The organism is Pseudomonas sp. GW821-FHT09C08 (assembly GCF_059418125.1).
On sequence record NZ_JBWKPG010000002.1, the window covers coordinates 173,015 to 285,132 of the forward strand.

109 protein-coding genes and 1 pseudogene (2 of these 110 running past the window's edge) are annotated in these 112,118 nt (G+C 60.9%); 64 read left to right on the forward strand and 46 right to left on the reverse strand.

The window, feature by feature from the left end:
• Nucleotides 1–261, forward strand: partial view of an alpha/beta fold hydrolase gene (locus AC07OJ_RS07380; RefSeq protein WP_065906816.1) — the end only. 759 nt of this gene lie to the left of the window's left edge; only the last 261 of its 1,020 coding nucleotides appear in the window; its start codon lies off the left edge, out of view; the stop codon is at nt 259–261.
• 52 nt (nt 262–313) lie between these two features.
• Nucleotides 314–967 (forward strand): DsbA family oxidoreductase, encoded by a 654-nt coding sequence (locus AC07OJ_RS07385; protein WP_495094313.1) that lies wholly within the window; start codon nt 314–316, stop codon nt 965–967.
• Nucleotides 968–1,074: 107 nt separating this feature from the next.
• On the opposite strand, the gene AC07OJ_RS07390 is transcribed toward AC07OJ_RS07385, so the two are convergent.
• Complete coding sequence (locus AC07OJ_RS07390) at nt 1,075–1,845, reverse strand: MipA/OmpV family protein (RefSeq protein ID WP_065906810.1); 771 nt, start codon at nt 1,843–1,845, stop codon at nt 1,075–1,077.
• Nucleotides 1,846–2,084: 239 nt separating this feature from the next.
• Between AC07OJ_RS07390 and AC07OJ_RS07395 the strand changes: the two genes are divergently transcribed.
• The 6 genes and pseudogenes from AC07OJ_RS07395 to AC07OJ_RS07420 all read left to right on the forward strand — a co-directional run bounded on the left by AC07OJ_RS07395 (nt 2,085) and on the right by AC07OJ_RS07420 (nt 9,696).
• On the forward strand, nt 2,085–2,795 hold the full coding sequence (locus tag AC07OJ_RS07395; protein ID WP_495094314.1) for an MtnX-like HAD-IB family phosphatase: 711 nt from the start codon (nt 2,085–2,087) through the stop codon (nt 2,793–2,795).
• Entirely contained in the window at nt 2,788–4,182 is a 1,395-nt protein-coding gene (locus AC07OJ_RS07400; RefSeq protein WP_107338926.1) for an aspartate aminotransferase family protein, read from the forward strand. The genes AC07OJ_RS07395 and AC07OJ_RS07400 overlap by 8 nt, the downstream gene beginning before the upstream one ends.
• A pseudogene (locus tag AC07OJ_RS07405) lies at nt 4,179–5,033 on the forward strand (alpha/beta hydrolase); the annotation flags it as partial. The gene AC07OJ_RS07400 and the pseudogene AC07OJ_RS07405, both read left to right, overlap by 4 nt.
• Before the next feature lie 382 nt (nt 5,034–5,415).
• Nucleotides 5,416–6,540, forward strand: a complete 1,125-nt coding sequence (locus AC07OJ_RS07410; RefSeq protein ID WP_495094315.1) for a GNAT family N-acetyltransferase — start codon at nt 5,416–5,418, stop codon at nt 6,538–6,540.
• Complete coding sequence (locus AC07OJ_RS07415; RefSeq protein WP_495094316.1) at nt 6,540–8,309, forward strand: ATP-binding protein; 1,770 nt, start codon at nt 6,540–6,542, stop codon at nt 8,307–8,309. The genes AC07OJ_RS07410 and AC07OJ_RS07415 overlap by 1 nt, the downstream gene beginning before the upstream one ends.
• The gene (locus tag AC07OJ_RS07420) at nt 8,299–9,696 is read left to right on the forward strand and encodes a sigma-54-dependent transcriptional regulator (protein ID WP_065906804.1); all 1,398 of its coding nucleotides are present in this window, start codon (nt 8,299–8,301) and stop codon (nt 9,694–9,696) included. The genes AC07OJ_RS07415 and AC07OJ_RS07420 overlap by 11 nt, the downstream gene beginning before the upstream one ends.
• A 131-nt stretch (nt 9,697–9,827) precedes the next feature.
• Here AC07OJ_RS07420 and AC07OJ_RS07425 read toward each other — a convergent pair whose 3' ends face one another.
• The 8 genes from AC07OJ_RS07425 to AC07OJ_RS07460 all read right to left on the reverse strand — a co-directional run bounded on the left by AC07OJ_RS07425 (nt 9,828) and on the right by AC07OJ_RS07460 (nt 19,552).
• Nucleotides 9,828–10,166 (reverse strand): GlpM family protein, encoded by a 339-nt coding sequence (locus tag AC07OJ_RS07425; RefSeq protein ID WP_065906802.1) that lies wholly within the window; start codon nt 10,164–10,166, stop codon nt 9,828–9,830.
• Nucleotides 10,167–10,176: 10 nt separating this feature from the next.
• A complete protein-coding gene (aauR, locus tag AC07OJ_RS07430; protein ID WP_106805024.1) occupies nt 10,177–11,514 on the reverse strand; it encodes a two-component response regulator AauR in 1,338 nt (445 codons plus the stop codon).
• A complete protein-coding gene (gene aauS / locus AC07OJ_RS07435) occupies nt 11,511–13,412 on the reverse strand; it encodes a two-component sensor histidine kinase AauS (protein WP_065906797.1) in 1,902 nt (633 codons plus the stop codon). Before aauS ends, aauR begins: the two co-directional genes overlap by 4 nt.
• 172 nt (nt 13,413–13,584) lie before the next feature.
• Entirely contained in the window at nt 13,585–14,319 is a 735-nt protein-coding gene (locus AC07OJ_RS07440) for an amino acid ABC transporter ATP-binding protein (protein ID WP_007916729.1), read from the reverse strand.
• A complete protein-coding gene (locus AC07OJ_RS07445; RefSeq protein ID WP_065906795.1) occupies nt 14,316–14,987 on the reverse strand; it encodes an amino acid ABC transporter permease in 672 nt (223 codons plus the stop codon). The genes AC07OJ_RS07440 and AC07OJ_RS07445 overlap by 4 nt, the downstream gene beginning before the upstream one ends.
• Complete coding sequence (locus tag AC07OJ_RS07450; RefSeq protein ID WP_106805023.1) at nt 14,987–15,733, reverse strand: amino acid ABC transporter permease; 747 nt, start codon at nt 15,731–15,733, stop codon at nt 14,987–14,989. The genes AC07OJ_RS07445 and AC07OJ_RS07450 overlap by 1 nt, the downstream gene beginning before the upstream one ends.
• Nucleotides 15,734–15,926: 193 nt before the next feature.
• Nucleotides 15,927–16,853: a glutamate/aspartate ABC transporter substrate-binding protein gene (locus tag AC07OJ_RS07455; protein WP_065906791.1), complete on the reverse strand. Its 927-nt coding sequence runs from the start codon at nt 16,851–16,853 to the stop codon at nt 15,927–15,929.
• A 380-nt stretch (nt 16,854–17,233) separates the two neighbouring features.
• Nucleotides 17,234–19,552 carry a TonB-dependent receptor gene (locus tag AC07OJ_RS07460; RefSeq protein ID WP_106805022.1) on the reverse strand — a complete coding sequence of 773 codons (2,319 nt, stop codon included), beginning with the start codon at nt 19,550–19,552 and terminating at the stop codon, nt 17,234–17,236.
• A gap of 125 nt (nt 19,553–19,677) precedes the next feature.
• Here AC07OJ_RS07460 and AC07OJ_RS07465 point away from each other — a divergent pair, with 125 nt between their 5' ends.
• Entirely contained in the window at nt 19,678–20,391 is a 714-nt protein-coding gene (locus tag AC07OJ_RS07465; protein ID WP_495094317.1) for a tetratricopeptide repeat protein, read from the forward strand.
• 48 nt (nt 20,392–20,439) lie between these two features.
• Here AC07OJ_RS07465 and glpD read toward each other — a convergent pair whose 3' ends face one another.
• The 4 genes from glpD to AC07OJ_RS07485 all read right to left on the reverse strand — a co-directional run bounded on the left by glpD (nt 20,440) and on the right by AC07OJ_RS07485 (nt 25,675).
• Complete coding sequence (glpD, locus tag AC07OJ_RS07470) at nt 20,440–21,975, reverse strand: glycerol-3-phosphate dehydrogenase (protein ID WP_495094318.1); 1,536 nt, start codon at nt 21,973–21,975, stop codon at nt 20,440–20,442.
• 412 nt (nt 21,976–22,387) lie between these two features.
• On the reverse strand, nt 22,388–23,143 hold the full coding sequence (locus AC07OJ_RS07475) for a DeoR/GlpR family transcriptional regulator (protein WP_010212755.1): 756 nt from the start codon (nt 23,141–23,143) through the stop codon (nt 22,388–22,390).
• A 95-nt stretch (nt 23,144–23,238) separates the two neighbouring features.
• Nucleotides 23,239–24,744 (reverse strand): glycerol kinase GlpK, encoded by a 1,506-nt coding sequence (gene glpK / locus AC07OJ_RS07480; RefSeq protein ID WP_065906783.1) that lies wholly within the window; start codon nt 24,742–24,744, stop codon nt 23,239–23,241.
• A 76-nt stretch (nt 24,745–24,820) separates the two neighbouring features.
• A complete protein-coding gene (locus AC07OJ_RS07485; RefSeq protein WP_065906780.1) occupies nt 24,821–25,675 on the reverse strand; it encodes an MIP/aquaporin family protein in 855 nt (284 codons plus the stop codon).
• Nucleotides 25,676–26,001: 326 nt separating this feature from the next.
• Here AC07OJ_RS07485 and ybaK point away from each other — a divergent pair, with 326 nt between their 5' ends.
• Nucleotides 26,002–26,472, forward strand: a complete 471-nt coding sequence (gene ybaK, locus AC07OJ_RS07490; protein ID WP_065906777.1) for a Cys-tRNA(Pro) deacylase — start codon at nt 26,002–26,004, stop codon at nt 26,470–26,472.
• A 344-nt stretch (nt 26,473–26,816) separates the two neighbouring features.
• Here the strand turns inward: ybaK and AC07OJ_RS07495 are convergent, their stop codons facing one another.
• Together AC07OJ_RS07495 and argF are read right to left on the reverse strand one after the other, a co-directional pair.
• The gene (locus tag AC07OJ_RS07495; protein WP_495094319.1) at nt 26,817–27,926 is read right to left on the reverse strand and encodes an ABC transporter ATP-binding protein; all 1,110 of its coding nucleotides are present in this window, start codon (nt 27,924–27,926) and stop codon (nt 26,817–26,819) included.
• Complete coding sequence (gene argF, locus AC07OJ_RS07500) at nt 27,923–28,843, reverse strand: ornithine carbamoyltransferase (protein ID WP_065906772.1); 921 nt, start codon at nt 28,841–28,843, stop codon at nt 27,923–27,925. Before argF ends, AC07OJ_RS07495 begins: the two co-directional genes overlap by 4 nt.
• A gap of 433 nt (nt 28,844–29,276) precedes the next feature.
• Between argF and AC07OJ_RS07505 the strand changes: the two genes are divergently transcribed.
• Both AC07OJ_RS07505 and grxD read left to right on the forward strand, forming a co-directional pair.
• Nucleotides 29,277–31,385 (forward strand): molybdopterin oxidoreductase family protein, encoded by a 2,109-nt coding sequence (locus AC07OJ_RS07505; protein WP_495094320.1) that lies wholly within the window; start codon nt 29,277–29,279, stop codon nt 31,383–31,385.
• 86 nt (nt 31,386–31,471) lie between these two features.
• Nucleotides 31,472–31,810: a Grx4 family monothiol glutaredoxin gene (gene grxD / locus AC07OJ_RS07510; protein ID WP_065906770.1), complete on the forward strand. Its 339-nt coding sequence runs from the start codon at nt 31,472–31,474 to the stop codon at nt 31,808–31,810.
• Nucleotides 31,811–31,887: 77 nt separating this feature from the next.
• On the opposite strand, the gene bfr is transcribed toward grxD, so the two are convergent.
• Together bfr and AC07OJ_RS07520 are read right to left on the reverse strand one after the other, a co-directional pair.
• Nucleotides 31,888–32,358 carry a bacterioferritin gene (bfr, locus tag AC07OJ_RS07515; RefSeq protein WP_012722487.1) on the reverse strand — a complete coding sequence of 157 codons (471 nt, stop codon included), beginning with the start codon at nt 32,356–32,358 and terminating at the stop codon, nt 31,888–31,890.
• 201 nt (nt 32,359–32,559) lie between these two features.
• Nucleotides 32,560–32,778 (reverse strand): bacterioferritin-associated ferredoxin, encoded by a 219-nt coding sequence (locus tag AC07OJ_RS07520; protein WP_078740971.1) that lies wholly within the window; start codon nt 32,776–32,778, stop codon nt 32,560–32,562.
• A 244-nt stretch (nt 32,779–33,022) separates the two neighbouring features.
• Between AC07OJ_RS07520 and AC07OJ_RS07525 the strand changes: the two genes are divergently transcribed.
• Nucleotides 33,023–33,625 carry a peroxiredoxin gene (locus AC07OJ_RS07525; RefSeq protein WP_003172097.1) on the forward strand — a complete coding sequence of 201 codons (603 nt, stop codon included), beginning with the start codon at nt 33,023–33,025 and terminating at the stop codon, nt 33,623–33,625.
• Nucleotides 33,626–34,306: 681 nt separating this feature from the next.
• Here the strand turns inward: AC07OJ_RS07525 and rnt are convergent.
• Together rnt and pyrC are read right to left on the reverse strand one after the other, a co-directional pair.
• On the reverse strand, nt 34,307–34,978 hold the full coding sequence (gene rnt / locus AC07OJ_RS07530) for a ribonuclease T (protein ID WP_010564138.1): 672 nt from the start codon (nt 34,976–34,978) through the stop codon (nt 34,307–34,309).
• Nucleotides 34,975–36,021, reverse strand: a complete 1,047-nt coding sequence (gene pyrC, locus AC07OJ_RS07535; RefSeq protein ID WP_495094321.1) for a dihydroorotase — start codon at nt 36,019–36,021, stop codon at nt 34,975–34,977. Before pyrC ends, rnt begins: the two co-directional genes overlap by 4 nt.
• A gap of 156 nt (nt 36,022–36,177) precedes the next feature.
• Between pyrC and AC07OJ_RS07540 the strand changes: the two genes are divergently transcribed.
• The 3 genes from AC07OJ_RS07540 (at nt 36,178) to AC07OJ_RS07550 (ending at nt 39,693) form a co-directional block, all read left to right on the forward strand.
• Nucleotides 36,178–37,086 carry a flagellar protein MotY gene (locus tag AC07OJ_RS07540; protein ID WP_065906763.1) on the forward strand — a complete coding sequence of 303 codons (909 nt, stop codon included), beginning with the start codon at nt 36,178–36,180 and terminating at the stop codon, nt 37,084–37,086.
• Nucleotides 37,087–37,227: 141 nt separating this feature from the next.
• On the forward strand, nt 37,228–38,445 hold the full coding sequence (locus AC07OJ_RS07545; protein WP_007938916.1) for an argininosuccinate synthase: 1,218 nt from the start codon (nt 37,228–37,230) through the stop codon (nt 38,443–38,445).
• Nucleotides 38,446–39,060: 615 nt separating this feature from the next.
• Nucleotides 39,061–39,693: a response regulator transcription factor gene (locus AC07OJ_RS07550; protein ID WP_017844627.1), complete on the forward strand. Its 633-nt coding sequence runs from the start codon at nt 39,061–39,063 to the stop codon at nt 39,691–39,693.
• Nucleotides 39,694–39,766: 73 nt separating this feature from the next.
• On the opposite strand, the gene AC07OJ_RS07555 is transcribed toward AC07OJ_RS07550, so the two are convergent.
• The 4 genes from AC07OJ_RS07555 to metG form a co-directional block, all read right to left on the reverse strand.
• Nucleotides 39,767–39,949 (reverse strand): PA3496 family putative envelope integrity protein, encoded by a 183-nt coding sequence (locus AC07OJ_RS07555; RefSeq protein WP_028619066.1) that lies wholly within the window; start codon nt 39,947–39,949, stop codon nt 39,767–39,769.
• Between the two features lie 107 nt (nt 39,950–40,056).
• A complete protein-coding gene (nth, locus tag AC07OJ_RS07560; RefSeq protein WP_065906761.1) occupies nt 40,057–40,695 on the reverse strand; it encodes an endonuclease III in 639 nt (212 codons plus the stop codon).
• 128 nt (nt 40,696–40,823) lie between these two features.
• On the reverse strand, nt 40,824–41,987 hold the full coding sequence (gene rsxB, locus AC07OJ_RS07565; RefSeq protein ID WP_495094322.1) for an electron transport complex subunit RsxB: 1,164 nt from the start codon (nt 41,985–41,987) through the stop codon (nt 40,824–40,826).
• Nucleotides 41,988–42,406: 419 nt separating this feature from the next.
• Entirely contained in the window at nt 42,407–44,458 is a 2,052-nt protein-coding gene (gene metG, locus AC07OJ_RS07570) for a methionine--tRNA ligase (protein ID WP_495094323.1), read from the reverse strand.
• A 172-nt stretch (nt 44,459–44,630) separates the two neighbouring features.
• On the opposite strand from metG, the gene apbC reads away from it, so the two are divergent.
• Nucleotides 44,631–45,725 (forward strand): iron-sulfur cluster carrier protein ApbC, encoded by a 1,095-nt coding sequence (gene apbC / locus AC07OJ_RS07575; protein ID WP_495094324.1) that lies wholly within the window; start codon nt 44,631–44,633, stop codon nt 45,723–45,725.
• A gap of 496 nt (nt 45,726–46,221) precedes the next feature.
• Here the strand turns inward: apbC and fdxA are convergent, their stop codons facing one another.
• From fdxA to AC07OJ_RS07600, 5 genes are all read right to left on the reverse strand, one after another.
• The gene (gene fdxA, locus AC07OJ_RS07580) at nt 46,222–46,545 is read right to left on the reverse strand and encodes a ferredoxin FdxA (RefSeq protein WP_003208688.1); all 324 of its coding nucleotides are present in this window, start codon (nt 46,543–46,545) and stop codon (nt 46,222–46,224) included.
• 142 nt (nt 46,546–46,687) lie between these two features.
• Nucleotides 46,688–49,279 (reverse strand): DNA mismatch repair protein MutS, encoded by a 2,592-nt coding sequence (gene mutS / locus AC07OJ_RS07585; protein ID WP_495094325.1) that lies wholly within the window; start codon nt 49,277–49,279, stop codon nt 46,688–46,690.
• Between the two features lie 214 nt (nt 49,280–49,493).
• The gene (locus tag AC07OJ_RS07590; protein WP_495004900.1) at nt 49,494–49,820 is read right to left on the reverse strand and encodes a DUF2388 domain-containing protein; all 327 of its coding nucleotides are present in this window, start codon (nt 49,818–49,820) and stop codon (nt 49,494–49,496) included.
• Nucleotides 49,821–49,943: 123 nt separating this feature from the next.
• Complete coding sequence (locus AC07OJ_RS07595; protein ID WP_495004899.1) at nt 49,944–50,162, reverse strand: hypothetical protein; 219 nt, start codon at nt 50,160–50,162, stop codon at nt 49,944–49,946.
• A 147-nt stretch (nt 50,163–50,309) separates the two neighbouring features.
• On the reverse strand, nt 50,310–50,738 hold the full coding sequence (locus AC07OJ_RS07600) for a hypothetical protein (protein ID WP_495004898.1): 429 nt from the start codon (nt 50,736–50,738) through the stop codon (nt 50,310–50,312).
• 165 nt (nt 50,739–50,903) lie between these two features.
• Here AC07OJ_RS07600 and AC07OJ_RS07605 point away from each other — a divergent pair, with 165 nt between their 5' ends.
• From AC07OJ_RS07605 to recX, 23 genes are all read left to right on the forward strand, one after another.
• A complete protein-coding gene (locus AC07OJ_RS07605; RefSeq protein WP_177343939.1) occupies nt 50,904–51,647 on the forward strand; it encodes a LexA family transcriptional regulator in 744 nt (247 codons plus the stop codon).
• A 601-nt stretch (nt 51,648–52,248) separates the two neighbouring features.
• Nucleotides 52,249–52,593 carry a phage holin family protein gene (locus AC07OJ_RS07610; protein WP_065903324.1) on the forward strand — a complete coding sequence of 115 codons (345 nt, stop codon included), beginning with the start codon at nt 52,249–52,251 and terminating at the stop codon, nt 52,591–52,593.
• A gap of 21 nt (nt 52,594–52,614) precedes the next feature.
• Nucleotides 52,615–53,130, forward strand: coding sequence for a hypothetical protein (locus AC07OJ_RS07615; RefSeq protein ID WP_495094326.1), 516 nt, complete (start codon nt 52,615–52,617; stop codon nt 53,128–53,130).
• Between the two features lie 3 nt (nt 53,131–53,133).
• Entirely contained in the window at nt 53,134–53,745 is a 612-nt protein-coding gene (locus AC07OJ_RS07620; RefSeq protein ID WP_495094327.1) for a phage baseplate assembly protein V, read from the forward strand.
• Between the two features lie 9 nt (nt 53,746–53,754).
• Nucleotides 53,755–54,087 carry a phage baseplate protein gene (locus tag AC07OJ_RS07625; RefSeq protein WP_495094328.1) on the forward strand — a complete coding sequence of 111 codons (333 nt, stop codon included), beginning with the start codon at nt 53,755–53,757 and terminating at the stop codon, nt 54,085–54,087.
• Entirely contained in the window at nt 54,084–55,079 is a 996-nt protein-coding gene (locus AC07OJ_RS07630; protein ID WP_495094329.1) for a baseplate J/gp47 family protein, read from the forward strand. Before AC07OJ_RS07625 ends, AC07OJ_RS07630 begins: the two co-directional genes overlap by 4 nt.
• A complete protein-coding gene (locus tag AC07OJ_RS07635) occupies nt 55,076–55,705 on the forward strand; it encodes a phage tail protein I (protein WP_495094330.1) in 630 nt (209 codons plus the stop codon). Before AC07OJ_RS07630 ends, AC07OJ_RS07635 begins: the two co-directional genes overlap by 4 nt.
• Nucleotides 55,706–57,769: a phage tail-collar fiber domain-containing protein gene (locus AC07OJ_RS07640; RefSeq protein ID WP_495094331.1), complete on the forward strand. Its 2,064-nt coding sequence runs from the start codon at nt 55,706–55,708 to the stop codon at nt 57,767–57,769.
• Nucleotides 57,770–57,780: 11 nt separating this feature from the next.
• On the forward strand, nt 57,781–58,170 hold the full coding sequence (locus AC07OJ_RS07645; protein ID WP_495094332.1) for a tail fiber assembly protein: 390 nt from the start codon (nt 57,781–57,783) through the stop codon (nt 58,168–58,170).
• Nucleotides 58,171–58,231: 61 nt separating this feature from the next.
• Entirely contained in the window at nt 58,232–58,432 is a 201-nt protein-coding gene (locus AC07OJ_RS07650; RefSeq protein ID WP_495094333.1) for a hypothetical protein, read from the forward strand.
• Between the two features lie 2 nt (nt 58,433–58,434).
• A complete protein-coding gene (locus AC07OJ_RS07655) occupies nt 58,435–59,601 on the forward strand; it encodes a phage tail sheath protein (RefSeq protein WP_495094334.1) in 1,167 nt (388 codons plus the stop codon).
• A complete protein-coding gene (locus AC07OJ_RS07660) occupies nt 59,601–60,107 on the forward strand; it encodes a phage major tail tube protein (RefSeq protein WP_495094335.1) in 507 nt (168 codons plus the stop codon). Before AC07OJ_RS07655 ends, AC07OJ_RS07660 begins: the two co-directional genes overlap by 1 nt.
• A gap of 182 nt (nt 60,108–60,289) precedes the next feature.
• Entirely contained in the window at nt 60,290–60,862 is a 573-nt protein-coding gene (locus tag AC07OJ_RS07665) for a phage tail assembly protein (protein ID WP_120447749.1), read from the forward strand.
• Nucleotides 60,859–60,984, forward strand: coding sequence for a hypothetical protein (locus AC07OJ_RS07670; protein WP_034102430.1), 126 nt, complete (start codon nt 60,859–60,861; stop codon nt 60,982–60,984). Before AC07OJ_RS07665 ends, AC07OJ_RS07670 begins: the two co-directional genes overlap by 4 nt.
• A 6-nt stretch (nt 60,985–60,990) precedes the next feature.
• On the forward strand, nt 60,991–62,142 hold the full coding sequence (locus AC07OJ_RS07675) for a hypothetical protein (protein WP_495094336.1): 1,152 nt from the start codon (nt 60,991–60,993) through the stop codon (nt 62,140–62,142).
• On the forward strand, nt 62,142–62,525 hold the full coding sequence (locus AC07OJ_RS07680) for a phage tail protein (RefSeq protein WP_065903298.1): 384 nt from the start codon (nt 62,142–62,144) through the stop codon (nt 62,523–62,525). The genes AC07OJ_RS07675 and AC07OJ_RS07680 overlap by 1 nt, the downstream gene beginning before the upstream one ends.
• A complete protein-coding gene (locus tag AC07OJ_RS07685) occupies nt 62,518–62,730 on the forward strand; it encodes a tail protein X (protein ID WP_495094337.1) in 213 nt (70 codons plus the stop codon). The genes AC07OJ_RS07680 and AC07OJ_RS07685 overlap by 8 nt, the downstream gene beginning before the upstream one ends.
• Nucleotides 62,731–62,739: 9 nt before the next feature.
• Nucleotides 62,740–63,750, forward strand: coding sequence for a contractile injection system protein, VgrG/Pvc8 family (locus AC07OJ_RS07690; protein WP_213554014.1), 1,011 nt, complete (start codon nt 62,740–62,742; stop codon nt 63,748–63,750).
• A 21-nt stretch (nt 63,751–63,771) separates the two neighbouring features.
• Entirely contained in the window at nt 63,772–64,329 is a 558-nt protein-coding gene (locus AC07OJ_RS07695) for a glycoside hydrolase family 19 protein (protein ID WP_282396538.1), read from the forward strand.
• Nucleotides 64,317–64,787, forward strand: coding sequence for a lysis system i-spanin subunit Rz (locus AC07OJ_RS07700; RefSeq protein ID WP_495094338.1), 471 nt, complete (start codon nt 64,317–64,319; stop codon nt 64,785–64,787). The genes AC07OJ_RS07695 and AC07OJ_RS07700 overlap by 13 nt, the downstream gene beginning before the upstream one ends.
• Before the next feature lie 81 nt (nt 64,788–64,868).
• On the forward strand, nt 64,869–65,369 hold the full coding sequence (locus AC07OJ_RS07705; RefSeq protein ID WP_065903282.1) for a CinA family protein: 501 nt from the start codon (nt 64,869–64,871) through the stop codon (nt 65,367–65,369).
• An 83-nt stretch (nt 65,370–65,452) separates the two neighbouring features.
• The gene (recA, locus tag AC07OJ_RS07710; RefSeq protein WP_010170065.1) at nt 65,453–66,511 is read left to right on the forward strand and encodes a recombinase RecA; all 1,059 of its coding nucleotides are present in this window, start codon (nt 65,453–65,455) and stop codon (nt 66,509–66,511) included.
• Between the two features lie 8 nt (nt 66,512–66,519).
• Nucleotides 66,520–66,987 (forward strand): recombination regulator RecX, encoded by a 468-nt coding sequence (gene recX / locus AC07OJ_RS07715; RefSeq protein ID WP_065903279.1) that lies wholly within the window; start codon nt 66,520–66,522, stop codon nt 66,985–66,987.
• Between the two features lie 281 nt (nt 66,988–67,268).
• On the opposite strand, the gene AC07OJ_RS07720 is transcribed toward recX, so the two are convergent.
• The gene (locus AC07OJ_RS07720) at nt 67,269–68,381 is read right to left on the reverse strand and encodes an LOG family protein (RefSeq protein ID WP_495094339.1); all 1,113 of its coding nucleotides are present in this window, start codon (nt 68,379–68,381) and stop codon (nt 67,269–67,271) included.
• A gap of 379 nt (nt 68,382–68,760) precedes the next feature.
• Entirely contained in the window at nt 68,761–69,201 is a 441-nt protein-coding gene (locus AC07OJ_RS07725; protein ID WP_065903274.1) for a PA3611 family quorum-sensing-regulated virulence factor, read from the reverse strand.
• A gap of 178 nt (nt 69,202–69,379) precedes the next feature.
• On the opposite strand from AC07OJ_RS07725, the gene AC07OJ_RS07730 reads away from it, so the two are divergent.
• From AC07OJ_RS07730 to AC07OJ_RS07740, 3 genes are all read left to right on the forward strand, one after another.
• Entirely contained in the window at nt 69,380–70,099 is a 720-nt protein-coding gene (locus tag AC07OJ_RS07730) for a tRNA-uridine aminocarboxypropyltransferase (RefSeq protein ID WP_106804997.1), read from the forward strand.
• Nucleotides 70,100–70,350: 251 nt separating this feature from the next.
• Nucleotides 70,351–71,001, forward strand: a complete 651-nt coding sequence (erdR, locus tag AC07OJ_RS07735; protein ID WP_065903269.1) for a response regulator transcription factor ErdR — start codon at nt 70,351–70,353, stop codon at nt 70,999–71,001.
• Nucleotides 71,002–71,076: 75 nt separating this feature from the next.
• Nucleotides 71,077–71,439 (forward strand): diacylglycerol kinase, encoded by a 363-nt coding sequence (locus tag AC07OJ_RS07740; RefSeq protein ID WP_017137081.1) that lies wholly within the window; start codon nt 71,077–71,079, stop codon nt 71,437–71,439.
• A 3-nt stretch (nt 71,440–71,442) separates the two neighbouring features.
• Here the strand turns inward: AC07OJ_RS07740 and AC07OJ_RS07745 are convergent, their stop codons facing one another.
• The gene (locus AC07OJ_RS07745; RefSeq protein WP_010212678.1) at nt 71,443–72,369 is read right to left on the reverse strand and encodes a LysR family transcriptional regulator; all 927 of its coding nucleotides are present in this window, start codon (nt 72,367–72,369) and stop codon (nt 71,443–71,445) included.
• Between the two features lie 124 nt (nt 72,370–72,493).
• Between AC07OJ_RS07745 and fpr the strand changes: the two genes are divergently transcribed.
• Nucleotides 72,494–73,273 (forward strand): ferredoxin-NADP reductase, encoded by a 780-nt coding sequence (gene fpr / locus AC07OJ_RS07750; protein WP_003189055.1) that lies wholly within the window; start codon nt 72,494–72,496, stop codon nt 73,271–73,273.
• Nucleotides 73,274–73,354: 81 nt separating this feature from the next.
• Here the strand turns inward: fpr and tsaA are convergent, their stop codons facing one another.
• From tsaA to rimO, 5 genes are all read right to left on the reverse strand, one after another.
• The gene (gene tsaA, locus AC07OJ_RS07755; protein ID WP_495094340.1) at nt 73,355–74,050 is read right to left on the reverse strand and encodes a tRNA (N6-threonylcarbamoyladenosine(37)-N6)-methyltransferase TrmO; all 696 of its coding nucleotides are present in this window, start codon (nt 74,048–74,050) and stop codon (nt 73,355–73,357) included.
• A 65-nt stretch (nt 74,051–74,115) separates the two neighbouring features.
• A complete protein-coding gene (locus AC07OJ_RS07760; protein ID WP_043048901.1) occupies nt 74,116–74,577 on the reverse strand; it encodes a YehS family protein in 462 nt (153 codons plus the stop codon).
• 68 nt (nt 74,578–74,645) lie between these two features.
• Nucleotides 74,646–75,356, reverse strand: coding sequence for an rRNA pseudouridine synthase (locus tag AC07OJ_RS07765; RefSeq protein ID WP_106804994.1), 711 nt, complete (start codon nt 75,354–75,356; stop codon nt 74,646–74,648).
• 183 nt (nt 75,357–75,539) lie between these two features.
• Entirely contained in the window at nt 75,540–76,010 is a 471-nt protein-coding gene (locus tag AC07OJ_RS07770) for a GNAT family N-acetyltransferase (protein WP_120447757.1), read from the reverse strand.
• A gap of 103 nt (nt 76,011–76,113) precedes the next feature.
• Nucleotides 76,114–77,454 (reverse strand): 30S ribosomal protein S12 methylthiotransferase RimO, encoded by a 1,341-nt coding sequence (gene rimO / locus AC07OJ_RS07775; protein ID WP_003231334.1) that lies wholly within the window; start codon nt 77,452–77,454, stop codon nt 76,114–76,116.
• A 289-nt stretch (nt 77,455–77,743) separates the two neighbouring features.
• On the opposite strand from rimO, the gene AC07OJ_RS07780 reads away from it, so the two are divergent.
• The 3 genes from AC07OJ_RS07780 (at nt 77,744) to AC07OJ_RS07790 (ending at nt 81,421) form a co-directional block, all read left to right on the forward strand.
• Nucleotides 77,744–79,645: a potassium transporter Kup gene (locus AC07OJ_RS07780; RefSeq protein WP_065903251.1), complete on the forward strand. Its 1,902-nt coding sequence runs from the start codon at nt 77,744–77,746 to the stop codon at nt 79,643–79,645.
• A gap of 210 nt (nt 79,646–79,855) precedes the next feature.
• Entirely contained in the window at nt 79,856–80,962 is a 1,107-nt protein-coding gene (locus tag AC07OJ_RS07785; RefSeq protein WP_120447760.1) for an NADH:flavin oxidoreductase/NADH oxidase, read from the forward strand.
• Nucleotides 80,963–81,235: 273 nt separating this feature from the next.
• Nucleotides 81,236–81,421: a hypothetical protein gene (locus tag AC07OJ_RS07790; RefSeq protein ID WP_106804989.1), complete on the forward strand. Its 186-nt coding sequence runs from the start codon at nt 81,236–81,238 to the stop codon at nt 81,419–81,421.
• A gap of 52 nt (nt 81,422–81,473) precedes the next feature.
• On the opposite strand, the gene AC07OJ_RS07795 is transcribed toward AC07OJ_RS07790, so the two are convergent.
• The 7 genes from AC07OJ_RS07795 to ydcS form a co-directional block, all read right to left on the reverse strand.
• Nucleotides 81,474–83,099, reverse strand: coding sequence for a glucan biosynthesis protein D (locus tag AC07OJ_RS07795; protein ID WP_495094341.1), 1,626 nt, complete (start codon nt 83,097–83,099; stop codon nt 81,474–81,476).
• A gap of 368 nt (nt 83,100–83,467) precedes the next feature.
• Nucleotides 83,468–85,330 carry an NAD(P)/FAD-dependent oxidoreductase gene (locus AC07OJ_RS07800; RefSeq protein WP_495094342.1) on the reverse strand — a complete coding sequence of 621 codons (1,863 nt, stop codon included), beginning with the start codon at nt 85,328–85,330 and terminating at the stop codon, nt 83,468–83,470.
• 119 nt (nt 85,331–85,449) lie between these two features.
• Entirely contained in the window at nt 85,450–86,874 is a 1,425-nt protein-coding gene (locus AC07OJ_RS07805; RefSeq protein WP_065903235.1) for a gamma-aminobutyraldehyde dehydrogenase, read from the reverse strand.
• 159 nt (nt 86,875–87,033) lie between these two features.
• Complete coding sequence (locus tag AC07OJ_RS07810) at nt 87,034–87,843, reverse strand: ABC transporter permease (protein WP_065903232.1); 810 nt, start codon at nt 87,841–87,843, stop codon at nt 87,034–87,036.
• Complete coding sequence (locus tag AC07OJ_RS07815; protein WP_495094343.1) at nt 87,833–88,762, reverse strand: ABC transporter permease; 930 nt, start codon at nt 88,760–88,762, stop codon at nt 87,833–87,835. The genes AC07OJ_RS07810 and AC07OJ_RS07815 overlap by 11 nt, the downstream gene beginning before the upstream one ends.
• A gap of 1 nt (nt 88,763) precedes the next feature.
• On the reverse strand, nt 88,764–89,798 hold the full coding sequence (locus tag AC07OJ_RS07820) for an ABC transporter ATP-binding protein (protein ID WP_495094344.1): 1,035 nt from the start codon (nt 89,796–89,798) through the stop codon (nt 88,764–88,766).
• A gap of 207 nt (nt 89,799–90,005) precedes the next feature.
• Nucleotides 90,006–91,157, reverse strand: a complete 1,152-nt coding sequence (ydcS, locus tag AC07OJ_RS07825; protein ID WP_065903220.1) for a putative ABC transporter substrate-binding protein YdcS — start codon at nt 91,155–91,157, stop codon at nt 90,006–90,008.
• On the opposite strand from ydcS, the gene AC07OJ_RS07830 reads away from it, so the two are divergent.
• A complete protein-coding gene (locus AC07OJ_RS07830; RefSeq protein WP_495094345.1) occupies nt 91,156–91,368 on the forward strand; it encodes a hypothetical protein in 213 nt (70 codons plus the stop codon). The two genes, ydcS and AC07OJ_RS07830, sit on opposite strands and share 2 nt — an antisense overlap.
• On the opposite strand, the gene AC07OJ_RS07835 is transcribed toward AC07OJ_RS07830, so the two are convergent.
• Complete coding sequence (locus AC07OJ_RS07835) at nt 91,346–92,803, reverse strand: gamma-aminobutyraldehyde dehydrogenase (RefSeq protein WP_282398211.1); 1,458 nt, start codon at nt 92,801–92,803, stop codon at nt 91,346–91,348. The two genes, AC07OJ_RS07830 and AC07OJ_RS07835, sit on opposite strands and share 23 nt — an antisense overlap.
• A gap of 132 nt (nt 92,804–92,935) precedes the next feature.
• Nucleotides 92,936–93,847, reverse strand: a complete 912-nt coding sequence (locus AC07OJ_RS07840; protein ID WP_065903213.1) for a LysR family transcriptional regulator — start codon at nt 93,845–93,847, stop codon at nt 92,936–92,938.
• A 168-nt stretch (nt 93,848–94,015) separates the two neighbouring features.
• On the opposite strand from AC07OJ_RS07840, the gene AC07OJ_RS07845 reads away from it, so the two are divergent.
• From AC07OJ_RS07845 to AC07OJ_RS07920, 16 genes are all read left to right on the forward strand, one after another.
• Nucleotides 94,016–94,723: a tellurite resistance TerB family protein gene (locus tag AC07OJ_RS07845; RefSeq protein WP_495094346.1), complete on the forward strand. Its 708-nt coding sequence runs from the start codon at nt 94,016–94,018 to the stop codon at nt 94,721–94,723.
• A gap of 211 nt (nt 94,724–94,934) precedes the next feature.
• Nucleotides 94,935–96,557: a methyl-accepting chemotaxis protein gene (locus AC07OJ_RS07850; protein ID WP_065903210.1), complete on the forward strand. Its 1,623-nt coding sequence runs from the start codon at nt 94,935–94,937 to the stop codon at nt 96,555–96,557.
• Nucleotides 96,557–97,069, forward strand: coding sequence for a chemotaxis protein CheW (locus AC07OJ_RS07855; RefSeq protein ID WP_120447765.1), 513 nt, complete (start codon nt 96,557–96,559; stop codon nt 97,067–97,069). The genes AC07OJ_RS07850 and AC07OJ_RS07855 overlap by 1 nt, the downstream gene beginning before the upstream one ends.
• Entirely contained in the window at nt 97,066–98,328 is a 1,263-nt protein-coding gene (locus tag AC07OJ_RS07860; RefSeq protein WP_282397579.1) for a CheR family methyltransferase, read from the forward strand. The genes AC07OJ_RS07855 and AC07OJ_RS07860 overlap by 4 nt, the downstream gene beginning before the upstream one ends.
• Nucleotides 98,325–99,026 carry a chemotaxis protein CheW gene (locus AC07OJ_RS07865; RefSeq protein ID WP_065903199.1) on the forward strand — a complete coding sequence of 234 codons (702 nt, stop codon included), beginning with the start codon at nt 98,325–98,327 and terminating at the stop codon, nt 99,024–99,026. Before AC07OJ_RS07860 ends, AC07OJ_RS07865 begins: the two co-directional genes overlap by 4 nt.
• Complete coding sequence (locus tag AC07OJ_RS07870) at nt 99,023–101,308, forward strand: hybrid sensor histidine kinase/response regulator (protein WP_065903197.1); 2,286 nt, start codon at nt 99,023–99,025, stop codon at nt 101,306–101,308. Before AC07OJ_RS07865 ends, AC07OJ_RS07870 begins: the two co-directional genes overlap by 4 nt.
• A complete protein-coding gene (locus AC07OJ_RS07875; RefSeq protein ID WP_106804980.1) occupies nt 101,305–102,315 on the forward strand; it encodes a chemotaxis response regulator protein-glutamate methylesterase in 1,011 nt (336 codons plus the stop codon). Before AC07OJ_RS07870 ends, AC07OJ_RS07875 begins: the two co-directional genes overlap by 4 nt.
• 51 nt (nt 102,316–102,366) lie before the next feature.
• Nucleotides 102,367–103,368: a response regulator gene (locus AC07OJ_RS07880; RefSeq protein WP_065903189.1), complete on the forward strand. Its 1,002-nt coding sequence runs from the start codon at nt 102,367–102,369 to the stop codon at nt 103,366–103,368.
• 264 nt (nt 103,369–103,632) lie between these two features.
• A protein-coding gene (gene prfB, locus AC07OJ_RS07885) for a peptide chain release factor 2 (RefSeq protein WP_098465888.1) occupies nt 103,633–104,728 on the forward strand; the annotation gives its coding sequence in 2 pieces (ribosomal slippage) (nt 103,633–103,704 and nt 103,706–104,728; 1,095 coding nt in all).
• 93 nt (nt 104,729–104,821) lie between these two features.
• Complete coding sequence (gene lysS / locus AC07OJ_RS07890; protein ID WP_106804979.1) at nt 104,822–106,321, forward strand: lysine--tRNA ligase; 1,500 nt, start codon at nt 104,822–104,824, stop codon at nt 106,319–106,321.
• Between the two features lie 152 nt (nt 106,322–106,473).
• Complete coding sequence (locus AC07OJ_RS07895; RefSeq protein ID WP_065903180.1) at nt 106,474–107,190, forward strand: TetR/AcrR family transcriptional regulator; 717 nt, start codon at nt 106,474–106,476, stop codon at nt 107,188–107,190.
• 123 nt (nt 107,191–107,313) lie between these two features.
• Nucleotides 107,314–107,862: a hypothetical protein gene (locus tag AC07OJ_RS07900; protein ID WP_495094347.1), complete on the forward strand. Its 549-nt coding sequence runs from the start codon at nt 107,314–107,316 to the stop codon at nt 107,860–107,862.
• A 20-nt stretch (nt 107,863–107,882) separates the two neighbouring features.
• On the forward strand, nt 107,883–109,160 hold the full coding sequence (locus tag AC07OJ_RS07905) for a flavohemoglobin expression-modulating QEGLA motif protein (protein WP_065903174.1): 1,278 nt from the start codon (nt 107,883–107,885) through the stop codon (nt 109,158–109,160).
• Nucleotides 109,161–109,298: 138 nt separating this feature from the next.
• Nucleotides 109,299–110,204, forward strand: a complete 906-nt coding sequence (locus AC07OJ_RS07910; RefSeq protein WP_106804977.1) for an alpha/beta hydrolase — start codon at nt 109,299–109,301, stop codon at nt 110,202–110,204.
• Nucleotides 110,201–110,527 carry a PA3694 family proteiin gene (locus AC07OJ_RS07915; protein WP_064054946.1) on the forward strand — a complete coding sequence of 109 codons (327 nt, stop codon included), beginning with the start codon at nt 110,201–110,203 and terminating at the stop codon, nt 110,525–110,527. Before AC07OJ_RS07910 ends, AC07OJ_RS07915 begins: the two co-directional genes overlap by 4 nt.
• Nucleotides 110,528–110,557: 30 nt before the next feature.
• Nucleotides 110,558–111,052 carry a hypothetical protein gene (locus AC07OJ_RS07920; protein ID WP_495094348.1) on the forward strand — a complete coding sequence of 165 codons (495 nt, stop codon included), beginning with the start codon at nt 110,558–110,560 and terminating at the stop codon, nt 111,050–111,052.
• A 393-nt stretch (nt 111,053–111,445) separates the two neighbouring features.
• On the opposite strand, the gene lptF is transcribed toward AC07OJ_RS07920, so the two are convergent.
• Nucleotides 111,446–112,118 carry the 3' portion of a lipotoxin F family OmpA-related lipoprotein LptF gene (gene lptF / locus AC07OJ_RS07925; RefSeq protein ID WP_065903166.1) on the reverse strand. It continues 113 nt past the right edge of the window, so 673 of the gene's 786 nt are visible here — the last part of the coding sequence; the start codon falls outside the window, past its right edge — the gene reads right to left on this strand; its stop codon occupies nt 111,446–111,448.

Below are 112,118 nucleotides of genomic sequence, written 5' to 3' on the forward strand. Positions count from 1 at the left end.
CCGTTGCTCAACCAGTTGCGCGTGCCCACCCTGGTGGTCCACGGCACGGCCGACCCGTTATTGCCGGTGATGCACGGCGTGCATTTGGCGGCGCATATCCAGGGCAGCCAGCTGAAACTGATTCCAGGCCTGGCCCATCGGTTCCAGGAAGCCTTCAAGGCGCCGCTGCTGGCGGCAGTGCTGCCGTACCTGCAAGCCCATCGCGAAGATGCCGCCCATTGGGCGCAGATTGACCTGGGCGAGCCTTCGAAGGTGTTGTGACATTGGTGTATCGTGCAACTTTTGCGGCGCATTGCCAGCGAGGTTGCCTACCATGAGTACTCCCCTGAAAATCGATTTCGTCAGCGACGTGTCCTGCCCCTGGTGCATTATCGGCCTGCGTGGCCTGACCGAAGCCCTCGACCAGCTTGGCGCCGAGGTGCAGGCCGAGATTCATTTCCAACCGTTCGAATTGAACCCGAACATGCCGGCCATCGGTCAGAACATCGTCGAGCACATCACTGAAAAGTACGGCTCCACTGCCGAAGAATCCCAGGCCAACCGTGCGCGTATCCGCGACTTGGGCGCGGCGTTGGGCTTTGCCTTTCGTACCGATGGACAGAGCCGCATCTACAACACGTTCGATGCGCACCGCCTGTTGCACTGGGCCGGGCTGGAAGGCTTGCAGTACAACCTCAAGGAAGCGCTGTTCAAGGCATATTTCACCGACCAGCAGGACCCTTCCGATCACGCCACGCTGGCAATCATTGCTGAAAGCGTCGGGCTGGATATCAAGCGGGCGGCCGAGATTCTCGCCTCCAACGAATACGCCGCCGATGTCCGCGAGCAAGAGCAGTTGTGGATATCCCGGGGCGTGACCTCGGTGCCGACCATCGTGTTCAACGATCAGTATGCGGTCAGCGGTGGCCAGCCGGCCGACGCCTTCGTCGGCGCGATTCGCCAGATCATCCGCGAGGCGAAGGGCTAAGCCTGTGGGTGGAGGCTGGCTTGCCCGCGATGGTCTGCGCGGTCTACCGGATAGACCGAGGTGCCGGCATCGCTGGCAAGCCAGCGCCTGCAGGGGGCGCGGGTTCTTCAGTCAAACTTGTAGCTGATCGCGGTCTGCACCTGGCCCTGGTTCACATCCCCGGTGTCCTTGACGATGGTGCTGTTGGCCGCCGAGCCCACCAGGTGGACCCAACTGGCGCTGGTCAGCAGTGACCAGTTGTTCGCCAGGGGGAATTCGAAACTCTGGGTCAGCGTCAGGTTCTGGAAGCCGGCACTCGCGTTGTAGGCGCGAATGCCCGAGGCCGCGGATTCCTTGTCGTCGACGCCGAAAAAGGTCTGGGTCTGGCGGGCGTCGGCAAAGTGCGCCAGCAAGCCGGTGCTGCCAATGATCCCGCCGCCGAGCGGGTAGCCGAGTTCGCCGCCGACCTTGCCCAGCACGCCGCTTTGATCACGTCCGCCGCCGACGGCCTGGCCCATCTGGGCGTACACGCGCCAGAAGTCGGCCGGCGCGTATTGGATGAAACCGCCCACCTCGGCCATGTCCGAGACATTGCGCAGACCGCGCAGTGAGCCGTTGGCGGTACGCCCCGGCAGGTAATTGATGTACGGGCCGGCGGTGAAGCCGTGGGTGTCCAGCGCGCTCCAGGTCAGGCCATCGTCGGTGCCCAGGCTGACCGGGCCCCAGTCCAGGTCGAAGTAGGGAATGGGCCGGGTTTCGTAGCGACTGCCCGTCGGGTCGTGGGGTTGATAGCTGACGCCCGCGCCCATCTCGCCGGTAATGCCTTGGGCCAATGCCGTGCTGGAAAAGCCCCACAGCCCCAACAGGCCGGCGAATACAGCAGAAGTCACCTTGAACATGCAGCGGTTTCCTTATCTGGACATACGCGCATTCACGCGCGAAGGGCATCCCTGGCGCAAGCACTCATCTTGTTTGTAGCGAGCTACAAAAATTGTAGCTTGCGCGACACATATCTCCCGACAAATCCACGCAAAGCCCAGCCCCGCTGGGTTTTCGCCAGTTGGCACGCTCCCTGCTCTACTCCAGTGGCAAGCGCACAGAGCGCTCTTCTTCAAGCCCTCCAACTCAAGGAAAGGCAATGATCCACTGGCATATCGTGTGTGACTTCGACGGGACCATCACCCCCACCGATGTCATCGACAACGTCCTCCAACGCTTCGCCGGCCCCGAGTGGGAAACCATCGAACAGGAATGGCTGGATGGGCATATCGGTTCCCGCGAATGCCTGAGCCGCCAACTGGCACTGATCAAGGCGACCCCGACTGAACTGCTGGCGTACTTCGACAGTGTCGAGATCGATCCGGACTTCCCGGATTTCGTCGATCACGTCATGGGCCTGGGCGCGACCATCGAAGTGGTCAGCGACGGCATCGAACAAGGCATCGCGCGCATCCTGTCGCGCAACTACGTGACCTTGCTGCCGATCCTCGCCAACCGCCTGCGCCAGGTCGACCAGAACAGCTGGCGCATCGACTTCCCGTATGCCAGCGATGCCTGCCGGGCCGCTTCCGGCAACTGCAAGTGCAAGTCCACCCCGCGCAACAAGCGCGTGCTGGTGATCGGCGACGGCAAGTCCGACATGTGCGTGGCCTCCACCGCCGATTTCGTGTTCGCCAAAGGCAGCCTCGCCGACTACTGCGTGGCCAACAACATTCCTCACGCGCGCTTCGACACCTTCGTCGAAGTGCCTGCATTGCTGGCGCAACTGCCGCAGGGCATCGCCGCCAACGCCAGCGCTTTTGCTGGCGAACTGTCTACCGAAAATCAGGAACTCTTCCACCATGTCTGATATCCGTATCGCTACCGCCGAAGACCAGGTCCTTCTGGATAAAGAAGCCAAGTATTGCTCCTACGGTGACACCGTTCACTACATCGAGCCGCCGCGTATTTTCAGCCGTTGCGAAGGCTCCTACGTGTGGGACACCGAAGACCAGGCCTACCTCGACCTGCAAATGTGGTACTCGGCCGTCAACTTCGGCTACGCCAACCCGCGCCTGAACAACGCGTTGAAGCAGCAGATCGATACCCTGCCGCAAATCGCCAGCCAGTACCTGCACAAAGGCAAGATCGAGCTGTCGGAAATGATCGCGGTCGATGCCAAGAAAAAATTCGGCCTCGACGGTCGCGTGCACTTCAACGTCGGCGGTTCGCAGTCGATCGAAGACTCGCTGAAAGTGGTGCGCAACGCCACCAACGGCAAGAGCCTGATGTTCGCCTTCGAAGGCGGCTACCACGGCCGTACCCTCGGTGCGTCGTCGATCACTTCCAGCTACCGCTACCGTCGCCGCTACGGCCACTTCGGCGAGCGTGCGCAGTTCATCCCGTTCCCGTACCACTTCCGCGGCCCTAAAGGCATGACCAAGGAAGAGTACGGCAGCCACTGCGTGCAGCAATTCGCCCGTCTGTTCGAGACCGAATACAACGGCGTGTGGGACCCGAAAGTCGGCCAGAGTGAATACGCCGCGTTCTACGTCGAGCCGATCCAGGGCACCGGCGGTTACGTGATCCCGCCGATGAACTTCTACCGCGAACTCAAGCAGGTGCTCGACCAGCACGGCATCCTGATGGTGTCCGACGAAATCCAGATGGGCTTCTACCGTACCGGCAAGCTGTGGTCGATCGAGCACTTCGACGTGCAACCGGACGTGATCGTGTTCGGCAAGGCGCTGACCAACGGCCTCAACCCACTGGGCGGCATCTGGGCCCGTGAAGAGTTGATCAACCCGAAGATCTTCCCGCCAGGTTCGACCCACTCCACCTTCGCCTCCAACCCACTGGGTACGGCGGTCGGCCTGGAAATGTTCAAGATGACCAACGAAGTCGACTACGGCGCGATGGTCATGGCCAAGGGCAAATACTTCCTGGAAGGCCTGCAGGACCTGCAGAAACGTTTCCCGATCATCGGCGACGTCGACGGCCTGGGCCTGGCCCTGCGCTGCGAAATCTGCGGCCCGGATGGCTTCACCCCGGACAAGGCGACCCTGGACTACATGGTCGAGGAAGGCATGAAGGGCGACATGGTCGTTGATGGCCAGAAACTCGGGCTGATCCTCGACGTGGGCGGCTACTACAAAAACGTGATCACCCTGGCACCGTCGCTGGAAATCAGCTACCCGGAAATCGACCTGGGCCTCAAGCTCCTCGAGCAACTGCTGGTGCGGGCGACCAAACGGTGAACAGCCTCGGGATCGACCTCGGTGAAGGTGATGCCGGCTTCGTTCTCGGTGAAGGTCCGGTCGGGATCCTGTTGATCCACGGCCTGACCGGCACCCCGACGGAATTGCGCCAGGTCGCCAAGGGCCTGGCCAAGGCGGGTAACTGCACGGTCTACGTGCCCACCCTGGCCGGGCACTGCGGCGATAACAGCGACCTGCAGGCCACCGGCTGGCTGGACTGGTACGAAGGCGTGCGCAAGACCTTCGTCCAGGTCAAGCAACGCCACGCGCAAGTCTTTGTCGGTGGCTTGTCCATGGGCGCGGTGATGTCGATGTACGTGGCTGCCGAGCACCCCGGGCAAGTCGCCGGGCTGTTGATGTATTCCACCACCTTGAAGTACGACGGCTGGAGCATTCACAAACTGGCGTTTCTGACGCCATTGCTGATGAAGATTCCGTTCGGCGTGCACATCTGCCGCTTCGAAGAGAAGCCGCCGTATGGCATCAAGAACGAACGCCTGCGGGCGATCGTCGAGCGCCAGATGAAGGAAGGGGAGAGCAGCGAAGCCGGGCTGCTGACCATGGAAGGCATCACGGTGCGCGAGTTGCATCGGATGAACGCCGTGGTCAAGAAACGCATGCCCGAGGTCAAGGTACCGGCGCTGGTGCTGCACTCCATCGAGGACGACATCACCAGCCGCTGGAACGCCGATTACGTGGAGCGCCACCTCGGCGGGCCGGTGACCAAGATCCTGCTGGACAACTGCTATCACATGATCACCGTCGACCTGCAATACCGCCGGGTGATCGAGTTGAGTGCCGAGTTTGTCGAGCAGCATGCGCGCATCAGTGGTGAGCGGGTTTCACAGGGGCAACGAGCTTCTGCGGCTGAAGCTGGTTTCCAGGGTGAGGCAGCTTCCCATGCTGGGTCTGGTTTGCAGGCTGAACCTGCTGCTTATGCTGAACCTGTTTTCCAGGCTGAACCTGCTGCTCATGCTGAACATGCTTTCCACGGTGAACCTGCTTCTCGTGGCGAGCGGGCTTGCCCCGCGTTGGGTGGCGAAGCCGCCCCCTCGCTGACACTGCATGCTTCCCGTTAGGACTGGGGTGGCTGGGTCTGGGGCGGCTTCGCCGCCCAACGCGGGGCAAGCCCGCTCGCCACAATAGAGCGGTTGCCACAAGAGGATTGCTGCCACACCACGCCCGATCATGACCACAGGCCGGCTCGCTCAAGAAATAGAAAAAGGGAAATCCGTGATCACCGCCCAAGCCTTCTCGACCGTCCGGGCCATCCAGCGCAGTGCCTGGAACGACTGTTTTCCCGGTGCCCTGGAGGATTGGGACTTTTACGTGGCCGTGGAAAACGCGGCCATTGATGATTTCAAATGGCGTTACCTGGCGGTCTACGACAGCGGGTCGCTGGTGGCGGTTGCGCCCGCGTTCATCACGCAGTATCGACTCGACACCACGGTGTCGGGCACCGGCAAGCGCTTTACCGAGCGCCTGGAGCGACTGTGGCCGGGTGTTTTACAGTTGCCGTTGTATGCCATCGGCTCTCCGGTGGCCGAGCGCTGTGATGCGGGCATCGCCAGTAGCGTGCCCGAGGCGCGGCGCCCGCTGATGATCACGCACGTACTCAAGGCCGCGCGCCAGGACGCCAACGCATTCGGCATCGGCCTGGTGGCGGTCAAGGATGTGCCCACCCACGATACGCAGTGGGCCGCCAGTTGCCGTGTTGCCGGGTTTCAGAGCATGCCGAGCCTGCCCAGCGGCTGGCTGACGGTGCCTTACGGCTCGGTGGACGCCTACCTGGGTTCGCTGTGCAAATCGACCCGCAAGGACCTGCGCCGTAAACTGCGTGCGCCGGGGCCACGGGTGGAATGGCGGCACAACATAGATGATGTGTTGCCGCAGGTGATGCGCCTGTATGAAGACACGCTCAGCCGCGCGGATTTACAGTTCGAACGCCTGCCGGCGAGTTACTTCACCGGTATCCTTGAACGGCTTGAAAAACGCGCGGTCTGTGCACTTTATTGGGTGGACGAGCGCCTGGTGGCGTTCAACCTGATGCTGGTGGATCAGCACCGCTTGGTCGACAAGTTTTTCGGGCATGACCGTGAGTTCAGCCGTGAGTACAACCTGTACTTCAGGTGTTGGCTGACCAATGTCGACTATTGTATTCAGCACAATATCCCGGTGTATGAATGCGGCCAGGAGGGCTATGCCAGTAAGCTGCGCCTGGGGTGCGAATTCCGCGGCAACAACCTGTTTTTCCGTCACCGTAATCGGCTGGTCAACGGCCTGCTCAAACTTGTGAAGATGTACCTCCGACCGGATCGTTCCGACCCTGCCATGGCTGCTGCGATAAGCGAAACCTGATGATCACCAAGACCCGCCAGAAAGCCCGCCCCTTTGCCATTTCGCGCTGGAGCGTCCAGCGCAAGCTGGTGCTGGCGTTTTGGCTGGTCAGCGTCATTCCCACCATGATCGCGGCCGAACTGGCGGCGACCACGCTGTCGCAGATTTTCGACAGCAACGTGCGGATCTGGCTGCAGGAGTCGACCAAGATCGTCAAGGACGAAATCGGCGACATCCTTCATGACAACGCGCGCATGGCCAAGCTGTTCCTGCGCTACACCAGCCCGCCGTCGAACAAGCAGGCGGCCAAGCACGACCGGCTCACCGCCGACATCGCCGATGCCACCGACATCGACGTGGTCGCGCTGATTCGTGTCAGTGACCACAAAGTGGTGTTCAGCACGGCGGCCGACGACGTCGTCAAACAGATCGACCTGACCAGCAACGCGGTGCTGCAGACGGTCAAGGTGGCGGGGGTGAGCACCGGCCTGGTGGTGTCGACCTTCGAAACCACCCAGGAGGGTGTCGACTACCTGCTGCTCGTGGCCACTTACCTGGACAGCAGCTTCCTGACCAGCGTGGCCGATGTGCATTCGCTGGATTTGCGCTTGTACCTGGCCAACCCCGACGGTTTCTCGGAGATCTTCTCGACCCAGCGTTTCGAGGATCACCCTTCGCGCATCCCGAAAAATGTCGAAGCCGCGATGCGCAGCACCAGGCAGCCCAGCGAGCAGTTCACCAATAACTACAGCGGTCTGTACTGGCCGATCTTCAACGATGCCGGCGACCTGCAAGGCGTGATCTTCAGCGGCCTGCTGCGCCACACCAGCCTGGTCGGGCTGGTGAACCAGAGCAACCTGTTCGTGCTGATTTTCCTGCTCAGCTCGGCGCTGTCGCTGGCGGCCGGGGTGTTGGTGTCGCGGCGCCTGACCAAGCCGCTGCGGGATTTGTCCCAGGGCGTGGACGCGGTGATTTCGGGCAACTACGAGCACCGGGTGCTGGTCAGCGGTGGCGACGAACTGGCGCAATTGAGCAGCACCTTCAACCACATGACCGAGCGTCTCGGCGAGTTGCATCACCTCGAGGCCCAGTTGCGCCGCCGTGATCGCCTGCACGCCCTGGGCGAAGTCGCCATGGGCCTGGCCCACGAGATCCGCAACCCGCTGGGTATCATCAAGACCGCCACCCAGTTGCTGCACCGCCGCGCCGACCTGGCCGAGTCCGATAAGCGCCACCTGGAATACGTGATCAGCGAAGTCAGCCGCATCAACGACCTGATCACCGAGTTCCTCGATTTCGCCAAGCCCAACCCGCCACTGCGTGTACTGCAGCCGGCCCGGCCGCTGGTGGAGGAGATCCTGGGCTTCTGCTCGCCGGAACTGGCCACCCATAACATTGATGCACAGATCGACGACCAGGCACCGGGGGCGACGATCTACGCGGACGCCAAGCAGCTCAAGCAGGCCTGCCTCAACCTGATTCTCAACGCCATCGATGCCATGCCCGAAGGCGGCCGCCTGACCCTGGGCATTCGCAGCGTGGGCGACAATACCCTGATCAGCATCGGCGACACCGGCCAGGGGATCCCGGCGGAGATGATCGAGCGCATCTTCACGCCTTTTGTCACCACCAAGGCCTCGGGCACTGGCCTGGGCCTGGCAAAAGTCTATTCGATCATGGAAAGTCACGACGGCAGCATCGAATGCACCAGTGAGAAAGATGCCGGCGCCACCTTCAGCCTGTACATTCCGGCGATTGGCGAAGACGACGAGGACAGTCATGACGCATAACATTCTGGTAGTCGACGACGAACCCAAGCTCTGCGACCTGCTGGCCTCGGCCCTGGGCCAGAACCACGTGCAGGTGTTCATTGCCGGTAATGGCCTGCACGCGCTCAAGGTGCTGGAGCAGGAAGACATCGACCTGGTGATCAGCGACTGGCGCATGCCGGGCATGGACGGGCCGGCCCTGTTGGCGGAGATCAAGGTGCGCTACCCCCAGGTGCCGGTGATTGTGATGACCGCCTACAGCACGGTGAAAAACGCCGTGCAGTCGATGCGCAACGGCGCCTATGACTACATCGCCAAGCCGTTCGATATCGACGAGCTGGACATCACCGTGGCCAAGGCCCTGCAGTTTCGCGAGATCATGCGCGACAACGCGCGCATGCGCGCCGAGCTGGATGAGCACGCGCAATTCGACAGCCTGGTCGGCGACAGCCCGGCGTTTCGCAAAGTGCTGCAGGCGGTGGATTCGGTGCGCGACAGCGCTGCCACCGTGCTGCTGACCGGTGAAAGCGGCACCGGCAAGGAAATGGTCGCCCGCGCCATCCACAAGCACGGTAGCCGCGCCGACAAACCGTTCGTGGCGGTCAACTGCGCCGCCATTCCCGAGGGCTTGCTGGAAAGCGAGATGTTCGGTCATCGCAAGGGCGCCTTTACCGGCGCCGTGACTGACCGGGTCGGACGCTTCCAGCAGGCCGACAAGGGCACGCTGTTTCTCGATGAAGTGGGCGACATGCCGCTGGCGCTGCAGGCCAAGATTCTGCGGGCGTTGCAGGAGCGGGTGATCGAACCGGTGGGTGACCCGCGCGAGCGCAAGGTGGACGTGCGAGTGATTGCCGCCACCAACAAGAACCTGCTCGATGCGGTGGCCAATAAAGAGTTTCGCGAAGACCTGTATTACCGCCTCAATGTCTTCCCGATTCCGCTGCCGGCGCTGCGCGAGCGCGCCGAAGATATCGTGCCGCTGGCCCGCCACTTCGCCCAGACCCTGAGTGCCACCGCGGGTAAACGCATCACCGGCTTCAGCCCGGAGGCGCTGCAGGCCATGGCCGCCTATCACTGGCCGGGGAATATTCGCGAACTGCAAAACTGTGTGGAGCGCGCGACCATCGTGGCGGCCTCGCCGGTGATCGAGGATATCGACCTGCCGGCGTACCTGTTTGCTTCCCGGCCTGGCGAAGGCGGCGTCACCGCGCTGCTGGGTGACACACCAGGCGTGCCTGCTGACCTGGATGCGGCCCTGGCCGAGGTCGAGAAAACCTACATTCTGGCGGCGCTGAATGAAAGCAACGGCGTGCAGGCCGCAGCGGCAGCGAAGATCGGGATATCCGAGCGCAGCTTCTGGTACCGCCTGAAAAAGCTGGGCATCCAGGTCGACAAGATCGTGCGCTGATCTCTCTGTAGCCACCGATCCAAATGTGGGAGCTGGCTTGCCTGCGATGGCGGTATGTCTGTGTCAGCTGAGTTGGCGGGTACACCGCTATCGCAGGCAAGCCGGCTCCTGCAGTTTTTGAGCGGGTTGGGTCAGGCGTGAATGCGCACCCAGATGCTGACCAATATTGTCGCCGCCATCAGCCACGCTACCGCCGCCACGGCGAGTGATGCTTCCAGGCGCATCCGATCGACCATCAGATACAACGTCGCCAGGTACACAAAGTACGGAATGATCGACCACATCCCGAACAGGATTGTGGTCTTCAAGTCGTCCAGCGAACGGCCCTTGCCGACGATGTAGTGGGCGATCAGCGCAAAGGTCGGAAACAGCGGCACCAACCCGGCGATGTAATAGTTTTTGGTCTTGGCCAATGCAGCCAATATCAATACCACTGCCGCGCCGAGGGCGGCCTTCAATACCAGATCCACAACGCGCTCCTTAGTGGCTCAAGCCATATTTCTTGACCTTGTCGAACAGGGTGGTCTTGGCCATCCCCAATTCCTGGCTGGCCTGGGTCAGGTTGCCGCCGCTGCGTTGCAGGGCATCGTTGAGCAGGTTGCGTTCAAAGGCTTCCACTGCTTCGGTGAAGGCCAGGCCATGGCTGCCGCTGCTCGCGCCGCTCTTCTTGAAGGCGGGCAGGCCGAGGGCGAAGCGCTCGGCGACGTTGCGCAGTTCGCGCACGTTGCCGGGCCAGTCATGGCTCATCAGGCTCGAGACGGTCTGGTTGTCCAGCTCCGGCGCCGCGCGGTCAAAGCGCAGGGACGACTGCTGCAGGAAGTGCTCGAACAGTTGCAGGATATCTTCACGGCGTTCGCGCAGGGGCGGCAACTCCAGGGTCACCACGTTGAGGCGGTAATACAGGTCGCTGCGGAACTGGTTGGCGCGGCTCAGTTCATCCAGGTCGGACTTGGTGGCGGCGATCACGCGGCAATCCACGGCCACGCTCTGGTTCGAGCCCAGGCGTTCGAGGGTGCGCTCCTGCAGGACCCGCAGCAATTTGATCTGCAGGTTGATCGGCATGCTTTCCACTTCATCGAGGAACAGCGTGCCTTCATGGGCGTGCTCGATCTTGCCGATACGGCGCTTGCCGGCTCCAGTGAAGGCGTTGGCCTCGTGGCCGAAGATCTCGCTTTCGAAGAGGTTCTCCGGCAGGCCGCCGCAGTTCAGTGCGACAAACTGGTGGTCGTGGCGTCGGCTGAAATCATGCAGGCAGCGCGCCACCAGCTCCTTGCCGGTGCCGGTCTCGCCTTCGATCAACACGTTGGCCGACGTGTCGGCGACGTTGGCGATCAGCTCGCGCAGGTTCTGCATGGCCGGCGAACGGCCGATGATGCGGCCTTCCAGCGAGTCGCGCTCGGCCAACTGGCGGCGCAGCGACCAGACTTCGCGTGCCAGCCCGCGTTGCTCCAGGGCGCGGCGGGCGACGTCGACCAGGCGCTCGGGAGAGAAGGGTTTTTCCATGAAGTCATAGGCGCCGTTGCGCATCGCGCCCACCGCCATCGAGATGTCGCCATGCCCGGTGATCAACACCACCGGCAGGCTTTTATCCAGGGCCTTGAGGCGCGTGAGCAGCTCCAGCCCGTCGATGCCCGGCAGGCGAATATCGCTGATGACAATGCCGGCGAAGTTCTCGCCGATGCGCTTCAACGCTTCTTCGGCGCTGCCCACGCCGACGCTGGGAATATCTTCCAGCGCCAGGGCCTGCTGGCAGCCGAGCAGCACATGCGGGTCGTCTTCGACGATCAGGACGGTGAGGTCTTTCGGATCTGTATTCATGTCGACTCAACATGTTGAGCGCCCACCAGCGGCAGGCACAGGACAAAGGCAGTACCACCACTGGCCGGGTGTTCGACGGCGAGGTTGCCGCCGGTGGCCGCCGCGAGGCTGGCGGACAGGGTCAGGCCCAGTCCCAGGCCTTGCTCGCCGGGCTTGGTGGTGAAGAACGGTTCGAATAAATGCTTGCGGGCCTCGGCGTCGATGCCGTGGCCGTTGTCACGTACCAGCAGGCGGTATTTACCGTCGGCGGCGCTGCCTTCCAGCCACAGTTCGGGGGCCGGTTGCGCTTGCATGGCGTCGAGGGCATTGCCGATCAGGTTGACCAGGATCTGTTCCAGGCGTGTCTGGTCGATCTGCAACTGGGCCGGCGCGAAGTCGCGGTGCAGGGTCAGCGACAGGTTGTCCAGGCGTGCGCCCATGACCTGGAACGCCGCGTCGACCGCCTTGCCCAGGCTGGCTTCGCCCTGGTCGTCGCCGCGCCGCGCAAAGGAGCGCAGGCTGGCGGTGATGCGACCCATGCGGTCGATCAGTTCGTTGATGGTCTTGAGGTTGGCGCTGGCGGTGTCCAGCGCGCCGCGTTCGAGGAAGCGCACGGTGTTGCCGGACAATGTGCGCAGCGCGGCCAGCGGCTGGTTCAGTTCGTGGGCGATGCTGGTGGACATCTGGCCGATGGCGGCGAGCTTGCCGGCCTGCACCAGTTCATCCTGGGCGCGGCGCAGGGTCTCTTCGGCCTGGCGGCGTTCGCGGATCTGGCTCTTGAGCCGTTCATTGCTGGCGCGCAAGTCGGCGGTGCGCTCGGCAATCCGGCGTTCCAGCTGGCTGTTGGCTTCCTGCAGCGCTTCGCGCGCGGCCAGGCGAGTGGCGATGACCTTGCGCCGCTCGTTCCAGGCAATCAGCAGGAAGGCCACCAGGCCAAAGGCCACGGCCACCAGGATGCCCTGGTTGATCGCCGCGCGGCGCAGGTCGTTGAGTGGGGTGAGCAGGGTGAAATTCCACGGCGTGTCGTTGAGCGGACGGGTTTGCGCGAGGTAACTGACCTCGTGCTCGTCGTTCACCACTTCGCTGTTGGCGGGGAAGGTCAGTTTCTCGGTGCCTTCGTTGATACGCTCGCGGGCCAGCGGTTCCAGCTCGTTCAGCGTCGCCCAGTAATATTGCAGGCTGTGGGCCAGGCGTTCCTTGGTGTCATCGCTGAGCGGGCGCACGGCTTTGAGGCGGCGGGCCGGGTCGCTGGAGAGGATGATGATGCCGTTTTCGTCGCTCACGAATGCTTCGAGACGCGCGCGCTGCCAGCGCTCTTCCAAGGCTTCGAGGCGCACCTTGACCACGGCGACGCCGATGATCTTGCCGTGTTCTTCCAGGCCATGGGCCAGGTAGTAGCCGGGTTCGCCGTTGGTACTGCCGATGCCATAAAAGCGCCCGGGCTGACCGCGTACGGCATTCTGGAAATAGGCACGGAAGGACAGGTCTTCACCCTGGTAACTGTCGGCATCGCGCCAGTTACTGGTGGCCAGCACGCGGCCGGTGGTGTCCATCACGTAGATGGCCCGACTGCGACTGCGTCGGTTCAGGCCTTCGAGGTAATCGTTGACTGTCTGCCGGGTCTCCTGGTTGGGGTCGGCGAGCAGCTTGGAGACGCTGGACTCCAGCTCCAGCAGGCTGGGCAGGTAGGTGTATTTGCTGAGTTCGCTTTCGACGGTGCGCGCATGCAGCTCCAACTGGCGTTCGCCGTTGTCGCTGAGGGTGCGGATGCCGTAGTGCTCACTGACCCAGAAGCCGATATAACCCAGGCCGATCATCAGGGCGATGATCAACGGCGGCAGGAACAGTTGGCGAATCAGACGAGGTTTCACGGCAAGTGATGGCGGTGCGGCGCGAAATTGGTTGGGGTCGCATTTCATCACAGATGCCTTGGGTCAACCAGCGCTTGCCAGCCTGCGGGGACCAATGTGGGAGCGGGCTTGCTCGCGAATGCGATCTGTCAGTGGATGCTTCAGTGACTGAAAGACCGCATTCGCGAGCAAGCCCGCTCCCACAATAGATCCGGTTTCTACAGTGGAAGCGCTGTAATGCTTAGTGCTGCAGGATTTTCTCAAGGAAGTGCTGCGCGCGTTCGGAGCGGGCGCTGATGTCGCCGAAGAACTCTTCTTTCGGGCAGTCTTCGATGATCTTGCCGGCGTCCATGAAGATCACGCGGTCGGCCACTTTGCGGGCGAAGCCCATTTCGTGGGTCACGCACATCATGGTCATGCCTTCGTGGGCCAGTTGCACCATTACGTCGAGCACTTCGTTGACCATTTCCGGGTCCAGTGCCGAGGTCGGTTCGTCGAACAGCATGACGATCGGGTCCATGGCCAGGGCGCGGGCAATTGCTACACGTTGCTGCTGGCCGCCGGAAAGCTGGCCAGGGTGCTTGTGGGCGTGTGCCGACAGGCCGACGCGCTCGAGCAATTGCAGGCCTTTCTTGGTGGCTTCTTCCTTGCTGCGGCCCAGTACCTTGATCTGCGCGATGGTCAGGTTTTCGGTGATGGTCAGGTGCGGGAACAGTTCGAAGTGCTGGAACACCATGCCCACGCGCGAACGCAGTTTTGGCAGGTTGGTCTTCGGGTCGGCGATGGAGGTGCCGTCGACCACGATGTCGCCCTTCTGGAACGGTTCCAGCGCGTTGACGCACTTGATCAGGGTGGATTTGCCCGAGCCCGACGGCCCGCACACCACGATCACTTCGCCTTTTTTAACCTCGGTGCTGCAATCGGTCAGCACCTGGAAGTCGCCATACCACTTGTTGATGTTCTTGATAGAGATCATACGGCAAACCTTTTTTGCAGACGCTTGACCAGCAGCGAGGCGGAAAAGCTGATGATGAAGTAGACGACACCGGCGAAGATCAGGAACTCATTGGAGCGGCCAATGATGTCGCCGTTGGAACGGGCGGAGTTGAGGAAGTCCACCAGGCCCACGGTGTAGACCAGCGAGGTGTCCTGGAACAGGATGATCGACTGCTGCAGCAGCAGCGGGGTCATCTTGCGGAACGCCTGGGGCAGGATGATCAGGCGCATGGTCTGGCCATAGCTCATGCCCATCGCCTGTGCTGCCGCCATCTGGCCCTTGGGGATCGACTGCACGCCGGCCCGCACGATCTCACAGAAGTACGCGGCTTCGAACATCATGAAGGCCACGACACAGGAGGTGAATGCGCCGATCGGGGTGTCTTCGCCGGTGATCCAGCGCAGCACGAACGGCACCGCCAGGTAGAACCAGGTGATCACCAGCAGCAGCGGGATCGAACGGAAGTAGTTCACATAGGCGCCGGCCAGGCGCGACAGCAGTTTGCTGGACGACAGGCGCATCAGCGCGAGGATCGTGCCCAGGACGATGCCGCCGACCACGCCCATGACCATCAGCTGCAGGGTCATGACCATGCCGTTCCACAGGCCCGGGATGGCGGGGATGATGCCGCTGAAATCGAAGTCCATTATTTACCCCCCACGGAGATCAGGCCGGGCACCGCGACTTTCTTCTCGACCAGGCGCATGAGCAGCATCAGGCTCATGTTCAGGGTGAAGTAGATCAGCGTGGCCAGGGTGAAGGCTTCAAACAGGTTGGCCGAGAACTCGGCGGTCTGTTTGGTTTGCGCCAGCAGTTCCATCAAGCCGATCAAGGACGCCACGGAGGAGTTCTTGAACACGTTGAGGAATTCCGAGGTAAGCGGCGGAATAATGATGCGGTAGGCCTGGGGCAGCAGCACGTTCCAGTAGATCTGCGGCAGCTTGAAGCCCATGGCGCGCGCGGCGGATTCCTGGCCACGTGGCAGCGCCTGGATGCCGGTGCGCACTTGCTCGCACACCCGGGCGGCGGTGAACAGGCCCAGGCACACGACAACGCTCAGGTAGGCCGAGGTGGTCGGGTTCAGGTCTTGTTTGTACCAGTCTTGCAGGTTCTGCGGCAGCAGGTCGGGTATCAGGAAATACCAGATGAACAGCTGGACCAGCAGCGGTACGTTACGAAACAGTTCCACGTAGCAGGTCGCGATGCCCGATACGATGCGGTTTGGCACGGTGCGCATGACCCCCAGAACGGAGCCCAGCAACAAGGCGATAATCCATGCCACGACAGCGATGGCGATGGTCCAGCCCAGGCCGGCGATGTACCAGTCGAGATAAGTCTCGCTGCCAACGCCAGTGGACTTGAAGAACACGCCCCAGTCCCAGTTGTAATTCATTAGGGTCTCCCCTCGAGATCGATCGATGTACAAGCACCCGCTTGGGGAAGATCCTTTCCCACCTGACGTTGAACGCCAGGCACACACGATCGGCTCGAAAACCGCCAGGTCGAGTGTTCCAAAATAAAGCCAGCAGGTAGTAACAGACGCCTGAGGGAGGTTTGCCCCCTCAGGAGATAAGGTTAGTCAGAAATCAGATTTTTACGTCAGGCGCTGGCTTGTCGCTTGGGTTAGCGATCAGATCCTTTACCTTGTCGCTCATCGGGAAGTTCAGGTTCAGGCCTTTAGGTGGAATCGGGCTCTCGAACCACTTGCTGTAGATTTTGTTGATTTCGCCGGATTTGTACAGGCCGGTGATGGCGTCATCGACAGCCTTCTTGAACGCTGGATCGTCTTTACGAACCATGCACGCGTAGGCTTCAAACGACTGTGGAGTACCGGTGATGACCCAGTCATCCGGCTTCTTGGCCTTGGCTTCTTCGCCGGCCAGCAGGGCGTCGTCCATCATGAAGGCAACGGCGCGGCCGCTTTCCAGCATCTGGAAGGACTCGCCGTGGTCCTTGGCGGAGATGACGTTCATGCCCATCTGCTTGTCGGCGTTCATCGCCTTGATGATGCGCTCGGACGTGGTGCCAGCGGTGGTCACAACGTTTTTGCCTTTCAGGTCGGCAAAGTCGCTGTAGGACGGCTTGCCATCCTTGTCTTTCTTGACCAACAGGCGGGTGCCGATTTCGAAGATGTTGACGGTGAAGTCGACTTGCTGGGCGCGTTCGGCGTTATTGGTGGTGGAGCCGCACTCGATATCCGCGGTGCCGTTCTGGATCAGCGGGATACGGGTTTGCGAGGTGACCAGGTTGTACTTGGTCTTCAGGTCGGGTTTGTTCAGGTCTTTTTTCAGGGCTTCAACGATGGCCAGCTGAATGTCGTGGGAGTAGCCCACTGGTTTGCCCGAACCATCCGCGATGTAGGAAAACGGAATGGAGCTGTCGCGGTGAGCGAGAGTGATGGTGCCGGAGTCGTTGATTTTCTTCAGTGTGCCGGTGAGTTCGGCGGCGAAAACTGGAGTGCTGATCAGAGCAGCAGCGATAGCTGCGCCCAAGATATGGGGAACGATGCGCATCAATACTTCCTCGACATTTGTTTTTTTTATGAAGCCGGCTAAACGGCTCTCTTGTACAGCGAATGCCCGTGACGGCTCCTAAGGCGTCCCAGGTAATCGTCAAGAAGTGTAGAGCATGAGTCGTGCCATACCCGAATTAAAAGTCTAAGCGGCTGATTTATAAGCGTATTAACTTTGTGTGACGATGTATTTTCAAGGCTTGGGTCCGGCAAACCGAATGGTTGGGGGTATGCCGTTCGGAAAACCGAATGCCAGCGGGTCAGTATTTTCTGTAGGAACGAGCACGCCTGCGAGGGCATCGACCGGGCTTATTGATCTGCCCAGTGTGTGCATCGCAGGCGCGCCAGCCCTCACAGGGCTATCGACGGCAGGTTCTGCTGTCAGAAGGTGTAGTCGGCCGAGACCACCGCCGCACGCCCATCGCCAGGCACCGCCCAACCGTTGTTGCGGATGCGGGTCAGGTACTCCTTGTCGAACAGGTTGTTGACGTTCAACTGCAGGTTGAGCTGCTTGTTGACCTTATAACCCAGCATCGCACGCTGCACCGCATAGCCAGGCGCAGTCGGTGCCCCGGCGGCGCTGACCAGGTACTGCTTGGTCTGCGCCGTGATGCCGTAACCCACCTGGAAGTCGTATGGCAGGTCGTACACCGTCCAGAGGCTGGCCGCATGCTTGGGGGTGAAGGTCAGCGGTTCACCTTTCTGCACATCGATACCGGTGGTTGCCAGGGTGTAGTCGCTGGCGCTGCGCAGTACACGGGTGTTGAGGTAGGTGTAGTTGGCGAAGACTTTCCAGCGATCCGTCAGCGCGCCGCTCAGGCCGAGTGCCACGCCATCGGCACGCGCCTTGCCGTCGAGGGTTTGCGTGCCGCTCAGGTTGCTCGGGTCGTTATCGGCGACTTTGTAGTTGGTGCGGTCATTGCGAAAGATCGCGCCGGTGACCGACAAGGCATTGTCGAGGAAGTCCCACTTGGTGCCGATCTCATAACTGACGGCGGTTTCCGGGGCGACGTTGCAGTTGTTGGTGGCCGTGCTTGAAGTCTTGGCCGGGGTGTAGCAGCCACCGTTGACGCTGGCTTGCGACGGCGTCTTGCTGTTGCCATAGGCGACATAGAAGCTGCCGTTTTCCACCGGCTTGTAGACCAGCGCCAGGCGGTAGGACGTCAGGTCGTCTGCCTGGCCGTAGCGCACGCCGGGCGTTTCCACGCCGGTGCTGGAATAGGCGTTGCTCACCGAACTGCCGGCGTTGTGCTCGTAACGCAGGCCGCCATTGATTTCCCATTGCGGGTTGAGCTTGAGCGTATCGAAGGCATAGGCGGCGCGGTTGTTCAGTGCTCCGTCGACGTGGGCCGCGCGGGTGAAGTTGACCGGGCCGGTCCAGTCGGAGTTCGGATCGCTGTAGCTGACCGGCGGCGGCACGATCGTGCTGCCGTTGCTGTTCGTCAGCCACTTGCCGGTATCGGCCTGGTATTCCTCGCGGCTGATAGCGATGCCGGTCACCAGCGTGTGATCGATGAAGCCGGTGCTGAAGTGGCTGGTCACGTCAGTCTGGTTGGTGAACATTTTGTTCTGGGTGTTGCGCTCGTTACCCAATGAGCCACCGGCTGGCTGGAAAAAGCCCGGGCTCAGGCCTGCGGGGCAGGGGGCACCGGTAATCTGGGTGCCGCTGGCCAGGCAGCCGGCCTGCGCACCTTCGGGGCCGGAGGCGCGCAGCTCCTGGCGTACGCGCTCGACGCGGGTGAAGTTGCGGACCGACACGGCATCGTTGAAGTCATGTTCGAGCTTGAGGCTGAACGCGTCCGAGGTGATGTTCTGGTCGTTGATGTTGTGGTAACCGTAATAGTCGCTCCAGCCCACGCCCGGCATCGGCTTGCCGTTGTAGATGGGGATGCCGTATTGCGGCGTGTTGTCATCTTTCTGATGTTCATAACTGACGGTCACGCGCGTCGGCGTACCGAGGCCGAAGGCGATCGAGGGGGCAATGCCCCAACGCGAGTAATCTTCATAATCGCGGCCCGGCACGTCGTTACCATGGGCCATCAGGTTCAAGCGGAATGCCGTGGTGTCGTTGAGTGTCTGGTTGCTGTCCAGGGTGAGGCGCTTGTAGCTGTCTGTGCCGATGCCGGCGCTGATCGTGGTTTTGTCGCGCAGTTCCGGGGCCTTGGTGACCAGGTTGATGGTGCCGCCGACAGCGCCCGAACCCGAGTACACCGAGCTGGCGCCGCTGACCACTTCGACCTGCTCCAGATTGAACGGGTCGGTGCGGCTGTATTGCGCGCTGTCGCGCACGCCGTCCACGTAGATATCGCCGCTGGCGGAAAAACCGCGCAGGTTGATGCTGTCGCCATAGCCGCTGCCGCCTTCACCGGCACCGAATGTGATGCCCGGCACGGTGCTGAGCACGTCGCGCAGGGTCAGCAGGTTTTGATCGTGAATGACTTCCTTGGGCACCACCGTGATGGTCTGCGGCGTGTCGCGCAGCGCTTCGGTGTACTTGGGTGAAGACGGTGCCACCGGGTTGTAGGCACTTTGCGCCTGGCCTTCGATGCTGGTCGCGCCGAGCTGGATCGGCCCGGTGTTGTCGTCTGGTGCGGCATCCCCCGCATAACTGAAGCCTCCCTGCGCAGCCACTGCCAAACCCACTGCCGATGCGAGCAAATGCCGCGTGGAGAGGGGGGCGGAACGGGTGCCGGTCGTCATTGAATGGTCTCTTGTTAGTAGGATTGAGAGGTGGTCGTGTTTGATAACCAATCTCAAATGTAATAGATTGTTACGTAATGTTTCATGAAAGTTTTGTAAGTTTTATCCACCGTGGGGAGACGCAAATGCACAGCACCGAGCCTTCTGATTTGGCCGGTAACCCCCGGGCCTACGCACGGTGGGTGATGCACGCCGCACAATTGGGGGATGCCGACGCGCAGGCCACCTTGGGCCAGTTGCTGCTGGAGGGGCGTGGCATCCAGCTGGACCAGGCCTTGGCGCTCAGTTGGTTTCGGATCGCTGCGCGCCAGGGGCATCCGATGGCAATCAATATGATCGGCCGTTGCCTGGAGCATGGCTGGGGCGACGCGATCGACCTGGAACAGGCCGCACGGCATTACCGGCAGGCGGCCGATCTGGGCCTGGATTGGGGGCTGTACAACTTCGGTCAGTTGCTGACCCGTGGCCGCGGCGTCGAGCAAGACCTCGCCGCGGCGTTCCAATTGTTCCAGCAGGCGGCTGCCCAAGGGCACGCCAAGTCGATGAACCTGCTCGGGCGTTTCCACCATGAGGGCGTCGTGGTGCCCAGGGATGTGCCGCTGGCACGCCAGTGGTACCGGCGCGCGGCCGAGGCCGGCGATTTCCGTGGGCAATACAATCACGCGGCGGAGTTGGCAGACGCCGGCGACGAGGCGCAGGCCTGTGTCTGGCTTGAGCGCGCGCTGGCGGGCGCCACGCCGGGCTTCCTGCTGGCGGCTTACCCGGTGCTGCTCGGGTCGGCCTTGCCCGGTATTCGGGACATGGGGCTGCGTTACCAGCGCCAGGCCCTCGAGGCATGAAAAAGCCCCTGGACCTTACGGCACAGGGGCTTCTTTACGAGCGGTTGATCAGGCCGCTTCGATCTTGCGGTTCTGCTCGACCTTGGACAGGTAACGTTGCACGTTGTCCTGTTCCTGCGCGGTGGTGAACAGGCCCAGCTTGGTGCGTCGCCACAGCACGTCCTGAGGTTGAGTCACCCATTCTTCAGCGCACAGATAATCCACTTCGCGGGTGTACAGGCCGCCACCCAGGTGGTCACCAAGGTCGGCCAGCGATTGCACGCCTTCGAGCAAGCGCCAGGTCCGGCTGCCATAAGTGGTGGACCAGCGGCGCGCGATCTCGCTTGGCACCCAGTCGAACTTCGCGCGAATGGCCTCGGCCAGAGCTTCCGGCGTGGTCATGTGCTCGCCGCCGGGCAGGCTCGCGGTGGCGGTCCAGCTCGGGCGCATCTGCGTGAAGTATGGCGCCAATTGTGCCATCGCCGACTCGGCAAGTTTGCGGTAGGTGGTCAGCTTGCCACCGAACACCGACAGGATCGGTGCTTCGCCCGTGCCGCCGGACAGCGACAGGGTGTAGTCACGGGTGATCGCCGACGGGTTATCCGACTCGTCGTTGCACAGCGGGCGCACACCGGAGTAGGTGTGGACGATGTCGTCGCGGCTCAGTTGCTTCTTGAAGTGCGCGTTGACCACCTTGAGCATGTAGTCGGTTTCGCCTTCGGTGATCGCCACTTTCGCCGGGTCGCCGGTGTATTCGCGGTCGGTGGTGCCGATGATGGTCAGGTGATTGAGGTACGGAATGGTGAAGACAATGCGCTGGTCTTCGTTCTGCAGGATGTGCGCGTGGGCGCCTTCGTACAGTTTCGGCACGATCAAGTGGCTGCCCTGGATCAGGCGGATGCCGTAGGGCGAGTCCAGCTTCAAGTCTTCCTTGATGAACTTGGCAACCCACGGGCCGGCTGCGTTCACCAGGGCGCGGGCGCGGATCGAGAACAGGCTGCCGTCGGCGCGCGCCATGTTCATTTCCCACATGCCGTTGCTGCGGTGCGCGCTGACGCAACGCGTCTGGGTGTGGATATGCGCGCCTTTTTCACGCGCGGCCATGGCGTTGAGCACCACCAGGCGGGCGTCGTCGACCCAGCAGTCGGAATATTCGAAGCCTTTAGTGATTTCGCTTTTCAGCGGGCTGTCGGCGCCGAACTTGAGGCTTCTGGAGCCGGCCAGCTTCTCGCGCTTGCCCAGGTGGTCATAGAGGAACAGGCCCGCGCGGATCATCCACGCCGGACGCAGGTGCGGCCGATGCGGCAGGACAAAACGCATTTGCTTGACGATGTGCGGGGCCTTGGCCAGCAGCACTTCACGTTCGGCCAGCGCTTCGCGCACCAGGCGGAATTCGTAATGTTCGAGGTAGCGCAGGCCGCCGTGGATCAGCTTGCTGCTGGCGGAGGAGGTGTGGCTGGCGAGGTCGTCCTTTTCGCAAAGGAATACCGACAAACCGCGCCCGGCTGCGTCTGCTGCAATGCCGACGCCATTGATCCCGCCGCCGATCACGGCGACGTCATAGACTTCGGCAAGCGGTGCAGCAGGCAAGGTAGAAGGGTTCATCGGCTGGCCTCGCGATCTTTTCGTATTGGAATTCGAACATTAATGTTCATTTGCGAAAATGGTAGCTGATAAGCGCGCGCACAGCCACCCGACTTCGATTGAAAAAACTCATCGAAGGGCGGGAAAAGGAAAATTTGCGAACATAAACCTGTGAAACCCCGGTTTGCAGGCGATGGCGATCTCAAGGGCGCTATCGCCGGCAAGCCGGGCTCCCACAGGTTGATCGCATTTCGCCAGGCGTTACGCAGTCAAATGTGGGAGCGGGCTTGCTCGCGAAGACAATCTCAAGGGCGCTATCGCCTGCAAGCCGGGCTCCTACAGGTGATCGCATTTCGCCAGGAGTTACGCAGTCAAATGTGGGAGCGGGCTTGCTCGCGAAGGCGTCGGTGCAGGCGCCACAGAGATCGAAGGGTCACACGACTTCGAGGCGAACCTTATGCTGATTCAACAGCTGCACCAGCGCGGGCACCGGCTGCTGGTCGGTTACCAGGCAGTCCACCAGGCTGATCGGCCCCAGCCGAATCATGGCATTGCGCCCGAATTTGCTTGAGTCCGCCGCCAGGATCACTTGGCGCGCATTGGCGATGATCGCCTGGGAAACCCGTACTTCCTGATAGTCGAAGTCGAGCAGGCTGCCGTCTTCGTCGATGCCGCTGATACCCACCAGGGCAAAGTCGACCTTGAACTGGTTGATGAAATCCACACTGGCCTGGCCTACCACACCGCCGTCACGGCGCACGTTGCCGCCGGTCAACAGCACGTCGAAGTCGTCCTTGGCGCTGAGCATGGTGGCGACGTTGAGGTTGTTGGTGATGATTTTCAGGTGATTGTGGTTGAGTAACGCGCGGGCGATGGATTCGGTGGTGGTGCCGATATTGATGAACAGCGAGGCATGATCGGGGATTTGCGCCGCGATGGCTTCGCCGATGCGCTGTTTCTCGTCGCGCATCTGGTCGGCACGCATGGCGTACGCGGTGTTTTCGACGCTGGAGTCATAGGCTGCGCCGCCATGGTAGCGGCGCAACAGATTGGCGTCCGCCAGCTGGTTGATATCGCGGCGGATGGTTTGCGGGGTGACAACGAACAGCTGCGCCATTTCCTCGATACTGACGTAGCCGCGTTCGCGGACCAGTTCGAGGATTTGTTGCTGGCGGGGAGGCAGATTCATGGGGCGTCCTTTGGGCTGCCATACAAAAGTGGCCCATGATGACGCAGGAATCCGCTCCCTGCCAGTTACAACCCTATCGCCGTCCGGCGCTTGGCTTATTCAGCGCCTTCGTGGGGTTCCCAGTCGCGGGTGCGGCTGACTGCTTTCTGCCAGCCGGCATACAGCTTCTCTTTGGCGACTTCGTCCAGTTGCGGTTCGAATTCGCGCTCGATCACGGCCTTGCCGCGCAGTTCGTCAAGACTGCCCCAGAACCCGCAGGCCAGGCCGGCCAGATACGCCGCGCCAAGCGCCGTGGTCTCGCGCATTTGCGGGCGCTCGACCTGGGTGCCGAGGATGTCGGCCTGGAACTGCATCAGGAAGTTGTTGGCGACCGCGCCGCCGTCCACGCGCAGGGCCTTGAGGCGTTCGCCGGAGTCTTGCTGCATGGCGTCCAGTACGTCGCGGGTCTGGTAGGCAATCGACTCCAGGGCTGCACGAATAATGTGATCCACGCGTACGCCGCGGGTCAGGCCGAACAGCGCGCCACGGGCATACGGGTCCCAGTACGGAGCGCCCAGGCCAGTGAACGCCGGGACCAGGTACACGCCGTTGCTGTCTTTGACCTTGCCGGCGAAGTATTCGGTGTCGGTGGCGTCGGCGATGATCTTCAGCTCATCACGCAGCCATTGCACGGTGGAGCCGCCGTTGAACACCGCGCCTTCGAGGGCGTAAGCCACTTCGCCACGCGGGCCGCAGGCGATGGTGGTGAGCATGCCGTGCTTGGACTTCACCGCCTTGTCGCCGGTGTTCATCAGCAGGAAGCAGCCGGTGCCATAGGTATTCTTGGCCTGCCCGGCTTCGACGCACATCTGGCCGAACAGCGCAGCCTGCTGGTCACCGGCGATACCGCCGATGGCGATGCCGCTTTTGGTGCGACCATAGATTTCCGAGGAGGATTTCACTTCCGGCAGCATTTCGCGCGGCACGTCGAGAATCTCCAGCATCTTCGCATCCCACTCCAGGGTGTGGATGTTGAAGAGCATGGTGCGCGAGGCGTTGGTGTAGTCGGTGACGTGGGTTTTGCCGCCGGTAAATTTCCAGATCAGCCAGCTGTCGATGGTGCCGAACAGCAGTTCGCCGTTGCGCGCCCGCTCGCGGCTGCCTTCGACGTTGTCGAGGATCCACTTGAGCTTGGTGCCGGAGAAGTACGGGTCGGTCACCAGGCCAGTGGTGTCATTGATGTATTGCTCGTGGCCGTCGCGCTTGAGCTGCTGGCAGATCTCGGTGCTGCGGCGGCACTGCCAGACGATGGCGTTGTAGATCGGCCGGCCGGTGATCTTGTCCCATACCACGGTGGTTTCACGCTGGTTGGTGATACCGATGGCGGCGACCTGGTCATGGTGCAGGCCGGCTTGTGCCAGGGCCTCGACCATCACCGCGCTCTGGGTGGCGAAAATTTCCATCGGGTCGTGTTCGACCCAGCCGGCTTGCGGGTAATGCTGAGTGAATTCACGCTGGGCGGTGCAGACCACGTTGGCGTCGCGGTCGAAGATGATCGCGCGCGAACTGGTGGTGCCCTGATCAAGGGCAATGATGTAGTTCTTATTCTCGATATCGGTCATGTCAATTGCCTTGGACGAAATAAGGAAGTCAGAAATCAGCCTGGACCGCGAAGGGCAGGGGCCCAGGCTGGCGCTTTCAGGAAATACGGGTCTTGCCGTTGACAGCCGTGTCAGGTGTTTCAGCTATAGCAGGTGCGGCGCTCGGCAGATGACGGGCAATCAGCCCGCGATAGGCCGCAGCACCGAGGCATGCGCCGACAATCGGCGCGAAAATCGGAACCAGGAAGTAAGGAATATCACGGCCACCGGTAAAGGCCATTTCACCCCAGCCGGCGAAAAAGGTCATCAGCTTGGGCCCGAAATCCCGCGCCGGGTTCATCGCAAAGCCGGTCAGCGGGCCCATGGCGCTGCCAATCACGGCAATCAGCAAGCCGATGAGCAGCGGTGCCAGCGGGCCGCGTGGCAGACCGTTGTTGTCATCGGTGAGGGCCATGATCACGCCCATCAGGATCGCGGTAATGACCACTTCCACCAAGAACGCTTGGGCAGTGCTCAGCAGCGCATGGGGATACGTGGAGAACACCGAGGCCAATTCCAGGCTGGCTTGTGAGCCGCGTACCATGTGGTGGGTTTGTTCGTAATCGAAAAACAGATTGCTGTAGAGGGTGTACACCAGGGCTGCCGAGCAGAAGGCGCCAGCGATCTGGGCCAGGATGTAGAAGGGCAGTTTACGTTTTTCGAAATCGGCGAAGATGCACAGGGCGATACTGACCGCCGGGTTGAGGTGGGCCCCGGAAATACCGGCGCTCAGGTAGATCGCCATGCTGACGCCGACCCCCCAGATGATGCTGATTTCCCACAAGCCAAAGCTGGCACCCGCGACCTTGAGCGCAGCGACACATCCCGTACCGAAGAAGATCAGCAGCGCAGTCCCCAGGAACTCGGCCATGCATTGGCTCGAAAGTGAAGGCTGTTGAAGAGCAGTTGTCATGGAAAACCTCAATTGTTGTTCTTGTCTGGCGTTTGACCTCAACGGGTCATGCGCGATTTTCACCGTGGTGGGGATCCCCATCTCCGCCACGGCTTACTGCTCGAAACACGTAGGTGTATTCCTACAGTATTCGGAAACGAAAAAATATAGACAAGAATCACGGCTGTCAAAGGTCGAAAGTGAACGGTCGGTCACTTTCCAACTATTGGTCTGGTGAATGATCATGAGGCGCCCTCTGAAGCGAGAGGTCACGAGCGCGCGCACTAGAGCGTTTCGCACGGGCTTGGCTTAGAATTGGTGCTCTGTCTGCCACGCCCGGAGAGGTCATGACACCTGCATTGGATTTGTTGAAAAAAGTTCGTGCCGAACATCGCATCCACAGTTATGAGCACGATCCGAAGTCCGCCTCCTATGGCCTGGAGGCCGCGGAAAAATTGGGTTTGGACCCGGCGCAGGTGTTCAAGACCTTGCTCGCCAGCAGTGAGAAGGGCGAACTCTTGGTCGCGGTGGTGCCGGTCGTCGGAAGTCTGGATTTGAAAGCGCTCGCCCAGGCGGCGGGGGTCAAGAAAGCCGAAATGGCCGACCCGGCTGCGGCGCAACGCTCCACCGGTTATTTGCTCGGCGGTATCAGCCCGCTGGGCCAGAAAAAGCGCCTGCGCACCTTTATCGATATGACGGCGCAGCAATTTGCGACGATTCACGTGAGTGCAGGGAGAAGGGGATTGGAGGTCGAACTGCCCGCAGCGGTGCTGGCCGAACACACCCAGGCCAAGTTCGCGCCGATAGGCCGGGCCTGATCTCAGGCCAATGCAGATCCAATGTGGAAGCGGGCTTGCTCGCGAAAGCGGTGTGTCAGACAAAGATGCAGTGGCTGATGCAGCGCATTCGCGAGCAAGCCCGCTCCCACATTACGATGGGGTTTTGTCAGTTCGTTGGGCTGGAGGGGCGCATGCTGTTCGAAGGGATTTGTCGAACATACCCCAGGCCATGTTCGCGTCGATAGGCCGGGCCTGATCTCAGGCCAACGCAGATCCAATGTGGGAGCGGGCTTGCCCGCGAAAGCAGTGTGACAGTCAAAGATGCAGTGACTGATGCAGCGCATTCGCGAGCAAGCTCACTCCCACATTTCGATAGGGTTTTGTCAGTTCGTTGGGCTGTAACGCCGCACACCGGATTCGGCATGTGGAATCTGCGCGGCAGTGCTGCCCGAGGCCTGGAACAATACCAGGTGTTCTGCCGCGACACGGATACCCACATCCGCGCCGACCTGGTGATCCGCATGGCTGGGGAAGATCGACTCCAGCTGCGCGCCCGTTGGCAATTGCAGGCGGTACAGGGTTGAGGCGCCCAGGAAGGTCTTGCCGACGATCCGCGCTTTCAGTGCGCTGTCCGGCGCATAGACGATATCGTCCGGGCGCAGCAGCACGTCCACTGCGCCGCCGGTAGGCCAGGTATAGGCACGATTGCCCCGCAGATCGCCCAGTTCGGTGCTGACCGATTCCGGCGAGCTGAGCTGGCCACGGATGAAATAGCCCTGGCCAATAAAGCTGGCGACATACGGCGTCTGCGGCTCGTGGTAGAGGTTGTAGGGCGTGTCCCACTGCTCCAGCCGACCCTCTTTGAACACGCCCACCTGATCACTCACCGCGAAGGCTTCTTCCTGGTCATGGGTGACCAGAATCGCACTGGTGCCGCGTGCCTTGAGGATGTCACGAACTTCGTGGCTCAGCTTGCGCCGCAGTTCGCCATCGAGGTTGGAGAAGGGTTCATCGAGCAACAACAGCTGCGGTTCCGGCGCCAGGGCGCGGGCCAGGGCCACCCGTTGTTGCTGGCCGCCCGAAAGCTCGTGGGGGAAGCGTTTGCCGAGGTTCTTCAGGTTCACCAGTTCCAGCAGTTCGGCGACCACGCGGTCTTTTTGCGGGTGCTTGCGAATGCCGAAGGCGATGTTGTCCGCCACGCTGAGGTGCGGAAACAGCGCGTAGTCCTGGAACACCATGCCGATGCGACGTTTCTCCGGAGCCAAGGTGAAGCCGGCACTGGATATCACTTCGCCGGCCAGGCTGATTTCACCTTCATGCACCGGCTCGAACCCGGCGATCGCCCGCAGGGTAGTGGTTTTGCCGCAGCCCGAGGAGCCGAGCAAGCACCCGATGTCGCCGGCGTTGAGGTGCAGGTTGAGGTTCTGCACCACACGTTGATCTTGATAGCCGCATGCCAGATTGCGCAGGTTCAGCAGTAATGGCTGGCTCATGCGTGGTGGTACGCCGGCTCGACGAGGAACTCAAGCAAGGCCTTCTGTGCGTGCAGGCGGTTTTCTGCCTGGTCCCAGGCCACGGAGCGCGGGTCGTCGAGCAGGTCGAGGCTGATCTCCTCGCCACGGTGGGCCGGCAGGCAGTGCATGAACAGCACATCTGGCGCAGCCTGGTCGAGCAGGGCACGGGTAACCTGGAAGGGCGCAAACAGCGCCAGGCGCTTGGCGGTTTCGTCTTCCTGGCCCATGGAGGTCCACACATCGGTGCTCACCAGGTGGGCGCCGATCACCGCATCGCGCGGATCACGCACCACGGTCACGCGGTCGCCGGCCTGTTCGAGGAAACGTGCGTCAGGCTCGTAGCCTTCCGGGCAGGCAATGCGCAGCTGGAAATCGAATTGGATCGCCGCTTCTATATAGCTGTTGCACATGTTATTGCCGTCGCCGATCCAGGCCACGGTCTTGCCCTGGATCGAGCCGCGATGTTCGAGGAAGGTTTGCATGTCGGCCAGTAACTGGCACGGGTGCAGATCATCGGACAGGCCATTGATCACCGGCACGCGCGAGTTGGCAGCGAATTCGGTCAAGGTGCTGTGGGCAAAGGTACGGATCATCACCGCATCAAGCATGCGCGACATGACGATGGCGCAATCGCTGATCGGCTCGCCACGGCCCAGTTGGGTGTCGCGCGGCGACAGGAAGATGGCCTGGCCACCCAGCTGGATCATGCCGGCTTCGAAAGACAAGCGGGTGCGGGTCGACGACTTCTCGAAAATCATGCCGAGCACGCGGTTTTTCAAAGGCTCGAACAGTACGCCGCGGTTACGCAGGTCTTTAAGCTCAATGCCTCGACGGATCACGCTGACCAGCTCTTCGGGCGTGCAATCCATCAGGGAGAGAAAGTGCCTTGCGCTCATCATTAACTACCTTTTTGCAACAGACCGCAGATACTCAAAGCCTTGTTTATTGTGACAACGGGCGAGACCTGCGGCGAAAGCCGCACGGGGCGACGAAATAGGGGAAGGCGCGATCTTATAATTAAATGTCGCGTCTTACCAATAGGGCTACGGTTTTTAAGGGTGTTCAAGCAGGGCGCCGGAGCGCGTTTGAAGACGATTTCCTGACAGCAGCGGGCCATTTGTACACTGGCGCCGCAGCCTTTTGCAATGCGCGGGGACGCGCCCAGGCCAAGCTGCGTCGGTTTTGGCGGCTATGTGGGAAGTTTCTGAAACATTTGCTCACGTATACCCATGCCCGGGCCTGATGCCGGCCGATTCACGGGGCGAACGTTACTGGTCGCTGTGCCGGGCGCGGCCCATAGTGCAGCCATTCCTAATAAAGAGACTGGCCATGACCAAGACTCTCCATCACCGTGCCTGCCACCTGTGCGAAGCCATCTGCGGCCTGACCCTGGAAACTACCCAGGCAGACGACGGCAGCCTGGCGATCACCTCGATCAAGGGCGACGCGCTGGATACGTTCAGCCGTGGGCATATCTGCCCCAAGGCCGTTGCGCTGCAGGATATCCAGAATGATCCGGACCGCCTGCACCAGCCGATGCGGCGCGTGGGCAGCGAATGGCAGTCGATCTCGTGGGAAGAAGCCTTTGCGCTTGTAGCCGAACGGCTGGCGGGCATTCAGGCGCGTCACGGGCAAAACGCGGTGGCGGTGTATCAAGGCAACCCCAGCGTGCATAACTATGGACTGATGACCCACAGCAACTACTTCCTTGGCCAACTGAAGACACGCAACCGGTTTTCCGCAACCTCGGTGGACCAGTTGCCCCATCACCTCACGAGTCACTTGATGTACGGACACGGGCTGTTGTTGCCGATCCCGGACATCGACCACACCGACTTCATGCTGATCCTGGGCGGCAACCCGCTGGCGTCGAATGGCAGCATCATGACCGTCCCCGATGTGGAGAAGCGCCTCAAGGCCATCCAGGCGCGGGGCGGCAAAGTGGTGGTGGTCGATCCTCGGCGCAGCGAGACAGCGGCAATGGCTGACCAGCACCTGTTCGTGCGCCCGGGAGGGGATGCCGCGTTGTTGTTCGGGGTGCTCAACACGCTGTTTACCGAAAACCTGACCCGCGCCAGCCATCTGCCGGTTGAAGGCCTGGAGGAGGTGCGCCAGGCCATCGCCGGCTTTACCGCTGAGGCCATGAGCGGTCAGTGTGCGGTGCCAGCCGAACAGATTCGCCAGTTGGCGCGGGACTTTGCAGGCGCCGACACGGCGGTGTGCTACGGGCGCATGGGTGTCTCGACCCAGGCGTTTGGCACGCTGTGCCATTGGCTGGTGCAGTTGATCAACCTGGTGACCGGCAACCTGGACCGCGTCGGCGGCGCCTTGTGCACCACGCCGGCGGTGGACTTGGTCGCGTCCACCGGCGGCGGGCATTTCAATCGCTGGCAGAGCCGGGTCTCCGGACGACCGGAGTACGGTGGCGAGTTGCCGGTGTCGGCCCTCGCCGAGGAAATGCTCACTGAAGGTGAAGGACAAATCCGCGCGCTGGTGACTGTGGCCGGCAACCCCGTGTTGTCGACGCCCAATGGTCGTCAGCTCGAACAGGCCCTGGATGGCCTGGAGTTCATGGTCAGTATCGACCTGTATATCAACGAGACCACGCGCTATGCCGACCTGATCCTGCCGTCCACCTCGGCGCTGGAAAACGATCATTACGACACCACCTTCAACATGTTTGCGGTGCGTAACGTCACCCGCTTCAACCGCGCAATCCTGCCCAAGCCTGCGGGTGCGCTGCATGACTGGGAGATTTTTGTCGGGCTGGCTCAAGCGTTTGCGGCGCACACCGGCGCTGCGCTCAAGCCCACCATGCCGCCAGCGCAGATGATCGATTTCGGGCTGCGGGCCGGGGCCTATGGTGATGCGTCGGGGTACAAGTTGTCGGTGGCGATGCTTGCCGAGCATCCCCATGGCCTGGACCTGGGCCCGCTCAAGCCCAACCTCGCCGCGCGTCTGAAAACCGCTGATGGCAAGGTCTGCGCGGCGCCGGCGGTGATCCTCGCGGACCTGGCGCGTTTTGCCGCGCAGCCGGTGCCGGTGGCTGACGAATTGTTGCTGATCGGTCGGCGCCATGTGCGCAGCAACAATTCCTGGATGCACAACTATCACCGGCTGGTGAAGGGCAAGCCTCGGCACCAGTTGCTGATGCATCCGGACGACCTGAGCCGTCGGCAGTTGAGTGATGGCCAGCGGGTGCGTGTGAGTTCGCGCATCGGTATGATCGAGGTGGAGGTGGTGGCCAGCCTGGACATGATGCCCGGCGTGGTCAGCCTGCCTCACGGCTGGGGCCATGGCCGCCCCGGCGTGCAGATGACCATCGCCAGCAGCCAGCCGGGCGCGAGCGCGAACGACTTGACTGACGAACGGCAATTGGACGAATTGTCCGGCAACGCCGCGTTGAACGGGGTGCCGGTGCAGGTTGCAGCCGCTTAAGGAGCCCGAGCACCACGCTGGGATTTTGCGTTACAATGCGCCACCGTGCCGACCTGTGAGTCGCAAAGTTCCAGCCGAGGTGTTCCATGGATATCATCGAAACGATCAAAGAGCAGATTGCCAACAACACCATTCTGCTTTATATGAAGGGCGCTCCGAACGCTCCTCAGTGCGGTTTCTCCGCGAAGGCTTCCCAGGCCATCATGGCGTGCGGCGAGAAGTTCGCTTACGTGGATATCCTGCAAAACCCTGAAATCCGCGCCAACCTGCCGAAGTACGCCAACTGGCCTACTTTCCCACAACTGTGGGTTGCCGGTGAGCTGGTCGGCGGTAGCGACATCATCGTCGAAATGGCCGCTGATGGTTCGCTGCAGGCGCTGATCAAAGAAGCCGCGGCAAACGCTGCAGCCAAGACCGACGCTTGATTCTCGAAATCATCGGTCAATAAAAAGCCCCGCTTCTCATAAGAGAGCGGGGCTTTTTTGTACCTGTCGCCTAGGGCTTATTCACCCATCTGCGATTGCAGGTAGTTCTCCAGGCTGACTTTGTCGATCAGGCCCAGTTGGGTCTCCAGCCAGTCGATATGTTCTTCCTGGTCTTCCAGGATATCTTCCAGCAGTTCACGGCTGCCGAAATCACCCTTGGTCTCACAGTGCGCAATGGCGGCCTTGAGGTCGCTGTGGCTCTTGCGTTCAAAGCCCAGGTCGCTGCTGATCATTTCCTGGGTGTGCTCGCCGATGTTGAGCTTGCCCAGGTCCTGCACGTTCGGCAGGCCTTCCAGGAACAGGATGCGCTTGATCAGCGCGTCGGCGTCCTTCATGGCTTTGATGGATTCTTTGTATTCACGCTTGCCGAGCTTTTCCAGGCCCCAATCGTCATACATGCGCGCATGCAGAAAGTACTGATTGATCGCGACCAGTTCATTGGCAAGGATTTTGTTGAGTTGCTGGATGACTGAGATGTCGCCTTTCATGACTGGGGTCCTGCCCTGTAATAGCTGTGTATAAGGCGGAGTTTGAGCGGCGAAATCCTTAGTGTCAAACCTAAGTTATTGAATAATAAATGAAAATTAATCGGAATAAGAATGTTTGTGTTCCGCGTCTTGACGCTAACTAATTGAATTGCAGGCATAAAAAAACCGGACACTAAGTCCGGTTCTTTAAAACACGCGTATTCAGGCGTGTGTAAATTCTGCTGTGTAGGGGAGCGCGGCCTGCGCTGTCTGCAGCTGCGTCAGGGTTTCCCGTACCACTTGCTTGGCGAGGCAAGCACATTTTCCGCACTGGCTGGCAACGCCGGTGGTTTCACGTACTTCCTTGTAGCTGCAGCAACCTTCGTAGATTGCTTCGCGGATTTGTCCGTCGGTGACGCCAGTACACAGGCACACATACATAAGGGAGAACCGTCGCGGGTTTAAGGCTTAAGTGCGATGGATCTTAATGTTAACGAGAATGATTGTCAAAGTAGATTCGTAGGGTATTCGCAGGCATTGCGCACGCACTGACGAACGGTTTTTTCAGTGTATGATGCTCGGTCTTCACGAAGCGTGACTGCGTCACGGGCCTGTCGCTTGAATGCGGCAGACTTGAGGCCGGTCCTTTTACTTCAATCGTCACCCTACTATCAGGAGATAACCAATGAGCGTACTCGTCGGCAAACAAGCCCCGGATTTCGACGTACCTGCCGTCCTCGGCAATGGCGAAATCGTTGACAGCTTCAAACTGTCTGAAGCCATCAAAGGCAAATACGGCCTGGTATTCTTCTACCCGCTGGACTTCACCTTCGTCTGCCCTTCGGAGCTGATCGCTCTGGACCACCGCATGGACGATTTCAAGGCGCGCAACGTAGAAGTGGTTGCCGTTTCCATCGACTCCCATTTCACCCACAACGCCTGGCGCAACACTGCCATCAATGATGGCGGCATCGGCAAAGTCAAATACACCATGGCGGCCGACATGAAGCACGACATCGCCAAGGCCTACGACGTCGAGTCCGAAGGCGGCGTGGCTTTCCGTGGCGCGTTCCTGATCGACGACAAGGGCGTTGTACGTTCCCAGATCATCAACGACCTGCCGCTGGGTCGTAACATGGAAGAGCTGATCCGCCTGGTCGACGCTCTGCAATTCCACGAAGAGCACGGCGAAGTCTGCCCTGCCAACTGGAAAAAAGGCGACAAAGGCATGAACGCTTCGCCAGAAGGCGTTGCGGCTTACCTGACCGAGAACGCTGGCAAGCTGTAAGCCAGTTTCACGGTAAAAAAAACCGGCCTGAGAAGGCCGGTTTTTTTATGCGCGGGATTCAGCCGTGTGACTGGCTTTGAGTCGCGAGTGCGCTGCTTGTGGTCAGCAAGGCCGTTGTGGTGCACAAGCTTCTCGTGGTGAATAGGTTTCGTGTGGGGAACAAGCCTCTCGTGGTGAGCAGGCTTCTTGTGGCGAGCAGGCTTGTCCTGCGTTGGGCCGCGCAGCGGCCCCAAAACCAGACACTGCGGTTTACCTGATAAACCCTGTGGGTGCCAATGGGGCTGCTGCGCAGCCCAACGCAGGGCAAGCCTGCTCACCACAACACAGCAACCCGATGGCCACAGTAGGGTAAGCAGGCCGTGGTGAGGCGGCTCCACGTGGAGGAACAAGCTTCTTGTATTGAATAGGCTTCTTGTGGGGAACAAGCCTTTCGTGGTGAGCAGGCTTCTTGTGGCGAGCAGGCTTGCCCTGCGTTGGGCTGCGCAGCGGCCCCAAAACCAGACACCGCGGTTTACCTGATAAACCCTGTGGGTGCCAATGGGGCTGCTACGCAGCCCAACGCAGGGCAAGCCTGCTCACCACAACAGCGCAGCCACATTGCTACATCAGGGCAAACCGGCTTGCCACATCAGGGCAAGCAGGTCGCCACATCAGAGCAAGCAGGGCGCCACAACCGCACCGTCAGTCGTTGAAGTCTTCCCAACCGCCCATCTGCTTCCAGCGGTTGACGATGCCGCAGAACAGCTCGGCCGTCTTCTCGGTGTCGTAGCGCGCCGAGTGGGCTTCGCGTCCGTCAAAGTCGATACCGGCTGCCTGGCAGGCTTTCGCCAGTACGGTCTGGCCATACGCCAGGCCTGCGAGGGTGGCGGTGTCGAAGCTGGAGAAGGGGTGGAACGGGTTACGCTTCATATCGAGGCGCGCCACGGCAGCATTCAGGAAACCCAGGTCGAAGCTGCTGTTGTGGCCTACCAGGATTGCGCGTTTGCAGCCATTAGCCTTCAACGCCTTGCGCACGCCGCGGAAAATATCGGTCAGCGCCGCTTCTTCACTCACCGCCATGCGCAGTGGGTGATCGAGCTTGATCCCGGTGAATTCCAGGGCTGCTGCTTCGATATTGGCGCCTTCGAACGGCTCGACGCGAAAGAAGTGGGTGTGCTCCGGGAACACAAAACCCTGTTCATCCATGCCGATGGTGGTGGCGGCGATTTCCAGCAAGGCGTCGGTGGCGCAATTGAAACCGCCGGTCTCTACGTCGATGACAACCGGCAGATAGCCGCGAAACCGCTCGGCCATCGGGTGACGGGAGCCGCCACCACTGTGCTCGTGTTCGTCATCGTAATGGTCTTCACTCACTTGCTTTCCTCCAGCAGGCGCCAGCGCAGTGTTTCACCGGCGCGCAGCGGGATAACAGTCAGCTCGCCAAACGGCAGGCTGGCAGGGGCGGTCCAGTCTTCACGGACCAGGGTAATGCGGTCGGTGTTCGCCGGCAGGCCGTAGAAACGTGGGCCGTTGAGGCTGGCGAAACCTTCGAGCTTGTCCAGGGCGTTGCGTTGTTCAAACGCTTCGGCATACAACTCGATGGCGGCATACGCGGTGTAGCAGCCGGCACAGCCACACGCGGCTTCCTTGGCGTGTTGGGCATGGGGCGCGGAGTCGGTGCCGAGGAAGAACTTCGGATTACCGCTGGTCGCGGCATCCAGCAGGGCGACCTGATGGGTGTTGCGCTTGAGAATCGGCAGGCAATAGAAATGCGGCCGAATCCCACCCACCAGCATGTGGTTGCGGTTGTAGAGCAGGTGGTGCGCAGTGATGGTCGCGCCCACGTTGGCCGAAGCCTCGGTGACGAACTGCACCGCATCGGCCGTGGTGATGTGTTCGAACACCACCTTCAGGGTCGGGAACAGCTCGACCACGCGGCGCATGTGCTCGTCGATGAAGATCTTCTCGCGATCGAACACGTCGACATCACCACGGGTCACTTCGCCGTGGATCAGCAGCGGCATGCCGACATCCGCCATGGCTTCGATGGCCGGCAGGATCTTGTCGATACTGGTCACGCCGGAATCGGAGTTGGTGGTCGCGCCCGCCGGATACAGCTTGGCGGCGTGCACGAAACCGCTGGCCTTGGCCTGGCGAATCTCTTCAGGCTGGGTGCGGTCGGTGAGGTAGAGCACCATCAACGGTTCAAAGCGGCTGCCGGCCGGCCGCGCAGCGAGGATACGCTGGCGATAGGCGTCGGCTTCAGCGGCGTTGCGCACCGGAGGTACCAGGTTGGGCATGATGATGGCGCGGCCAAACGTGCGCGCTACATCGGCCACGGTTTGAGGCAACGCAGCACCATCGCGAAGATGAATATGCCAGTCGTCGGGACGCAGCAGGGTCAGGCGGTCGGACATTGGGGATTCCAGGCGGGTCAATCTGGTGGGAATGCTACCGGAAAAGACTCTTGCAGGCACTCGCTATCAAGTTTTGCCGGATGCAACCGATAGCCCTAGGTATGCCTTAACGATGTATGACGCTTTGAAGTGTTGTAGAAACCAGTGGAGCCTCCCGTGCGCCAGCATTATCTAGCCCTGCTCAGTGTGTTCGCCAGCCTGCCTGCGATGGCCCTCACGTTCCAGACACGTCTGGAGAATATTGAGTGGAAGGTGGAAGGCGATCAGTTCGAGTGCCGCCTGACCCAGCCAATCACTGATTTCGGCTCGGGTGAGTTCGTGCGCCGGGCCGGCGAGCAGGCAACATTTCGTCTGAAAGCCTACAGCGGCGCGCTGGGCGCGGGCTCGGCCACGTTGTTGGCGGCGGCTGCCCCTTGGCAACCGGGCCGGGGCGATATCAACCTTGGCGCGGTGCGGGCAGGCAGTGGCGATGTACTCTTCAACAGCTCTCAGGCCCAGGCCGGGCGCTTGTTCACCGGTTTGCTGGAAGGACGCAGCCCGACCGTGCGGCATTACGGGCGCGAAGGCGGCTATTCGGAAATTCGCCTGTTGCCGGTGAAATTCAACAAGGCCTACAACGACTATCAATTGTGTACCACCAAGTTGCTGCCGATGAATTACGATCAGGTCAAGCAGACCGAGGTCGGTTTCCCCGGTGGCGGCATCGAACTGGATGCGGCCGCGAAGAAAAAACTGTCGGTGATTCTTGCGTTCATGAAGGCGGATCCCACCGTCAACCATATCGAGTTGAACGGGCATTCGGACAACAGTGGCAATCGCCTCACCAACCGCGATGTCTCGCGCCGCCGCGCGTTGGCGGTGATGGATTACTTCAAGGCCAATGGTATCCAGGAGTCGCAAATCACCATGCGTTTCCACGGTGAAAGCTATCCCTTGGCACCCAACACCAATGCGGCCAACCGGGCGCGCAACCGCCGCGTGAATATTCAGCTGGAGCGCGTGGCCGCTCCCGAGAAACCGGCGCCCCAGGCTACTGCGCCGAGCAACCCGGCACACACGTCATAAGCCCGTCCCTGTGATGCGACCATCGGTCGCTCACTCGACATAATCTGTCGCTTTATCTTCATTTGCTGTCGCGCCTCTGTAAATTCACGGTTTTGGTCGGTAGAATCGACGGCTTTCCGTACAACCCCGTGGAGTGATGGCATGGCCGACGTAAACAAGGTCGTTCTCGCGTATTCCGGCGGCCTGGACACTTCGGTGATCCTCAAGTGGCTGCAGGATACTTATAACTGTGAAGTGGTGACCTTCACCGCTGACCTGGGTCAGGGCGAAGAGGTCGAACCTGCACGTGCCAAGGCGCAAGCCATGGGCGTGAAAGAGATCTACATTGACGACCTGCGCGAAGAATTCGTCCGCGATTTCGTCTTCCCGATGTTTCGCGCCAACACCGTCTACGAAGGCGAGTACCTGCTGGGTACTTCCATCGCACGTCCGCTGATCGCCAAGCGCCTGATTGAAATCGCCAACGAAACCGGCGCCGACGCCATTTCCCATGGTGCTACCGGCAAGGGCAACGACCAGGTGCGTTTCGAATTGGGCGCCTACGCCCTCAAGCCAGGCGTCAAAGTGATTGCCCCTTGGCGTGAGTGGGACCTGCTGTCGCGTGAAAAGCTGATGGATTACGCTGAAAAGCATGCGATCCCGATCGAGCGTCACGGCAAGAAGAAGTCCCCGTACTCGATGGATGCCAACCTGCTGCACATCTCCTATGAAGGCGGCGTGCTGGAAGACACCTGGACCGAGCACGAAGAAGACATGTGGCGTTGGACCGTCTCCCCGGAGAACGCACCTGACAAGCCGCAATACCTGGAACTGACCTACCGCAACGGCGACATCGTCGCACTGGACGGCGTCGAAATGACCCCGGCCACCGTGCTGGCGACCTTGAACCGTATCGGTGGTGAACACGGTATCGGCCGTCTCGACATCGTCGAGAACCGCTACGTGGGCATGAAGTCCCGTGGCTGCTACGAAACCCCAGGCGGCACCATCATGCTGCGCGCCCACCGCGCCATTGAGTCGATCACCCTGGACCGCGAAGTGGCTCACCTCAAAGACGAGCTGATGCCCAAGTACGCCAGCCTGATCTACACCGGCTACTGGTGGAGCCCAGAGCGTCTGATGCTGCAGCAGATGATCGACGCTTCCCAGGCCCACGTGAATGGTGTGGTGCGCCTGAAGCTGTACAAGGGCAACGTGATCGTCACCGGGCGCAAGTCCGATGAGTCGCTGTTCGATGCCAATATCGCCACCTTCGAAGAAGATGGCGGCGCCTACAACCAGGCGGACGCTGCGGGCTTCATCAAGTTGAACGCACTGCGCATGCGCATTGCGGCCAACAAGGGTCGCAAGTTGTTCTGAGTGTCAGACGCGTTGTGAGAATGGCCCCTTTATCAAGGGGCCATTTTTTTTGCCTGTCGATTAAGCAACACAGTCTCATGTTTATAAATGTTTAAAGTTGCCGAGCTGATAAGGGTTAAAAGTTTCAATCCTGAACATTTATTGTCGATTCTTGGAGGGGGCCGAATTATTTACATCTGACTAGGAACTATGTCTTACAGAAAATTCACACATGTAAGTGTGTTTTGACTAAGCGTTTATGAAAGTTCTGTAGGAGATTTTGAGTGTAAATGGATATGTCAAATGGAACTGAGGGCGTCGGCCGCTTTTCGCCGGCCCGCTTATGCCTACGCCCCAAGCAAGGGATGTTTCCTGAAGGTTGCGTGCGCCGCGTTTACCCCAACCCCCTTATTGGTTGGATATTTCATTCAAAATATGTGCGACCCAGGAAAGGTCTGAAAGCCTACATAAATCTCGACACATCCGAGTTGGCGTTTTTTTGTAGGTTAATTCCGAAGTGGTTGTGGGTTGGGTCTCTGGTTACTCTAACTTGGGGGTGAATGCTATGCCAACTAGGAAACGACTAGGCTATTGTGTTTGCTCTGAATAATTCGAACAGCGAAATTGGACTTTCTCATGAATAAAGTGCTGATCGTGGATGATCATCCCGTCATTCGTCTTGCTGTGCGTATGCTAATGGAGCGTCATGGTTATGAGGTCGTTGCCGAGACCGATAACGGTGTCGATGCGTTGCAACTTGCGCGCGAGCATATGCCGGACATTGTCATACTGGATATTGGAATTCCCAAGCTCGACGGCCTGGAAGTCATTTGCCGACTGTCGTCCACCAAGCAGGCCACACCGTTCAAGGTGCTGGTGCTGACGTCGCAGGCCCCCGGCCATTTCTCGATGCGCTGCATGCAGGCGGGGGCTGCCGGCTATGTGTGCAAGCAGCAGGATCTGACCGAGTTGCTGAGTGCCATAAAAGCAGTGCTCTCGGGCTACAGCTATTTCCCCAACCAGGCGCTGAACTCGGTGCGCTCCACCATGGGCAACGCCAGCGAGGCTGACATGGTCGAGCGCCTTTCCGGTCGCGAGATGATGGTGTTGCAACAGTTGGCCCGAGGCAAAACCAACAAGGAGATCGCCGACGGCATGTTCCTCAGCAACAAGACCGTCAGCACCTACAAGACACGCTTGCTGCTCAAACTCAATGCACGGTCGCTGGTAGACCTGATCGAGTTGGCCCAACGCAACGGTCTGGTATAGGGCCGCTGTCAATCCAGGTGTGCCGGCACAAAAAAGCCTCCGTAAAGGAGGCTTCCGGCCGTTACAGGCTCTATCAGAGGTCGAAGTCGTAGTCGGCCAACTGTTTTTGCAAGCGTCGCTCTTCCAGTAGATTGTCGATGGTGCGGCGTTTGCTCAGATTGGTCTTGGCCACCTCTGCCACAGGTGCTTCTGCCCCATCGTCATCCGACTCAACGAGGTCGTCTTCCACTTCCAGTTGTTCTTTGCCAGTGCTCATAAGGTTAACTCCGGGCTAAGACTGCCGTTGGCGCTCCTTATAACGATATTCCATGATCGGGTAAAAAAGATTTTTTCAATCGACTGATCGAGAAAATCAATGATTGCTCAATCGTCGGAGGTTTTTTCCTTGTATTCGCACAGGTCTTCGATCCGACAGCTGCCGCAGCGAGGCTTGCGCGCCTGGCAAACGTAGCGCCCATGCAGGATCAGCCAGTGATGGGAGTCGAGCAAATAGGGCTTGGGGACAAATTTCATCAACTGCTTTTCGACTTCCACCACATTCTTGCCACGGGCAATCCCGGTGCGGTTGCTGACCCGAAATATATGCGTGTCCACGGCCATGGTCAGTTGTCGGAACGCGGTGTTGAGCACCACGTTGGCGGTTTTACGGCCCACTCCCGGCAGCGCTTCAAGGGCTTCGCGGGTTTGCGGTACTTCGCTGCCGTGCAGTTCGACCAGCAGGCGGCAGGTTTCGATCACGTTCTTGGCCTTGCTGTTGTACAGGCCAATTGTCTTGATGTATTCCGATAACCCTTCCACTCCCAGGGCGTAGATCGCCTCGGGTGTATTCGCCACCGGATACAGCTTCGCCGTAGCCTTGTTGACGCCAACGTCCGTGGATTGGGCCGAGAGGATCACCGCAATCAGCAACTCGAACGGCGTGGTGTAGGCCAGCTCGGTCTTGGGTTCCGGATTGTCTTCGTGAAGCCTGCGGAAAATTTCCAGGCGTTTTGCGGCGTTCATGGGGCGGTGGGTTCCTTGCAAACGGTCGACATCAGTATGAAAAGTGGATCCAGGCTTCGGGCCCGCGGGCGATGACCCGAGCAGGATAAACCATCGCCACGGTGCACGGCAGCGTCGCCTGCAGTGGGTCAAGCGCCGACGTGAGTGTCCACCCGGTGCTGCGCTTGCTCCAGCGCGTGTTGTGCGGCTTTGAGTTGATCGGCACTGACGCCTGGTTGGCGTTGTAACTTGGCGACATCGGCTCGAGCATAGGCCAGCGCAGTTTTCAGCTGCCGCAGTTGGGCGTCGATCGGACGCTTTTCCACGCGCTGTAAATCGGGCCGGGGCTGCTCACTGTCAATCTCGGCGTCATGCAAAGCTTGCTCGGCGCTGGACAGCGCAGCGCTCAAGGTCGCCAGCTGCTGCTCGTCGGCGTTCAGGTCCTGAGCTTTTTTCAATTCGGCGCGGCGCATCGCCAATTGGACTTTTGCGCGTTTGAGCGCAGGGTCTTTTTGCGCTGGCGGCGCCGCTCGCTCGGTGACCTCCAGGGCCGCCAGCGCCTGCTCCGCCGCTTCGAACTGCTGCTGCAGGACGATCAATTGCGACTGCTGCTCAAAGGTCGGCGGGTGGCCGAATGCCTTCAAGGATTTGTGCAGTTGCGCGCGGCTCATGGCGAGCGTGATCTTGGCCTTCTTGATCGCGGCGTCTTGTGCCGCCTGAGCGGCATCGGGTGGCGTGGGGACCTCTGGTGCGGCGCGCTTGGCCCGTGCCAGGCGTTCAGCGAGCTTGAAGGCTTCTTCCCGTTGCAGGCGTGCGTTGCGCTGTTCAAAGCGCCGCCGCGCGCGATCGCGTTTCAGGCCGCGTTCATGACGCTGGGACTCATTGGTCGCCAAGCCGCCCACAATCGGCAACACGCTGGCCGTTGGGCGCATCTCAATGCAATCGACAGGGCAGGGCGCGACACACAAGTCGCAACCGGTGCACTCATCGACGATAACGGTGTGCATCAACTTGGCGGCGCCGACAATCGCGTCCACCGGGCAGGCCTGGATGCATTTGGTGCAGCCGATGCATTCGGCCTCGCGGATGTAGGCAACCTGGGCCGGGGCTTCGCCACGGCTGGTGTCCAGCTCCAGCGCTGGCACACGCAGCAGGAGCGCCAGGCCGACGATGGTTTCCTGCCCACCGGGCGGACATTTGTTGATCGCCTCACCACGCGCGATGCCCTCGGCGTAAGGCTTGCAACCCGGGTGCCCGCACTTGCCGCATTGGGTCTGCGGCAGCAGCGCGTCGATACGTTGAATCAGATTCATGGAGTAATCATTGGCATGCCGGTTGGACAAACAGAGCGTTTAGGTACAAGCCACAAGCCTCAAGCCTCAAGCCTCAAGCCTCAAGCTACAAGCTATAAGCTACGAGCTATAAGCTACGAGCTGGCTCTTAGCTCTTAGCTTGAAGCTTGCAGCTTGTGGCTTAAAGCTTATGGAGGGCTGTTGTGGTGAGCGGGCTTGCCCCGCGTTGGGCTGCGAAGCAGCCCCATCAGGGCCGCCGCATTCCTACAGACAGAACCGGGTGCCTGGTTCAGGGCCGCTACGCGCCCCAACGCGGGGCAAGCCCGCTCGCCACAACAAGCCCAGCTCGCCATAACAAGACCCGCTCACTACAACAAGCTCAGCTCACTACAACAAGCCCGGCCAACCACACCAGGCCCGTTCATTAAAGGCCTAGACGCTTACTTGATACGCTGGCCTGGCTTGGCGCCGCTGTCAGGGCTCAGCAGGTAGATCTCTTCGCCGCCAGGGCCGGCTGCCATCACCATGCCTTCAGAGATGCCGAACTTCATTTTCCGTGGCTTGAGGTTGGCGATCATCATGGTCAGGCGACCATCGAGCTTCGACGGGTCTGGATAAGCGCTCTTGATTCCGGAGAACACGTTGCGTCGCTCGTCACCGATATCCAGGGTCAGGCGCAGCAGCTTGTCGGCCCCTTCCACGGCTTCGGCCTTGACGATCAGGGCAACACGCAGGTCCACAGCGGCAAACGCGTCGAAATCGATCTCCGGGGAGAGCGGGTCCTTGGCCAGTTCGCCGTTGCCGGCCGGAGCCGATTCGCCGGTGTCGGTCTGGCTGGCGACCAGGTCCTCCTTGGACGCGTCGGTCATGGCCTGCACCTTGACCGGGTCGATACGGGTCATCAGCGGCTTGAACTCGTTCAACTGATGGTTGCTGAGCAAGGTGGCGTGGTCGTTCCAGGTCAGTGGTGCGACATTGAGGAACGCCTCGGCGTCGGCGGCCAGCAATGGCAGGACCGGCTTGAGGAAGATCACCAACTGGCGGAACAGGTTGACGCCTGTGGCGCAGATCGCCTGGACTTCAGCCTGCTTGCCTTCCTGCTTGTTCAGCGACCACGGCGCCTTGTCGGCAATCCAGGCGTTGGCGCGGTCGGCCAGGCCCATGATTTCGCGCATGGCGCGGGCAAAGTCGCGCGCCTCGTAGGCGTCGGCGATGCTGGGCGCAGCCGTCAGGAACGCTTCGGTCAGTTCCGGCGCGGCGTTCTCGGCCACCAGCAGACCGGCGTTGCCCTTGTGGATAAAGCCGGCGCAACGGCTGGCGATGTTGACGACTTTGCCCACGAGGTCCGAGTTGACCTTCTGTACGAAGTCTTCCAGGTTCAGGTCCAGGTCGTCGACGCCACGGCCCAGCTTGGAGGCATAGTAGTAACGCAGGTATTCCGGCGACAGATGGTCCAGGTAGGTGCGCGCCTTGATAAAGGTGCCACGGGACTTGGACATCTTCTGGCCGTTGACGGTCAGGTAGCCGTGCACGGCGATGCCGGTTGGCTTGCGGTAGCCCGAACCTTCGAGCATGGCTGGCCAGAACAGCGCGTGGAAATTGACGATGTCCTTGCCGATGAAGTGGTACAGCTCGGCCGTGGAATCCTTGTTCCAGAACGCATCGAAGTCCAGCTCCGGTGTACGGTCGCAGAGGTTCTTGAAGCTGGCCATGTAGCCGATCGGCGCGTCCAGCCACACGTAGAAATACTTGCCCGGCTCACCGGGAATCTCGAAGCCGAAGTACGGCGCATCGCGGGAGATGTCCCACTGTTGCAGGCCGGCATCCAGCCATTCGGCGATCTTGTTCGCCACGGCATCCTGCAGGGTGCCGCTGCGGGTCCAGGTTTGCAGCATCTGCTGGAAATCCGGGAGCTTGAAGAAGAAGTGCTGGGAGTCCTTGAGCACCGGGGTGGCGCCGGAGATGGCCGACTTCGGATCCTTCAAGTCGGTCGGTGCGTAGGTGGCACCACATTTCTCGCAGTTGTCGCCGTACTGGTCTTCAGTGCCGCATTTCGGGCAGGTGCCCTTGATGAAGCGGTCGGCCAGGAACATTTTCTTTTCCGGGTCGAAATACTGCGTGATCGAGCGCGTGGCAATGTGCCCGGCATCTTTCAAGCGCAGGTAGATCTGGCTCGACAGCTCACGGTTTTCTTCGGAGTGGGTCGAGTGAAAGTTGTCGAAATCAACCAGGAACTCGGCAAAGTCGGCGCTGTGTTCAGCCTGCACATTGGCGATCAGTTGTTCCGGGGTGATCCCTTCCTTTTCGGCGCGCAGCATGATGGCCGAACCGTGGGCGTCGTCCGCGCAGACATAAATGCATTGATTGCCGCGATGCTTCTGGAAGCGCACCCACATATCGGTCTGGATGTACTCAAGCATATGGCCAAGATGGATGGAACCATTGGCATAGGGCAGGGCGCTGGTGACGAGGATCTTGCGTGGCTCGGACATGGGGCTCGGCTACTTGATGAAACGGAGGTCGGCCACTATAAAGCGCCGGGAAATTTATTTCACCCCGTGCTGCTGTTTCAGAATCTTCCTTGCCGGCGAAAGCATGCCGCAACGACGCTGGAACGGTTAGGATAGCCGCCTGTTTCAGTCAGTCTTTTTTCGGGAGTTGCCCATGAGCGCCGTCAATCGCGCAGCGGTGGAAGCCGTTCTTCGCCAGTACACCGACCCCTATTTGAACCAGGACCCGGTCAGTGCCGGCTGTGTACGCGCCATCGAGGTCCAGGGGGGCCAGGTGTCCGTCCAGATGGAGCTGGGCTATGCCGCCGGGCTGTTCAAGAGCGGCTGGGCGCAGATGCTGCAAATGGCCATTGAAGGCCTCGACGGCGTGAGTTCGGCCAAGGTCGACATCCAATGCGTGATCGCCCCGCACAAGGCCCAGGCACAGATCCCGGGCCTGGCCAACGTCAAGAACGTGGTGGCGGTGGCATCCGGCAAGGGCGGCGTGGGCAAATCCACCACCGCCGCCAACCTGGCCCTGGCGCTGGCCCGCGAAGGCGCGCGCGTGGGCATCCTCGACGCGGATATCTACGGCCCCAGCCAGGGCGTGATGTTCGGCATTGCCGAAGGCACGCGGCCCAAGGTCAAGGATCAGAAGTGGTTTGTGCCGATCGAGTCGCTGGGCGTCGAAGTAATGTCCATGGCCTTCCTTACCGATGACAACACGCCGATGGTCTGGCGTGGGCCGATGGTCTCCGGCGCGCTGCTGCAGTTGGTCACGCAGACCGCCTGGGGCGACCTGGATTACCTGGTGATCGATATGCCACCAGGCACCGGTGATATCCAGCTGACCCTGGCGCAGAAAGTCCCGGTGGCCGGCTCGGTGATCGTCACCACGCCTCAGGACCTGGCGTTGCTCGACGCGAAAAAAGGCGTGGAGATGTTCCGCAAGGTCAACATCCCGGTGCTGGGCGTCGTGGAAAACATGGCGGTACATATCTGTTCCAACTGCGGGCACGCCGAGCATTTGTTCGGCGAGGGCGGTGGCGAGAAACTGGCCACCCAGTACGGCGTCGAGCTGCTGGCCTCGTTGCCGCTGTCGATGGTCATTCGTGAGCAGGCCGACGGCGGCAAACCGACCGTGGCCGCCGAGCCGGACGGCCAAATCGCCATGATCTACCATGAACTGGCCCGCCATGTAGGCGCGCGGATCGTCCTTCAGGAAGCGGAGGCGCCGGCAATGCCGACGATAACGGTCAGCGACGACTGAGCGGATTGAAAGGAAAAAGCCTCGACGGTGTCGGGGCTTTTTCTTGCCTGCAAATCACCCCAAGGTCTCCAATGACACTTTTTCGCAATTGCGCTTGTAAGCATTCACTTACTTTTTCGTAAGTGTTTGGGTTTTTTCCTGGGGGGTAGAGGTCTCGAGTGCTCGAAAGACTTTTATATCTTGTTGAAATATAACAACTATTTATGTGGGCATTAGCGTTGGCATCTGTCAGTCGGCTCGTTGCATCCCGTTGAACTTCCCAGGGAACTCTCTAACATCAGCCCTGTGTCCACGGATTGACACAGCCATCAAGGAACGATGGTTTGAGGGAACGTCGCAGGATGCGATTCATCAGGACGATGAAAAGGAATACAGGGACTAGGGAAAAAATGTGGGCGGGTCATACCGCCCCTTTTTTTGCCCGCAGGAAAGTGAATCCCGTCATCCAGAAACGCAAAAAGGCCCGCAAGGGGCCTTTTAGAGGGCGGCGACGCTATCAGCGTTCGAGGTCTGCAATCTTACCTTTCTTGCCATCCCACTCTGCCGCATCCGGCATCGGGTCTTTACGTTCGGTGATATTCGGCCAGATTTCCGCCAGCTCGACGTTCAACTGAATAAATTCCTGCATCTCTGCCGGGACTTCGTCCTCGGAGAAAATGGCGACGGCCGGGCATTCAGGTTCACACAGGGCGCAGTCAATGCACTCGTCCGGGTGGATGACCAGGAAGTTCGGGCCTTCGTAGAAGCAGTCCACCGGACACACTTCTACGCAGTCGGTGTACTTGCACTTGATGCAGTTGTCGGTGACGACGAAGGTCATTTCTAATTTTCTCCTCAGGCGGCGGCAGCGAAACCCTTTGTGGCAGGGCTCGCGAGGTTCGGGAGCGATAGTCTGCGGACCAGGCTAAAAGCCCGCAGCATCCCAAACCGCGCGAGAGTCTACCAGCTTGCAAGCGTCTGCGTTATATCCGAGTCTTAAGTGCATATAACATTTCGAGCGCTTTTCGCGGCGTCAAGTCATCCAGGTCAAGTTTAGCCAACTCGTCCAGCACTGGGTGGGGCAGGCTGGCAAACAGATCGCTCTGGTGTGGCGCGCTGGCTTTTTTGCTGGCTTTGGCCGGGCTTGCCACGGGAAGCTCGTGGGGCAGTGCGGTTTCTTCCAGGCGGCTCAGGTGCTCGCGGGCACGGGTGATCACCTCCGTGGGGACACCGGCCAGTTGCGCCACGGCCAGGCCGTAACTCTGGCTCGCCGGCCCAGGCAGCACGTGGTGCAGGAACACGATGCGCTCGTTGTGCTCGGTGGCATTGAGGTGCACGTTGGCCACCAGCGGCTCGTTTTCCGGCAGCACGGTCAGCTCGAAATAGTGCGTGGCAAACAGCGTATAGGCGCGCAGATGCGCCAAACGCTCGGCTGCAGCCCAGGCCAGGGACAGGCCATCGAAGGTGCTCGTGCCGCGACCCACTTCGTCCATCAGCACCAGGCTGCGTTCGGTGGCGTTGTGCAGGATGTTGGCGGTCTCGCTCATTTCCACCATAAAGGTCGAACGGCCACCGGCCAGGTCATCGCTGGAGCCAATCCGCGTGAAGATGCGGTCCACCAGCGACAATTCGCAACTGGCCGCCGGCACAAAGCTGCCGATGTGTGCGAGCAGCACGATCAAAGCGGTCTGACGCATGTAGGTGGATTTACCGCCCATGTTCGGACCCGTGATCACCAGCATGCGGGTATCGTCATCCAGCGACAGGTCGTTGGCGACGAATGGCGTGGTCAATACCTGCTCTACAACCGGGTGGCGACCTTGCACGATGCGCATGCAGGGCTCGCTGACAAAACGCGGGCAGTTCAGGTCGAGGTTCAGCGCGCGTTCGGCGAGGTTGCTCAGTACGTCCAGTTCCGCCAGGGCGGCTGCCGTGTCCTGCAGCGGCGCCAGTTGGCTGATCAGGTCTTCAAGCAGGTTTTCATAGAGCATCTTTTCCCGAGCCAAGGCGCGGCTCTTGGCCGAAAGTGCCTTGTCTTCGAATTCTTTCAGCTCAGGGGTGATAAAGCGCTCGGCACCTTTGAGGGTCTGGCGGCGCTGGTAGTCGATCGGCGCCGACTCGGCCTGCTTGCTTGGCAACTCGATAAAGTAGCCATGCACGCGGTTATAGCCGACTTTAAGGTTGGCCAGGCCAGTGCGGGCCTTTTCGCGGGCTTCCAGGTCGATCAGGAATTGCCCGGCGTTTTCGCTCAGGGCCTGGAGTTCGTCCAGTTCGCTGTCGTAACCGGTCTTCAATACGCCGCCGTCACGGATGATTGCCGGCGGGTTGTCGATGATCGCCTTTTCCAGCAACGCCGCCAGTTCCGGGTAGGTGCCGGCGGTGACGGCCAGTTGCTGCAGGTGCGGCGTGTCCAATTCGGTCATCGCCGCTTGCAACTGCGGCAGGGCGCCGAGTGCATCGCGCAGGCGCGCCAGGTCACGCGGCCGCGCGTTGCGCAGGCCGATCCGTGCCAGGATGCGTTCGATATCGCCAATTTCCTTCAGCTGTGGCTGCAGTTTTTCAAAGCGATAGCGGTCGAGCAGGCAGGTAATAGAGGTCTGGCGAGCTTGTAGCACGCTCAAATCGCGCAGCGGACGGTTCAGCCAACGGGTCAGCAAGCGGCTGCCCATGGCGGTCTGGCAACGGTCGACCACCGACTGCAGGGTGTTATCACGCCCGCCTGACAGGTTGGTGTCCAGTTCCAGGTTGCGACGGCTCGCGCCATCGAGCACCACGGTATCGTCCAGACGCTCATGACGCAGGCTGCGTAAGTGCGGCAGGGCGGTGCGCTGGGTTTCCTTGGCATAATTGAGCAGGCAACCGGCAGCGCCGATGGCCAGGGTCAGGGTTTCGCAACCGAAGCCCTTGAGGTCCTGCACCGAGAACTGCTGGCACAGACTTTTCAGCGCCGAATCCCGCTCGAAATCCCACGGCGCACGGCGTTTTGTCCCACGGCGTTTTTCCGCCGGCAGGTCCTTTGGCCAATCATCCGGGATCAACAATTCCACCGGATTGATGCGTTCCAGCTCCGCCAGCAGGTTCTCCCAACCCTTGATCTCCAGCACGCTGAAGTTGCCGCTGGTGATGTCCAGTACCGACAGGCCGAACAGACGCTCGTCGCCCAATACCGCCGCGATCAGGTTGTCGCGACGCTCATCCAGCAGCGCCTCATCACTCACCGTCCCCGGCGTGATAATGCGCACCACCTGGCGTTCGACCGGGCCTTTACTCGTCGCGGGATCGCCGATCTGCTCACAGATCACCACCGACTCGCCCAGCTTCACCAGCTTGACCAGGTAGCCTTCCAACGAGTGGTAAGGAATCCCGCACATCGGAATCGACTGCCCCGCCGATTGCCCACGCGCGGTCAGGGTGATATCCAGCAGCTTGGCAGCCTTCTTCGCGTCTTCGTAGAAGATCTCGTAGAAGTCGCCCATGCGATAGAACATCAACTGATCAGGGTGCTGGTTTTTCAGGCGCCAGTACTGCTGCATCATTGGGGTGTGGGAGGACAGATCGGACGTGTTTTTACTCATTGGGTCGTAGGCAAATTCGTTGAAAGTGATGGGGCAAAGGGGGCGCTTGGCCCAGCATTTTTTGCGATGGGCGCAAGGTTAACACGCGAGGTCGGCCCTTCGCAGGATGCAAACGGCTAGGGAAAACGCAAAGGGGGCGGTGCATTTACTTAAATGCGCAAGGCTTATTGCACGCAAGCAACGCTGTTGGCGCGCAATGGAGAAAGTCTTCTTATCAGTACGCTGACACGATTGCCTTGGCCAGTTGCATGTCGGACATAAGAGGCGCGGCGTAGGTCGAGCGATAGTACCGAGATGCCTGTTCAAAATCAGCACCGCGGATCTCTCCGTCCGAACCGATAAAAGCAAGGGCATCGGTTTTGGAGGATGTGAAAAGCTTTGGCGCATCGGTCGTGAGAGAGGTAGTCCCCGCAACCAGGATGGTTGGCACAAACGTCGAGTACATCAGCGCTTTATCGAAAGGGTTGGCATTTTCAGCGGCCACTGCTGGAGCGCCGATCAATACCGTGACAGCGATTGCCAGAGTCTTCCATGAGTCCATTCTTCGAAGCTTCCATTTCTATAAGAGGGGCGCACGATAGCAGCGCTGGTGACTTTGCAGATATAAGGCGCCGTCGACGCTGGGGGATTGCCGTGCTTGACGCCGGGGTCTTTAGCTCTCGACTCATCCGTTCGCCCCATAGAAATGGTTCAGCACTATCAATTCAATCACCGCGACGAAACAGCACAGCACAATGAATCCGGGGCTGAAGACCCGCTTGCGATTAGAGCCCCCGTCGCCCAGCGAGCTTAGGTCTGCGCCGTCGGAAATCAACATTAGGATCGCCAGCACGGCGTATATCCACGCCTTGCCCCAGAAGCTCTGATTTCTCCATTCGGTCATTAGTGGTCTTGCGCATACCGCTTTAAATTGAGGTGAATGGGCGTTGGCGACAAGGTTAGCACGCAAGGTCGGGGGCTTCGCAGGTCATAAACGGATAGGCAGACCGTAAAACTGGGGCGACTTTTTTGTCCCTTAGCCCATCCTTGATCAACGCTTCATTGCGTTGCACTGAGTGCGCAAATCGCTATTGCTGATGTTTTCGCAGCTGGCGCCACTTTGTTTGGCATTGCAAAGGGCGCGTTGATCGCTGTCGCTGATGGCGGAGCAAGAGCTCCCATTCATCTCTGCGTTACAGGCGGCACGCATCTCAGAATTACTGATGTTTTCGCAGCTGGAACCGCTTTGTTTGGCGTTGCAGTAGGCTCGCTTGTCAGGATTACTGATAGCGGCGCACGGGCTACCGCTCATCTCTGCGTTGCATTGCGCCCGTAACTCACTATTGCTGATGCTGTAGCAGCTGGAGCCACTTTGCTGGGCGTTGCAGTACGCTCGTTGGTCAGGGTCACTGATGCTGGTGCAACTTGCCGCAAAGGTGTACCCACTGAACATCAACAAAATGGCAAGCACGAGTTTCATTACTTTCTTCCTTGGCTCGCCAGGAATCAGCCTGGCGCTGTTTGAGCACATTGCATCAAGTACCGTGGTGCTCATGTCAAATTGACATTATTTTTCCCGGAAGTTCAGCTGATGTGCATGGAATATGCAAATTAGCATTTGCCAACCCTAAAAACTCCCGTCACTATCCGCGTTATGCAAAAACGCAACGTTTCTATCGTCTTAAGAGAACTGCTGGATCGCGACCGGATCTCCCCCACGGAGCTTCACCGGCGTACCGGCGTGCCTCAATCCACACTGTCCCGGATCCTCAGCGGCAAGATCGTTGATCCCTCGGACAAGCACATCTCCCGCATCGCCGAGTACTTTCGCGTGAGCACCGACCAGTTGCGCGGGCGCGCGGCGGTGGGCGCTTTGCGCGAGGACGGACGCGACCCGATGCATTCGGAACTCAAGGACATAAGCCTGTGGGACGATGACACCCCCGTGAATGACGACGAGGTGTCGATCCCCTTTCTGCGCGAGGTTGAATTGGCTGCTGGATCAGGAAGATTCGTCATCGAGGAAAGCGAAAAGGCCAGCCTGCGTTTTGGAAAACGCAGTCTGCGACACAACGGTGTGCAGTTCGACCAGGCCAAGTGTGTGACGGTGCGCGGCAATAGCATGTTGCCGGTACTGCGTGATGGCGCCACGGTGGGGGTGAATGCGGGCAAGAGTGGCATTGGTGACATCGTCGATGGTGACTTGTATGCCATCAATCACAATGGCCAACTGCGGGTGAAACAGCTCTACCGCCTGCCTTCCGGGATTCGTCTGCGCAGTTTCAATCGCGATGAACACCCGGATGAAGACTACAGCTTCCAGGATATCCAGGATGAGCAGATCAGCATCCTCGGTCATGTGTTCTGGTGGGGCATGTACGCCCGTTAGCCTTCTTGCGTAAGACAAAGCCCGCTCATTAGCGGGTTTTTTTTCGCCTGCAGAAAATCGGCAAACCCTGGCGTTGCAAGGCCTGAAATGCATTCGTGCATTTCACGGCTAAAAATAAATGCATTTGTGCATTGACTGTATATGCATACATGCATATTCTCCATCTCAAGCCAGCCAACAAGGCCTGGTGGAGGCGGCAAGGATGCTGCCAAGGAAGACAAGGAAGGCACGCAACATCGGCAAGGACGCCATCAGAGCGATGGCAGGGAGGCCAGGCAACACCGGCAAGGATGCCGACGCTCTTTAGTTGTATCGCTTGAAGAAAAAAGGCAGCGATGAACCGGCCTGATAACGGTTCAGAGGGTTGGCAACTGACCCGGGTGTGCAGCGTAAAGCACCAGAAGCAGTTATCCGGCAGACAGGGATCGTGGTCGGAAAAACATTGAGGAAAGATCCGTACCGCGCCAGTAGCGCCGAAAGATCGATGTTGGACCGCATTACTGAAAAGCCTGGGCAACCGGGCTTTTTGGAATGCCTACCCATAAATGGATTTACCCAAAAGCCGGCCCTGCGCCGGTAGTGCTCAGCCAGGAGGCGTGACATGACAAACGAGCAGCAAGCGTTAGCGGAAATGCCTATCTGGCTGGTGATTGTACTGGCCCTCATCGGTGGGGTGTCCGGTGAAATGTGGCGCGCCGACAAGGAGGGCGCGCGCGGTTGGTCACTGGTACGGCGCCTGGCCTTGCGGTCCGGTGCATGCATGGTCTGCGGAGTCTCGGCACTGATGCTGTGCTACGCCGCCGGCATGTCGATCTGGACTGCCGGCGCCATTGGTTGCCTGACCGCCATGGCCGGCGCGGATGTCGCCATTGGCCTTTATGAACGCTGGGCGGCCAAGCGCATCGGGGTCAACGAGACCCCGACCTCGCGCCCGGACCAGCAGTAACCGCAGCAAGGATGCAACCACATGAGCCTTATCGAAAAACCTTCCCAGTTGCCCGTGGCGATTGGGGCGGCGCTGAAGAGCGCCTTCCCACATTTGCCTGTAGGCAATTATCAGGACTTTACCGGCGTCGCGGATAAAACCGGCGTGCTGATCAGCGTCGAACGCAACGGCCCCGCCGTTCGGTCTCTTGAAGGGCGCAAGGCGCATGCCTTGTCGGTCTCACTCAGGGCCACGGTCGCCAGCGGGGCGGCAGCCTTTGAAGCCTGCGACCTGGCCAGCCAATTGATGGACCTGGCCCTGGATAACCGCTGGGGCCTGCCGCCCGACCAGTGTGACCTGCCGACGGCTATCGTCGCGGCGCCTTCCGGATTGACCGGGACCGAAACGGACTACGACACCTGGATCGTTTCCTTCACCCAGACCCTCTATCTCGGCCCGTTACTGCTCGAGGAACCCACAGGCAAACCGCTGTTTGCCCGCACCTGGGAAGTTTCGGACATCGACGATCCAGATCAATATCGACCCCTGCAGGAGTAGTCCATGTTCGATGCATTGCTACGCATGCAACTGGGGCCGATCGTCGAACGCCTGGCGGAAATGGAAGCCCAGCTGGAAGACCTGTATCGACGCGCAGAAAGTTTCTGCCGGATTGGCGTGTGCCAGGAGGTTGATGCCGCCAGTGGTACCTGCAAGGTCAGCCACGGGGACCTACTCAGCCCGGCGATCCAGTTTTTCAATCCGAGCGCTGGGGCGCAAACCGAAACCCGCGTCCCTTCAGTGGGCGAGCAGTGCCTGCTGCTCAACTACGGCGGCGGGGAAGGGGGGACGCAGTCTGTGGCTTTGTTCGGCCTCAACAGTGGTCTGTTTCCGCCCGTGTCCGCTGTGGCGTCGCTGACGCGCCGTCGTTATCAGGACGGCACCCAAAGCGACTATGACGACGCCAGCCACATTTTCAATTGGGTCAACGGCCCCACCACATTCAGCGGCTCCCGCGAGCAGGTCGACCTCAAGGTCGGCGCCGCGAGCCTGAGCATGAATGCCCAGAGCATCACCCTGCAACTCGGCGCCACCGGCTTATTGCTGGATGCCGCCGGTGTGCATTTGAGCGGCCCGGTGGTGGATCACCAGGGTCGCGTGATCAGCAGCGCATAAGGATTTGCCATGATCGGAATCGACAGGAACACCGGGGCAGCCGTGGATGACTGGCTGCAATTTGTACAGCGCGCCACCCGAGCGCTGACCACCCCCGTGGGGACACGCCAGAAGCGCCCGTTGTACGGCTCGATGGTCCCGCAACTGCTCGGCCAGAACCTCGGCGATGACCTCTTGCTCCTCGCCCAAAGCCATGCCGCCCAAGCCTTTTTCAACCATCAGAACGGCATCGCCGACTTCCAACCCCAGGTCATCGTCGCCACTCGCCAGGGCGCCGGCCTGCTGCTGCGTTTTGCCGGCACCTGGAAAAACCGCCAACAGACTTTTGAGGTCGTGACATGAGCATGTTGATCCCAGGCCAGAACCAACTGGCGGAACCGGCGATTATCACGGTCGACGCGTTCGAGCCGTTGCTCGCCGAGTTCAAGGCGTTTGTCGTCGACTATGTCGCCACCCGAGCACCGCAAAGCGCGGCCAAGCTCAAGGTCAGCCTCGACAATGAAAGCGAACTGCTGACCCTGGCCCTGGAAGCGTTTTGCGTGCGCTTGCAAACCCACGAACGCAAGTACAACGCCCGCATCAAGCAGATGCTGGCGTGGTGGGCGACCGGCAGTAACCTGGATGCGCGCCTGGCGGACATGGGCCTTGAGCGCCAGGTGCTCGATCCAGGCGATCCCGCCGCGTTCCCGCCCGTGCCGTCGACGCTGGAAAGCGATGATGATGCCCGCCTGCGCTATTACCTGGCGCCCCATGCGCCGGCAGCAGGCTCGCGCATGCAGTATCGCCGTGAGGTGTTCACCCTCGGCGAGCGGCCGGCGGTGAAGGTGCAAAGCGCCACCCCTGGCGTGGTGACCGTCAGCTACACCTTTGATCCGGACGGTTATGCGGCCCAGGTCAAGGACGGAAACGCGCGACGCACCGCGCCCGGTGAAGTGATGGTCACTGTGCTGTCCAGAGAGGGTGATGGCAGTGCTTCTGCCGATTTGCTTGACGGTGTGCGTCGACATTTCGCACGGCCCGATGTACGACCGGAAACTGACCTCGTCACGGTCCAAGGTGCACAGATTCAACACTACAAGATTCGCGTGGTGGCCAAGATCAATGCCGGTCCGGATTCGGGCCTGACCCAAGTGGCTGCACAACAGCTGCTGCAAACCTATGCCGACTCCTGCCATCGCCTGGAAGGGCGCGTCGACCCAAGCTGGATCGACTACGCCATCCACAGTGCCGGCGCCGCGCAGTTGCAAATCCTCGAACCGCTGCAGCCGATCATCAGCACGGCATTCCAGGCCCCGCACTGCACGGGCGTCGAGGTGGAGGTGCGCACGCTATGACTGAACCCAAAGCGAGCTTGTTGCCCGCCAACAGCTCACCACTTGAGAAAGCTCTGGACCTGGGGTTCGGCTATTTGCTGGAGCGGGTCACGCCGCCTTTCCCACAGTTGATGGACCCGGATCACACGCCTTCGGCGTTCTTGCCCTACCTGGCAGCGGACCGCGCGGTGAACGAATGGAGCACCACGGCCCCCGAGGCGGAGAAGCGCCTGACCGTCAAACTTGCCTGGCCCACCGCGCGACAGGCCGGTACCCGCCAGGCCCTGGAAAATGCGGCCAAGGGCTTGCAACTGAGCCCCGAAGTGCGCGCTTGGTACGAACAGAAACCACCGGGTGTGACCTACAGCTTTGCCGTACGCGCCTGGACCGATTTGCCCTACAGCGAAACCATCGATGCCCGACTCGACCGCCGCTTGGCCGATGCCAAAAGCGAGCGCGACATCCTGTCGATCTCGGTGGGCCTGAGTGCTTTCGGTCGCCATGTCATTGGCGCCGCCACGCTGTGCGGCGAACTCACCACGATCTACCCAAGCGTGCTGGCTGGCGTCGAGGCCGCGGGCCGCGCCTTTATGGCGGCCGGTCTGTACAGCGTCGAAACCACCACCCTTTATCCACAGGAGCACTAAATGGCTGACTATTACACCCTGCTCACGAATGCGGGGATCGCCTACGAAACCGCCTGCAAGGCGGCTGGCGTGCCGATCAAACTGGCGCAGATTTCTGTCGGCGACGGCAACGGCGCCGTCTACAACCCCGATGCCAGCGCAAAAGCGCTGAAACGCGAAGTCTGGCGCGGGCCGCTGAATGCGCTGTTCCAGGACGAGAAAAACGCCAACTGGCTGATGGCCGAAGTCACCATTCCATCGGATGTCGGCGGCTGGTATGTGCGTGAAGCCGGGCTGTGGACGGACACCGGGATCTTGTATGCCATCGTCAAGTATCCAGAGTCGTATAAGCCGGTGTTGGCGACGTCGGGCTCGGGGAAAGAGTTTTATATTCGCTCGATCTTCGAGACGAGTAACGCCTCGATTGTGACGTTGTTGATTGATGACACGGTGGTGAAGGCGACTCGGGCTTGGGTGATGGATTATCTGGGCAGGCAGCTGGCTGAGGGGACTTATACCAAGGCTGAGATTGAGACGCTGATTGCTCAGTCCTCGGCGCTGCCGGTGGGTTCTATGGTTGCGTTTCCAGTCGACAAGGTCCCGGTTGGGTTCCTGGAAATTGACGGTAGCGTGAAGAGTGCGTCGGCATATCCCGATTTGGCGAAGTTTCTAGGTACGGCGTTCAATAAGGGGGATGAAGGGGCGGGGAATTTCCGGCTGCCGGAGTCGCGTGGGGAGTTTTTGCGGGGTTGGGATCATGGGCGGGGGGTTGATGCTGGGCGAATGATCGGCTCCCCTCAACTCGATGCATTCCAGGGGTTCACTCCTGCTGGTTCGATCGCCTATTCGAAACATGACTCCGCTCGATTTAAAGATCTGCGTGGGGTGCCGTGTTTCAACGGCGCTGGTGGCACAACTCCGGCAATTGCATTGGACTGGGACGCCACAGTTGTTTCAGTCGATAGCTGGTCACTGACCGGTGGATTCATTGTCAGCGATGATGTGCATGGTACGCCACGGGTGGAGTCTGAAACCCGCCCGCGCAACCTCGCGGTGATGTGGTGCATCAAAGCCTGGAACGCCCCCATCAATCAGGGAAATATCGACATTGCCGCGCTGGTCAGTGAACTTGATGCACTGAAGTCTGCTGTTCCAGTCGGCTCGATTGTTCCTTTCCCCAAAGCAGCTGTACCACCGGGGTATCTGGAACTGGACGGCAGTGTGCAAAGCATCGCCGCCTATCCGGATCTGGCCAGGTATCTTGGTACCACTTTCAATACCGGTAGCGAAGCAGCAGGCTTCTTTCGCCTGCCTGAGTCGCGTGGGGAATTCCTGCGTGGCTGGGATCATGGGCGTGGTATCGACGCCGGGCGAGATATTGGGACTGCACAAAAAGGCAGCCTGCAAACGGTAGATTCGACGATCACAACAGTCACTGTTACCGGTCTATATAACGCAAGTGTCACGCCTGAATCGAATGCCCGAACATCGTACGGGTTGGACATCGCCAACCCTTCTGACTACCCAGGTGCCGCATATGGAGGCGTTGCGGGTAGTGGGGGCACGATGGCTGCCGAGGGTAATAATTTCGGCGTCACCCGCCCTCGCAACCTGGCAGTCATGTGGTGCATCAAGGCCTGGAACGCACCAGTCAATCAAGGAACCATCGACGTCTCGGTACTCGCTTCACAGGCAACCGAAACCAATCAAGGCACTGCGAAAGTTGGTACGCAAACTCAAGTAAATGCTGGGATAAATGACGAAGTCATAGTAACGCCAAAGAAACTTCGTTTGGGCTTTGCTGCTTCGCTTACAGCCAACGGATACCTAATGTTCCCCTCTTGGCTAGGCGGCCTGACAATCCAATGGGGCAGCGTAACTTCGTCAGCGGCAGCGCTGAGTTTTCCAATAGCATTCGCCACGAACTGCACCTATCTGGGAGCTACTGCGAATGTTGACGCCAACTCTGGGGGCGGCAGTACGGAGTACATGACGATGGGAACAGTCATATCGAACACGCAGTTTAAAATGAGAACGGGCACTGTAAATGGCGTTCCTGTTAGATGGTTGGCAGTTGGTTACTGAGGAGTTATCCCATGTATTACTTTGATCCCCGTACATCAGGTTTTTATTTGCACAAAGTTGACGGTGCAGTGGCGCTTTCAAATGAAGCCTATTGGGGGTTGATCAGCGGCCAGTCAGAAGGCCGCGTCATTGTCATAGACAATGACGGTCAGCCAGTGTTGAAAGTGCCGGAAAAGACTCATGAAGAGCTACTTTCAGAGGCGAGCGCGAGGGCGAATACTCTACTCGCCGTTGCGACTACACGGATTGCTCCATTGCAAGACGCCGAAGACCTTGGTAATGCCTCTCTACTCGAAATTGCTCTACTCAAAGAGTGGAAGCAGTACCGTGTTGACGTCAATCGAGTTTCAGATCAAACGGGCTACCCCATGAGTGTCGATTGGCCAGCCCCTCCTGCCTGATCAGCAACTAAACCATTCCAGCCGCCATTGAGCGGTTTTTTTGTGCCTGGAGATCCTAGATATGACCCACCGCCAAACCTACACCGTCCTCATCCCTTTCCCCACCGGCGCCGGCCATTGGTCCACCGCCGGCCAGCAACTGGAACTGCTGGACGTCGAAGCATCCGCCCTGCGCACCGCCGGCCGCCTGGAACTCACCAGCGTCCTTGCTGCGCAGCAAACCATCCCGGCCAAAAAGGCCACTACCAAGAAGGCTGACTAATCATGGCTGAGGTTTTGAACTTCGAGCACAACGGTATCACCGTCAATGCCACTGAATCCCCCGAGGCCATGGGTGGCCTTGGCGACAACGTGATCGGTCTGGTCGGCACTGCGCCGAATGCGCATGCGTCGATCCCCAAGAACGCGCCGTTGCGCATCAACAGCTTCACCACCCAGGCGCTGCTGGACCCCACCGGTGCTGAGTCGGGCACGCTGTTTCACGCCGTCTACCAGATCCTCAAAGTGGTGAAGGTACCGGTGTACGTGGTGATCGTGGAGGAGGGCGCGACACCGGCCGACACCCTCAACAACGTGATTGGCGGTGACGAGCCGATCACCGGTCGCAAGTTGGGCCTGGCGGCACTGGCGAATGTGCCGGAAGACCTGACCATCATCGGTGCCCCGGGCTTCACCGGCACCAAGGCCGTGGCCGGCGAGTTTGCCGCGTTCGGCAAGCGCATCAAGGCCCGCGTGGTGCTGGATGGCAAAGACGCGAGCGTCGCCGACCAAGTGACCTACAGCGGCGAACTGGGTGGTGCCGACCTCGGTTTCGACCGTTGCCTGCTGGTGCACAACATGCCGTCGGTGTACTCCAAGGCGGCGAAGAAAAACGTGTTCCTCGCCCCCTCGTCCCTGGCTATCGCCGCGTTGGCGAAGGTCAAGCAGTGGGAAAGCCCGGGCAATCAGGTGACGTTCGCCGAGGACGTGTCCCGCGTGGTCGAGTACAACATCCTCGACACCTCCACCGAGGGCGATCTGCTCAACCGCTACGGCGTGAGCTACTACGCGCGCACCATTCTTGGCGGCTTCTCGCTGCTGGGCAACCGCTCGATCACCGGCAAGTTCATCAGCTACGTGGGCCTTGAAGATGCGATCAGCCGCAAGCTGGTCAAGGCCGGCCAGAAAGCCATGGCCAAGAACCTCACCAAGTCCTTCATGGATCAGGAGATCAAGCGCATCAACGACTGGCTGCAAACCCTGGTCGCCGACGAAACCATCCCCGGCGGCAGCGTGTACCTGCACCCGGAATTGAACAGTGTCGAAAAGTACAAGAACGGCACCTGGTACATCGTCATCGACTACGGCCGCTACGCGCCGAACGAACACATGATTTATCAACTCAATGCCCGCGATGAAATCATCGAGCAGTTCCTGGAGGACGTTCTCTAATGTTTACCAATCGAGTCAGACAGGCCATTGCGGCCACCCTTCAAGGCCTGCCATTGTCCGCGACGGTGGAGGAGTTCTCCCCGCCGAAGATCGAGTTCGAAATGGAGCCCATGTCCGGCGGGCGCTTCATCGCCGAAGAAATGGCCAAGAGCGGCAAAGTGCTCGGCGCAACCCTGGTGCTGCAAGGCGCCGGCCCGGAAGTCATGTTGGCGCTGGGCGTGCGCCTGGGTGATGACATCCTGCTGAACGTGCGCGAAGCCGGCCAGGACCAGGACGGCAAGACCTATTTCATTTACCACACAGTCGGCGGCAAGCTGAAATCCCTGACCGAGGCCAAGCTGAAAATGGGCGAAAAGGTCACCACCACCCTGGAGCTGTCCTGCCGCACTTACAACCGCTTGGAAAACGGTATTTCGGTGATCGACATCGACGTGCGCACCCAGAAGTTCGTGCTCAACGGCGTCGACATCCTCGGCGACGCGCGCCGCGCTGTATTGATGCCGTAAGGGCTACCGTGACCTGAAGTGGACACAGCCAATGTGGGCGCCGGGCTTGCCCGCGATGCAGGCGGCTCGGTGTGCCTGGTGCACCGAGCTGTTGCCATCGCAGGCAAGCCAGCTCCCACATTGACCGCGCGCAGCTTTAGATTTGCGCTGCTTTCAACATCGCTTAAACAAGGAGTTGCCCCATGGCCTGGATGCCACCGCTGCATGTCCTGCTGTCCCCGATCACCGCCGATACCGGCGCGACGATCCAGCAGGTTCAACTCAAACCGCTGTACTACGCCGCGCAAAAAGACGCGCTGGCCCGGGCCGGTGATGACGAGGATGACCAGTTCTTCGAACTGGCGAAACTCGCCACCGGCCTGTCGGAAAAAGAGCTCGACCAACTCAAGCGACCGGACTACGTGACCATCGCCCAATACGTACACGAGATGTCGACTCGTCCGGCGTCATTCTTCCTTGGCGAACAAACGGAATCGCCCCACGACCAGCCCGTCCAGCTGTTGCTGCCCCTCGACGCAGCGGGCCGCACCCTGACTGAACTGGTCCTGGAAATGCCCGCCCTGCGTGCCACCAAGGTGATGAAGAAACTCGCCACCAACAAGGAGCGCGCCGAATTCATCACCGCGCATTGCAGCGGCTTGATGATCCCCGATCTCGCCGGCCTGACCGTGCCCGACTGGACCGAATTGCAGGAGCGCATCGACCATTTTTTAAATCAACCGGCGGCCTTCTTTCGCAACGCGACATCGAAGTGATCCTCGATGTGGTGCCGCTGGTTTACTCGGTAAATGAAGCGGAGATCCTCGATTGGGATGCCGCAAAAGCATTGCGCCGCTACGACATCGCGATGACTCGCCTTGGCGTTAAACAGGAGTAGAGCGGGATGCAAGAGACTAAATATGGGCTCAGGCTAGCCCAGGAGGACTTCCGCTGGATGTTCGGCGAGGCGGATCTAGGCAATGTGCTGGCACCGTTTTCCACAAGTGCTGCGGCACCTGTAAGCCTGGAGGCGGCCTCGCAGCTGCCGTTCGAACTACGCTCCGCGTTGGTCACCCTCAGCGTGGACATCAACGCCTTGATCCAGGAGCAAGTGCGACTGCGCGAGACGCTGGAGACGCTCAACAGCACGTTGTTCATCAATGGCGACTCTCTGGTGCCCAAAGCGGCTGATGTCTCCACGAGCGCATTGAAAGATAAGCCCGAGAAGCCCGCTGATGGTCCTTTTGCGAGCGCGGCCAAGGCGGTTGGAGGCGAGTTGTGGGACGCGTTGAAAAGCAAAGCTGCTGAAAAAACGATTGATTTGGCCTTCGACCTACTCATTAAGAGCGCCAAAGGTTTCAAAAATCGGGGTTGGCGTGGTTCAGGCCTAACGAACCCGTTCGGAAAAAAACGCCAGGCCTTGGTTGCTTCGCCACCAGGCATTCAACCGGGTGCGACCACGCAAAGCTTTCAATCCTTTGCCGGGGCAAGCGTTGCAGCACCAACGTTATCGCGGCTAAACCTATCTTCGGGTGCCCTGAACGATGCCTTTGCCACGCTCGGGTCCACCGGCATTCGACGGCTGGCGCCATTGAGAACCGCCGAAGCCACCCTGGACGTGATTCGGGGCGTACGCAACGGCGACGCCAAAGCCATCGGCACCGGCCTGAGTACGGCCGGCGGTGCCTGGGCGGGCGCTTCTGCCGGCGCGGCAATTGGCACTCTGGTCTTCCCCGGCGCAGGCACCGTGGTCGGCGGGGCCCTGGGTGGCTTATTGGGCAGTGAGGCAGGCGCCTGGCTGGGTGAAAAACTGTTCGGTTCGAGTGACCGCCTGCCGCCGCCGAACGCGGTCGGCAAAGAGCTCAACAGCGCTCGCGCCGACAACGTTCAAGTTTCGATTGCCCCGAGTATCCAGATCACCGGTGTCAACCCGGCAGACGCCCAGCAAGTGGCCAATCAAGTGATCCAGGCCCTGCAATTTCAATGCGTGCCAATGCTCACCGACTCGCTGGGGATCCGGCGCAACGCGGCACTGACCGACCCAGGAGGTGATTGATGCGACAGCAAATGGTACTGGGCGACTTTATCTTTGGCCTTTCCCGAGGGTTTGCCTACTCCACGTTGTCCCGTGGCAGCGACGGCGGCTGGAGCGACCTGGCGATTATCGCCAGCAAGCCGCAGTCGCGGCAAAGCGGACAGAAGCTGGAAAAACTCACGTTTACCGGCGCCGCCATGTACGGCATCGGCATGCAGCGACTGGATGAACTGCGCGCGCTGCAAAACAAGCGGGCGCCTTTGCCGCTGGTGGATGGGATCGGCCGAAACTGGGGCCTGTGGCGTATCAATTCGGTGCAGGAAAACCAGAGCAATGTGATTGATGACGGCACCGCCATGGTCATGACTTGGATCCTTGAACTGGAGGAATTCGTCAATGCGTAGAGTGCGAAGTATCGCCGGTGATTCGGTCAATCTGCTGCTCTATCGTGAGTTGGGGCGTTGCGACGATGTGGCTGAAGAAACCCTGTGGCGCTTGAACCCGGATCTTGCCGAGTACGGCCCGGTGCTACCGGCGGGCGTGTGGGTAATCGTGCCGGAGATGCAATCACGGTCGGCTGCGTTGCGGCCTGTCCTGGCGTGGGATTGAGGAGGTTTTATGGCTCAGGGATTTACGCCGATCGTGGAGTTTTACGGCGCCAATGCGGCATTGCTTAATCAACGGATCATGAGCTGGAGTCACACCGACGCGGCGGGTATCGAGTCTGACCGGCTGGAGCTGACGCTCAATATCGAAGACCTCGAAGGTCTGCCGAGCTTGAGCGGCAAGATCGGCATGCGCGTCGGCTACTCAGAGTCGGGACTGGTAGAGAAGGGCGAGTTCGTGATTACCCAACGTACCCCCGTCCTGTTTCCCATGCGCCTGATGATCGTCGCGACGGCCGCACCTTTCAGCGTGGGCGACCCGCGCGGTTACCGTCAGCGGCGCTCCGCCAGTTACGGGCCTACGACCCTGGGGGCACTGTTTCGGCAATTGGTCGGCCGGCATGGTTTTTCGCCGCGTGTGGCGCCGTCGCTGGAGGGTATTGCGATTGCTCATATCGACCAATCCAATGAAAGCGACATGGCGTTTATCACGCGACTGGCCAGGCGCTACCACGCGGTGACGAAGCCGTTCAACGAGTTGTATGTGCTGGCCGAAGCGGGGCAAGTCAAATCGGTGTCCCTTAAACAATTGCCGGAGGTGAAGTTGTCCGTGACCCAGGATAACCGTCCCGGTGACCAGGCCTTCATAACCGCCACGCTCAACGATAAAACCCGTTCCAAATACATGGGCAGCCGTGTCACCTGGTGGGACGTTGCCGGTGGCAAACAGCACGTGGTCGAGGTCGGGGTCGCGCCTTTCAAGACCCTGCGCCAGCGTTGCCAGAACGAAGAGGAAGCGCGTGCCGTCGCTGAAGGTGAACTGCGTCGCGTCGGGCGAGAGGGGCTGGAGATGGTGATTGATTGCCCTGGTAACCCGTTGGTGGCTGCCGAAGGGCTGCTGCGCCTGGATGAAACCTGGCCGGCGTATATGCAAGGCCAGTGGTCGATAACCAAGGTGATCAATGCGGGGGACCCGGTAAAGGGCTATCGCAGCACGATCACGGCCGGTGGTTTGTCTACGTAAGGACCTTTGAAGGTGAACGTGGTGGTGATAACTCAGCCTCAATTGATTCAGATCATGCCTGGAGCCCGCCGTGTAGCGGGCATTTTTTTAGCGGCTTTCAATGCCGCCTTTATCCGGTACCAGATCAACAGCGTGCAGCGCGCTGCCGCCTTTCTCGCCCAGATCGGCCACGAGTCCGGCGAATTGCACTACATGCGCGAACTGGGCAGTGACGCGTATTTGAGCAAGTACGATACCGGTGCATTGGCTGTGCGCCTGGGCAACACGCCCGAAGCGGATGGTGACGGCCAACTGTACCGGGGGCGGGGGCTGATCCAGATCACCGGCCGCCGCAACTACCTGGCCTGTAGCCAGGCCCTGTTCGGCGATGATCGTCTGTTGCGGGAGCCGACATTGTTGGAGCAGCCGCAATGGGCGGTCGAATCGGCCGCCTGGTTCTGGCAGAGCAACGGCCTGAACGAGCTGGCGGATCACGACCAGTTCACCACCATCACACGGCGTATCAACGGTGGGCTCAATGGGCTGGAGGACCGTTTGCGCCTGTGGGCGCGCGCCAAGGCGGTGTTATGCGTGTCTTAGGCGTGTGCCGCCTGATCGGTGTCTGCCTGCTGGTGGCTGTTGTCTGGCAGGTGCAGGCGTGGCGGTACGGGGTGCAGATTGAACGCTTGTCGGCACTGCAGGTTCAGGCAATCTTGCAGCAACAGCAGGCTGAACAGGACAAACGGCTGGCCCTGGAGCAACAGCTCAGTGCCAGTGACCAACAACATGCCCGGGAATTGAGCGATGCCCAACGTCATCAGGCAGCTCTGCGTGATCGCCTGGCCACTGCTGATGTGCGGTTGTCAGTCCTTCTCGACGCCTGCAGTGGCTGTCCAGTGCCAGCCACCGCCACCGCCGGCGGCGTGGTTCATGCAGCCGCGCGAGCCCGACTTGACCCGGCGCATGCTCAGCGAATTATCGGCATCACCGACGACGGTGATAACGCCCTGATTGCCTTGCGCGCCTGCCAGGCGTATGTGCGCGCCATCGCCCGCTAATCTCTTGATCCAGTCTGTCGCTTGCATGCGCGATTTGCTCCTGTAGGGTAGGCAAACCCCCACCCACTTCTGGAGATGACCGTGAAGGAAATCACTCAACTTGCCGCTGAACTGGGTCGCCGCTTGCAGGTACTCAATGCGCACGTCACCACGGCCGAATCCTGCACCGGTGGCGGTATCGCCGAGGCGATCACGCGGATTCCCGGCAGTTCGGCGTGGTTCGAGGCAGGGTATGTCACCTATTCCAACCGTCAGAAAACCCGTCAGTTGAATGTGCCCGAGGCGTTATTTCCCAAGGTCGGTGCGGTCAGCCAGGAAGTGGTCGAAGCGATGGTGCGCGGCGCTCAGGAAAAAAGCCTGGCGCGGTTCGCCGTGGCGGTGAGTGGAGTGGCCGGGCCGGATGGCGGTTCGCCGGACAAACCGGTGGGCACGGTGTGGCTCGCGTTTGGCGTGGGTGACGAGGTTACGGCCGAGCTTGCGCACTTCCCTGGCAGTCGCGACGAAGTCCGCCGACAGACGGTAAAGGCCGCCCTTGAAGGCTTGATGCGACGAGCTGCAGCAGAAATAGACAATCAGGGGTAGGCGATCTCTGATCTTTGTGGAACAATACTGTCTACTTATACAGGTGTTGGCCGTCAGGCCTTATTGATTACGTGAGGACTTTAATGGACGACAACAAGAAGAAAGCCTTGGCTGCGGCCCTGGGTCAGATCGAACGTCAATTCGGCAAGGGTGCCGTAATGCGTATGGGCGATCACGACCGTCAGGCGATCCCGGCTATTTCCACTGGCTCTCTGGGTCTGGACATCGCGCTCGGCATTGGCGGCCTGCCAAAAGGCCGTATCGTTGAAATCTACGGTCCTGAATCTTCCGGTAAAACCACCCTGACCCTGTCGGTGATTGCCCAGGCGCAAAAAATGGGCGCGACCTGCGCGTTCGTCGACGCCGAGCACGCCCTGGATCCTGAATACGCCGGCAAGCTGGGCGTCAACGTTGACGACCTGCTGGTTTCCCAGCCGGACACCGGTGAGCAAGCCCTGGAAATCACCGACATGCTGGTGCGCTCCAACGCCATCGACGTGATCGTGGTCGACTCCGTGGCTGCCCTGGTGCCGAAGGCTGAGATCGAAGGCGAAATGGGCGACATGCACGTGGGCCTGCAAGCCCGTCTGATGTCCCAGGCGCTGCGTAAAATCACCGGTAACATCAAGAACGCCAACTGCCTGGTGATCTTCATCAACCAGATCCGTATGAAGATCGGCGTGATGTTCGGCAGCCCGGAAACCACCACCGGTGGTAACGCGTTGAAGTTCTACGCTTCGGTCCGTCTGGACATCCGTCGTACTGGCGCGGTGAAAGAAGGTGACGAGGTGGTGGGTAGCGAAACCCGCGTTAAAGTCGTGAAGAACAAAGTGGCCCCGCCTTTCCGTCAGGCCGAGTTCCAGATTCTCTACGGCAAGGGTATCTACCTGAACGGCGAGATGATCGACCTGGGCGTGCTGCACGGCTTCGTCGAGAAGTCCGGTGCCTGGTATGCCTATAACGGCAGCAAGATCGGCCAAGGCAAGGCCAACTCGGCCAAGTTCCTGGCGGACAACCCGGATATCGCCGCCACGCTTGAGAAGCAGATTCGCGACAAGCTGCTGACTGCAGCGCCAGACGTGAAAGCTGCCGCCAACCGTGAGCCGGTTGAAGAAGTAGAAGAAGTCGACACTGACATCTGAAGCAAACGATGACAGTTGTACTGGATACACTCGTCGCCGTTCGGCGCACTGCGATGGACCTGCTCGCTCGCCGCGAGCATGGTCGAGTCGAGCTGACGCGTAAGCTGCGTCAGCGCGGTGCGGAGCCTGAGATGATCGAAACCGCCCTCGACCGGTTGACGGAAGAGGGGCTGCTTTCCGAGTCCCGTTACCTTGAAAGCTTTGTTTCCTACCGAGCCCGCTCGGGCTACGGCCCGGCGCGCATTCGTGAGGAACTGAGCCAGCGAGGCCTGCAACGCGCGGATATTGACCTGGCCCTGCGAGAGTGCGGGATCAGTTGGCAGTCGCAACTGGAAGACACTTGGCGTCGCAAGTTCTCGGGCCATCTTCCCATCGATGCCAAAGAGCGCGCGAAGCAAGGGCGCTTCCTCAGTTATCGCGGGTTTTCGATGGACATGATCAGCCGCTTGCTCAGCGGTAAGGCCATGGACGACTGACATCTTGGTGCCTCGCCTGCTCTCATGCCCCGTCTCCCGTGGCAAACGAGTTTCTGTAGCAAACGGGCCTCTGTGGTACACCTGCTTCTATGGCAAACGGGTGTCTGTGGCAAACGGGCGTCTATGGCAAAAGGGCGCCTATGGCAATCGGGCTTCTGTGGCGAGCGGGCTTGCCCCGCGTTGGGCTGCGAAGCAGCACCAATCCCCTCCACCCGCCCAAAATGATCCCCCCAAAAGGCCCGCTATGAAAATAGTGGGCCTTTTGTCGTTCCTTCAAAAAATCAAGCCGGCTCCGGCGCCAACCGCTGCTGCGCCTTCCCCTGAGCCTGTGCCCAGTTCTCCGGCAAGTTGATGTAATCCACCAACTCTCGCAACCGGCCCTGATCGCGGCCATTGAAGTTGAACACCAACCGCGTCAGATGGCTGAACCTTGGCTCGTCATGCTCCTCGCCCGTGTAGGCAAGTTGCTGGAACTCCCCACTCAATCGCAGGCTGGCAAACTCGCTTTGCAAATGGGCCAACGCTCGATCACTGAGCGGGTGATTCATGCGCACCACAAACTCGCGTTTCAGCCAGCGTGTGGAGTGGAAGTTGGCATAAAACTGATTGATCTCTTCCACCGCCTCTTCGGCGCTGTAGACCAGCCGCACCAGCTTGAGGTCAGTCGGCAGGATATAGCGATTGGCTTCCAGCTGGCTGCGGATGAAGTCCAGGGCGCCCTGCCAAAAGCCGCCTCCGGGTGCATCCAGCAATACCACGGGCACCAGCGGGCTCTTACCGGTCTGGATCAGGGTCAGTACTTCCAGGGCTTCATCCAGGGTGCCGAAACCACCCGGGCACAACACCAACGCATCGGCTTCCTTGACGAAGAACAGCTTGCGAGTAAAGAAGAAGTGGAACGACAGCAGGTTCTCGGTGCCATCGATAGTCGGGTTGGCATGCTGTTCAAACGGCAGGGTGATATTGAAGCCCAAGCTGTGTTCCAGGCCGGCACCTTCATGGGCTGCCGCCATGATGCCGCCGCCGCCGCCCGTGATCACCATCAGGTCCGAGCGTGCCAGGGCCGCGCCCACTTCCCGGGCCAGCGCGTACAGCGGGCTTTCCACCGGGGTACGGGCCGAGCCAAACACCGTGACTTTGCGCCGGCCCTTGAACTGTTCCAGTACACGGAAGGCATGGTCCAGCTCGCGGATGGCTTGCAAGGTTATCTTGGCGTTCCAGCGGTTGCGGTCATCCTGGGCCATGCGCAGCACGGTCAGGATCATGTCGCGATACAGGGGAATGTTCGGGCTGTTGGGAGCGACCAGTTGGAGTTGTGCTTCGACCTGTTGTGTAAGGTCGGTCCCGTTTTCTTCAAAATGACGGAGCAGGTGGTCATTCGGTTCGTAAGGCATTCAACTTCTCCTTCTTCACAGAGACCGGGCCATCGGCGAGAGATTCGTCCGGGGGCCACGACACTGCATGTGTCGCTGCATACCCAATGCATTGCACGTGTTCGCGAGGCAGCAAACGGGCTCTGTATGTTCCTTGTGATTTAAAAACCTTTGCACTGCAAGTCGCAGGAGGGCAACCCTCTTTTGCCCTGAAAATGTTACAGAACGGCGTGGAAACCGTTGTCGACGGGCGGTTGGGATAGCTTGATCATGGGCCGAAAAACCCTTGGCTGGCAACCGCTTATTGGTCACTCATCAGCAAGTTTAGCCGTGTGAAGGGAGTTGACGCGGGGGGGGAGTGCGCGCCACCGAAAAGCAGCGCGCTGGGGGCAGGCAAAGGTTACTTTTTCTTCTTGGCGGCAGCCGGTGCCGGGCAGTCCGCTTCCACGAACTTCACCGATGCCACAGGACGGTTGGTCTTGTTCTCGGTGATTTCGTAGCGCATTACCGCGCCCTTGGCCATCAGCTCGCGGTAGCCTTTGTTCAGGCACACGCTTTGACCCAGCTGGAAATACACAGCCTTGGGGTTGGCACGCATCTGTTCGGCGCGGTCGGGCAACACGCTCAAGTGATCGATCAGTTGCATACCTTCAACGGTGTAGGCCACTTCCAGGGTTTTTTCGTCGATTTCCCGGGGCAGGTCCTTGTTGCTCTCGGCCGCGACGCTTTGCAGCTTCCGGTTCATTTGGGCCTCCAGCAGCGAGGCCGCCTGGGCGCCGACGGGCAATACCAGCGCAAGGGCGATGGAAGGGGCGGCAAGACGCAGCATGGAACGCAGCATGAAACTCTCCTGATTCGGTTACTGGTGCATAGACCAGCCACTGCGCTGTGCGTTCAGTGGCGCGCAATTATAGGTGAGCCGTTGCCACTACAGCCAGGCGTATCGCTGGTAAACTGCCGCCACTTCAGTCTTCCACGAGTTTTTCCGTGTCGATCTACCCCTCTTTACGGCTCACCCAATGAGCCACGCCGTTTCCCGCCTGCGTACCCAGCGCCTGGCGCGGGCCGTCAGGCCGTTTCTGAACCGTGGCTCGCGGGCCGAACGCTGCCCCGGCTGCCGCGTGATCCCCGAGTATTGCCTGTGCGCCTGGCGACCCAAGGTCGCGGCCAGGTCGGCGATGTGCCTGTTGATGCATGATGTCGAGCCGATGAAGCCCAGCAACACCGGCTGGCTGATTGCCGATGTGATCGACGACACCACGGCGTTTGCCTGGTCGCGCACTGAAGTCGACCCGGAGTTGCTCACCTTGCTGGCTGACCCGCAGTGGCAACCCTATATCGTATTCCCCGGCGAATTTGTCGCGCCCGAGCGCGTCGTCAGCGCAGTGGCGGTGGAGGAGGGCAAGCGCCCGTTGTTCATCCTGCTGGATGGCACGTGGAGCGAAGCGCGCAAGATGTTCCGCAAAAGCCCGTACCTGGAGCATTTGCCGGTATTGAGCCTGGCGCCCGAGCAGCTCTCGCGCTACAAACTGCGTCGCTCCAAGCGCGATGACCATTTCTGCACCGCCGAAGTCGCGGCCTTGTGCCTTGAGTTGGCCGACGATGGCGCCGCCAGCGAAGTGCTGGACGCCTACCTCGACGTCTTCAGCAGCCATTACCTGGCCGCCAAGTTCCAGCTGCCCCTGGACCCGACCGACATCGTCCATACTCGTCTGGCACCTTATATACCTGCGGTATAACCAGACGACGTTTGCATGATGGCACCGTAAACCCGCGCCCCGCTAAAATGCCCGCGGGCGTAGTGCTTGACCCCCCAGGCTGCGCTGGGCATGCTGGGCGCCGATTGGGGTGCAACCGTGAATTTTCGACGTCGTTCAAGTGCTTTTGACGTTGAACGTACCCTGTGGCGTCGGCTGCCTGGCTGTCGCCTTGTGTCTTGGTGAACCCTGAACCCATCAGGGCTGCCATAAAAAACAGGATCATTTAATCAATGGCCACATACGAAATCCTGATAGCCGATGACCACCCGCTGTTTCGCAGTGCGCTGCATCAAGCCGTCACCCTGGGCCTGGGCCCTGACGTACGCTTGGTCGAAGTGGCCAGCATTGCCGAACTGGAAGCGCGCCTCACCGAAAAATCCGACTGGGACCTGGTGCTGCTCGACCTGAACATGCCGGGTGCCTACGGTTTCTCCGGGCTGGTGCTGCTGCGCGGGCAATACCCGCAGATTCCCGTGGTGATGGTTTCGGCCCAGGAAGAAGCCGATGTGGTGGTGCGCTCCAAGGAGTTTGGCGCCAGCGGTTTCATTCCCAAGTCCAGCTCGATGGAAGATATCCAGAAAGCAGTACGCACCGTGTTGGATGGCGATGTGTCCTGGCCGCCGCAGGCGTTTGAAGAAATCAACGTGTCGGACGAAGCCAAGGCCGCCCGCGATGGCCTGGCCAGCCTCACACCCCAGCAGTTCCGCGTGCTGACCATGGTCTGCGAAGGCTTGTTGAACAAGCAGATTGCCTTCGAGCTGAGCGTGTCCGAAGCGACGATCAAGGCCCATGTGACGGCGATCTTCCGCAAGTTGGGAGTGCGTACACGCACCCAGGCGGCGCTGCTCTTGCAACAACTTGAGTCAATTTCGCAGCACTAAGCTGTCAGCGATTCACGCTTTTTTGACTTGGCGTGATCTAGTTTCCCCACTTCTTTGGTTCAGTTGCCTACGTCTATGTCGCCTTTCAAGGGTCAAACCGGTATCAAACGTATCTTCAATGCAGGGGGTTACTCCCTGGATGGCCTGCGCGCGGCGTTCACTGGCGAGGCGGCCTTCCGTCAGTTGGTGCTGCTCAACGTTATCCTGATCCCGCTGAGCTTTTTCCTGCACGTCAGCCGGGTGGAGCGGGCGTTGCTGATCGCGGTGTGCCTGCTGGCGCTGATCGTAGAATTGCTCAATTCGGCGGTCGAGGCGGCCATCGACCGTATTTCCCTGGACCGCCACCCGCTGTCGAAAAATGCCAAGGACATGGGCAGCGCCGCGCAATTTGTAGCGCTGACCATGATCACGCTGGTGTGGGCCGTGATCCTGATCTAACCCTCAGGCAATGCTTGGCAGCACGATCTCGTCGCTGCGCTGAACCCCGGCGGTGAAGGCGCGGCACAGCTCGAGGAATTCGCGCATCGCCGAGGTCTGGTACTTCTGTTTGTGCCAGATGAAGTAGAACTGCCGGGCCAGGTCCAGGTCCGGGGTTTCCACCGGCACCAGGCTGCCGCGGCGGAATGCGTCGCGCAGCGCCAGGCGAGAGATGCAGCCAATCCCCAATCCCGACTCCACCGCCCGCTTGATCGCCTCGGTATGTTCCAGCTCCAGGCGGATATTCAGCGCGCTGCGGTGATGGCGCATGGCCTGGTCGAACGTCAGGCGCGTGCCTGAGCCTTGTTCGCGCAGGATCCAGGCTTCGTGGGTCAGCTCGTCCATGCTCGCCACTCCGCGCTTGGCCAGGTGATGCTGCGGCGCGCAAAACACCACCAGCTCATCTTCTACCCAGGTTTGTACCTCGATGTCCGGGTGGCTGCAGTCGCCTTCGATTAGACCCAGGTCAATTTCGTAGTGCGCCACCTGGTGCACGATATGTGCAGTGTTCTGCACATGCAGCTTCACCTGGCTCTCGGGGTGCTGTTGCATGAAGCTGCCGATCAGCAACGTGGCCAGGTAATTGCCGATGGTCAGGGTGGCGCCCACCGCCAGCGAGCCGAAGCCGGACTTGCCGTTGAGCAGGTCCTCGATCTCCTTGGCCTGGTCCAGCAGCGCCACCGCCTGGGGTAACAGCTGGTGACCCAAGGCGTTGAGACTCAGGCGCTTACCGGCGCGGTCGAATAATTGGCAGCTGGATTGGCGCTCCAGCTCGGTGATCGAGGTGCTGGCGGCGGATTGCGATAAGGCCAGAAGGCCAGCAGCGCGCGAGACGCTTTCCTGCTGGGCGACGGCGACGAAGACTTGCAGTTGACGGAGAGTAAATCGCATATCGATATAACCGATAACCCTTATCTTAATAATCCAGTTAACAGATATTGTCGCCGCCATTAGAATGCTGTGCAATTGCGCACCTATCATTTGGCGCAGACCCATTTCCAGGAGTCCCCCGTACATGAGCAACATGAACCACGAGCGTGTCCTCAGTGTTCATCACTGGAACGACACTCTGTTCAGCTTCAAGTGCACCCGCGATCCGGGCCTGCGCTTCGAGAACGGTCAGTTCGTGATGATCGGCCTGCAACAGCCCAACGGCCGCCCGCTCATGCGCGCTTACTCGATTGCCAGCCCGAACTGGGAAGAGCATCTGGAGTTCTTCAGCATCAAGGTGCCCGATGGCCCGCTGACTTCCCAATTGCAGCACTTGAAGGAAGGCGACGAGATCATCATCAGCAAAAAACCGACAGGCACCCTGGTGCTTGACGATTTGAAGCCGGGCAAACACCTGTACCTGCTCAGCACTGGTACTGGCCTGGCGCCGTTCATGAGCGTGATCCAGGACCCGGAAACCTACGAGCGTTTCGAAAAAGTGATCCTGTGCCACGGCGTGCGTTACGTCAATGAAGTCGCCTACCGCGAGTTCATCACCGAACACCTGCCGCAGAACGAATTCTTCGGCGAAGCGCTGCGTGACAAGCTGATCTACTACCCGACCGTGACCCGCGAGCCGTTCGAGAACGAAGGCCGCCTGACCGACCTGATGCGCAGCGGCAAGCTGTTCAGCGACATCGGCCTGCCACCGATCAACCCCGAGGACGACCGCGCCATGCTGTGCGGCAGCCCGAGCATGTTGGACGAGACCAGCGAAGTGCTGAACAGCTTCGGCCTGAAGGTTTCGCCACGCATGCGTGAGCCGGGCGACTACTTGATCGAACGCGCCTTCGTCGAGAAGTAACCCCTGCAGGAGCCGGCTCCTACAGTAAAAAGAAAAGCCCGCGTTGCCTGAAGGCAGCGCGGGCTTTTTCATGTCTGCGGTTTATTGGGCCGCAACCACTTCCAGCACGCAAATCATCCCGGCCTCGGGATAGTGCCAGCGCACATCCACATCCCAGAACTGCGCGCCATATTCACGCTCCGGCCCCGGGGTTTGATACGCCGGCCGCGGATCCTGGGCCAGGCACTGCTCGATCAGCGCCACCAACGGCTCGTCAAGGCGTTGGGCGTGGCCTTGTGCCTGATGCAACGCGGTCTTCAGCCACTGCACCGTAATCAGCGGCGGCGCGCTGCTGGCGATGTGGTTGGTGGCCGTGTCGATGATGTCGGCATAGGGCACATACGGCTTGATATCCAATACCGGCGTGCCGTCGAGCAAATCGAGCCCGGAAATCCACAGCATGCCCGGTTCGACCCTGTCCAGCTTGACCACCGATTGACCAATGCCGTTGGGCCGATGCGTCGCGCGGGTGGCAAATACGCCCATGGACGTGTTGCCGCCCAGGCGCGGCGGGCGCACCTTGAGGCGCGGCTTGTCTTCCAGTGCCTGGTGAAACAGGAACAACAGCCACACATGGCTGACCTGCTCCAGGCCCTGCACCGCCTCACCCTGGTCGAATGGCGCGACCAATTCCAGCACGCCCCGTGCGGCAGGCGCCAGTTGCGGCTGGCGCGGGATGGCGAACTTCTCCTTGAAACAGGAGCGGACAAAGCCGATGGGCGAGACGCTGTAACTCATTTTTGAAGCCTCAAGTGGCAAACTTCAAGCTGCAAGCTCTTGGCGCTTGAAGCTTGTAGCTGTTTTTAAGCTCTGACGCGCAGCGTCAGCCCCTTGAGGAAGTTGCGCAGCAACTGGTCGCCGCACGGGCGGTAGTTGGTGTGGCCGAACTTGCGAAACAGCGCGCTCAGCTCCGGCTTGGACACCGGGAACTCGGCGGCCTTGAGGATGGCGTGCATGTCGTCTTCCTTCAGCTCGAAGGCCACGCGCAGCTTCTTGAGGATGATGTTGTTGGTCACCGGGGTCTCGATCGGCTGCGGCGGACGGCTTTCGTCCTTGCCGCGCTTGAAAATCACCAGGCCGTCGAGGAAATGGGCCATGACTTCATCCGGGCAGAACACAAAGCCTTCTTCCTCATCTTTCTTGAGGTAGGTCAGCAGGTCTTCCTTGGTCACGTCCATGCCGCCGAGTTTGATGATCTCGACCATCTTGTTATCGCTGATATCGAGCATGTAGCGCACGCTGCGCAGTACGTCATTGTGAATCATGGTGGGCAATCCTGGTTTTCAACGGTGGACACCGCCGGGTGAGGCGGTATCGAGAAAAGGTGCGCGGCTTAGAACTTCTCTTTGCCGGACATATAACGCCATTGGCCAACCGGCACTTTGCCGATGGACACGCCGCCGATGCGGATGCGGCGGACGGCGACGACTTTCAGGCCAACGGCTTCGCAGAACAGGGCGATCACGCCCGGTTGCGGGTTTTTCATGGCAAAGCGCAGGCGGTTTTCGTTCTGCCAGCTGGCTTTCACGGCAGGCAGCTCTTTGCCTTTGTAGGTCAGGCCGTGGTTCAGGCGGTTGAGGCCGTGCGCAACCATGTCGCCTTCGACCTCGACCACGTATTCCTGCTCGATCTTGGCGGCATCGGCGGTCAACTTGCGCAGGATCTTCCAGTCCTGGGTGAAGACCAGCAGCCCGCTGGCCTTGGCTTGCAGGTCGGCGCTGGCGCTCAGGCGCAGGAAATGGCCCTTGAGCGGGCGTTTGCCGAAGCGATGCTCTTCGGACAAGGTCTCGGCGCTGATCGACGCCAATGCCGTCTCGGCATCCACGCCGGCAGGCGCGTGCAGCAGGATGGTCACCGGCTCCGGCGCAGTGGCCTTGGCTTCGGGGTCCAGCTCGACGTTCTGCGTGGTGACCTTGAACTGCGGCTCGTCGATCACTTCGCCGTCCACCGAGACCCAGCCGCCTTCGATAAACAGCTCAGCCTCCCGACGGGAGCAACCGACCAGTTCGATGAGGCGTTTGGAGAGGCGTATGGGGTCAGTCATGACAAGGGCCGTAACAAAAGGGGGCGGTTATTGTACCTGCCTGGCGCCGGTTAATCCCGGCCCCATTTCAGTGCTGCTGCTTTTTGTCGGAGCTTGCCTGCGATGGCGTCGCCTCGGTACACCCGATACACCGAGTTGTCTGCATCGCAGGCAAGCCAGCTCCCACAGGTGTTCTGCGCTGTGTCAGCCACTGCGTAGCTGTTGCTGCTGGCGCAAGCGCATGTGCAGCAACGGATACGGCTGCCCAAGGCCATCATGCTCCGTGCGTCCGATCACCTCGAACCCCTGCTTGAAGTAAAACCCCAGGGCCTGCGGGTTTTGCTCGTTCACGTCCAGTTCGTCGGCATTCATGCGCTCGACCGCGTAGCGCAGCAGTTGGCGGCCGAGGCCCTGGCCGCGGTGCTGCGGGTCGATGAACAGCATCTCGACCTTGCCCGCAGCGACGCCGGCAAACCCGGTGATGCGTTGGCGCGAGTCCTTGGTGCAAATCAGCATCACCGCGTCCAGGTAGCGGGTCAGCACCAGGTTTTTCAGCAACTCGATGTAACTGTCTGGCAGAAAATCGTGGGTGGCCCGCACCGATGCCTCCCAGATGCGTGCCAATTCGGCGTAATCGCTGATTTTAGGTGTGTGGATAACCGAATGCTGACGCATGCCCGCTGCCCCTTTGCCTTGATGTGCGCTGATGGGCAAAACGATAGACCTAAAAAAGCCCCGCATCTTGTCCAGAGGCAGGGCTTTTTCAAAATATTACACGTCAGTCACGCTTCTCGGCCCACAGGTCGTATTCGTCGGCGTCCGTCACGGTGCACCAGACCTTGTCACCCGGCTTCAAACCGCTGGCATCGTCGATAAACACGTTACCGTCGATCTCCGGGGCATCGAAGAAGCAGCGGCCGACCGCGCCTTGCTCGTCGACTTCGTCGATCAATACTTCGATTTCCTTGCCGATGCGCAATTGCAGGCGCGCCGAGCTGATGGCCTGCTGGTGCGCCATGAAACGCTCCCAACGGTCCTGCTTGACGTCATCCGGCACCACGGCCAGGTCCAGCAGGTTGGCCGGAGCGCCTTCCACCGGCGAGTACTGGAAGCAGCCGACGCGGTCCAGTTGGGCCTCTGTCAGCCAGTCCAGCAGGTACTGGAAGTCTTCTTCGGTTTCGCCGGGGAAGCCGACGATAAAGGTCGAGCGAATGATCAGCTCCGGGCAGATCTCGCGCCAGTTCTTGATGCGCGCCAGGGTCTTGTCTTCGAAAGCCGGGCGTTTCATGGCTTTCAGGACTTTCGGGCTGGCGTGCTGGAACGGGATGTCCAGGTACGGCAGGATCTTGCCGGCGGCCATCAACGGGATCAGCTCGTCTACGTGCGGATACGGGTAAACGTAGTGCAGGCGCACCCACACGCCGAGGCTGCTGAGGGCTTCGCAGAGCTCGGTCATGCGGGTTTTCACCGGCGCGCCGTTCCAGAAGCCGGTGCGGTATTTCACGTCGACGCCGTAGGCGCTGGTGTCCTGGGAGATCACCAGCAGTTCTTTCACGCCGGATTTGACCAGGCGCTGGGCCTCGTCCAGTACATCACCGACCGGGCGGCTGACCAGCTTGCCGCGCATCGAGGGGATAATGCAGAAGCTGCAGCTGTGGTTGCAGCCTTCGGAAATCTTCAGGTACGCGTAGTGGCGCGGGGTCAGCTTGATGCCTTGCGGCGGCACCAGGTCGATCAGCGGGTTGTGGTCCTGGCGCGGCGGCACGACTTCGTGCACGGCGTTGACCACCTGCTCGTACTGCTGCGGGCCGGTCACGGCCAACACGCTTGGGTGCACGTTGCGGATATTGCCTTCTTCCACGCCCATGCAGCCGGTCACGATGACCTTGCCGTTTTCCTTGATGGCCTCGCCGATCACTTCCAGCGACTCTGCCTTGGCCGAGTCGATGAAGCCGCAGGTGTTGACCACCACCACATCGGCGTCCTGATAAGTGGACACCACGTCATAACCTTCCATGCGCAGTTGGGTCAGGATGCGTTCGGAGTCGACCAGAGCCTTCGGGCAACCCAGGGAAACAAAGCCAACCTTGGGGTTGGCCTTTGCGATGGTGGTGGACATGTCTAACCTCGGTATTGAATGACGCCGCCAGTCGGGCACGACAGGGCTGCGGACGGGCACTTGGTGTGCCTCTGATCAAAAAGTGCGCAATTCTAGCGACGGGCAACGCACTTGACCAGCTTTATGCAGGGAAATGCGACGAGTGCTGCGCTATGCTTCGCGCCGTTGCACATGGGTAGAACCCCTGGGTCAATAAAACGTCTGTTACGAGAAGTAAAACAGCGCATGCTAGGGTCAGCTTAGGCGCGTTGTTTATAAAAGACCTCAGGTCAAAGGGCAGGAGTGGTTGATGGGTCACGCGAGTAGTCAGGCAGCAGGTGCCGAGCATTCAAACGCCAAGCCGATTGGCATGCTGGTGGCAGCGGTCGGGGTGGTTTATGGCGATATCGGCACCAGCCCGCTCTACACCCTTAAAGAGGTGTTCAATGGGGGGTATGGGGTTCAGGTCAACCATGACGGGGTGCTGGGGATCCTGGCGCTGATCTTCTGGTCGCTGATCTGGGTGGTGTCGATCAAGTACATGCTGTTTGTACTGCGTGCGGACAACCAGGGCGAGGGCGGCATCATGGCGCTGACCGCGCTGGCGCGCCGGGCGGCGGGGGAGCGCAAGAAGCTGCGCAATTTCCTCGTGGTCTGTGGCTTGTGCGGGGCTGCGCTGTTCTACGGCGACAGCATGATCACCCCGGCGATTTCGGTATTGTCGGCCATTGAAGGCCTGGAACTGGCATTCGATGGCCTGGATAAATGGGTCGTGCCCATCGCGCTGGTCGTGTTGGTGGCGTTGTTTCTGATCCAGAAACACGGCACCGACCGCATCGGCAAGCTGTTCGGACCGGTGATGGTGACCTGGTTCCTGGTGCTGGGTGGCCTTGGTGTGTATGGCATCACCCTGCACCCTGAAGTGCTCAACGCCTTGAACCCGATGTGGGGCGTGCGTTTCTTCGAGGCTCACCCCGGCATTGGCGTGGCGATCCTGGGGGCGGTGGTGCTGGCTTTGACCGGTGCCGAGGCGCTGTACGCAGACATGGGGCACTTCGGCCGCAAGCCCATCGCCCGCGCCTGGTTCATCCTGGTGCTGCCGGCGTTGGTGCTCAATTATTTCGGCCAGGGCGCGATGCTGCTCGGCGATCCGGAAGCTGCGCGCAACCCGTTCTACTTGCTGGCGCCGAGTTGGGCGCTGATCCCGCTGGTGGTGCTGTCGACCCTGGCCACGGTGATTGCGTCGCAGGCGGTGATTTCCGGTGCGTTCTCGTTGACGCGCCAGGCGATCCAGTTGGGTTATATCCCGCGCATGCACATCCAACACACGTCCAGTGCCGAGCAGGGCCAGATCTACATCGGCGCGGTGAATTGGTCGCTGATGGTCGGCGTGATCCTGCTGGTGCTGGGCTTCGAGTCCTCCAACGCACTGGCGTCGGCCTACGGTGTAGCCGTGACCGGTACCATGCTGATGACCACGATCCTGGTGTCGGCGGTGATGCTGCTGCTGTGGAAATGGCCACCGATCCTGGCCGTGCCGGTATTGGTCTGCTGCCTGCTGGTCGACGGGCTGTACTTCGCCGCCAACGTGCCGAAGATCATCCAGGGCGGCGCCTTCCCGGTCCTGGCGGGGATCGTGCTCTTTGTACTGATGACCACGTGGAAGCGCGGCAAGCAGTTGCTGGTCGAGCGCCTCGACGAAGGCGGCCTGCCGTTGCCGATCTTTATCAGCAGCATCCGTGTGCAACCGCCGCATCGCGTGCAGGGTACGGCGGTGTTCCTCACCGCGCGCCCGGACGCCGTGCCCCATGCGCTGTTGCACAACCTGTTGCACAACCAGGTGCTGCACGAGCAAGTGGTGCTGCTGACGGTGGTCTACGAGGATATTCCACGCGTACCGGCCGCCCGGCGCTTCGAGGTGGATGCCTACGGCGAGGGGTTCTTCCGGGTGATCCTGCACTTTGGCTTTACCGATGAGCCGGACGTGCCTGAAGCGCTGAAGCTGTGCCACCTCGACGAGCTGGATTTCAGCCCGATGCGCACCACCTACTTCCTCAGCCGTGAAACGGTGATCGCCTCGCGCATCAAGGGCATGGCCCGTTGGCGTGAAGCGCTGTTCGCGTTCATGTTGAAGAATGCCAACGGCAACCTGCGGTTCTTCAAGCTCCCGGTCAACCGCGTGATCGAACTGGGCACCCAGGTCGAGATGTAAGCCTGTGCACGACGGGAGCCGGCAATCGGCTCCCGCTTTCGTTCTGAACCCTGTGCAATCCAACGTTGTCGACTAGGCTGTAGGAGCAAGCTTGCTCGCGAAAAACGTCAATTAAAACGCGTTGATCCTGAATACACGCGGCGCCGGTGAGTCTTTCGCGAGCAAGCCTGCTCAGTTAAAAGAGCCCAAAAAGCCCAGAAGAGGTGCGCCATGAGTCAGCTGCTCGAACCCTATACCCTGCGCCAATTGACCCTGCTCAACCGCATCGCCGTGTCGCCGATGTGCCAATACTCCAGTGTCGATGGCCTGGCCAATGACTGGCACCTGGTCCACCTTGGCAGTCGCGCAGTCGGCGGCGCCGGGCTGATCTTCACCGAGGCCACCGCGGTGACCGCCGATGGCCGTATCACTGCCGAAGACCTGGGCCTGTGGAACGACGAACAGATCGAACCGCTGCAACGCATCACGCGGTTTATCGCAGCCCAGGGCGCCGTGGCCGGGATCCAGCTGGCCCATGCCGGGCGCAAGGCCAGTACTCATCGGCCATGGATCGGCAAGCATGGCAGCGTCAAGCCGGAGGACGGCGGTTGGGTGCCGGTGGGGCCGTCGCCGATTGCCTTTGACCCCAATCACACACAGCCCCGGCAGTTGGACGAAGGGCAGATCCAACAGGTGATCGCCGACTTTGTCGCCGCCGCCAAGCGCGCGCTCACGGCCGGGTTTGAAGTGGTGGAAATCCATGCGGCTCACGGTTACCTGCTGCATCAATTCCTCTCGCCGATCAGCAATCAACGCCAGGACCAATACGGCGGCTCTTTTGAAAACCGTATCCGCCTGGTGCTGCAAGTCACCGAAGCCGTGCGTGCGGCCTGGCCTCAGGACCTGCCGCTGTTTGTGCGGGTGTCGGCCACCGACTGGGTGGAAGATGGCTGGAACCCTGATGAAACCGTGGAATTGGCGCGCCGCTTGAAGGATTTGGGGGTGGACCTGATCGACGTGTCCTCTGGTGGCACCGCCGCCAATGCCGAGATTCCGACGGGGCCTGGCTACCAGACGCGCTTCGCCGAACGGGTACGCAAAGAGTCAGGCATCGCCACCGGCACGGTGGGCATGATCACCGAACCGGCACAGGCTGAGCACATCCTGCGCACCTGCCAGGCCGATATTATCTTCCTGGCCCGTGAACTGCTGCGGGACCCGTACTGGCCGCTGCATGCCGATGATGACCTCGGCGGGCGCAAGGCGACCTGGCCGGCGCAGTATCAACGGGCGACCCACCGAGACCAGCCGATTCATGAGTCTGACTTGAGGGATTGATCCGCTTCGCGCCGCACTCGAAACCCACCCTGAACCGGTGGGTTTTTTCTTGCGTGACACTGTGGGAAAAGTCTGTAGGTGATTGTTACTCAAGAGATTTTTTAAGTGAATGCTCTAAAAAAATCCCACACGTGACCAGATTGTTTCTACGCTTAGGGTAAGTCTGATTTCTGGCCCAGGGAGTCAGTCCGTTTGTCCGCGCAGGCCTTGTGCTTAAGGGGATGCAGGTGATGGGCGCCAGGAGTATTTGATCGATATCAGGAGAAACAGTCCATGGCCAAGTCCTATGGTGTTGCGGGTGCAGTGGTGTCTTTTCTGGCCCGCAGGGTGTTCATGCGTGGCTGCAGGTTGAGTTCGGACGAGGCTGAATTACTCGCGCAGTATCGCGCCCTGAACGAGAGTGACCAGGTGGCGATGCGGTATCTGATTGGGGCAATGAAGAGTGTGTCGCGGTTCTGAGGCGGGCATTTGAGTCCTGTGGGAGCGAGCAACCTCGCTCCCACAGGTGGCATCACGTGTATTTACGCGCCTCGGGTGCCGGCGGGAAGTACTGATACAGCCAGGTTTCACTCAAGGTGCGGTCCTGGGTGCGGATGAACATGCGCAGTTCCACCGGCTCGACGCTGTCGCTGGTCGGGTACCAGTCGAACAGGATCCGATAGCCCTTGATGTTATCGAGCACCAGCACGCTGAAGTCTTTCACTTCGCCGTGGGAGCAGGTCACCACCGGCTCGATCCCGGTGCCGGCCGGCAGGCGATCGAGGCCGCCGCCCTTGAAGTCCACGGCAAACCGACGCGCCCACACCTCTGGGTAATGCTCGCCCGGTGCCCAACCTTCAGTGAAGCCGCCCATGCCCGAACGGGTCGCGTCGACCTGCGCCAGCGGCGTGCTCACCGGTGGCAACGCGCTCCAGTAGAGCTTGTAGCCATAGTTGAGCGAATCGCCAGGCGCCACCGGTTTTTTCGGTGTCCAGAAGGCCACGATGTTGTCCAGGGTCTCGCCGGTGGTGGGGATCTCCAGCAGGTCGATCGAGCCTTCGCCCCAGGCGGTGGTCGGTTCTACCCACAGGCTTGGGCGCTTGCTGTACCAGTCCACGGTGTCCTGGTAGCTGGCGAACTCATGGTCGGTCTGCACCAGGCCGAAGCCTTTCGGGTCGGTGTCGGCGAATGCGTTGAACTGCAGCTTGGCCGGGTTGTTCAGGGGGCGACAAATCCACTCGCCATTGCCACGCCACATCGCCAGGCGATCCGAGTCGTGGATTTGCGGGTGGATGGTGTCGCACATGCGGCGTTCGTGGGTGCCGCAACTGAACATGCTGGTCATCGGCGCGATGCCCAGTTGTTCGATGGCGGTGCGCGCATTGATGTTGGCGTCGATCGCCATCACCACCTGGTTGGCCTGGCAGTCGATATCGAAGCGATAGGCGCCGGTGGCGCTCGGCGAGTCGAGCAGGGCGTAGACCACAAAGCGGGTGGCGTTCTTGTCCGGGGTCTCGAACCAGAACTGCGTGAAGTCGGGGAACTCTTCGCGCTTCTTCGCGTAGGTATCAATCGCCAGGCCCCGTGCGGAAAGTCCGTACTGGCCAGTGGAATCCACCGCGCGGAAGTAGCTGGCGCCGAGAAACGACAGCACGTCGTGGCGATCCAGTTCCGGTGCCTTGAACAGCTTGAAGCCGGAGAAGCCCAGGTCGCCGGTCAACTGCTTGGTGTCGACGGTGGTTTTTTCATAGTTGAACAATGAAGGGCGGAAATGCACTTCGCGGGCTTCACGGGTCTTGGGGTCGACGCTGTGCATGCGCACCGGCGTCTTGAACCCCATGCCGACGTGGAAGAACTGCACGTCCAGTTGGCCGTTCAATTCCTTCCACAACGAATGGTTGCCGTCGTACCCGATGGCGTTGAAATTCTGTGGGGTCATGGTCGCCAGGGTGGGCGGGAGTACCTGTTTGGTGTCTTTATACGCGGTCCCGGCGAGCTGTTTGGCCTGGGCCTTGAGCGTTTCAAAATCAAACGCCACGGCCTTGCCATCGGCGGCGCGATTCCCGGCCCAAGCCTGCGCGGCGAGCAGGCCGCTGGCCGACAAACCGGTGTAAGCCGCAATGGCCATGGACGCTTTGAGCAAATTCCTGCGGTGCATAGAGACAACCTGTCGTGAGCAAATCCCGCGCCGTTCCTGGCACGTGCTGGATCAGAAAGTACGGTTCGGACATGCCTTCGGCCAAACGCAACGGACAATAAACAGACGCCGGATAGCTTAAGCGGTTCGATGACGTAGGAAAAATGATTGATAGCGGCGTGATGGCGTTGCATATGAAACAAGGTATTTCTCAGGAGCAGACAATCCCCCTGTGGCGAGCGGGCTTGCCCCGCGTTGGGCTGCAAAGCAGCCCCAATACCCGACATTCGGTGTGTCTCAAAGAGCACCGCTGCCTCGAAGGGGCTGCTGCGCAGCCCAACGCGGGCCACGCCCCGCTTACCACAGGAAGCCTTCGCCACACATGGCCTTCAACTCACCTCGCCGACCGCCCGGTACGCCTCATCAATTGCCGCGTGGGCGTACGCACTCCACGCCGCATCCGAGTTGGCGATGCTCACGTGCCCCAGCGGCTTGCGCGCCAGGTTCATCAGCGCTTCGCTCTCGCCGGCGTTGTCGAACAAGCTGTTGGAAAAGTATGCATAGCCATGGGACCAGCGATTCACCGTGATCCCGAGGATATCGGTCTCGTGGTTGAACCCACCCGGGCCGAGCATGCGTTGCAGTTGGTCACGCAATTGCGTTTCCAGTTGCTCGAAGGTCTGCGCATACAACTTGCCGCGCCCGGCGCGCGCCTGGTCGCGGGCGTTCATGCCGCTGTTGGGGCTGGTGGGCACGTAGACCATGTGCAAGCCAATCGGCTGCGTCGGGTCGCGCGGGTGGTCGTAGCCACCCATGCTCACCGGGTAGTCCAGTTTGATGCGGCTGTACGGTTGGGTGGCCGCGTAAATCTCATGCACGCCAAGTTTCTGGAACGATTGCCAGTTGCGGATCACCACCTTGGTGTACACCAGCGGGAATTTCACGTTCTGGCTCAAGGCGTGGGCCTGGGGGGCCGGCAGGTCCTTGAGCAGGTACGGGATCATCATGTTGTAGCAGGCCAGGATGCAGCGTTTGCCACGCACCTGTGCGAGTTGTCCGCCACGGCTGTAGCCGATATGCACGCTGTCGCCCACGTTGCGCACGCTGACCGCCGTGCTGTTCAAGCGCACCCGTACCGGCGCCTTGGGTTGATCGAGCTTGGCGTAGTCAAACGCTGCCAGCAAGATATCGTCCATGGTGTGCCCGGGTGCCACGCCGGGGACCAGGCTGCGCACCAGCAGGCGTGCGAGTGACGCGTTGCCATCCGGGAAGTGGTAGATGTAGGGCTCTTCCATTTCGGCGGCGGCTTCTTCGCTGATTGGTGCCAGGTTCATGCCGCCGAAACCTGGGAATCCCACGTTATAGGCGTCGGACGATGCCACGGCATCGATGCTCAAGGCCATGAAGTCATTGGTGCGGCTCTGGAAGTACTTCACCGCGCCTTCCGATAATCCGACGTTCTTCAGCAGGAAATCGCGGTAGCTGGTGACCGCCAGGTAGTCGGCCTTTTGCTCGGCCGTCTTGCCCGGCAGGTAATCCTTGGGCGCCGTGTGCAGCTCGATCAACGCCTGACGGTCGGCGGGTGGCAGCGGGAAGTCATTGATGAAGTCGCTGATGGAGCGCGCATGCAATTGGTCGGGCGCGATGTCGTCGGCGACCATCGGCGTCGGGTCGCCGGTCACCAGTTTGTCTTCGCCAAAGTTCTCCTTGTCGAAGAACACCCCGCGCGACAACCCCAGGCCCGGGTAGAACTGACGGTCGAAGGCGGTCTCGAAGCGCTTGATGTTCACCCCGAGTTTTTTCAGCAGGCCATTCACTTGCTTGCTGTAGAGGTGGTTGGGCGACTGGAACGCCTCGCTGCCGCCGTAGCCGATGATCATGCGGCCACCGGCCTGGAATTCATTGCGCTTGGCATGGCCGCCGAAGTCGTCGTGGTTTTCCAGGATCAGGATCTTCGCCTTGGGGTGCTTCTCGCGGTAGAACCACGCCGCCGACAGACCACTCAGGCCGCCCCCGACCACTACCAGGTCATAGTCCTCGGTGATCGGCAGTTTGTCGGTGTCGAAGACCTTCTTTTCCCAGCCCATCTGGTGCGCCACTTCGAACGAGCCGACATGGCTGCCGCGCATGCCGGTGAGGGCGGGCGGGTAGTAGCGGCCGTCGGGCGCGGCCTGGAGGATTTGCAGCGGGGTCATGCCGGCGGCAATAGTGATGGCGACGCCGTTGAGGAAGTCGCGGCGGGTAATGTCCATGGGAACCTACGAATTATTTATTGTTATGAGGAGGTCCCCTGTGGGAGCGGGCTTGCCCGCGATAGCGTCGGCACAGACACGCCGCCATCGCGGGCAAGCCCGCACACAGGGGTAAAGCGTCAGTGCTTGAACATCACATGGCGTACGGTGGTGTAGTCCTCCAGCCCATACATGGACATGTCCTTGCCATACCCGGACAGTTTCTGACCGCCGTGGGGCATTTCACTGACGAGCATGAAGTGGGTGTTGACCCAGGTGCAGCCATATTGCAAACGCGCGGCCAGGCGATGGGCGCGTCCGACATCGGCGGTCCATACGGATGACGCCAGGCCGTAGTCCGAATCGTTGGCCCAGCCGAGCACCTGCGCTTCATCGGTGAATTTAGTCACCGACACCACCGGCCCGAACACCTCGCGGCGCACGATTTCGTCGTCCTGCTGCGCATCGGCCAGCACCGTCGGTTCAAAGAAGAAACCATTGCCTTCCACCGCCTTGCCGCCGGTCACCAGGCGGATGTGCGGCTGGGCCACGGCGCGTTCGACAAAGCCGGCGACGCGGTCGCGGTGCTGCGCGGTGATCAGCGGGCCGAGCTCGGTGGCCGGGTCATCCTGCAGGCCGTACTGGATGCTGGCGACTGCCGCGCCGAGTTTCTCGACAAACGCATCATAGATGTCCGCCTGGGCATAGATGCGGCACGCCGCGGTGCAGTCCTGGCCGGCGTTGTAGAAGCCGAAGGTGCGAATGCCTTCGACGGCCGCGTCGATATCGGCATCGTTGAAGATGATCACCGGGGCCTTGCCGCCCAGCTCCATGTGCATGCGCTTCACGCTGTCGGCGGTGCTGGAGATGATGTTCGCGCCGGTAGCGATGGAGCCGGTCAGCGACACCATGCGCACTTTCGGGTGGTTCACCAACGGGCTGCCGACGGTCGGACCACGCCCGAACACCAGGTTGAGGACACCGGCCGGGAAAATATCGGCGGCCAGTTCGACCATGCGCAACGCCGTCAGCGGGGTTTGTTCCGACGGCTTGAGCACCACGGTATTACCGGCAGCCAGGGCAGGGGCGATTTTCCAGGCGACCATCATCAGCGGGTAGTTCCACGGCGCGATGGAAGCGATGACGCCCACCGGGTCGCGACGGATCATCGAGGTGTGACCGGGCAGGTATTCGCCGCCAGCCGACCCGCTCATGCAACGGCTGGCACCGGCAAAGAAGCGGAACACGTCGGCAATCGCCGGGATCTCATCGTTCAGCGCGGCGCTGTAGGGCTTGCCGCAGTTGTCCGATTCCAGCTTGGCCAGCTCTTCACCGTGGGCCTCGATCACGTCCGCCAGTTTGAGCAGCAGCAAGGAGCGGTCTTTGGGTGCGGTCTGCGACCAGCCTTCAAAGGCGGCATCGGCGGCGCGCACGGCGGCGTCGACCTGGGCTTCGCTGGCTTCCTTGATTTCCACCAGCACGCGGCCGAGCGCCGGGTTGAATACGGCTTGGGCCGGGCCTTCGCCTTCGACCAGGTGGCCGTTGATCAACAGTTTGGTTTGCATGGTTAATTCCTCCTCAAAGCGACAGTTCTATCTCTGGAGAAACCGGTGCGACTGTGGGAGCTGGCTTGCCTGCGATTGCGGTGGTTGAGTTGATACCGCTATCGCAGGCACGCCAGCTGCCACATTGACCGTGTTTCAACAGTAGCAATGTGTTGTCAGTTATTTACCGCCACTCCCGGCCACGCTTTCACCGCCGCGCGTCAGGTAGTAGGCACCGAGAATCGGGAACATCGTCACCAGCATCACCAGCATCGCGACCACGTTGGTCACCGGCACATCGCGTGGCCGGCTGAGCTGGTTGAGCAGCCACAGCGGCAAGGTGCGCTCGTGGCCGGCGGTGAAGGTGGTGACGATGATTTCGTCGAACGACAGCGCAAACGCGAGCATGCCGCCGGCCAGCAGCGCCGAGCCGAGGTTGGGCATGATGATGTAGCGGAAGGTCTGCCAGCCGTCGGCACCCAGGTCCATCGAGGCTTCGATGAGGCTGTGGGAAGTACGCCGCAGGCGCGCGATCACGTTGTTGTAGACGATCACCACGCAGAAGGTCGCGTGGCCGACGATGATGGTGAACATCCCGGGCTCGATGCCCAGCGTCTTGAACGTCGCCAGCAGTGCGATACCGGTGATGATCCCCGGCAGCGCAATCGGCAGGATCAGCATCAGCGACACTCCTTGCTTGCCGAAGAATTCGCGCCGATACAGCGCCGCCGAGGCCAGGGTGCCGAGCACCATGGCGATCAACGTGGCGATGGCCGCGATCTGCAGCGACAGCTTGATCGCTTCGAGCACGTCGGGCCGGGCGAAGGCCACGCTGAACCACTTCAGGGTAAAGCCCTGGGGCGGAAAGCTGAACGCGGCTTCTTCGGTGTTGAAGGCGTAGAGGAAGATGATCAGGATCGGGAAGTGCAGGAAAACCAACCCGCCCCAAGCCGCTATTTTCAGGCTCCACGAAGCTTTTTCAGAGTGCATCGAAGGCCCCCAGGCGTTTGACGATGGACAGGTAAACCGCGATCAGCACGATCGGTACCAGGGTGAACGCGGCGGCCATGGGCATGTTGCCGATGGCACCTTGCTGGGCGTACACCATGCCGCCGACGAAGTAGCCCGGCGGGCCCACCAGTTGCGGCACGATGAAATCGCCCAGGGTCAGCGAGAACGTGAAGATCGAGCCGGCGGCAATGCCCGGCACCGACAGCGGCAAAATCACCTGCATGAAGGTTTGGCGCGGCTTGGCCCCGAGATCCGCCGAGGCTTGCAGCAGGGACGGCGGCAAGCGTTCCAGCGAGGCCTGGATCGGCAGGATCATGAACGGCAGCCAGATGTACACGAACACCATGAAGCGCCCCAGGTGCGAGGTGCTCAAGGTGCTGCCGCCCACGCCGGGAATGCCCAGCACGAACTGCAGCAGCGGTTCCAGCCCCAGGTGCTGCACGAACCACTGTGCGACGCCGCCCTTGGCCAGCAGCAAGGTCCAGGCATACGCCTTGACGATATAGCTGGCCCACATCGGCATCATCACCGCGATATAGAAGAACGCCTTGGTCTTGCCCGTGGTGTAGCGCGCCATGTAGTAGGCGATCGGGAAGGCGACGATGGCGCTGGCGATCGACACCACGATCGCCATGCTCAGGGTGCGCACGATGATGTCGAAGTTCGACGGCTGGAACAGGGCGGCGAAGTTGGCCAGGGTCAGGTCCGGCGTGACCGCCATGGTGAAGTCGTCGAAGGTATAGAAACCTTGCCACAGCAGGGTCAGCAGTGAGCCCAGGTAGATCGCGCCGAACCAGATCAGCGGCGGTACCAGCAACATTGCCAGGTACAGGTTGGGCTTGCGGTACAGCAGGTTGGAAAACCTGCGCATCGGCGGTTGGGAAAAGGCCGAAGTCATCTCACACCTCGCCTGCGATGTCGGTCAGCGGGGTCATGGCTTCCCGCGCCCAGCGCGCGGTGACGGTCTGGCCGACCAGGTGGCCGCTGCTGATATCCAGCCATTGGTTGTTCGCCTGGCTGATGTTCAGCGCCTGGCCGTTTTCCAGTTTCAGTTCATAGCGGGTGGCGCTGCCCTGGTACTGGATGTCGTGCAGCAGGCCGCTGATTTCGACCTCACCGACGCCCAGCGGGCCTTCGGCAAAGCGCACGTGTTCCGGGCGGATCGAGAACGGTTGCGGGGTGCCGCTGAGGCGTTGGGCCAGCTCGCCGCGAAGCACATTGGAGGTGCCAACGAATTCGGCGACGAACGACGTGGCCGGCTTCATGTACAGGTTGCGCGGGGTGTCGACCTGTTCGATGCGGCCCTTGTTGAACACCGCCACCCGGTCGGACATCGACAGCGCTTCGGTCTGATCGTGCGTCACGAAGATAAAGGTGATGCCGAGTTGGCGTTGCAGCTTCTTCAACTCGCTTTGCATCTGCTCGCGCAGCTTGAGGTCGAGGGCGCCGAGCGGCTCATCGAGCAGCAGCACGCGCGGGCGATTGACCAGTGCGCGGGCCAGTGCCACCCGTTGGCGCTGGCCGCCCGAGAGCTGCACCGGCTTGCGGTCGCCGTAGCCGCCGAGGGCGACCATGCCCAGGGCTTCTTCGGCGCGGTTGAGGCGCTCGGTCTTGCCGACGCCCTTGACCTTGAGGCCGTAGGCCACGTTGTCGCGCACATTCATATGCGGGAACAGCGCGTAATCCTGGAACACGGTGTTGACGTCACGCTGATACGGCGGCAAGCCGGCGGCTTCCTCGCCATGAATACGGATCGAGCCTGCGCTCGGCTGCTCGAACCCGGCGATCAGGCGCAGGCACGTGGTCTTGCCTGAGCCGGAAGGGCCTAGCATGGAAAAGAACTCGCCGTCCTGGATATCGATGGAAACCCGGTCAACGGCTTTCACTTCGCCGAACTGACGGGAAACGTGGGTGAATTGGACTGCAAGCGTCATGGTGCGGTGCTCCAAAAAGGCGCGGGTCGTCGCAGCGGCCCGGCCTGGACTTCTGAAAAAATTAACGCGGTGTTGAGGGCGACTCGGTCGAAATGTGGGAGCGGGCTTGCTCGCGAATGCGGTGTGTCAGTCACCGATGAATCAACTGAAAGTCCGCTTTCGCGAGCAAGCCCGCTCCCACATGGGGCCGGTGTCGCCTGGGAGTGCTTAGCGCCCGCCCATGATCGCGATGTAATCCTGGGTCCAGCGGCTGTACGGCACGAACTTGCCGCCTTCAGCCTGCGGGGTTTTCCAGAAAGCGATCTTTTCGAACTGGTCGAACCCGTTGGTCTTGCAGCCTTCAGCGCCGAGCAGCTCGCTCTCTTTACACGCCGCAGGCACCGCCGGCAGCGAGCCGAACCAGGCCGCGACATCGCCCTGGACCTTCGGCTGCAGCGACCAGTCCATCCACTTGTAGGCGCAGTTGGGGTGCTTGGCCTCGGTGTGCAGCATGGTGGTGTCGGCCCAGCCGGTGGCGCCTTCCTTGGGAATGGTCGAGGCGATCGGCTGTTTCTCGTTGACCAGGCCGTTGACCTGATACGGCCAGGCGCTGGAGGCCACTACGCCTTCGTTCTTGAAGTCGCTCATCTGCACGGTGGTGTCGTGCCAGTAGCGGTGGATCAACGGCTGCTGGGCGCGCAACAGTTCGAGCACGGCCTTGTACTGGGTTTCGGTCAGTTCGTAAGGGCTCTGGATGCCCAACTCCGGCTTGGTCGACTTGAGATACAGCGCCGCGTCGGCGATGTAGATCGGACCGTCGTAGGCTTGCACGCGGCCTTTGTTCGGCTTGCCGTCAGGCAGGTTCTGCGCATCGAACACCACGTTCCAGCTGGTGGGCGCGGTCTTGAACACGTTGGTGTTGTACATCAGCACGTTCGGGCCCCACTGGTACGGGGTGCCGTAGGTTTGCTGGCCGACCACGTACCACGGCGCATCCTTGAGGCGCGGGTCGAGGTTTTTCCAGTTGGGGATCAACGCCGTGTTGATCGGCTGCACACGCTTGCCGACGATCAACCGCAACGAGGCATCGCCGGATGCGGTGACCAGGTCATAACCGCCCTTGGCCATCAGGCTGACCATTTCGTCAGAGGTGGCGGCGGTTTTCACGTTGACCTTGCAACCGGTTTCCTTCTCGAAACCGGTGACCCAGTCGTAGGCCTTGTCGCTTTCGCCACGTTCGATATAGCCGGGCCAGGCGACGATATCCAATTGGCCTTCACCTGCCCCCACCGCTTTCAGCGGTTCGGCGGCCTGAAGGCTGGCGCTGGCCAGCAGCGCGGTGGTCAGGGCACTGAGCAGTGCGGTCTTGTGCGCGGACATGGGGATTCCCTCTTCTTTAATTATGGTCGGGGCAGTAAAAACAGGTATACGGGTTGATTATTGTTTTAGCGTAGCTCTTGGGGCTGAGCCGCAAGCCGCAAGCCACAAGCCGCAAGCAAAAGCAAAAGCAAAAGCAAAAGCAAAAGCAAAAGCAGATCCGCTTTTACTTGCAGCTTGCAGCTTGCCGCTTATAGCTGACCTCCATGTCTAGCCATGATGTGCCGCACCACGCTGTAGTCCTGAAGCGAATCGCTGGACAGATCTTTCCCATACCCCGAGCGCTTCAAGCCGCCGTGGGGCATTTCGCTGACCAGCATGAAATGGCTGTTGATCCAGGTGCAGCCGTATTGCAGGCGCGCCGCCACCTGCATGGCCTTGTCCAGGTTCTGCGTCCATACCGACGAGGCCAGGCCGTATTCGGAGTCGTTGGCCCAGTCCACCGCCTGTTCCAGCTCATCGAAGCGGGTCACGGTGACCACCGGGCCGAAGACTTCGCGCTGCACGATCTCATCGTTTTGTTTGCAACCGGCGAGGAGTGTCGGCTGGTAATAGAAGCCGGCACCGGAATGCACGGCGGCACCCGTGACCCGCTCGATATGCGGCTGGCCGAGGGCGCGCTCGACAAAACTGGCGACGCGGTCACGCTGGCGCGTGCTGATCAGCGGGCCGAGTTCGTTGTCGGCATCACGCTTGCCGGCAAAGCGCAGGCTGCTGACGGCCGCGCCAAGCTCGGCGACCAATTTGTCGTGGATGCCGGCCTGGGCGTAGATGCGGCAGGCCGCGGTGCAGTCCTGGCCGGCGTTGTAATAGCCGTAGGCACGCACACCTTCGACCACGGCTTGCAGGTCGGCGTCGTTGCAGACGATCACCGGGGCCTTGCCGCCCAGTTCCAGGTGCGTGCGTTTCAGGGTTTTCGACGCGGCTTGCAGAATTTTCTGCCCGGTGACGATATCGCCGGTCAGCGACACCATGCGCACCTTGGGGTGGCTGACCAAATGGCTGCCGACACCTTCGCCGCCGCCACACAGAATGTTGATGACCCCGCGCGGCAGCAGTTCTTTAAGGACGGGGGCGAGGGCCAGGATCGACAGCGGCGTATGTTCCGACGGCTTGAACACCAGCGTATTACCGGCGGCCAGGGCCGGGGCGATCTTCCACGCGGCCATCATCAGCGGGTAGTTCCACGGCGCAATGGAGGCGACCACGCCAATCGGGTCACGGCGCACCATGCTGGTGTAGCCCGGCAGGTATTCGCCGCTGAGCTGGCCGGTCTGGCAGCGCACGGCCCCGGCGAAGAAGCGAAACACATCGACGGTGGCGCTCAAGTCATCCTGGCGTGCCAGGTGCAAGGGCTTGCCGCAATTGAGTGATTCGAGGCGAGCGAGGTAGTCGGCTTGTTTTTCGATGGCGTCGGCAATGCCCAGCAGGATGATCGAGCGTTGCTGCGGCGTGGTCCGCGACCAGCCGGCAAACGCGCGGTGCGCGGCGAGGATGGCGCTTTCGACCTGTTCGGTGCTGGCTTCGGCAATCTGGGTGAGGACTTCACCGGTGGCCGGGTTGAGGATCGGCTCGACAAAACCCTGGCCCTGGACCAGTTCGCCGTCGATCAGCAACGCAGTGAGCAGCGGGGTGGGCGCGCCGGACATTTTTCGCGATCTCTTTTCTTGTGTGGCCATGGGCGTTCTCTTACAAGGCGCCTGACCTTCTCTTATGGATGAGCTGAGAGTAGAGGTCGGGCGCGAGGTCAACAAATACTAAATACTGAATGCAGCATTCGATTAAATAGATGGCTTGCGCGGATGCGGCTGTTCGCGGGCCACGGTCAGGAACGGGTCCACCAGCGCCGGGCGCGCGGTGCCACGGCGCCAGGCCAGGCCCACGTCGAGGGTCTGGCTGAGGTCGGCAATCGGCCGCGCTTCAATAATGTCGCCTTCCAGGGACCAGGGCCGGTAGGTCATGTCCGGCTGGATCGACACTCCCAGGCCGGCAGCCACCAGGCTGCGCACCGCTTCGGTGGAAGCGGTGCGCAAGGTCACGCGTGGCTGCAGCGCGGCTGCAGTCCACAGGCGTTGGGCGTTGTGGCCCATTTCGTCGACATTCAGCTGAATCAATGGCTCGCGCGCCACATCGGCCAGGTTGATGCTGTCGTGCTCCAGCAACGGGTGCTGCGCCGGCAGCCACAGGCGATGAGGCGAGTGGGTGAGGACTTCGGTCTGCAGGGCGTGGCGGTCTTCGAGGTTGGACAGGATCAGCACTCCCACATCGATCTCACCGCTGACCAGCAAATGCTCGATGTACGGGCGTTCATCCTCCATCACGCGGATTTCCACATTCGGATAGGCGCGCTGGAAACGGGTCAGCAGGTCGGCAAGGTAATACCCGGCAACCAGGCTGGTCACGCCGATGATCAACTGGCCGGCAACCTGGTCGGTGCTCTGCTGCAGGCTGCGCTTGGCGTTGTCGACGGTGGCAAGAATCAGGTGCGCCTGGCGCAGGAACTGATGGCCCTGGTGGGTCAGGGTCATGCCCTTGGCGTGGCGGTTGAACAGGTTGACGCCGATTTCCTGCTCCAGTTGCTGGATGGCCAGGGTCAGGGTCGACTGGGAAATGAACGCGGTTTGCGCGGCGGCGGAGATCGAGCCCGTCTCGGCCACGGCGATGAAATGCCGGATTTGACGCAAGGTCATCATGCTGGAATTACCAGTGGGGTGTTTTTATAGATTTATTCGAGTGTATATCGATTTAAGCGAACGGCAGTGGCGTTACATCTGGAAGCACTCTAGATCGGGGCTTTTTGGCACTTAGTTTTACGCTGGGAGCCTATTGGTCCTACGAACCCAAGTGTCTGGAGGCTGCGAATGAATACCCGTGGATTGCTCGATCAACTGCTCAAGTCTGGCCAGGACATGTTGCAGAACAAGGCCGGCGGCCAGCGCAAGCCGGACGACAAAGGCGCCCTTGGCGGACTGCTGGGCGGTGGTGGCCTTGGCAGTCTGCTCGGCGGTGCCGGTGGCGGCGCCCTGGCGGCCGGGGCCATGGGCCTGCTGCTGGGGAACAAGAAAGCCCGCAAGTTCGGCGGCAAGGCCCTGACCTACGGCGGGCTCGCCGCGTTGGGCGTCATTGCCTATAAAGCCTATGGCAACTGGCAGGCAAACCAGGTCAGCGCACCTCAAGGCGAACCGCAAACCATCGACCGTTTGCCACCGGCCCAAGTCGAGCAACACAGCCAGGGCATCCTCAAGGCCCTGGTAGCCGCCGCCAAGGCGGACGGGCATGTGGATGAGCGCGAGCGCGCGCTGATCGAAGGTGAATTCACCAAGCTGGACGATGACCGCGAGTTGCACAGCTGGCTGCACGCCGAACTGAACAAACCCCTGGACCCGGCCGATGTGGCCCGCGCCGCCAGCACCCCGGAAATGGCCGCGGAGATGTACATCGCCAGCGTGATGCTGGTGGATGAGGAAAATTTCATGGAGAAGGCCTACCTCGATGAGCTGGCGCGGCAACTCAAGCTGGAGCCTGGCTTGAAGATCGAGCTGGAAAAACAGGTGCGGCTGGCGCAATAAACGCCTGCCCTGAAGCGATCAAACTGTGGGAGTGGGCCTGCTCGCGAATGCGCTGGTCAGTCATCGAATCTATTGACTGATCCTGCGCCTTCGCAAGCAGGCCCACTCCCACATTTGCATTCTGTGATCACTACAGCAAAACCCGTTGATAAATGAGGGCTTCTGCTCAGCTATACTCCCCTCCATTTGAATGGCCCTTCGAGGAATTACTGTGAAGAACTGGACCTTGCGCCAACGGATTTTGGCGAGCTTTGCGGTCATTATCGCGATCATGCTGCTGATGGTCGTGGTGTCCTACTCACGGTTGCTGAAGATCGAAGCCAGCCAGGAAGCGGTCCGCGACGACGCGGTGCCCGGGGTGTACCTCAGCTCGATGATCCGCAGCGCCTGGGTCGACAGCTATTTGCAGACCATCGACATCATTGGCCTGCGCGAGGATAAAACCTTCACCAATACCGACAAGAACGACTACAAGTCCTTCGAGACGCGTATTGAACTGCAGATGGCCAACTACGAAAAAACCATTCATGGCCAGGCTGACCGCATGGAGTTCGATAACTTCAAGGCGGCGCACATCAACTACAACAAAGTCCTGGCGCAGGTGCTGGAGCGCGTGCAAGCCAATGACCTGCCGGGGGCCAACCAATTGCTCGAGGAGCAATTGACGCCGATCTGGACCGAAGGTCGCATGAAGCTCAATGACATCATCACGGAAAACAAGAACGTGTCCGACCGTGCCACGGCGGCCATCGACGAGTCGGTGCTGTCGGCCAAGATCAGCATGGCCGTTTCGCTGATCATCGCCATCCTCGCGGCCGGCCTGTGTGGCCTGCTGCTGATGCGCGCGATCATGGCGCCGATGCAGCGCATCGTCGACATCCTCGAAACCATGCGTACCGGCGACCTGAGCAAGCGCCTGAACCTGGAGCGCAAGGATGAATTCGGCGCAGTCGAAACCGGCTTCAACGACATGATGACCGAGCTGACGGCCCTGGTGTCCCAGGCCCAGCGCTCGTCGGTGCAGGTCACCACCTCGGTGACCGAGATTGCCGCGACGTCCAAGCAACAGCAGGCGACCGCGACTGAAACCGCGGCCACCACCACCGAGATCGGCGCGACTTCCCGGGAAATCGCCGCGACGTCCAAGGACCTGGTGCGCACCATGACTGAAGTCTCCACCGCCGCCGACCAGGCCTCGGTGGCCGCAGGCTCCGGCCAGCAGGGCCTGGCGCGCATGGAAGAAACCATGCATTCGGTAATGGGCGCCGCCGACCTGGTCAACGCCAAGCTGGCGATCCTCAATGAGAAGGCCGGCAACATCAACCAGGTGGTGGTCACCATCGTCAAGGTTGCCGACCAGACCAACCTGCTGTCGCTCAACGCCGCCATCGAGGCGGAGAAAGCTGGCGAGTACGGGCGCGGTTTTGCCGTGGTGGCCACCGAAGTGCGCCGCCTGGCGGACCAGACGGCCGTGGCCACCTATGACATCGAGCAGATGGTGCGCGAGATCCAGTCGGCGGTGTCGGCGGGGGTGATGGGCATGGACAAGTTCTCCGAGGAAGTGCGCCGGGGCATGTTCGAAGTACAGCAAGTGGGCGAGCAGCTGTCGCAGATCATCCACCAGGTGCAGGCGCTGGCGCCGCGGGTATTGATGGTCAACGAAGGCATGCAGGCCCAGGCCACCGGTGCCGAGCAGATCAATCACGCCCTGGTGCAACTGGGCGATGCCAGCAGCCAGACTGTGGAATCCCTGCGCCAGGCCAGCTTTGCCATTGATGAGCTGAGCCAGGTGGCGGTGGGCCTGCGCAGCGGCGTGTCGCGTTTCAAAGTCTGATGAGCGACCTCGCGGCTAAACGCGGCGCCGTCCCGGCAGCGAAAAAGGCTTTGTTCCTGGTGTTTCACATCGGCGACGAACGCTTTGCATTAAGGGCCACCGAAGTGGCCGAGGTGCTGCCGCGCCTGCCTCTCAAACCCATCGCCCATGCGCCGCTGTGGGTGGCGGGCATCTTTGCCCATCGCGGTGCGTTGGTGCCGGTCATCGATCTCAGTGCGCTGACGTTTGGTCAGCCGGCCCAGGCGCGGACCAGCACGCGACTGGTGCTGGTCAACTATCAGCCCGAACCCTGGGTTGCTGCACGCTGGCTGGGGTTGATCCTGGAACAGGCCACCGACACCCTGCGGTGCGACCTCAGCGAGTTCAAGCCCTATGGCCTGGACAATCGCGAGGCGCCGTACCTGGGGCTGGTGCGTGAAGACGCCGCGGGCTTGATGCAGTGGATCGGCGTGAATGAATTGCTCACCGAGCCGGTGCGTGCGTTGCTGTTCTCCGCCGAGCTGAGCGTATGAGCAACGATCCGCGCTTCTTTGCCTTCCTCAAGGAGCGCATCGGTCTCGATGTCGCCTCCGTGGGCGAAGCCATCATCGAGCGTGCCGTGCGCCAGCGCAGCCAGGCCTTGCAGGCGCAGACGGCGGGCGAGTACTGGCAGCACCTGCAAAGCTCCCATGACGAGCAGCAGGCGCTGATCGAAGCGGTGATCGTCCCCGAAACCTGGTTTTTCCGTTACCCCGAATCCTTCGTGACCCTGGCCCGCCTGGCCAAGGCGCGCCTGGTCGAGATCAAGCAGATGCGCGCGCTGCGTATCCTCAGCCTGCCGTGTTCCACTGGCGAAGAACCCTATTCGATTGCCATGGCGCTGCTGGACGCGGGCCTCGCACCGCATCAGTTCAAGGTGCAGGGCATGGATGTCAGCCCGCTGTCGGTGGAGCGTGCCCGGCGCGGGGTGTACGGCAAGAACTCGTTTCGCGGGGGCGACATTGCCTTTCGCGACCGCCACTTCGTGGAACACGGCGACGGGTTCCATATCGCCGAGCGGGTGCGTGAGCAAGTGCGCCTGCAAGTCGGCAACCTGCTCGACCCGGCGCTGCTGGCCAATGAGGCCAGCTACGACTTCGTGTTCTGCCGCAACCTGCTGATCTACTTCGACCAGGCGACCCAAAAACAAGTGTTCGATGTACTCAAGGGCCTGACCCACGTCGACGGCGTGCTGTTTATCGGCCCCGCCGAGGGCAGCCTGCTGGGGCGCCATGGCATGCGTTCGATCGGTGCGGCGCAGTCGTTTGCCTTCAGTCGGCAGGCTGAGCCGCAGCAGCCTGCGCCGGTGTTCGTGCCGCTGCCAGCACCCATCCCGCAGCGCAGCGCGGCGCCGCTTCCGGTCAGGCCGCGCCCGTTCAGTACTGCCGCCACTGCGCAGGTCATACCGATCAAGGCCGCGCCGTCCGATGCCGCCGCCTTGCTCAGCCGCATCGCCACCCTCGCCAACGAAGGCAAGAGCCTGGAGGCGCGGGCTGCGTGTGAAGAGTATTTGAATCACCACCCGCCGGCCGCCCAGGTGTTTTACTGGCTGGGGCTGCTCAGCGATGTGGCCGGCAGTGCCCTGGAAGCCCAGGGCTATTATCGAAAAGCCTTGTACCTGGAGCCCCAGCATTCGCAGGCCTTGATGCACCTGGCCGCCTTGCTGGAGTCCCAGGGCGACAGCGCGGGAGCCCGCCGCCTGCAGGCGCGGGCCGCGCGTAGCGAGCGAGCTGACAGTGAGCACAAACCATGAGTAGCCCCGACGCGCTCGACACCACCGGCCTGGACCTGACCCTGGCTGACACGCAAGCCATCGACGATTGCTGGAACCGCATCGGCATCCATGGTGACAAATCCTGCCCGCTGCTGGCGGACCACATCCATTGCCGCAATTGCTCGGTGTACTCGGCAGCCGCCACGCGCCTGTTGGATCGCTATGCGTTGCAGCAGGACGACCGTCGGCCACAGGCAGTGGTCGAGCATGGCGCCGAGGTGGTCACGCGCTCGCTGCTGATATTCCGCCTGGGCGAAGAGTGGCTGGGCATCGCCACCCGTTGCCTGGTGGAAGTGGCCACGTTGCAACCGATCCACTCCCTGCCGCACCAGCGTTCCCGTGCCTTGCTCGGCGTGGCCAACGTACGCGGCGCGCTGGTGGCGTGCCTGTCGCTGGTGGAACTGCTGGGCCTGGACAGCACCGGCAGCGGCGCCAGCGGTGGCCGGATCATGCCGCGGATGCTGATCATTGCCGCGCAAGATGGCCCGGTGGTGGTGCCGGTGGATGAAGTCGACGGCATCCATGCCATCGATGAGCGCACCTTGAAGGCTGCGTCAGCACCCGGCAGCCAGGCCAGCGGCCGCTTCACCCAAGGTGTGTTGCAGTGGAAAGGCCGCAGCCTGCGTTGGCTGGACGAGGCGCAATTGTTGTCCGCCGTGACCCGGAGCCTCACATGACCCCCGACCAGATGCGCGATGCCTCGCTGCTGGAGCTGTTCAGCCTGGAAGCCGATGCGCAGACCCAGGTATTGAGCGCGGGCCTGCTGGCCCTGGAACGCAACCCGACCCAGGCCGACCAGCTCGAAGCCTGCATGCGTGCCGCGCACTCGCTCAAGGGCGCGGCGCGGATTGTCGGGGTGGACGCCGGGGTCAGCGTGTCGCATGTCATGGAGGATTGCCTGGTCAGCGCCCAGGAAGGTCGCCTGTACCTGCAACCCGAGCACATTGATGCGTTGCTGCAAGGCACCGACCTGTTGATGCGCATCGCCACGCCGGGCAATGACGTCGGGCCGGCGGATATCGAGGCGTATGTGGCGCTGATGGAGCGCCTGCTCGATCCGTCGCAACTGAGCGCCAAGGTCGCCCCGTCAGCCCCGCCGCCGCCTGAGTCGGCCCCGGCGCCCGTCGTCGAGGAGCTGCCGCCGGAGCCCGAGCCCGCGCCACCCGTCACCAGCGAGCCTGCGCGCCAGAACAAACGCATGACCGAAGGCGGCGAACGCGTGTTGCGCGTGACCGCCGAGCGCTTGAACAGCCTGCTCGACCTGTCGAGCAAGTCCTTGGTCGAAACCCAGCGGCTCAAGCCATACCTCGCCAGCCTGCAGCGCCTCAAACGCATTCAAAGCCAGAGCGCGCGGGCCCTGGATACGCTGGACGGCCAGCTCAAGACCGTGGACTTGAACCTCGAAGCCCAGGAAGCCCTGGCCGATACCCGCCGGCTATTGAGCGAAGCCCAGGCGCTGCTGGCAGAAAAACATGCCGAGCTGGACGAGTTCGGCTGGCAGGCCGGGCAGCGCGCCCAGGTGCTCTACGACACCGCGCTGGCGTGCCGCATGCGCCCGTTTGCCGATGTACTGGCCGGGCAGGTGCGCATGGTCCGCGACCTCGGCCGCAGCCTGGGCAAGCAGGTGCGCCTGGAGATCGAGGGCGAAAAGACCCAGGTTGATCGCGACGTGCTGGAGAAGCTCGAAGCGCCGCTCACCCATTTGCTGCGCAATGCCGTCGACCACGGCATCGAAATGCCCGAGCAGCGCCTGCTGGCGGGCAAGCCGGCCGAGGGCCTGATCCGCCTGCGCGCGTCTCATCAGGCTGGCCTGCTGGTGCTGGAGTTGAGCGATGACGGTAACGGCGTCGACCTGGAGCGCCTGCGCGGCACCATCGTCGACCGGCACCTGTCGCCGTTGGAAACCGCCCAGCGCCTGAGCGAAGAGGAGTTGCTGACGTTCCTGTTCCTGCCGGGGTTCAGCCTGCGCGACAAGGTCACCGAAGTGTCCGGGCGGGGTGTCGGCCTGGATGCAGTGCAGCATATGGTCCGCCAATTGCGCGGTGCGGTGGTGCTGGAGCAGACGGCGGGGCAGGGCAGTCGTTTCCATCTGGAGGTGCCGCTGACCCTGTCGGTGGTGCGCAGCCTGGTGGTGGAAGTCGGCGAAGAAGCCTACGCGTTCCCGCTGGCCCATATAGAACGCATGTGCGACCTGGCGCCCGACGACATCGTGCAACTGGAAGGCCGTCAGCATTTCTGGCACGAGGGCCGGCATGTCGGCCTGGTGGCCGCCAGCCAGTTGTTGCAGCGCCCGGCGGGGCAGAATAATGACGAAACCTTGAAAGTGGTGGTGATCCGCGAACGCGATGCCGTGTACGGAATCGCCGTGGAACGCTTCATCGGCGAGCGCACCCTGGTGGTGTTGCCGCTCGATGACCGCCTGGGCAAGGTCCAGGATATTTCCGCCGGCGCCTTGCTGGACGACGGCTCGGTGGTATTGATCGTCGACGTCGAAGACATGCTGCGCTCGGTCGACAAGCTGCTCAACACTGGCCGCCTGGAACGCATTGCCCGGCGCAGCCAGCAGGCCACCGAAGCACCGCGCAAACGCGTGCTGGTGGTGGACGATTCGCTCACCGTGCGTGAGCTGCAACGCAAATTGTTACTTAATCGTGGTTATGAAGTGGCCGTGGCGGTCGATGGCATGGACGGTTGGAACGCGTTGCGCTCCGAAGACTTTGACCTGTTGATCACTGATATTGATATGCCTCGCATGGACGGTATTGAATTGGTCACACTCTTGCGCCGTGACAGTCGCCTGCAATCGTTGCCGGTGATGGTGGTGTCCTACAAGGACCGTGAAGAAGACCGACGTCGTGGACTGGACGCCGGCGCCGACTATTATTTAGCCAAAGCCAGTTTCCATGACGATGCCTTGTTGGACGCCGTGGTGGAGCTGATTGGAGGCGCGCGGGCATGAGGATTGCGATCGTCAACGATATGCCCCTGGCGGTGGAGGCCTTGCGCCGCGCCTTGAGTTTCGAGCCTGCGCACGAAGTGGTGTGGGTCGCCGGCAATGGCCTGGAAGCGGTGCAGCGCTGCGCCGAACTGACCCCTGACCTGATCCTGATGGACCTGATCATGCCGGTCATGGACGGTGTCGAGGCGACGCGGCAGATCATGGCCGAGACCCCGTGCGCCATCGTGATCGTCACGGTCGACCGCCAGGCCAACGTCAGCCGGGTGTTCGAAGCCATGGGCCATGGCGCCCTGGACGTCGTGGATACGCCGCCCCTGGGCGTCGGCAACCCCAAGGATGCGGCGGCGCCGCTGTTGCGCAAGATCCTCAATATCGGCTGGTTGATTGGCCAGCGCGGCAGCCGTGTGCGCGCCGAAACCACACCTGCGCGCAGCACCGGCAAACGCCAGAGCCTGGTTGCCATCGGCTCGTCGGCGGGTGGCCCGGCTGCCCTGGAAATCCTGCTCAAGGGCTTGCCCCGCGACTTTCCCGCCGCCATTGTGCTGGTGCAGCATGTGGACCAGGTCTTCGCCGCCGGCATGGCCGAGTGGCTGAGCAGCGCCTCGAGCCTGCCGGTGCGCCTGGCCCGCGAGGGGGAGCCGCCGCAACCCGGCGTGGTGCTGCTGGCCGGGACCAACCACCACATTCGTTTATTGCGCAACGGCACGCTAGCCTATACCGCAGACCCGGTTAACGAGATCTATCGGCCTTCGATCGACGTATTTTTCGAAAGCGTGGCCAGCCACTGGAATGGCGATGCCGTCGGCGTACTGCTGACAGGCATGGGCCGCGACGGGGCCCAGGGCCTCAAGTTACTGCGAGAACAAGGATATCTGACCATCGCCCAGGATCAGCAGAGCTCGGCGGTGTATGGCATGCCCAAAGCGGCGGCGGCGATTGACGCTGCTGTTGAAATTCGCCCACTGGACAGAATTGCGCCCCGATTGCTGGAGGTATTTTCGAAATGAGCCCTACCTCCCGCGGTGCTGGCTTGCAGGTAGTAATTCAGGTGACTGCAGATGAATGATTTACAGATCGACGACATCAAGACCGACGAAAATGCCGCCATGGTGTTGCTGGTCGACGACCAGGCCATGATCGGCGAAGCCGTGCGGCGTGGCCTGGCCCATGAAGAAAACATCGACTTCCACTTCTGCGCCGACCCGCACCAGGCCATTGCCCAGGCGATCCGCATCAAGCCGACGGTGATCCTGCAGGACCTGGTGATGCCCGGCCTCGACGGCCTGACCCTGGTGCGCGAATACCGCAACCACCCGGCCACGCAGAACATTCCGATCATAGTGCTTTCCACCAAGGAAGACCCGCTGATCAAGAGCGCGGCGTTCTCGGCCGGCGCCAACGATTACCTGGTCAAGCTCCCGGACAATATCGAGTTGGTGGCGCGCATTCGCTACCACTCGCGCTCCTACATGACCCTGTTGCAGCGGGACGCGGCCTACCGTGCGCTGCGGGTCAGCCAGCAACAATTGCTCGACACCAACCTGGTGCTGCAACGGCTGATGAACTCCGATGGCCTCACCGGGCTGTCCAACCGCCGGCACTTCGACGAGTACCTGGAACTGGAGTGGCGCCGTGCCATGCGCGACCAGACCCAATTGTCGTTGCTGATGATCGACGTGGATTTCTTCAAGACCTACAACGACAGCTTCGGTCACGTCGAGGGCGATGAGGCCTTGCGCAAAGTCGCCGCGTCGATCCGTGAAGCCAGCAGCCGGCCGTCGGACTTGCCGGCACGTTATGGCGGTGAAGAGTTTGCGCTGGTGCTGCCCAATACCTCGCCGGGTGGTGCGCGACTGGTGGCCGAAAAACTGCGCATGGCGGTGGCCGCGCTGAAAATCCCGCACATTGCCCCGACTGAAGGTTCGAGCCTGACCATCAGTATCGGCCTGTCGACCCTGACGCCGGCGCAGGGGACCGATTGCCGGCAACTGATCCTGGCAGCGGACAAGGGGTTGTATACGGCCAAGCATAATGGGCGAAATCAGGTGGGGATCGAGTAGGGTTGTGTGTACATATGCGTTGCTGCGGTAACGGCTAACCCGGCGTCCTGCCGGGTTAGCCACGGATTCAAGCCTGCGTTCGGCCAGCGCCTACACGTATCCGCTTTTGATCCAACCCCTCAGGTCGGCTTTCGGGCACACCGGGCCCAGGCAAGGTGCCGAGTGGTGGGGCAAGAGCCCTTTTCGCCCAGCGGGCTGCCGCTCCCCCCCGTTTATCGTTATACTCGTCGGCTTTCAAAAGTTCGCCAACGAGTGCTGCCCGCCATGGAAATCAACCCGATCCTTAACACCATCAAGGACCTGTCCGAGCGCTCCGAAACTATTCGGGGGTATCTTTGACTACGATCAAAAGCATGAGCGTCTGACCGAAGTCAATCGCGAGCTTGAAGATCCGAGTGTCTGGAACAAACCTGAATACGCCCAGGAACTGGGCCGCGAGCGCGCTGCGCTGGCGCAGATCGTCGATACGCTCGACGAGCTGAACACCGGTCTGGCCGATTGCCGTGACCTGCTGGACATGGCCGTCGAAGAAAACGACGAAGGCGCAGTGGGCGATGTCGTCGCCGAGCTGGCCCGTCTCGAGGAAAACCTCGCCAAGCTTGAATTCCGCCGCATGTTCAGCCATGAAATGGACCCGAACAACGCCTACCTGGACATCCAGGCCGGCTCCGGTGGCACCGAAGCCCAGGACTGGGCCAACATCCTGTTGCGCATGTACCTGCGCTGGGCTGACAAACGCGGTTTCGACGCCACCATCATGGAGCTGTCGGCCGGTGAAGTCGCCGGTATCAAGGGCGCGACTGTGCACATCAAGGGTGAATACGCCTTTGGCTGGTTGCGGACCGAGATCGGCGTGCACCGCCTGGTGCGCAAGAGCCCGTTCGACTCCGGCAACCGTCGCCACACCTCGTTCTCTGCGGTGTTCGTCTCGCCAGAGATCGACGACAAGGTCGAAATCGAGATCAACCCGGCCGACCTGCGGATCGATACCTACCGTTCCTCCGGTGCCGGTGGCCAGCACGTAAACACCACCGACTCGGCCGTGCGTATTACCCACGTACCGACCAACACCGTGGTCAGCTGCCAGAACGAACGTTCCCAGCACGCGAACAAGGACACCGCCATGAAAATGCTGCGGGCCAAGTTGTACGAGCAGGAAATGCAGAAGCGCAACGCCGCGTCCCAGGCGCTGGAAGACACCAAGTCGGATATCGGCTGGGGCCACCAGATCCGTTCGTATGTGCTCGATGCCTCGCGGATCAAGGATCTGCGCACTAACATCGAACGCAGCGACTGCGACAAGGTGCTCGACGGCGATATCGACGAATACCTGGAAGCCAGCCTGAAATCAGGCCTGTAACAGGCTCCATACCGCGATCCCTGTAGGAGCCGGCTTGCCGGCGATCCCCGGCCGCAGGCCGGGGACAACGAACCAGATGGAATATTTAAAGACATGAGCGACCAACAACTCGACCAGGCCCTGCAACAGGAAGAAAACTCCCTGATCGCCCTGCGCAAGGAAAAGCTTGCTGCCGAGCGCGCCAAGGGCAATGCCTTCCCCAACGACTTCCGCCGCGACAACTACTGCGATGCCTTGCAGAAACAGTACGCGGACAAGACCAAGGAAGAGCTGGCTGAGGCTGCGATTCCGGTCAAGGTGGCAGGTCGCATCATGCTCAACCGTGGCTCGTTCATGGTGATCCAGGACATGACCGGTCGCATCCAGGTCTACGTCAACCGTAAAACCCTGTCCGAAGAAACCCTGGCCTCGGTGAAGACCTGGGACATGGGCGACATCATCGCCGCCGAAGGCACCCTGGCGCGTTCCGGCAAGGGCGACCTGTATGTCGAAATGACCAACGTGCGCCTGCTGACCAAATCCCTGCGCCCGCTGCCGGACAAGCACCACGGCCTGACGGACACCGAACAGCGTTACCGCCAGCGCTACGTCGACCTAATCGTCAACGAAGACGTGCGCCAGACTTTCCGCGTGCGTTCGCAAGTCATTGCGCACATTCGCAGCTTCCTGATGAAGCGTGACTTCCTCGAAGTCGAAACCCCGATGCTGCAAACCATCCCGGGTGGTGCCGCAGCCAAGCCGTTCGAAACCCACCACAATGCGCTGGACATGGAAATGTTCCTGCGTATCGCGCCGGAGCTGTACCTCAAGCGCCTGGTGGTTGGCGGCTTTGAAAAGGTGTTCGAGATCAACCGCAACTTCCGTAACGAAGGTGTTTCGACGCGCCACAACCCTGAATTCACCATGTTGGAGTTCTACCAGGCGTACGCCGACTACGAAGACAACATGGACCTGACCGAAGAACTGTTCCGCGAGCTGGCACAGCTGGTCCTGGGCAGCACCGACGTGCCGTATGGCGACAAGGTGTTCCACTTCGGCGAGCCGTTCGTGCGCCTGTCGGTGTTCGACTCGATCCTCAAGTACAACCCGGAGCTGACCGCTGACGACCTGACCGACATCGACAAGGCCCGTGCCATCGCCAAGAAAGCCGGCGCCAAGGTGCTGGGTTTCGAAGGCCTGGGCAAGCTGCAGGTGATGATTTTCGAAGAACTGGTGGAGCACAAGCTGGAACAGCCGCACTTCATTACCCAGTACCCGTTCGAAGTGTCGCCGCTGGCTCGTCGCAACGACGACAACCCGAACGTCACCGACCGTTTCGAGCTGTTCATCGGTGGGCGCGAAATCGCCAACGCCTACTCCGAGCTTAACGACGCGGAAGACCAGGCGGAGCGCTTCATGGCCCAGGTGGCCGACAAGGACGCCGGCGATGACGAAGCCATGCACTACGACGCTGACTTCGTGCGCGCCCTGGAATATGGCATGCCGCCGACCGCGGGCGAAGGCATCGGCATCGACCGCCTGGTGATGTTGTTGACCAACTCGCCGTCGATCCGCGACGTGATCTTGTTCCCGCACATGCGGCCACAAGCGTAAGCGTAGCGAAATCCGAAGCCGCCTTTTATAAGGCGGCTTTTTTATGCGGCATTAACAAGCGTCAAGCAAACAGCGCCAGGGGATCGTTCCCGTGCCCTGCGTGGGAATGCACACCGTGACGCCCCGCGTCACTCTAATAAGGAAGATCAGTCGTGAACCGCGTAACCGCTCAAGAAGGCGCCGCCGGCATTGCCGCTGCCGTGGCTGAAAGCGTCCAGTACCAGGGCCGCAAGGCCAGCCGTCGGGGCAGCGAGCAACGCAGGCAAGACATTCTCGACGCGGCCATGCGCATTGTGGTGCGCGACGGCGTGCGGGCCGTGCGCCACCGGGCGGTGGCGGCGGAGGCGGGGGTGCCGTTGTCGGCAACCACCTACTACTTCAAGGATATCGATGACCTGCTCACCGATACCTTCGCCCAATACGTGGAGCGCAGCGCTGCCTTCATGGGCAAGTTGTGGGTGCGCAACGAAGGCCTGCTGCGCGAGATGGTCGCCTATGGCGATGGCAGCCCGGCGTCGCGCTCACAGCTGGCCGATGACATTGCGCGACTGACTGCCGACTACGTCATGCGCCAACTCAGCAATCGCCGTGAACACCTGATGGCCGAGCAGGCCTTTCGCCAGGAAGCCTTGCTCAACCCGCGCCTGGCGGAGTTGGTGCGCTCCCACCAGCAGATCCTGTTGCAGGGCACCGGGCAGTTTTTCCAGGTATTGGGCTCCCGCGAGCCGCAACAGGATGCCAAAGTGTTGACGGCGATAATCAGTCGGATGGAATATCAGGGCCTGCTGGGCGGCGCAGAGCCTCTGACCGCTGACGAGATGCTTGAGATTCTCAAGCGCTACATGCATTTGGTCCTGGCCTCGGTCTAGCCTCATGTGGGCGCTGGCTTGTCGAATCGTCGCACCGCTGCGATAGCATCACCGCGGTTTATCTGAAGCACCGCGGGGCCTGTATCGCAGGCACGCCAGCTCCCACACTTTATGGAGTATGCAATGAAAGCCTGGCGTGTCGCGGTCATCGCTCTGTCGTTCCTGTTGCTCAGCGGTTGCCTGGTGACTTTCAAGGACCCGCTGCCGGCCCGGGAAGCCGCGCCGGATGAACTGCTCGGCCAATGGACGAGCAAGAATGCCTGGGGCGAACCGCTCAACCTGCACATCACCCACGCCGGCGAGCACCGTTATAAAGCCGTGAGCTACCCTACAGCCAAGCCGGGCCAGCGCGATGAGTACCTGTTTACGGTCTCGCGGCATGGTAGTCGCTGGTACCTGTCGGCGCGGTTGCCGGCCAAGCTGGGTGGCAATTACATCCTCGCGGGATTCGAGTTCGATGAAAAACACGAATTGGTGGTCTACAACCTCGACCTCGAGCAGATCCATCAGGCGATCGGCCAGCGCGCCTTGCACGGCAGCACCGTGGAGACCGTCGAAGGCGCCGGCGTGCGGGTGGACAGCCCCATGGACCAGGTGTTTGCCTACCTGGATGACCCGGCCAATGCCGATGTGTTCGTTGAAGCCGTGCGCTACCAGCGCGCGGGCAAATAACGTTTAAAGAGGAAGTAGCGGTGGACGATTACCAGCAGACGATACGCACCTTGTCTGATCGCATTGTGCTGGCGCAAACACCGATTCGCGTCCTCGACGCGGTGAAATGGGACGAAAACATTCGCCAGGGATTTCTCAAGGCCAAGGGCAAGGAACTGCCCGCCGTGGACCGCGACTATTACCTCAACCGGCCGCTGTCGTTCGATTCCAGCGCGGTGAAGCTGGAGTTCCAGAACATCGAGCGTGACATCACGCGCCGCCTCGGCCAGTTCAGCCCGGTGGGGCAGATCATGCGCCGCATGTGCAAGGAGTACCGCATGGTGGTGCGCATGCTCGAGGCCCGTGGCACCGAGGACTTTGGCCTGATCTCCCAGGAGCTGTACGGCGCCGCCTCCGATGCCTTTCACGCCGGCGACCCGACCCTGGCGGACCTGGGCCTGATGCTCTCCGACTACCTGAACAACATCGACGGGCGTGGCGACCTCAAGGACGAAGCCAAGACCCTCACCGCCAAGGACGCCGTGGCGCTGCTGCAAACCCGCCTGAACCGGGTGTTTGGCGAGGCCGAAGAGACCATCCGCGTGTTCGAGTCCGACGGTATCGTCGCCGATGCAGCGGCGGGCGCCGACTACATCAAGATCCGCGCCGACGCGATGTTCAACGAGCGCGACGTGCGTGCGCTGGAAGTGCATGAAGGCCTGGTGCACGTCGGCACCACGCTCAATGGCCAGAACCAGCCAATTTGCACCTTTCTGTCCAAGGGCCCGCCGTCGTCCACCGTGACCCAGGAAGGCCTGGCGATATTGATGGAGATCATCACCTTCGCCTCCTACCCGAGCCGCCTGCGCAAGCTCACCAACCGCACCCGCGCCATCCACATGGTGGAAGAGGGCGCCGACTTCCTGCAGGTGTTCGAGTTCTTCCGTGAGCAGGGTTTTGAGATGGCCGAAAGCTACGGCAACGCCAGTCGCGTATTCCGTGGCTCGGTGCCGACCGGTCTGCCTTTCACCAAGGACTTGTCCTACCTGAAAGGCTTTATCATGGTCTACAACTACATCCAGCTGGCCGTGCGCAAGGGCAAGCTGGAACAAGTGCCGCTGCTGTTCTGCGGCAAGACCACGCTGGAAGATATGCGCACCCTGCGCCAGCTGGTGGACGAGGGCCTGGTGGTGCCGCCCAAGTACCTGCCCGAGCAGTTTCGCGACATGAATGCGCTGGCGGCGTGGATGTGCTTCTCCAACTTCCTCAACCACTTGAGCCTGGACCGGATCGAGGCGGATTACTCGAATATCCTTTAACACCGATCTAGCTGTAGTTGGCGGCTTGCCGGCGATGGCTGCAGGAGACCGAGTTGCCTGCATCGCCGGCAAGCCGGCTCCTGCAGCGTTTCGGCGTTATTCAGATGTGTTGTTTAACTACTCACGAGGCTTCAACGGATGAGAATCCTCGGCATTCTATGCCTGCTACTCACATTGAACGGCTGCAGCTCACTGCTGTTCTATCCCGAGCCCGGCCTGCCGTTCACGCCGGAAAAAGCCCACCTGGACTACCGCGACGTCACAGTCACCACCGCCGACGGGGTCAAGCTGCATGCCTGGTGGCTGCCGGCCAAGCCCGGCGTGCCGCTCAAGGGCACAGTGCTGCACCTGCACGGTAACGGCGGCAACCTGGCCTGGCACCTGGGTGGCAGTTGGTGGTTGCCGGAGCAGGGCTACCAGGTGCTGCTGCTGGACTATCGCGGTTATGGGCTGTCGCAGGGCAAGCCGTCGTTGCCGGCGGTCTATCAGGACGTGGATGCTGCCTTCAGCTGGCTCGACCAGGCCCCCGAAACCCGGGGCCAGCCGCTGATCGTCCTCGGGCAAAGCCTCGGCGGCGCGCTGGCGGTGCATTACCTGGCGGCCCACCCGGAACGACAGGCGCAGCTCAAGGCCCTGGTGCTGGACGGCGTGCCCGCCAGTTATCGTGACGTAGGACAATTCGCCCTGAGCACCTCCTGGTTAACATGGCCGTTTCAGGTGCCGTTGTCCTGGCTGGTGCCCGATGGCGACAGTGCGATCCGCGCCATGCCGCAACTGACCGGTGTGCCCAAGCTGCTGTTCCACAGCCTGGATGACCCGATTGTGCCGGTGGCCAACGGCATCCGCCTGTACCAGGCCGCGCCGCCGCCTCGAGTGTTGCAGTTGACGCGCGGTGGCCACGTGCAGACCTTTGCCGACAAGACCTGGCAAACCGTGATGCTGCGTTACCTGGATGACCCGCAGCACTTCAACGGCCTGCGTCGCCTGGGCGAAATCCCGAATTATCCCGATTCTAAAGTTGATTCATCAGAGAGCCCGCAATGAGCGAAGAACGCAACATGATCCCGCTGATCCTCACCGGCATCGGCACCATCATCGGTACTGTCGGCTGCCTGTGGTACTACGGCTACCTGCACTTCGCCAAGCCGGAAGATGCGCTGCTGCTCAGCGATTTCACCCTGCTCAAGACCGTGCCCGGCGAAGACTACAAGATCTCGCTGACCCCGGCCGCGCAGGTGGCGCAGTGCGTCGACGGCGTGCTGGTGATGTTCGACACCGAGCAAAAAGGCTTGAGTGGCGTGCTGGTCAATAACAAGAAGCAGGCGGTACGTTGCCTGGGCCAGGAAACCCCGCAACTGCAGCAGTGACCTGGCACATCGCCCCGTGGGAAAACGCCATTGAACCTGGCGATTAGTCCCTTGCTGCATGTGCGACCCGTTGCTGACCGGAACCATCTTTATTTACCGGCCACAGACTATGGACTGATCGGAGCGACTGATCAGTCCATTTCTTTAGTCAGTCTGGAGTCAGCGATTATGGTAGATAGTATCAGCCGTGTACCGGTTTCAAGGGATCTGTCCGGCGTTGATGGCGGTCAGGGGACCCAACAAGGTTCCGAACTTGATAACTTAAAAAACCAACTTAAACAACAAGAGCTAAAAGCTTCCCAGGGCAGGCAGGGAGGTGGGGGGGCCGGCGGCGGCATCGAAGATGAAATTGAAAAGCTGAAGAAAAAGATTGCAGAGCTTGAAGGTAAACAGGGCGCTCAAGGTGCGCAGGGCAATCAAGGTGCACAAGCCGGTCAAGGCTCACAAGACAATCAAGGTGGCTCACAGGGCGGAGGCCAAATCCAGGCGTCCGACTACCAGCCTTCCGGAAAAGTCGAAGCCTGATTGCCCACTTCTGGAAAGCCCGCCCGTCATGGGCGGGGTTTGGTCACCGACCGGTCGATAACGCTGGGCCAGCACTGAGCCAAGATTTTTTGGAACCATATCGCGTAAGGCGCCACACAAAGCGGTGTAACTTACTCAGATCAGGGCCGAGAAAGTGGCGATAATTGCAAATCCTGTACCTCCCGTACATCCGGCAAATCCTGAAAGTCAGGCATTTCGCAACCTGCTGAATATGAGCCGGTGCCATGTAGATCTTGAGCGGCGGACTGCACAGGACCAGAAACAGGACCAGAAGATGAAGATGCCGGACGAGGACACACACCGTCCTATCCAGTTTGGCAATCCATAAAAAAACCCACCGTAAGGTGGGTTTTTTTATCCAGCATCAGGCCATCAGTTCGCGACGGACGAACGTGGTTTGACTGGCTGGTTGTCGTTGGAGATGGTCACTTCGACGCGGCGGTTCATGGCACGGCCCGATACGCTGCTGTTATCGGCAACCGGGTATTCCTTGCCATAGCCCTGGGTCACGATGCGCGAGATGTCCACGCCTTGCTGAGCCAGTGCACGCTGCACGGAAGCTGCACGACGCTCGGACAGGCTCTGGTTGTACGAGTCGGAACCGGTGCTGTCGGTGTAGCCTTCGACGATCACTTTGCGGTCCGGGTTGTCGCGCAGGAACTGCGCCAGCTTGGTGATGTTCACCAGGCCGCTGGATTTCAGGTCGGACTTGTTGGTGGCAAACAGCACGTCACCGAAAGTGACCAGCGTACCGCGATCGGTCTGCTTGGCATTCAGGCTGTCCTGCAGTTGCTTGATCTGCGCGTCACGGGCTTGCAGCAGCGCGCGAGCACGTTCGTCGCCGGCGTTTTTCAGCTTGGCTTCGGATTCGCGCAGCACGATGGTGTCTTTCGCCACTTCAACGCGCTGGTTGGTCAGGTAGGCCAGTTGGTCGACTTTCTTCTGGTCTTCCTTGTCGCGGTAGGCCTTGTCAGCCTTGTCCAGCCAGTCCTGGGCGTCCTTGGTTTCCAGCGCCGCTACCTTGGTGGCATTCGGGTTGGCTTGC

Excerpts from the sequence above, each read along its gene's own strand:
- AC07OJ_RS07385 (WP_495094313.1), top strand. The coding sequence starts at position 314 with ATGAGTACTCCCCTGAAAATCGATTTCGTCAGCGACGTGTCCTGCCCC.
- AC07OJ_RS07390 (WP_065906810.1), bottom strand. The coding sequence starts at position 1,845 with ATGTTCAAGGTGACTTCTGCTGTATTCGCCGGCCTGTTGGGGCTGTGG.
- AC07OJ_RS07395 (WP_495094314.1), top strand. The coding sequence starts at position 2,085 with ATGATCCACTGGCATATCGTGTGTGACTTCGACGGGACCATCACCCCC.
- AC07OJ_RS07400 (WP_107338926.1), top strand. The coding sequence starts at position 2,788 with ATGTCTGATATCCGTATCGCTACCGCCGAAGACCAGGTCCTTCTGGAT.
- AC07OJ_RS07415 (WP_495094316.1), top strand. The coding sequence starts at position 6,540 with ATGATCACCAAGACCCGCCAGAAAGCCCGCCCCTTTGCCATTTCGCGC.
- AC07OJ_RS07420 (WP_065906804.1), top strand. The coding sequence starts at position 8,299 with ATGACGCATAACATTCTGGTAGTCGACGACGAACCCAAGCTCTGCGAC.
- aauR (WP_106805024.1), bottom strand. The coding sequence starts at position 11,514 with ATGAATACAGATCCGAAAGACCTCACCGTCCTGATCGTCGAAGACGAC.
- aauS (WP_065906797.1), bottom strand. The coding sequence starts at position 13,412 with ATGAAATGCGACCCCAACCAATTTCGCGCCGCACCGCCATCACTTGCC.
- AC07OJ_RS07440 (WP_007916729.1), bottom strand. The coding sequence starts at position 14,319 with ATGATCTCTATCAAGAACATCAACAAGTGGTATGGCGACTTCCAGGTG.
- AC07OJ_RS07445 (WP_065906795.1), bottom strand. The coding sequence starts at position 14,987 with ATGGACTTCGATTTCAGCGGCATCATCCCCGCCATCCCGGGCCTGTGG.
- AC07OJ_RS07450 (WP_106805023.1), bottom strand. The coding sequence starts at position 15,733 with ATGAATTACAACTGGGACTGGGGCGTGTTCTTCAAGTCCACTGGCGTT.
- AC07OJ_RS07455 (WP_065906791.1), bottom strand. The coding sequence starts at position 16,853 with ATGCGCATCGTTCCCCATATCTTGGGCGCAGCTATCGCTGCTGCTCTG.
- AC07OJ_RS07460 (WP_106805022.1), bottom strand. The coding sequence starts at position 19,552 with ATGACGACCGGCACCCGTTCCGCCCCCCTCTCCACGCGGCATTTGCTC.
- AC07OJ_RS07465 (WP_495094317.1), top strand. The coding sequence starts at position 19,678 with ATGCACAGCACCGAGCCTTCTGATTTGGCCGGTAACCCCCGGGCCTAC.
- glpD (WP_495094318.1), bottom strand. The coding sequence starts at position 21,975 with ATGAACCCTTCTACCTTGCCTGCTGCACCGCTTGCCGAAGTCTATGAC.
- AC07OJ_RS07475 (WP_010212755.1), bottom strand. The coding sequence starts at position 23,143 with ATGAATCTGCCTCCCCGCCAGCAACAAATCCTCGAACTGGTCCGCGAA.
- glpK (WP_065906783.1), bottom strand. The coding sequence starts at position 24,744 with ATGACCGATATCGAGAATAAGAACTACATCATTGCCCTTGATCAGGGC.
- AC07OJ_RS07485 (WP_065906780.1), bottom strand. The coding sequence starts at position 25,675 with ATGACAACTGCTCTTCAACAGCCTTCACTTTCGAGCCAATGCATGGCC.
- ybaK (WP_065906777.1), top strand. The coding sequence starts at position 26,002 with ATGACACCTGCATTGGATTTGTTGAAAAAAGTTCGTGCCGAACATCGC.
- AC07OJ_RS07495 (WP_495094319.1), bottom strand. The coding sequence starts at position 27,926 with ATGAGCCAGCCATTACTGCTGAACCTGCGCAATCTGGCATGCGGCTAT.
- argF (WP_065906772.1), bottom strand. The coding sequence starts at position 28,843 with ATGAGCGCAAGGCACTTTCTCTCCCTGATGGATTGCACGCCCGAAGAG.
- AC07OJ_RS07505 (WP_495094320.1), top strand. The coding sequence starts at position 29,277 with ATGACCAAGACTCTCCATCACCGTGCCTGCCACCTGTGCGAAGCCATC.
- grxD (WP_065906770.1), top strand. The coding sequence starts at position 31,472 with ATGGATATCATCGAAACGATCAAAGAGCAGATTGCCAACAACACCATT.
- bfr (WP_012722487.1), bottom strand. The coding sequence starts at position 32,358 with ATGAAAGGCGACATCTCAGTCATCCAGCAACTCAACAAAATCCTTGCC.
- AC07OJ_RS07520 (WP_078740971.1), bottom strand. The coding sequence starts at position 32,778 with ATGTATGTGTGCCTGTGTACTGGCGTCACCGACGGACAAATCCGCGAA.
- AC07OJ_RS07525 (WP_003172097.1), top strand. The coding sequence starts at position 33,023 with ATGAGCGTACTCGTCGGCAAACAAGCCCCGGATTTCGACGTACCTGCC.
- pyrC (WP_495094321.1), bottom strand. The coding sequence starts at position 36,021 with ATGTCCGACCGCCTGACCCTGCTGCGTCCCGACGACTGGCATATTCAT.
- AC07OJ_RS07545 (WP_007938916.1), top strand. The coding sequence starts at position 37,228 with ATGGCCGACGTAAACAAGGTCGTTCTCGCGTATTCCGGCGGCCTGGAC.
- AC07OJ_RS07550 (WP_017844627.1), top strand. The coding sequence starts at position 39,061 with ATGAATAAAGTGCTGATCGTGGATGATCATCCCGTCATTCGTCTTGCT.
- AC07OJ_RS07555 (WP_028619066.1), bottom strand. The coding sequence starts at position 39,949 with ATGAGCACTGGCAAAGAACAACTGGAAGTGGAAGACGACCTCGTTGAG.
- nth (WP_065906761.1), bottom strand. The coding sequence starts at position 40,695 with ATGAACGCCGCAAAACGCCTGGAAATTTTCCGCAGGCTTCACGAAGAC.
- rsxB (WP_495094322.1), bottom strand. The coding sequence starts at position 41,987 with ATGAATCTGATTCAACGTATCGACGCGCTGCTGCCGCAGACCCAATGC.
- metG (WP_495094323.1), bottom strand. The coding sequence starts at position 44,458 with ATGTCCGAGCCACGCAAGATCCTCGTCACCAGCGCCCTGCCCTATGCC.
- apbC (WP_495094324.1), top strand. The coding sequence starts at position 44,631 with ATGAGCGCCGTCAATCGCGCAGCGGTGGAAGCCGTTCTTCGCCAGTAC.
- fdxA (WP_003208688.1), bottom strand. The coding sequence starts at position 46,545 with ATGACCTTCGTCGTCACCGACAACTGCATCAAGTGCAAGTACACCGAC.
- mutS (WP_495094325.1), bottom strand. The coding sequence starts at position 49,279 with ATGAGTAAAAACACGTCCGATCTGTCCTCCCACACCCCAATGATGCAG.
- AC07OJ_RS07590 (WP_495004900.1), bottom strand. The coding sequence starts at position 49,820 with ATGGACTCATGGAAGACTCTGGCAATCGCTGTCACGGTATTGATCGGC.
- AC07OJ_RS07595 (WP_495004899.1), bottom strand. The coding sequence starts at position 50,162 with ATGACCGAATGGAGAAATCAGAGCTTCTGGGGCAAGGCGTGGATATAC.
- AC07OJ_RS07600 (WP_495004898.1), bottom strand. The coding sequence starts at position 50,738 with ATGAAACTCGTGCTTGCCATTTTGTTGATGTTCAGTGGGTACACCTTT.
- AC07OJ_RS07610 (WP_065903324.1), top strand. The coding sequence starts at position 52,249 with ATGACAAACGAGCAGCAAGCGTTAGCGGAAATGCCTATCTGGCTGGTG.
- AC07OJ_RS07615 (WP_495094326.1), top strand. The coding sequence starts at position 52,615 with ATGAGCCTTATCGAAAAACCTTCCCAGTTGCCCGTGGCGATTGGGGCG.
- AC07OJ_RS07620 (WP_495094327.1), top strand. The coding sequence starts at position 53,134 with ATGTTCGATGCATTGCTACGCATGCAACTGGGGCCGATCGTCGAACGC.
- AC07OJ_RS07625 (WP_495094328.1), top strand. The coding sequence starts at position 53,755 with ATGATCGGAATCGACAGGAACACCGGGGCAGCCGTGGATGACTGGCTG.
- AC07OJ_RS07630 (WP_495094329.1), top strand. The coding sequence starts at position 54,084 with ATGAGCATGTTGATCCCAGGCCAGAACCAACTGGCGGAACCGGCGATT.
- AC07OJ_RS07635 (WP_495094330.1), top strand. The coding sequence starts at position 55,076 with ATGACTGAACCCAAAGCGAGCTTGTTGCCCGCCAACAGCTCACCACTT.
- AC07OJ_RS07640 (WP_495094331.1), top strand. The coding sequence starts at position 55,706 with ATGGCTGACTATTACACCCTGCTCACGAATGCGGGGATCGCCTACGAA.
- AC07OJ_RS07645 (WP_495094332.1), top strand. The coding sequence starts at position 57,781 with ATGTATTACTTTGATCCCCGTACATCAGGTTTTTATTTGCACAAAGTT.
- AC07OJ_RS07650 (WP_495094333.1), top strand. The coding sequence starts at position 58,232 with ATGACCCACCGCCAAACCTACACCGTCCTCATCCCTTTCCCCACCGGC.
- AC07OJ_RS07655 (WP_495094334.1), top strand. The coding sequence starts at position 58,435 with ATGGCTGAGGTTTTGAACTTCGAGCACAACGGTATCACCGTCAATGCC.
- AC07OJ_RS07660 (WP_495094335.1), top strand. The coding sequence starts at position 59,601 with ATGTTTACCAATCGAGTCAGACAGGCCATTGCGGCCACCCTTCAAGGC.
- AC07OJ_RS07665 (WP_120447749.1), top strand. The coding sequence starts at position 60,290 with ATGGCCTGGATGCCACCGCTGCATGTCCTGCTGTCCCCGATCACCGCC.
- AC07OJ_RS07675 (WP_495094336.1), top strand. The coding sequence starts at position 60,991 with ATGCAAGAGACTAAATATGGGCTCAGGCTAGCCCAGGAGGACTTCCGC.
- AC07OJ_RS07680 (WP_065903298.1), top strand. The coding sequence starts at position 62,142 with ATGCGACAGCAAATGGTACTGGGCGACTTTATCTTTGGCCTTTCCCGA.
- AC07OJ_RS07685 (WP_495094337.1), top strand. The coding sequence starts at position 62,518 with ATGCGTAGAGTGCGAAGTATCGCCGGTGATTCGGTCAATCTGCTGCTC.
- AC07OJ_RS07690 (WP_213554014.1), top strand. The coding sequence starts at position 62,740 with ATGGCTCAGGGATTTACGCCGATCGTGGAGTTTTACGGCGCCAATGCG.
- AC07OJ_RS07700 (WP_495094338.1), top strand. The coding sequence starts at position 64,317 with ATGCGTGTCTTAGGCGTGTGCCGCCTGATCGGTGTCTGCCTGCTGGTG.
- recA (WP_010170065.1), top strand. The coding sequence starts at position 65,453 with ATGGACGACAACAAGAAGAAAGCCTTGGCTGCGGCCCTGGGTCAGATC.
- recX (WP_065903279.1), top strand. The coding sequence starts at position 66,520 with ATGACAGTTGTACTGGATACACTCGTCGCCGTTCGGCGCACTGCGATG.
- AC07OJ_RS07720 (WP_495094339.1), bottom strand. The coding sequence starts at position 68,381 with ATGCCTTACGAACCGAATGACCACCTGCTCCGTCATTTTGAAGAAAAC.
- AC07OJ_RS07725 (WP_065903274.1), bottom strand. The coding sequence starts at position 69,201 with ATGCTGCGTTCCATGCTGCGTCTTGCCGCCCCTTCCATCGCCCTTGCG.
- AC07OJ_RS07730 (WP_106804997.1), top strand. The coding sequence starts at position 69,380 with ATGAGCCACGCCGTTTCCCGCCTGCGTACCCAGCGCCTGGCGCGGGCC.
- erdR (WP_065903269.1), top strand. The coding sequence starts at position 70,351 with ATGGCCACATACGAAATCCTGATAGCCGATGACCACCCGCTGTTTCGC.
- AC07OJ_RS07740 (WP_017137081.1), top strand. The coding sequence starts at position 71,077 with ATGTCGCCTTTCAAGGGTCAAACCGGTATCAAACGTATCTTCAATGCA.
- AC07OJ_RS07745 (WP_010212678.1), bottom strand. The coding sequence starts at position 72,369 with ATGCGATTTACTCTCCGTCAACTGCAAGTCTTCGTCGCCGTCGCCCAG.
- fpr (WP_003189055.1), top strand. The coding sequence starts at position 72,494 with ATGAGCAACATGAACCACGAGCGTGTCCTCAGTGTTCATCACTGGAAC.
- tsaA (WP_495094340.1), bottom strand. The coding sequence starts at position 74,050 with ATGAGTTACAGCGTCTCGCCCATCGGCTTTGTCCGCTCCTGTTTCAAG.
- AC07OJ_RS07760 (WP_043048901.1), bottom strand. The coding sequence starts at position 74,577 with ATGATTCACAATGACGTACTGCGCAGCGTGCGCTACATGCTCGATATC.
- AC07OJ_RS07765 (WP_106804994.1), bottom strand. The coding sequence starts at position 75,356 with ATGACTGACCCCATACGCCTCTCCAAACGCCTCATCGAACTGGTCGGT.
- AC07OJ_RS07770 (WP_120447757.1), bottom strand. The coding sequence starts at position 76,010 with ATGCGTCAGCATTCGGTTATCCACACACCTAAAATCAGCGATTACGCC.
- rimO (WP_003231334.1), bottom strand. The coding sequence starts at position 77,454 with ATGTCCACCACCATCGCAAAGGCCAACCCCAAGGTTGGCTTTGTTTCC.
- AC07OJ_RS07780 (WP_065903251.1), top strand. The coding sequence starts at position 77,744 with ATGGGTCACGCGAGTAGTCAGGCAGCAGGTGCCGAGCATTCAAACGCC.
- AC07OJ_RS07785 (WP_120447760.1), top strand. The coding sequence starts at position 79,856 with ATGAGTCAGCTGCTCGAACCCTATACCCTGCGCCAATTGACCCTGCTC.
- AC07OJ_RS07790 (WP_106804989.1), top strand. The coding sequence starts at position 81,236 with ATGGCCAAGTCCTATGGTGTTGCGGGTGCAGTGGTGTCTTTTCTGGCC.
- AC07OJ_RS07795 (WP_495094341.1), bottom strand. The coding sequence starts at position 83,099 with ATGCACCGCAGGAATTTGCTCAAAGCGTCCATGGCCATTGCGGCTTAC.
- AC07OJ_RS07800 (WP_495094342.1), bottom strand. The coding sequence starts at position 85,330 with ATGGACATTACCCGCCGCGACTTCCTCAACGGCGTCGCCATCACTATT.
- AC07OJ_RS07805 (WP_065903235.1), bottom strand. The coding sequence starts at position 86,874 with ATGCAAACCAAACTGTTGATCAACGGCCACCTGGTCGAAGGCGAAGGC.
- AC07OJ_RS07810 (WP_065903232.1), bottom strand. The coding sequence starts at position 87,843 with ATGCACTCTGAAAAAGCTTCGTGGAGCCTGAAAATAGCGGCTTGGGGC.
- AC07OJ_RS07815 (WP_495094343.1), bottom strand. The coding sequence starts at position 88,762 with ATGACTTCGGCCTTTTCCCAACCGCCGATGCGCAGGTTTTCCAACCTG.
- AC07OJ_RS07820 (WP_495094344.1), bottom strand. The coding sequence starts at position 89,798 with ATGACGCTTGCAGTCCAATTCACCCACGTTTCCCGTCAGTTCGGCGAA.
- AC07OJ_RS07830 (WP_495094345.1), top strand. The coding sequence starts at position 91,156 with ATGGGGATTCCCTCTTCTTTAATTATGGTCGGGGCAGTAAAAACAGGT.
- ydcS (WP_065903220.1), bottom strand. The coding sequence starts at position 91,157 with ATGTCCGCGCACAAGACCGCACTGCTCAGTGCCCTGACCACCGCGCTG.
- AC07OJ_RS07835 (WP_282398211.1), bottom strand. The coding sequence starts at position 92,803 with ATGTCCGGCGCGCCCACCCCGCTGCTCACTGCGTTGCTGATCGACGGC.
- AC07OJ_RS07840 (WP_065903213.1), bottom strand. The coding sequence starts at position 93,847 with ATGATGACCTTGCGTCAAATCCGGCATTTCATCGCCGTGGCCGAGACG.
- AC07OJ_RS07845 (WP_495094346.1), top strand. The coding sequence starts at position 94,016 with ATGAATACCCGTGGATTGCTCGATCAACTGCTCAAGTCTGGCCAGGAC.
- AC07OJ_RS07855 (WP_120447765.1), top strand. The coding sequence starts at position 96,557 with ATGAGCGACCTCGCGGCTAAACGCGGCGCCGTCCCGGCAGCGAAAAAG.
- AC07OJ_RS07860 (WP_282397579.1), top strand. The coding sequence starts at position 97,066 with ATGAGCAACGATCCGCGCTTCTTTGCCTTCCTCAAGGAGCGCATCGGT.
- AC07OJ_RS07865 (WP_065903199.1), top strand. The coding sequence starts at position 98,325 with ATGAGTAGCCCCGACGCGCTCGACACCACCGGCCTGGACCTGACCCTG.
- AC07OJ_RS07870 (WP_065903197.1), top strand. The coding sequence starts at position 99,023 with ATGACCCCCGACCAGATGCGCGATGCCTCGCTGCTGGAGCTGTTCAGC.
- AC07OJ_RS07875 (WP_106804980.1), top strand. The coding sequence starts at position 101,305 with ATGAGGATTGCGATCGTCAACGATATGCCCCTGGCGGTGGAGGCCTTG.
- AC07OJ_RS07880 (WP_065903189.1), top strand. The coding sequence starts at position 102,367 with ATGAATGATTTACAGATCGACGACATCAAGACCGACGAAAATGCCGCC.
- lysS (WP_106804979.1), top strand. The coding sequence starts at position 104,822 with ATGAGCGACCAACAACTCGACCAGGCCCTGCAACAGGAAGAAAACTCC.
- AC07OJ_RS07900 (WP_495094347.1), top strand. The coding sequence starts at position 107,314 with ATGAAAGCCTGGCGTGTCGCGGTCATCGCTCTGTCGTTCCTGTTGCTC.
- AC07OJ_RS07910 (WP_106804977.1), top strand. The coding sequence starts at position 109,299 with ATGAGAATCCTCGGCATTCTATGCCTGCTACTCACATTGAACGGCTGC.
- AC07OJ_RS07915 (WP_064054946.1), top strand. The coding sequence starts at position 110,201 with ATGAGCGAAGAACGCAACATGATCCCGCTGATCCTCACCGGCATCGGC.